85 protein-coding genes and 1 pseudogene are annotated in these 86,775 nt (G+C 61.4%); 45 read left to right on the forward strand and 41 right to left on the reverse strand.

Translation table 11 applies throughout. The annotated features are described in order from the left end of the window. Positions 1 to 100: 100 nt before the first annotated feature. Entirely contained in the window at positions 101 to 310 is a 210-nt protein-coding gene (locus tag HX875_RS16645) for a hypothetical protein (RefSeq protein WP_177043963.1), read from the forward strand. 570 nt (positions 311 to 880) lie between these two features. Here HX875_RS16645 and ptrR read toward each other — a convergent pair. Then, complete coding sequence (ptrR, locus tag HX875_RS16650; RefSeq protein WP_177043964.1) at positions 881 to 1,756, reverse strand: putrescine utilization regulator PtrR; 876 nt, start codon at positions 1,754 to 1,756, stop codon at positions 881 to 883. Between the two features lie 104 nt (positions 1,757 to 1,860). Here ptrR and HX875_RS16655 point away from each other — a divergent pair, with 104 nt between their 5' ends. Further along, positions 1,861 to 3,252, forward strand: a complete 1,392-nt coding sequence (locus HX875_RS16655) for an aldehyde dehydrogenase family protein (protein WP_177043965.1) — start codon at positions 1,861 to 1,863, stop codon at positions 3,250 to 3,252. A gap of 34 nt (positions 3,253 to 3,286) precedes the next feature. Here the strand turns inward: HX875_RS16655 and HX875_RS16660 are convergent, their stop codons facing one another. After that, entirely contained in the window at positions 3,287 to 3,925 is a 639-nt protein-coding gene (locus HX875_RS16660; RefSeq protein ID WP_177043966.1) for a TetR family transcriptional regulator, read from the reverse strand. A gap of 129 nt (positions 3,926 to 4,054) precedes the next feature. On the opposite strand from HX875_RS16660, the gene HX875_RS16665 reads away from it, so the two are divergent. From HX875_RS16665 to HX875_RS16675, 3 genes are all read left to right on the forward strand, one after another. Next, entirely contained in the window at positions 4,055 to 4,711 is a 657-nt protein-coding gene (locus HX875_RS16665; protein ID WP_177043967.1) for an O-methyltransferase, read from the forward strand. 97 nt (positions 4,712 to 4,808) lie between these two features. Beyond that, a complete protein-coding gene (locus tag HX875_RS16670) occupies positions 4,809 to 6,020 on the forward strand; it encodes a YeeE/YedE family protein (RefSeq protein WP_177043968.1) in 1,212 nt (403 codons plus the stop codon). Positions 6,021 to 6,046: 26 nt separating this feature from the next. Next, positions 6,047 to 6,487, forward strand: coding sequence for a bifunctional diaminohydroxyphosphoribosylaminopyrimidine deaminase/5-amino-6-(5-phosphoribosylamino)uracil reductase RibD (locus HX875_RS16675; RefSeq protein WP_177043969.1), 441 nt, complete (start codon positions 6,047 to 6,049; stop codon positions 6,485 to 6,487). A 165-nt stretch (positions 6,488 to 6,652) separates the two neighbouring features. Here the strand turns inward: HX875_RS16675 and HX875_RS16680 are convergent, their stop codons facing one another. Next, complete coding sequence (locus HX875_RS16680; protein ID WP_218171949.1) at positions 6,653 to 7,000, reverse strand: c-type cytochrome; 348 nt, start codon at positions 6,998 to 7,000, stop codon at positions 6,653 to 6,655. Between the two features lie 144 nt (positions 7,001 to 7,144). Here HX875_RS16680 and HX875_RS16685 point away from each other — a divergent pair, with 144 nt between their 5' ends. After that, entirely contained in the window at positions 7,145 to 7,681 is a 537-nt protein-coding gene (locus HX875_RS16685) for a hypothetical protein (RefSeq protein ID WP_177043970.1), read from the forward strand. Here HX875_RS16685 and HX875_RS16690 read toward each other — a convergent pair. Next, entirely contained in the window at positions 7,678 to 8,571 is an 894-nt protein-coding gene (locus HX875_RS16690) for an alpha/beta hydrolase (RefSeq protein ID WP_177044045.1), read from the reverse strand. The two genes, HX875_RS16685 and HX875_RS16690, sit on opposite strands and share 4 nt — an antisense overlap. A 189-nt stretch (positions 8,572 to 8,760) precedes the next feature. On the opposite strand from HX875_RS16690, the gene HX875_RS16695 reads away from it, so the two are divergent. Genes HX875_RS16695 through HX875_RS16705 form a run of 3 tightly spaced genes read left to right on the forward strand, consistent with a single transcriptional unit; the run spans position 8,761 to position 12,570 of the window. Next, positions 8,761 to 10,179, forward strand: a complete 1,419-nt coding sequence (locus HX875_RS16695) for an FAD-binding oxidoreductase (RefSeq protein ID WP_177043971.1) — start codon at positions 8,761 to 8,763, stop codon at positions 10,177 to 10,179. A gap of 44 nt (positions 10,180 to 10,223) precedes the next feature. Continuing rightward, the gene (locus HX875_RS16700; protein ID WP_177043972.1) at positions 10,224 to 11,162 is read left to right on the forward strand and encodes a LysR family transcriptional regulator; all 939 of its coding nucleotides are present in this window, start codon (positions 10,224 to 10,226) and stop codon (positions 11,160 to 11,162) included. A 55-nt stretch (positions 11,163 to 11,217) separates the two neighbouring features. After that, positions 11,218 to 12,570 (forward strand): MFS transporter, encoded by a 1,353-nt coding sequence (locus tag HX875_RS16705; protein ID WP_256348117.1) that lies wholly within the window; start codon positions 11,218 to 11,220, stop codon positions 12,568 to 12,570. Here HX875_RS16705 and tspO read toward each other — a convergent pair. Both tspO and HX875_RS16715 read right to left on the reverse strand, forming a co-directional pair. Next, entirely contained in the window at positions 12,520 to 12,960 is a 441-nt protein-coding gene (gene tspO, locus HX875_RS16710; protein WP_177044046.1) for a tryptophan-rich sensory protein TspO, read from the reverse strand. The genes HX875_RS16705 and tspO overlap by 51 nt on opposite strands. Before the next feature lie 142 nt (positions 12,961 to 13,102). Continuing rightward, complete coding sequence (locus tag HX875_RS16715; protein WP_177043973.1) at positions 13,103 to 13,702, reverse strand: hypothetical protein; 600 nt, start codon at positions 13,700 to 13,702, stop codon at positions 13,103 to 13,105. A gap of 437 nt (positions 13,703 to 14,139) precedes the next feature. Between HX875_RS16715 and HX875_RS16720 the strand changes: the two genes are divergently transcribed. Beyond that, positions 14,140 to 14,466 (forward strand): DUF6124 family protein, encoded by a 327-nt coding sequence (locus HX875_RS16720; protein ID WP_177043974.1) that lies wholly within the window; start codon positions 14,140 to 14,142, stop codon positions 14,464 to 14,466. 21 nt (positions 14,467 to 14,487) lie between these two features. Here the strand turns inward: HX875_RS16720 and HX875_RS16725 are convergent, their stop codons facing one another. Then, positions 14,488 to 14,721, reverse strand: coding sequence for a hypothetical protein (locus tag HX875_RS16725; RefSeq protein WP_003214497.1), 234 nt, complete (start codon positions 14,719 to 14,721; stop codon positions 14,488 to 14,490). 235 nt (positions 14,722 to 14,956) lie between these two features. Between HX875_RS16725 and HX875_RS16730 the strand changes: the two genes are divergently transcribed. From HX875_RS16730 to HX875_RS32775, 3 genes and pseudogenes are all read left to right on the forward strand, one after another. Further along, positions 14,957 to 15,235, forward strand: coding sequence for a hypothetical protein (locus tag HX875_RS16730; RefSeq protein ID WP_177043975.1), 279 nt, complete (start codon positions 14,957 to 14,959; stop codon positions 15,233 to 15,235). 168 nt (positions 15,236 to 15,403) lie between these two features. Beyond that, on the forward strand, positions 15,404 to 16,066 hold the full coding sequence (locus HX875_RS16735; protein ID WP_177043976.1) for a hypothetical protein: 663 nt from the start codon (positions 15,404 to 15,406) through the stop codon (positions 16,064 to 16,066). Positions 16,067 to 16,183: 117 nt separating this feature from the next. Continuing rightward, positions 16,184 to 16,312 (forward strand): annotated as a pseudogene (locus HX875_RS32775) (DUF6124 family protein); the annotation flags it as partial. 49 nt (positions 16,313 to 16,361) lie between these two features. On the opposite strand, the gene HX875_RS16740 reads toward HX875_RS32775, so the two are convergent. The 3 genes from HX875_RS16740 to HX875_RS16750 all read right to left on the reverse strand — a co-directional run bounded on the left by HX875_RS16740 (position 16,362) and on the right by HX875_RS16750 (position 20,040). After that, positions 16,362 to 16,595 (reverse strand): hypothetical protein, encoded by a 234-nt coding sequence (locus HX875_RS16740; RefSeq protein WP_177044047.1) that lies wholly within the window; start codon positions 16,593 to 16,595, stop codon positions 16,362 to 16,364. 175 nt (positions 16,596 to 16,770) lie between these two features. After that, positions 16,771 to 17,304 carry a hypothetical protein gene (locus tag HX875_RS16745; RefSeq protein WP_177043977.1) on the reverse strand — a complete coding sequence of 178 codons (534 nt, stop codon included), beginning with the start codon at positions 17,302 to 17,304 and terminating at the stop codon, positions 16,771 to 16,773. A 129-nt stretch (positions 17,305 to 17,433) separates the two neighbouring features. Then, complete coding sequence (locus HX875_RS16750; protein ID WP_177043978.1) at positions 17,434 to 20,040, reverse strand: AAA family ATPase; 2,607 nt, start codon at positions 20,038 to 20,040, stop codon at positions 17,434 to 17,436. Between the two features lie 439 nt (positions 20,041 to 20,479). On the opposite strand from HX875_RS16750, the gene HX875_RS16755 reads away from it, so the two are divergent. Next, entirely contained in the window at positions 20,480 to 21,424 is a 945-nt protein-coding gene (locus tag HX875_RS16755) for an EamA family transporter (RefSeq protein WP_177043979.1), read from the forward strand. A 99-nt stretch (positions 21,425 to 21,523) separates the two neighbouring features. Here HX875_RS16755 and HX875_RS16760 read toward each other — a convergent pair whose 3' ends face one another. The 6 genes from HX875_RS16760 to HX875_RS16785 form a co-directional block, all read right to left on the reverse strand. Further along, positions 21,524 to 21,766, reverse strand: coding sequence for a hypothetical protein (locus HX875_RS16760; protein ID WP_177043980.1), 243 nt, complete (start codon positions 21,764 to 21,766; stop codon positions 21,524 to 21,526). Positions 21,767 to 21,778: 12 nt separating this feature from the next. Further along, entirely contained in the window at positions 21,779 to 22,258 is a 480-nt protein-coding gene (locus HX875_RS16765; protein WP_177043981.1) for a hypothetical protein, read from the reverse strand. 55 nt (positions 22,259 to 22,313) lie between these two features. Continuing rightward, positions 22,314 to 22,814 (reverse strand): GNAT family N-acetyltransferase, encoded by a 501-nt coding sequence (locus tag HX875_RS16770; protein ID WP_177043982.1) that lies wholly within the window; start codon positions 22,812 to 22,814, stop codon positions 22,314 to 22,316. 142 nt (positions 22,815 to 22,956) lie between these two features. After that, positions 22,957 to 23,346 carry a hypothetical protein gene (locus HX875_RS16775; RefSeq protein WP_177043983.1) on the reverse strand — a complete coding sequence of 130 codons (390 nt, stop codon included), beginning with the start codon at positions 23,344 to 23,346 and terminating at the stop codon, positions 22,957 to 22,959. Further along, positions 23,343 to 24,755: a PAAR domain-containing protein gene (locus HX875_RS16780; RefSeq protein WP_177043984.1), complete on the reverse strand. Its 1,413-nt coding sequence runs from the start codon at positions 24,753 to 24,755 to the stop codon at positions 23,343 to 23,345. Before HX875_RS16780 ends, HX875_RS16775 begins: the two co-directional genes overlap by 4 nt. Continuing rightward, positions 24,752 to 25,252 (reverse strand): hypothetical protein, encoded by a 501-nt coding sequence (locus HX875_RS16785; RefSeq protein WP_177043985.1) that lies wholly within the window; start codon positions 25,250 to 25,252, stop codon positions 24,752 to 24,754. Before HX875_RS16785 ends, HX875_RS16780 begins: the two co-directional genes overlap by 4 nt. A gap of 590 nt (positions 25,253 to 25,842) precedes the next feature. Here HX875_RS16785 and HX875_RS16790 point away from each other — a divergent pair. The 3 genes from HX875_RS16790 to HX875_RS16800 all read left to right on the forward strand — a co-directional run bounded on the left by HX875_RS16790 (position 25,843) and on the right by HX875_RS16800 (position 28,224). Next, a complete protein-coding gene (locus tag HX875_RS16790) occupies positions 25,843 to 27,180 on the forward strand; it encodes an MFS transporter (RefSeq protein WP_177043986.1) in 1,338 nt (445 codons plus the stop codon). 220 nt (positions 27,181 to 27,400) lie between these two features. Beyond that, positions 27,401 to 27,853, forward strand: coding sequence for a thiol-disulfide oxidoreductase DCC family protein (locus HX875_RS16795; RefSeq protein WP_177043987.1), 453 nt, complete (start codon positions 27,401 to 27,403; stop codon positions 27,851 to 27,853). Continuing rightward, on the forward strand, positions 27,850 to 28,224 hold the full coding sequence (locus HX875_RS16800) for a DoxX-like family protein (RefSeq protein WP_177043988.1): 375 nt from the start codon (positions 27,850 to 27,852) through the stop codon (positions 28,222 to 28,224). Before HX875_RS16795 ends, HX875_RS16800 begins: the two co-directional genes overlap by 4 nt. A gap of 15 nt (positions 28,225 to 28,239) precedes the next feature. On the opposite strand, the gene HX875_RS16805 is transcribed toward HX875_RS16800, so the two are convergent. The 4 genes from HX875_RS16805 to HX875_RS16820 all read right to left on the reverse strand — a co-directional run bounded on the left by HX875_RS16805 (position 28,240) and on the right by HX875_RS16820 (position 31,847). Next, positions 28,240 to 28,731: a DUF2269 family protein gene (locus HX875_RS16805; RefSeq protein WP_177043989.1), complete on the reverse strand. Its 492-nt coding sequence runs from the start codon at positions 28,729 to 28,731 to the stop codon at positions 28,240 to 28,242. 3 nt (positions 28,732 to 28,734) lie between these two features. Continuing rightward, positions 28,735 to 29,862 carry a saccharopine dehydrogenase family protein gene (locus HX875_RS16810; RefSeq protein ID WP_177043990.1) on the reverse strand — a complete coding sequence of 376 codons (1,128 nt, stop codon included), beginning with the start codon at positions 29,860 to 29,862 and terminating at the stop codon, positions 28,735 to 28,737. Between the two features lie 72 nt (positions 29,863 to 29,934). Continuing rightward, positions 29,935 to 30,435, reverse strand: coding sequence for a DUF2867 domain-containing protein (locus HX875_RS16815; RefSeq protein WP_177043991.1), 501 nt, complete (start codon positions 30,433 to 30,435; stop codon positions 29,935 to 29,937). Positions 30,436 to 30,626: 191 nt separating this feature from the next. Further along, entirely contained in the window at positions 30,627 to 31,847 is a 1,221-nt protein-coding gene (locus tag HX875_RS16820) for an MFS transporter (RefSeq protein ID WP_177043992.1), read from the reverse strand. Positions 31,848 to 31,912: 65 nt separating this feature from the next. Here HX875_RS16820 and HX875_RS16825 point away from each other — a divergent pair, with 65 nt between their 5' ends. After that, the gene (locus HX875_RS16825; protein ID WP_177044048.1) at positions 31,913 to 32,920 is read left to right on the forward strand and encodes an AraC family transcriptional regulator; all 1,008 of its coding nucleotides are present in this window, start codon (positions 31,913 to 31,915) and stop codon (positions 32,918 to 32,920) included. Between the two features lie 2 nt (positions 32,921 to 32,922). Here the strand turns inward: HX875_RS16825 and HX875_RS16830 are convergent, their stop codons facing one another. Further along, entirely contained in the window at positions 32,923 to 34,032 is a 1,110-nt protein-coding gene (locus tag HX875_RS16830; RefSeq protein WP_177043993.1) for a threonine aldolase family protein, read from the reverse strand. A gap of 56 nt (positions 34,033 to 34,088) precedes the next feature. Next, positions 34,089 to 35,015 (reverse strand): DMT family transporter, encoded by a 927-nt coding sequence (locus HX875_RS16835; protein ID WP_177043994.1) that lies wholly within the window; start codon positions 35,013 to 35,015, stop codon positions 34,089 to 34,091. Positions 35,016 to 35,138: 123 nt separating this feature from the next. Here HX875_RS16835 and HX875_RS16840 point away from each other — a divergent pair, with 123 nt between their 5' ends. The 7 genes from HX875_RS16840 (at position 35,139) to HX875_RS16870 (ending at position 40,225) form a co-directional block, all read left to right on the forward strand. Continuing rightward, complete coding sequence (locus HX875_RS16840) at positions 35,139 to 35,945, forward strand: AraC family transcriptional regulator (RefSeq protein ID WP_177043995.1); 807 nt, start codon at positions 35,139 to 35,141, stop codon at positions 35,943 to 35,945. A gap of 73 nt (positions 35,946 to 36,018) precedes the next feature. Further along, positions 36,019 to 36,471, forward strand: coding sequence for a MarR family winged helix-turn-helix transcriptional regulator (locus tag HX875_RS16845; protein WP_177043996.1), 453 nt, complete (start codon positions 36,019 to 36,021; stop codon positions 36,469 to 36,471). A gap of 28 nt (positions 36,472 to 36,499) precedes the next feature. Beyond that, positions 36,500 to 37,063: an isochorismatase family protein gene (locus HX875_RS16850; protein ID WP_177043997.1), complete on the forward strand. Its 564-nt coding sequence runs from the start codon at positions 36,500 to 36,502 to the stop codon at positions 37,061 to 37,063. A gap of 2 nt (positions 37,064 to 37,065) precedes the next feature. Then, positions 37,066 to 37,395: a hypothetical protein gene (locus HX875_RS16855; RefSeq protein WP_177043998.1), complete on the forward strand. Its 330-nt coding sequence runs from the start codon at positions 37,066 to 37,068 to the stop codon at positions 37,393 to 37,395. 5 nt (positions 37,396 to 37,400) lie between these two features. Further along, positions 37,401 to 38,615: an MFS transporter gene (locus HX875_RS16860; RefSeq protein ID WP_177043999.1), complete on the forward strand. Its 1,215-nt coding sequence runs from the start codon at positions 37,401 to 37,403 to the stop codon at positions 38,613 to 38,615. A 1,054-nt stretch (positions 38,616 to 39,669) separates the two neighbouring features. Continuing rightward, the gene (locus HX875_RS16865) at positions 39,670 to 40,041 is read left to right on the forward strand and encodes a hypothetical protein (protein WP_177044000.1); all 372 of its coding nucleotides are present in this window, start codon (positions 39,670 to 39,672) and stop codon (positions 40,039 to 40,041) included. 4 nt (positions 40,042 to 40,045) lie between these two features. Then, entirely contained in the window at positions 40,046 to 40,225 is a 180-nt protein-coding gene (locus HX875_RS16870) for a DUF1289 domain-containing protein (RefSeq protein ID WP_177044001.1), read from the forward strand. A 19-nt stretch (positions 40,226 to 40,244) separates the two neighbouring features. Here the strand turns inward: HX875_RS16870 and HX875_RS16875 are convergent, their stop codons facing one another. The 4 genes from HX875_RS16875 to HX875_RS16890 all read right to left on the reverse strand — a co-directional run bounded on the left by HX875_RS16875 (position 40,245) and on the right by HX875_RS16890 (position 42,788). Beyond that, positions 40,245 to 41,108 (reverse strand): DNA/RNA non-specific endonuclease, encoded by an 864-nt coding sequence (locus tag HX875_RS16875; protein WP_177044002.1) that lies wholly within the window; start codon positions 41,106 to 41,108, stop codon positions 40,245 to 40,247. A gap of 124 nt (positions 41,109 to 41,232) precedes the next feature. Then, on the reverse strand, positions 41,233 to 41,622 hold the full coding sequence (locus tag HX875_RS16880) for a DUF2846 domain-containing protein (protein WP_218171048.1): 390 nt from the start codon (positions 41,620 to 41,622) through the stop codon (positions 41,233 to 41,235). 35 nt (positions 41,623 to 41,657) lie between these two features. Then, positions 41,658 to 42,086 carry an Sbal_3080 family lipoprotein gene (locus HX875_RS16885; RefSeq protein WP_177044003.1) on the reverse strand — a complete coding sequence of 143 codons (429 nt, stop codon included), beginning with the start codon at positions 42,084 to 42,086 and terminating at the stop codon, positions 41,658 to 41,660. Positions 42,087 to 42,131: 45 nt separating this feature from the next. Continuing rightward, entirely contained in the window at positions 42,132 to 42,788 is a 657-nt protein-coding gene (locus HX875_RS16890) for a TetR/AcrR family transcriptional regulator (RefSeq protein WP_256348118.1), read from the reverse strand. 71 nt (positions 42,789 to 42,859) lie between these two features. On the opposite strand from HX875_RS16890, the gene HX875_RS16895 reads away from it, so the two are divergent. Next, a complete protein-coding gene (locus HX875_RS16895) occupies positions 42,860 to 43,726 on the forward strand; it encodes an aldo/keto reductase family oxidoreductase (protein WP_177044004.1) in 867 nt (288 codons plus the stop codon). A 3-nt stretch (positions 43,727 to 43,729) separates the two neighbouring features. Here the strand turns inward: HX875_RS16895 and HX875_RS16900 are convergent, their stop codons facing one another. Next, positions 43,730 to 44,425: a tRNA (adenine(22)-N(1))-methyltransferase gene (locus HX875_RS16900; protein ID WP_177044005.1), complete on the reverse strand. Its 696-nt coding sequence runs from the start codon at positions 44,423 to 44,425 to the stop codon at positions 43,730 to 43,732. Between the two features lie 94 nt (positions 44,426 to 44,519). Here HX875_RS16900 and HX875_RS16905 point away from each other — a divergent pair, with 94 nt between their 5' ends. From HX875_RS16905 to HX875_RS16930, 6 genes are all read left to right on the forward strand, one after another. Next, a complete protein-coding gene (locus tag HX875_RS16905) occupies positions 44,520 to 45,026 on the forward strand; it encodes a GNAT family N-acetyltransferase (protein WP_177044006.1) in 507 nt (168 codons plus the stop codon). A 75-nt stretch (positions 45,027 to 45,101) separates the two neighbouring features. Continuing rightward, on the forward strand, positions 45,102 to 45,992 hold the full coding sequence (locus HX875_RS16910) for a bestrophin family protein (protein ID WP_177044007.1): 891 nt from the start codon (positions 45,102 to 45,104) through the stop codon (positions 45,990 to 45,992). Between the two features lie 128 nt (positions 45,993 to 46,120). Then, a complete protein-coding gene (gene proP / locus HX875_RS16915) occupies positions 46,121 to 47,623 on the forward strand; it encodes a glycine betaine/L-proline transporter ProP (protein WP_177044008.1) in 1,503 nt (500 codons plus the stop codon). A 123-nt stretch (positions 47,624 to 47,746) separates the two neighbouring features. Continuing rightward, positions 47,747 to 48,175, forward strand: a complete 429-nt coding sequence (locus tag HX875_RS16920; protein WP_177044009.1) for a DUF2231 domain-containing protein — start codon at positions 47,747 to 47,749, stop codon at positions 48,173 to 48,175. Beyond that, positions 48,172 to 49,464, forward strand: a complete 1,293-nt coding sequence (locus HX875_RS16925; protein ID WP_177044010.1) for a PQQ-dependent sugar dehydrogenase — start codon at positions 48,172 to 48,174, stop codon at positions 49,462 to 49,464. Before HX875_RS16920 ends, HX875_RS16925 begins: the two co-directional genes overlap by 4 nt. A gap of 82 nt (positions 49,465 to 49,546) precedes the next feature. Continuing rightward, the gene (locus tag HX875_RS16930) at positions 49,547 to 49,843 is read left to right on the forward strand and encodes a DUF3144 domain-containing protein (protein ID WP_177044011.1); all 297 of its coding nucleotides are present in this window, start codon (positions 49,547 to 49,549) and stop codon (positions 49,841 to 49,843) included. Between the two features lie 23 nt (positions 49,844 to 49,866). On the opposite strand, the gene HX875_RS16935 is transcribed toward HX875_RS16930, so the two are convergent. Beyond that, the gene (locus HX875_RS16935) at positions 49,867 to 51,090 is read right to left on the reverse strand and encodes an MFS transporter (protein ID WP_177044012.1); all 1,224 of its coding nucleotides are present in this window, start codon (positions 51,088 to 51,090) and stop codon (positions 49,867 to 49,869) included. A gap of 124 nt (positions 51,091 to 51,214) precedes the next feature. Between HX875_RS16935 and HX875_RS16940 the strand changes: the two genes are divergently transcribed. Then, positions 51,215 to 51,919: a TetR/AcrR family transcriptional regulator gene (locus HX875_RS16940; RefSeq protein ID WP_177044013.1), complete on the forward strand. Its 705-nt coding sequence runs from the start codon at positions 51,215 to 51,217 to the stop codon at positions 51,917 to 51,919. On the opposite strand, the gene HX875_RS16945 is transcribed toward HX875_RS16940, so the two are convergent. Next, a complete protein-coding gene (locus tag HX875_RS16945; protein ID WP_177044014.1) occupies positions 51,822 to 52,745 on the reverse strand; it encodes a LysR family transcriptional regulator in 924 nt (307 codons plus the stop codon). The genes HX875_RS16940 and HX875_RS16945 overlap by 98 nt on opposite strands. 153 nt (positions 52,746 to 52,898) lie before the next feature. On the opposite strand from HX875_RS16945, the gene HX875_RS16950 reads away from it, so the two are divergent. From HX875_RS16950 to HX875_RS16970, 5 genes are all read left to right on the forward strand, one after another. Next, positions 52,899 to 53,420 (forward strand): sigma-70 family RNA polymerase sigma factor, encoded by a 522-nt coding sequence (locus tag HX875_RS16950; RefSeq protein WP_177044015.1) that lies wholly within the window; start codon positions 52,899 to 52,901, stop codon positions 53,418 to 53,420. A 4-nt stretch (positions 53,421 to 53,424) separates the two neighbouring features. After that, the gene (locus HX875_RS16955; RefSeq protein WP_177044016.1) at positions 53,425 to 54,384 is read left to right on the forward strand and encodes a FecR family protein; all 960 of its coding nucleotides are present in this window, start codon (positions 53,425 to 53,427) and stop codon (positions 54,382 to 54,384) included. A gap of 74 nt (positions 54,385 to 54,458) precedes the next feature. Beyond that, positions 54,459 to 56,894, forward strand: a complete 2,436-nt coding sequence (locus HX875_RS16960; RefSeq protein ID WP_177044017.1) for a TonB-dependent siderophore receptor — start codon at positions 54,459 to 54,461, stop codon at positions 56,892 to 56,894. Positions 56,895 to 56,984: 90 nt separating this feature from the next. Next, the gene (locus HX875_RS16965) at positions 56,985 to 58,841 is read left to right on the forward strand and encodes an McrB family protein (RefSeq protein WP_256348124.1); all 1,857 of its coding nucleotides are present in this window, start codon (positions 56,985 to 56,987) and stop codon (positions 58,839 to 58,841) included. After that, on the forward strand, positions 58,838 to 60,139 hold the full coding sequence (locus HX875_RS16970) for an McrC family protein (protein WP_177044019.1): 1,302 nt from the start codon (positions 58,838 to 58,840) through the stop codon (positions 60,137 to 60,139). Before HX875_RS16965 ends, HX875_RS16970 begins: the two co-directional genes overlap by 4 nt. A gap of 25 nt (positions 60,140 to 60,164) precedes the next feature. Here HX875_RS16970 and HX875_RS16975 read toward each other — a convergent pair whose 3' ends face one another. Beyond that, positions 60,165 to 60,740 carry a flavodoxin family protein gene (locus HX875_RS16975; RefSeq protein WP_177044020.1) on the reverse strand — a complete coding sequence of 192 codons (576 nt, stop codon included), beginning with the start codon at positions 60,738 to 60,740 and terminating at the stop codon, positions 60,165 to 60,167. A 114-nt stretch (positions 60,741 to 60,854) separates the two neighbouring features. Here HX875_RS16975 and HX875_RS16980 point away from each other — a divergent pair, with 114 nt between their 5' ends. After that, on the forward strand, positions 60,855 to 61,439 hold the full coding sequence (locus tag HX875_RS16980) for a TetR/AcrR family transcriptional regulator (RefSeq protein WP_177044021.1): 585 nt from the start codon (positions 60,855 to 60,857) through the stop codon (positions 61,437 to 61,439). Here the strand turns inward: HX875_RS16980 and HX875_RS16985 are convergent. From HX875_RS16985 to HX875_RS17010, 6 genes are all read right to left on the reverse strand, one after another. Beyond that, positions 61,419 to 63,254, reverse strand: a complete 1,836-nt coding sequence (locus HX875_RS16985) for a peptide transporter (protein WP_177044022.1) — start codon at positions 63,252 to 63,254, stop codon at positions 61,419 to 61,421. The genes HX875_RS16980 and HX875_RS16985 overlap by 21 nt on opposite strands. Next, on the reverse strand, positions 63,251 to 66,163 hold the full coding sequence (locus HX875_RS16990) for a two-partner secretion domain-containing protein (RefSeq protein WP_177044023.1): 2,913 nt from the start codon (positions 66,161 to 66,163) through the stop codon (positions 63,251 to 63,253). Before HX875_RS16990 ends, HX875_RS16985 begins: the two co-directional genes overlap by 4 nt. A gap of 10 nt (positions 66,164 to 66,173) precedes the next feature. Further along, positions 66,174 to 69,203 carry a porin gene (locus HX875_RS16995; protein ID WP_177044024.1) on the reverse strand — a complete coding sequence of 1,010 codons (3,030 nt, stop codon included), beginning with the start codon at positions 69,201 to 69,203 and terminating at the stop codon, positions 66,174 to 66,176. Positions 69,204 to 69,248: 45 nt separating this feature from the next. Next, complete coding sequence (locus tag HX875_RS17000; RefSeq protein WP_177044025.1) at positions 69,249 to 70,298, reverse strand: hypothetical protein; 1,050 nt, start codon at positions 70,296 to 70,298, stop codon at positions 69,249 to 69,251. Between the two features lie 97 nt (positions 70,299 to 70,395). Next, positions 70,396 to 71,379 carry a hydroxyacid dehydrogenase gene (locus HX875_RS17005; protein ID WP_371321482.1) on the reverse strand — a complete coding sequence of 328 codons (984 nt, stop codon included), beginning with the start codon at positions 71,377 to 71,379 and terminating at the stop codon, positions 70,396 to 70,398. Positions 71,380 to 71,464: 85 nt separating this feature from the next. Further along, positions 71,465 to 72,829: an MFS transporter gene (locus HX875_RS17010; RefSeq protein ID WP_177044051.1), complete on the reverse strand. Its 1,365-nt coding sequence runs from the start codon at positions 72,827 to 72,829 to the stop codon at positions 71,465 to 71,467. A 154-nt stretch (positions 72,830 to 72,983) separates the two neighbouring features. Between HX875_RS17010 and HX875_RS17015 the strand changes: the two genes are divergently transcribed. Next, complete coding sequence (locus HX875_RS17015) at positions 72,984 to 73,916, forward strand: LysR family transcriptional regulator (RefSeq protein WP_177044027.1); 933 nt, start codon at positions 72,984 to 72,986, stop codon at positions 73,914 to 73,916. After that, positions 73,894 to 74,787 carry a LysR family transcriptional regulator gene (locus tag HX875_RS17020; RefSeq protein ID WP_177044028.1) on the forward strand — a complete coding sequence of 298 codons (894 nt, stop codon included), beginning with the start codon at positions 73,894 to 73,896 and terminating at the stop codon, positions 74,785 to 74,787. The genes HX875_RS17015 and HX875_RS17020 overlap by 23 nt, the downstream gene beginning before the upstream one ends. Here the strand turns inward: HX875_RS17020 and HX875_RS17025 are convergent. Next, the gene (locus HX875_RS17025; RefSeq protein ID WP_177044029.1) at positions 74,772 to 75,680 is read right to left on the reverse strand and encodes a LysR family transcriptional regulator; all 909 of its coding nucleotides are present in this window, start codon (positions 75,678 to 75,680) and stop codon (positions 74,772 to 74,774) included. The genes HX875_RS17020 and HX875_RS17025 overlap by 16 nt on opposite strands. A 117-nt stretch (positions 75,681 to 75,797) precedes the next feature. Between HX875_RS17025 and HX875_RS17030 the strand changes: the two genes are divergently transcribed. From HX875_RS17030 to HX875_RS17040, 3 genes are all read left to right on the forward strand, one after another. Further along, complete coding sequence (locus HX875_RS17030) at positions 75,798 to 76,463, forward strand: RraA family protein (RefSeq protein WP_177044030.1); 666 nt, start codon at positions 75,798 to 75,800, stop codon at positions 76,461 to 76,463. 10 nt (positions 76,464 to 76,473) lie between these two features. Next, positions 76,474 to 77,682 carry a pyridoxal phosphate-dependent aminotransferase gene (locus HX875_RS17035; RefSeq protein WP_177044031.1) on the forward strand — a complete coding sequence of 403 codons (1,209 nt, stop codon included), beginning with the start codon at positions 76,474 to 76,476 and terminating at the stop codon, positions 77,680 to 77,682. Between the two features lie 91 nt (positions 77,683 to 77,773). Then, positions 77,774 to 79,090 (forward strand): cation:dicarboxylate symporter family transporter, encoded by a 1,317-nt coding sequence (locus tag HX875_RS17040; RefSeq protein WP_177044032.1) that lies wholly within the window; start codon positions 77,774 to 77,776, stop codon positions 79,088 to 79,090. A 112-nt stretch (positions 79,091 to 79,202) separates the two neighbouring features. Here the strand turns inward: HX875_RS17040 and yghU are convergent, their stop codons facing one another. Genes yghU through HX875_RS17060 form a run of 4 tightly spaced genes read right to left on the reverse strand, consistent with a single transcriptional unit; the run spans position 79,203 to position 85,847 of the window. Further along, a complete protein-coding gene (gene yghU, locus HX875_RS17045; RefSeq protein WP_177044033.1) occupies positions 79,203 to 80,036 on the reverse strand; it encodes a glutathione-dependent disulfide-bond oxidoreductase in 834 nt (277 codons plus the stop codon). Then, positions 80,029 to 81,483: an efflux transporter outer membrane subunit gene (locus HX875_RS17050; protein ID WP_177044034.1), complete on the reverse strand. Its 1,455-nt coding sequence runs from the start codon at positions 81,481 to 81,483 to the stop codon at positions 80,029 to 80,031. Before HX875_RS17050 ends, yghU begins: the two co-directional genes overlap by 8 nt. Further along, the gene (locus HX875_RS17055) at positions 81,476 to 82,657 is read right to left on the reverse strand and encodes an efflux RND transporter periplasmic adaptor subunit (protein WP_177044035.1); all 1,182 of its coding nucleotides are present in this window, start codon (positions 82,655 to 82,657) and stop codon (positions 81,476 to 81,478) included. Before HX875_RS17055 ends, HX875_RS17050 begins: the two co-directional genes overlap by 8 nt. A 1-nt stretch (position 82,658) precedes the next feature. After that, positions 82,659 to 85,847, reverse strand: coding sequence for an efflux RND transporter permease subunit (locus HX875_RS17060; protein ID WP_177044036.1), 3,189 nt, complete (start codon positions 85,845 to 85,847; stop codon positions 82,659 to 82,661). Between the two features lie 233 nt (positions 85,848 to 86,080). Here HX875_RS17060 and HX875_RS17065 point away from each other — a divergent pair, with 233 nt between their 5' ends. Continuing rightward, entirely contained in the window at positions 86,081 to 86,551 is a 471-nt protein-coding gene (locus HX875_RS17065) for a MarR family winged helix-turn-helix transcriptional regulator (protein ID WP_256390387.1), read from the forward strand. Positions 86,552 to 86,775: the final 224 nt, after the last annotated feature.

Below are 86,775 nucleotides of genomic sequence, written 5' to 3' on the forward strand. Positions count from 1 at the left end.
GCTTGCCTTAAGAAGTGGGGCGTGGCCCTTAAAAATTCGCTGCTTTCAGTCCGCTACCCCTAGACTGACAGCAAGACTGTCCCTTCCCCTCGAGTACCCTATGAGAAACGACGACCTGGACCTGCGTGCCGACCGCGACGAACTGGACCACTTCACCCCACGCCCAACCCCCGCCAAGCGCCAGAAAAGCCTGGTACTGCAAGTCGCCCTCGGCGTATTCCTCGGTGGTTTGGCGTTGTGGCTGGTGCAACTGGGCGCCGGCGCCCTGATGGCCAAACTGGCCATGGGCACCCTGCAATTTGGCGGCTGACAAAGACCAAATGTGGGAGCCGTCGAGCTTTAGCGAGGCCGCGATAGCGGTGGGTCAGGCAGCATCAATGTCGACTGTGCCGACGCCATCGCAGCCTCGCTGAAGCTCGACAGCTCCCACAGGGAACCTATTCCGCCTTCAGTCCGCGCTCTTCCAGCAATCGTGGTTTGGCCTTGTGGCTGGTACAACTGGGCGCCAGAGCCCTGTGCAATTTGGCGGCTGACAAAGATCAAATGTGGGAGCCGTCGAGCTTTAGCGAGGCCGCGATAGCGGTGGGTCAGGCAGCATCAATGTCGACTGTGCCGACGCCATCGCAGCCTCGCTGAAGCTCGACAGCTCCCACAGAGGGACCTACTTCGCCTTCAGTCCGCTCTATTCCGGCAACTATGGTTTGTGCAACTCGGTGCAAGCAGACACCCTGTAATTTGGCGATTAACTCCCTGAGTTGAACTTCCCGTAGCAGCTGTCGAGCCCCAGCGAGGCTGCGTTGGCCGCGCTGCCGCTATCGAGTCATACTCTGAACCGAGTCGCGCCTGACGCAGCCTCGCTGGGGCTCGACAGCTGCTACGGCTACGATGTTAAGGCCAGGCCACGCTCTTCCAGCAACCGCACAAAACTGTTCAGACTCTGCGACACCGTGCCCCGGCGCCAGATCAGCCAGGTATTCAATATCCGGAATGTATCCGTCAGCGGCCACACACTCACCGTCGTAAACCCCGGCATGCTCTCCAGCATGCTCCGCGGCATCAGCGCCAACCCGGCACCGGCGCTCACGCAAGCCAGCATCCCGTGATAAGACTCCATCTCGAAAATCTTCCCCGGCACCGCGCCATCCTGTGAAAACCAGCGCTCAAAGTGATGCCGATACGAGCAGTTCGAGCGAAACGTGTAGATGCTCTCCCCGCTCACATCCTGCCCTCGGGTGATGGGCGCGTGATGCAACGGTGCAATCACCACCATCTCTTCCTCAAACACCGCCACGCCTTCGAGCGTCGCGTGCAACACCGGCCCATCGACAAACGCCGCCGCCAACCGCCCCGACAACACACCCTCGATCATCGTGCCGGACGGCCCGGTGGTCAGGTCCAGCTCGACCTTGGCGTGCTTCTGGTTATACGCCGCCAGCACCGCAGGAATCCGCACCGCCGCCGTACTCTCCAGCGAGCCCAGGGCAAACGCGCCCTGAGGCTCCTCCCCCGCCACCGTCGCCCGGGCTTCTTGCACCAGGTCGAGGATGCGCCGGGCATAGCCGAGAAAATTCCACCCGGCCGGGGACAACCGCAGCCGGCTTTTCTCGCGAATAAACAAATCCACGCCCAGGTCCTGCTCCAACTGCTTGATCCGCGTGGTCAGGTTCGACGGCACGCGATGGATCAATTGCGCGGCAGCGCTGATGCTGCCTTGCTCGGCAACGGCTTTGAAAATTTCCAGCTGGACCAGATCCAAGTCATTCTCCAAACGTGAATGTATTGCTTAATATTATTCAGTTTCCGAAAAAGATACAGCCCCGTACGCTGGCCTCCATCCCATTCACTGCGCAGGACGGTGCCATGAACCAGATTTCCTCCCAGACCCACGCCTTGTCGATCAACCCCGCCAACGGTGAAACGGTCGCCAGCTACCCGTACGAAACCGAGGCGCAGCTGGATGCCGCCCTCACCCGCTCCATCACCGCCTTCCGCAACGGCCGCAATACGCCCGTCGCTCAGCGCGCCGAATGGCTGCTGGCCCTGGCCAGCACCCTGCGCGACCAGGCCGAAGAAATGGCCCAAATGATCACCCTGGAAATGGGCAAACCCATCGCCCAGGCCCGTGGCGAAATCGAAAAATGCGCGCAACTGGCCGAGTGGTACGCCGCCCACGGCCCGGCCATGCTCGCCCCGGAAGCCACCCTGGTGGACAACGGCACCGCTCAGATCGAATACCGCCCGCTGGGCCCGATCCTCGCCGTGATGCCGTGGAACTTCCCGGTGTGGCAAGTGCTGCGCGGCGCCGTGCCGACCATGCTCAGCGGCAACACCTACGTGCTCAAACACGCGCCTAACGTGATGGGCAGCGCGTACCTGATGAAACAAGCCTTCCAGCGCGCCGGCTTCGCCGATGGCCTGTTCGAAGTGATCAACGTCACCCCCGACGGCGTGTCCAAAGCCATCGCCGACCCACGCATCGCCGCCGTCACCCTCACCGGTAGCGTGCGCGCCGGCATGGCCATCGGCTCCCAGGCCGGTGCCGCGCTGAAGAAATGCGTACTGGAGCTGGGCGGCTCCGACCCGTTCATCGTGCTCAACGACGCCAACCTCGACGAAGCCGTGCAAGCCGCCCTGATCGGCCGCTTCCAGAACTCCGGCCAGGTGTGCGCCGCCGCCAAGCGCCTGATCATCGAAGCAGGCGTGGTGGAAGCCTTCACCGCCAAATTCCTCGAAGCCAGCCGCAACCTGGTGATGGGCGACCCGACCGCCACCGAGACCTACATCGGCCCGATGGCCCGCTTCGACCTGCGGGACGAACTCGACGGCCAGGTCCAGGCTACCCTGGCCGAAGGCGCCACCCTGCTGCTGGGCGGCCATAAAGTCGAAGGCGCGGGCAACTACTACGCACCCACCGTACTGGCCAACGTCACCGACCAGATGACCTCGTTCAAACAGGAACTGTTCGGGCCGGTCGCCTCCATCATCACCGCCCGCGATGCCGACCACGCCGTGGCCCTGGCCAACGACAGCGAGTTCGGCCTCACCGCCAGCGTGTTCACCACCGATCCGGAAAAGGCACGCAGCATCGCCAACCAACTGGAAACCGGCGGGATCTTTATCAACGCCTACAGCGTGTCCGATCCTCGGGTCTCGTTTGGTGGTGTGAAAAAGAGTGGCTTCGGACGGGAGTTGTCGCACTTCGGCGTGCGGGAATTCTGCAATGCGCAGACGGTGTGGCTGAACCGCCGTTAAGGCAATCGCGTCAAACGATGGCCCGCCCTGCGGGTCATCGTGCCGTCTGGTTAAGCACCGTCACATACGCACCGAACATATCCGCCATCGCGTCCGCATAGGCGGCAATTTGCGCTTCGGTGCGCGGGCTTCCCGAGAACTCCTTCGCCACTGAACTGAAGGTGGTAGCGATCAAATCACAGGCCAGCGCACGGGTGGCTTCCGGCACCTGCGGCAGCAATTCAAACATGAACGTCTGGAAGATGTTTTGTCCCTCCGCCCGAACTTCATGGGCCTCCGGCGCGTCACGATAAAGCGGCGCCGCGTCGCTCAAGGCGACCCGCATCTGCGCCTCCTCACACTCCGAACGAATGAACGCATGCACCAGGGTGCGCAGCCGCTCCAGAGGCGGTTGACTCACGTCCTCCAGGATCCGGCTGAGCATTTGCGAGGTTTGCTGCCATTCATCGGTTTGCAACCGGAACAGGATCGCCGCCTTGTTGGGGAAATACTGGTACACCGATCCCACGCTGACACCGGCCTTTTCCGCGACACGGGCGGTGGTGAAACGGCTGGCACCTTCCTTGGCCAAAACCTGAATAGCCGCCTCCAGAATGGCCGACACCAACTCGGTGGACCGTGCCTGTTTTGGCTCTTTGCGTGAGGAAATCTGCGAGGTCTGGCGGTCGGTCATGGCGCGTTCCTGCGGCTGGGCGAATGCGAATAGCGAATGTGACGAATTGTTCGCATACTTTAAATGCGACGAATCATTCGCATACTAGCCTGGCGCCTCACGGCGCTCAACCTGCAACAGGACATACCCATGAATACGCTTACCTCCGCCCCGATGGCGGCCCTGATTGAACGGCTGTACACACAGGCCGAAGCTGTCTCGAGCCCTGTTTTCAGCACCATGCCTCACGAAGAACGCAATCGCCTGATGCACAGCAAGACCGACTACCTCGAACTCTACGGCCTGCTGAAAGACCTGTGGCTGCCCGTCTCCCGCGACACCGGCACCCTGCTGTACATGCTGGCACGCAGCGCAAAAGCGCGGGCCATCGTCGAGTTCGGCACTTCGTTCGGCCTGTCCACCCTGCACCTGGCGGCCGCCCTGCGGGACAACGGCGGCGGCGCGCTGATCACCAGCGAGTTCGAGCCCTCGAAGATCGCTCTGGCCCGGGAACACCTGATAGAAGGCGGCGTGAGCGACCTCGTCGACATTCGCGAAGGTGACGCCCTGATAACGCTGGCAACCGGCCTGCCCGACAGCGTCGACCTACTGCTGCTCGACGGCGCCAAGGCGCTGTACGGCGATGTTCTGAACCTGGTGGAAAACCGCCTCAAGCCCGGCGCGCTGATCATCGCCGACAACACCAACTACTGCCCCGACTACCTGGCCCGCGTGCGCTCCCCGGCAAACGGCTACCTGTCGGTGCCGATCGGTGACGACGTCGAGCTTTCCGTACGCCTGGGCTAATGCCCTCATCGGAGGATTCGAGGCACCCGTGCAAGAGTGCGAGGTTTATACTCGGCCCCCTCGCACTTAACTCACAGCCTTCGAAACGAGATTCCCGATGAGCCTTTCCCTCTCTACAACCCCTGCGCGCAAGCCGGTCGCGCCACTGCTGGCATTTGTCATCCTGCTGCTGGGCGCCACCTTCCTGCAAAACAGCGTCGGCGGGCGCCAAGTGCTGTTGCTGGTGGTCGGCGCCGCACTGGGCTTGACCCTGTACCACGCCGCGTTCGGCTTTACCTCGGCCTGGCGGGTGTTTATCACCGACCGACGTGGCGCGGGCTTGCGCGCGCAAATGGTGATGCTCGCGATTGCCGTGGTGCTGTTCTTCCCCGCGCTGGGCGCGGGTACGTTGTTCGGCCAACCCGTGGTCGGGCTGGTGGCGCCGGCCGGGGTGTCGGTGGTGTTCGGGGCCTTTATCTTCGGCATCGGCATGCAACTGGGCGGCGGCTGTGCGTCCGGCACGCTGTTCACCGTGGGCGGCGGTAACGCGCGCATGCTGGTGACCTTGTTCTTCTTTATCTGCGGTTCGTTGATCGCCACCCACCACGTCGACTGGTGGTTCTCGCTGCCGTCGTTCCCGGCGGTTTCCATCGTCAAAAGCTTCGGCGTGGTGCCGGCCTTGCTGCTGAGCCTGGCGGTGTTCGCGATCATCGCGGCGGTCACCGTGCGTCTGGAAAAAGGCCGTCACGGGCAACTCGAAGCCGGCGTGACCAGCGAACACCAGGGCCTGCGCCGTTTCCTGCGTGGGCCATGGCCGTTGGTGTGGGGCGCGATTGGCCTGGCCCTGCTCAACTACGCCACCCTGGCACTGGCCGGTCGGCCGTGGGGCATCACTTCGGCGTTCGCCCTGTGGGGCGCCAAAGTGGCCACCGGGTTGGGCGTGGACGTAAGCAGCTGGGCGTTCTGGCAAATGCCGGGCAATGCCAAAGCGCTGGCGGCGCCAGTGTGGGAAGACGTCACCAGCGTGATGGACATTGGCATCATCCTCGGTGCGCTGTTGGCTGCGGGCCTGGCCGGGCGTTTCGCTCCAAGCCTGAAAATCCCGGCGCGCTCGCTGTTCGCCGCGGTGATCGGTGGTTTGCTGCTGGGTTACGGCTCACGCCTGGCGTACGGCTGCAACATCGGCGCGTACTTCAGCGGGATTGCCTCGGGCAGCCTGCATGGCTGGGTGTGGTTGGTGGCGGCGTTTGTCGGCAATAGCGTGGGTGTGCGGTTGCGGCCGTTCTTCTTTGCGGGCGAGCGTCCGCAGGTGGCGTTAAGCGGGTGCTAAGGCACGACTAACAGGATCACAACGACATGCCCACCCCATCCTCCAACGCCGACTTCATGCGCCTCGCCCTCGCCCAGGGCCGCCTGGCACTGCCCAAGTGCCTGCCAAACCCACCTGTGGGTTGCGTGCTGGTGAGGGATAACGCGGTGATCAGCCAAGGCCATACACAACCGCCGGGGCTGCATCACGCGGAGGCAATGGCGCTGAGCAATGTGTCCGGTGATTGCTCCGGGGTCACTGCATTTGTGACGCTGGAGCCCTGCTCCTTTCACGGCCGCACGCCGTCCTGTGCGCTGGCCTTGATCAACAGCGGTGTCGAGAAAGTGTTTGTTGCGATGCTGGATCCCGACCCGCGAAACTCGGGAGTGGGCATAAAAATGCTGCAGGATGCGGGGATTACCGTGGAGGTCGGTTTGCTGGCAGAGGACGCGGCCAAAGACCTGGCCGAGTTTCTGGTGCGCAAGTAGGAGCCGGCTTGCCGGCGATGGTCGTCAACGATGACGCTCGTACGCTGGATGAACGCAGCGCTCTCGGATTTTTCGCCGGCAAGCCGGCTCCTACAGGGGAAGGCCCGCCCTCGTGAAAAGCCTTGGAGAGCACCCAACACCTGCCGCGAGACTTTCCTCTCAACATCATCGGCTTTTTGAAATCACTCCACTCATGTACTCGTTCAAATCACGAAAGTCCTGAACCTTCCAGGTGAACGGCGACAGCTTCACACCGTTCTCGCGTAACGTCCTGGGAATCAGGTCGCCATTTGGGCGAAGAATGATGGATGACACGATAACGCCCGGATAATCATTCAGGCGTTTCTTGAAAGCGGGTGTCGTAAGGTCAGGCGTAGGCGGCTTGCTTTTATTGGCCAAGGGTCCTGAGCCCTTGATATCGGCCCCATGGCACATGCCACAGCGCTGTACGTAGATGTTTTTCCCGTTCACATTTTCCGCAAAAGACAGTGATGTTTGAACGAGCGCCAACATCCCCAACGAAGCGATGAATACTATTTTTGCTTTCACTGTTCCCTGTGACCTTGTTATATAAACCGGATGATTTTCCTTCGGGCCGCACTTGCTTGCAAGGATCGCCAAGAGAAACCAATGAACACTCAGCATGGAGCGAGTCGATTGAAAGCCGTTAAATTCCTGGCCCTTTTAGCCCTGCCACTGTTTTACGGGTGCTCTACCATGGGCGCCCTCAAATCCTTTACCACCGCGTACCACGAGCCGCAAAACCCGACCACCAGCAGACTTAGGGTGATCACTGATCAGGTCGTGCGGCTGGTACCCGGCAGCACCTGCATCAACTGGGATTTGCCGGGGGCCGGCTCGGTCAACTCAAGGAGCCTAGCCCCATTGAATGATAAAACCTTCAATGACAAGCGCCTGGGCATCCCCGGTGGCGAGGGTGTAAAAAACAGCGCCGAAGTGTATGTGCAACCGAACACGCCGCTGACGGTGGTGTACTCAGGTGCTGACGGAAGACATCAGTGCCTCTACAGCACTTACTTTGAGCCTGAAGCCGGCGCCGACTATGAGGCGGCCTCAGAGTACTGCACGATCGCCATTTATAAGATCGTCAAGAATGGAGCCACAGGAGAAGTCAGCCGCGGGCTTGTTAAAAGCGCCCCGGCAAAGGTGTGCCCCTCGGTGTCCCCGATCTAAACCTCGACTCGAGCCGTTATCCACTCGCGGCTGTAAGCAAGCACGCGGCTGGACATCGCCGTCGGGAAATGAATAAACCCATGGGCGGCCTGCGGTAGCAGGAACACCTCACTCCCCGCCCACCGCTCGGCCATCTGCAACGTGTCATCGAGCAACGGGTCCAGCTCCCCCACAAACATCAGCGCCGGCGGCAGCCCCGCAAGGTCGCCATACAACGGTGACAACGCCGGCTGCCGACGCTGCTCGTCACTCAAGCCCGGCGTGAGCAGGCGCAACGCCTCAACCATCCCCGGCCCGTCCAGCAGCAGCGTTTCCCGCCCCGCCGTGCGCACACTTGGCGTGCCGGTCAAATCGTAGACGCCGTAATACAGCACCGCCCCGCTCACCCGCGCCAGCAACTCCGGCCATTGCTTCAGCGCCAGCAACGTCGCCGCCGCCAGGTGCCCACCGGCAGATTCGCCGACGACAATCACCGGCAGGCCGGCAAATTCCTCACACTCCCCGAGCAACCAGCGCGCCGTGGCCAGGCAGTCTTCCAGAATCCCTTCCACCGGCGTATTCACCGCCAGCCGGTAATCCACCGACACCACCGCCACGTCACACGCGTTCACCATGGCCACGTTGAGGTCGTCATTCATCTGCGCATTGCCGATCACCCAGCCGCCACCATGAATATCCAACACCACGCCCTTGACCTTGCCCTTCGGCCGAATGATGCGCACCGGCACCGAGCCCACCCGCCGGCTTTCGGCTTCAAGGCCATGCTTGAGCAACTTGTTGCCCACCACCATTTGGCCAGAGCGCAACAGCGCCTGGATCACCCGGGGCGTCACGCGGTTGCGGATGCGAAAACGCGGCAACCACGCCAGTTTCTGGTTGAAGCGCTGCATTTGCGCCACTTCATGTTCGTTGGCAGGCCACAGCGTATGAGTTCCCAATTCGATATTCCCTCTATCTCTAAAAGAGATGGCACCCTCTGAAATCAGCACTACACGTGTTGACCCCCGTCTGCCTAAGATAAGCAATAACTCCCCAAAATGCCGCCTCTAGCGCGGCGCACAAAAAAAGGAGACTGTTCGATGACCGTTCCTGCCGCCCCTGCCCACCCGCAGCTGCCACAATCGCTGCTGGATGAACTGAGCCAGCTGCTCGGCAACCGGTTTTCCACTTCGGCCAGTGTGCGCGAACACCATGGCAGTGATATTTCCGCCCTCGACCCCATGCCGCCGGATGGCGTGGCCTACGCCAACAGCCTGGACGATATCGTCGCCATCAGCACCGCCTGTTATCGCCACGACGTGCCGATGATTGCCTACGGCAGCGGCACATCCCTGGAAGGCTGGCTGCAAGCGTCCCACGGTGGCATCAGCATTGACGTGTCGGGCATGGACCAGATCGTGCAGATCCGCGTCGACGACATGGACGTCACCGTGCAACCCGGCGTAACCCGCAAACAACTGAACGCGGCCCTGCACGGCACCGGGCTGTTCTTCCCGATTGACCCGGGCGCCGATGCGTCCCTGGGAGGCATGGCGGCCACCCGCGCCTCCGGCACCAACGCCGTGCGCTACGGCACCATGCGCGAAAACGTGATGGGCATGACCGCCGTGCTCGCCGACGGCCGTGTGATACATACCGGCGGCCGGGCCCGCAAATCTTCCGCCGGCTACGACTTGACTCATCTGCTGGTGGGCTCCGGTGGCACCCTGGCGACCATCGCCGAACTGACCGTAAAGCTGCACCCGATTCCCGAGGCGATTTCGGCGGCGGTGTGCCGCTTCCCCACAGTGGACCACGCCGTACGCGCAGTGATTCAAACCATCCAGCTCGGCGTGCCCATCGCCCGCATCGAACTGCTCGACGCGCTGACCATGCAAGCCCTCAACGCCTACAGCAAAACCCAACTGCGCGAGGCGCCGTCGTTGTTCTTTGAACTGCATGGCTCCGAGGCCAGCGTGAAGGAACAGATCGAAACCGTGCGCCTGGTGGCCGACGAACACCAGGGCCTGGATTTTGAATGGGCCGTGCACCCGGAAGACCGCAGCCGTTTGTGGCAGGCGCGGCACGATGCGTACTTTGCCGCCCTCGCCCTGCGCCCCGGTTGCCGCTCGCTGACCACCGACGCCGTGGTGCCGATTTCGCGCCTGGCCGAATGCATCGAAACCACCGCCGCCGATCTCGCCGAAAATGGCTTTCTGGCACCGATTTTCGGCCATGTGGGCGACGGCAATTTTCACGCGCTGATCCTGGTAGACCCGCACAACCCGGACGAAGTCGAACGCGCCGAAGCCGTGGCCCATCGCCTGGCCGAGCGCGCCATCGCCATGGGCGGCAGTTGCACCGGCGAACACGGTATCGGCCTCACCAAGCAGCACTTCATGCCGGTGGAACACGGGGCAAACGCGGTGGACGTGATGCAAGCGATCAAGGCCGCCCTGGACCCGAAACAACTGATGAACCCCGGGAAGATCTTCCCGCGCGGGCACACGGCCGGTTAGCGCGGTACCCTCATCGGCCCCATCGGTTTGCAGGAAGCGCCCAAATGGAAATCCGCCAGATCAAATACTTTGTCGCCGTGATCGATTGCGGCAGCCTGTCCCAGGCCGCGCGCCAGGTGCATGTGGCGCAATCGGCCTTGAGCAAGCAGATGTCGGCGCTGGAGCAGGAACTGGAGGTGCAACTGTTCCACCGCAGCCACAACGGTGTGGTGGCCAGCGAGGCCGGCAAGGTCTTCTACGAATACGCCCAAGGCATGCTCAAACACCTGACCGACGCCCGCGCCGCCGTGCGCAGCAGCCCCAACGCTGTCAGCGGCTCGATCGTCGTCGCCTTGCCGCAAAGTGTCGCCACCATCCTCGCCATGCCGTTGATGCGCGCCGTGGCCGCGCGTTATCCGCAGGTGGCGTTCCACCTCAACGAAGAACTCACTGGCAACGTCATGGACCAACTGATCCATGGCCGCGTCGACCTCGCGCTGTTCACCTCCCGCGAGCTGCCGCCGCAAGTGGTGTTCGACGCGCTGATCGAAGAAGACTTCTACCTGATCCACCGCGCCAACGCCCCCGACGCGCCGCCAGCCGGTGAGGTAACGCTGCAACAGGCCCTCGCTCGCCCGCTGGTATTCCCCAGCCAGGCCCATGGCCACAGCACCCGCACCTTGGTGGAACACGTGGTGAAACAGCGCGGGCTGGCGGCGGGCGAGATCGCCATGGAAGTGAACTCGGTGCACATCCTCAAAAGCGCGGTGGAGGCCGGCATTGGCTACACCATCATGCCGCTGAACCTGGCCATGCGCGAAATCGAAGACGGCCGCCTGGTGGCCCACCGCATTAACGACGCCGAGCTGACCCGCACCCTGGGCATTTGCAGCTGCGCCTCGATGGCCGCCAGCCACCTTAAAACCCTGATTAGCGAGCTGATCCGCGAAGTCGTCCACGGCATGTGCCAGAGCGGCGACTGGCCGGGAGGTCGCGCCCGCTGACCACGCGCCACACCGCAAAACAATCGCCCCTACAACAACAAAAAAGAGGCCCATCATGAAGCCATTAACGGCGCCCCCCGGCGACCTGCCCGACCAGGCCCTGCACTCGGCCTACCGCAAGACCGCCTGGCGAATCATCCCGCTGCTGATGGTGTGCTACCTGGTGGCCTACCTCGACCGGGTCAACGTCGGCTTCGCCAAGTTGCAGATGCTCGATGACCTGAAGTTCAGCGACGCGGTATATGGCTTCGGCGCCGGGGTATTTTTTGTCGGCTACCTGATGTTCGAGATCCCCAGCAACATCGCCCTGCACCGCTTCGGCGCCCGGCGCTGGATCGCCCGCATCATGATGACCTGGGGCCTGCTGTCGGCCGCCATGATGTTCATCGAAACCCCCATGAGTTTCTACCTGCTGCGTTTCCTGATCGGCATCGCCGAAGCGGGCTTCTTCCCGGGGATCATTTTCTACCTCACCACCTGGTTCCCCAGCCATCGCCGGGGCGTGATGATCTCCCTATTCATCGCCGCCCTGCCGATCTCCAGCATGCTCGGCTCGCTGATCTCCGGCTTGATCATGCACACCCTCGACGGCGTGGCGGGCTACGCCGGCTGGCAGTGGCTGTTCGTGATCGAAGGCCTGCCCGCCGTGGCACTCGGTGCCGCCGTGTTCTTCCTGCTGCGCGACCGCATCGCCGATGCCCACTGGCTCAGCCCCGACGAAAAGCGCGGCATGCAAGCCGCCCTCGACCGCGAAACCCGGGAAAAGCCCCGCCATTCGGTACGCGACGGCTTGTTGAGCCCGACCATCTGGCTGCTGGGCGCGGTGTACTTCTGCCTGGTGCTGGGCCAATACGTGATCAGCTTCTGGATGCCCACCATCATCCGCAACAACGGCGTGGCCGAGCCCTGGGCCATCGGCGTGCTCAGCGCGATTCCCTACTCCGTGGCCGCCGTGAGCATGGTGCTGGTGGGCCGCAGCAGCGACCGCCACCGCGAATACCGCTGGCACCTGGCGATCTGCGCCGTGTTCGGCGCCGGGGGCGTGGTGTTTGGCACCTTGTTTGGCGACAGCCTGTGGCTGTCGATGCTCGGCCTCACCCTCGGCACCGCCGCGATGATCAGCGGCCTGCCGGTGTTCTGGGGCATGCCCACCGCCGTGGTCGGCGGTGCCGCAGCCGCGGCGGGCATAGCGCTGATCAACTCGCTGGGCAATGTGGCGGGCTTTTTCAGCACCATCGTGGTGGGCTGGTTGACCCAACTCACCGGCAACACCCAGGCGGCCATGTACTTCATGGCCGGGGCATTGGTGGTCGGCGGGTTGCTGGGCTTGAGCGTGGCACGCAAGCCCGGCGCGGGCTCAGCGGTTATTGCGCAGGATGGAGAAATTCAACGCAGCCGCAACGCTTAGCCACACCAGGTACGGGAACAGGATGAGCCCGGTGATCAGGTCCAGCCGCACGGCCAGCAGCACCATGGCGGCGACCACCAGCCACAGCAGCGTGAGGATCACCATGCCGGCGAGAATGCGGTGGGCGCCGAAGAAGACGGGCGTCCACAGCGTGTTGAGCGCGATCTGCGCGGCCCATAGGGCCAGCACGATTTCGCTGCCGGGGATCAGCGTCAGGCGGTAGCCAGCCCAGGCGAGCAGCAGGTAGATGATCGACCAGGCGACCGGGAACAGCCAGTTGGGTGGGGTGAAGCCGGGTTTGACGAGGGTGGCGTACCACTCGCCCGGCTTGAAGATAATGCCGGTGCTTGCGGCGGCGGCGCAGGCCAGAAGAAAAATGAAGAACGTCAGCATAAGCGGTCCTTAGCTGGGAGCAGCTACCTGGAGATGAAAGCCATGACGGCGGTTTCAGGGTTGGACGTTCAGCGAGGCAAAAAGTGTATTTTTCTTTCCGCCGCACTCCGGCGCAGATGCGCAGGGTTATTGGCGACGACTACTTTTCCGGGCAGGGATTGAACACTTCCGTCGCCGCCACCGCAGAGACATACGGAATTTTCGTACCCGGGACCATCCCGACGGAGTAGGCGTTTTTGCCGGTTTCGCGCACATAGGTCTTATCGGTGGTCAGGTCGCCCGGCTGGTTTTCACCCAGCAGGTAATCCAGAAACTGAATCTTCACCGGCGTGTTGAATTGCCCTTCAGCCGTGAGCGGAATGATCTGAGCAGCGCCCGCCCGAGTGAAGGCGAAAAACGCGGCGGCGGCTTCACGACTGCGGAAGGTTTTGACGCACAGCACATCGCGGGTGCGCAGCGTGATAAAGCGCTGATAGCTGCCACCGGAATAGGTACTCAGAATCAAGCCATCGTCCACCAGAACGCCCAGGCCCTGAGTGGCACGGCACTGGCCATCGCCGCCATTCTCCGAGCCGTAGGGCAGGTAGCACCAGTTGGTCTGGCTCAGGGCCCGCACCGAGCCGGGGGCAATCTTCAGGTCGTGCTCGATTTGCTGACGGGCTTCGGGGGTTTGATACGGAATGCTGCAGCCGCTAAGGATCAGGGCCAGTAACACGAACAACAGGCGATAAGAGCGCATAGGTTTTCCATAACGGGCACGGCAGGTCGTTGCGCGGGTTGCCAGGGCGAGAGCCTGGAGGGTTTGAGTGATTTGGGGTTGAAGGCGTATCGGATGGTGGTTCCTTTTGTGCGGTAAAGGAGCCGTGGTATTGACCGCAGCAGCTTGCTCCATTGCCTACGCTTGCGTCAGAATCCGCCGGCTTGTGCACCTGGGTGGTCATCTCTAAGGTTGCTCGGTCGCTGAAAACTCAGTGATCGGGTTTAGTAGCCCTGCTTTGAATACTTACGTGCATGAACTTCATCTTCCAGACATCTCGTCTGTGCTTGATGGTGGCTGTGCGTAGGGCGCCCTCGGGCGCGCCGGCTTTAAGTATTCACCGGTCTACTAACCTGCGCACAGCTGCCACCCTTTCGTTTAGTAGCGATGAGGTGGCGGCCCGACTCAGGAATACTTATATGTTCAAAATAACGCCGAATCCTCCGAAAGCGCCGGATTTAAAGCTCTACCAAGCGGCTGAACGTGCCCTTGATCACTATCTGAATCCCGCCACCGAAAGCGTCCCGGGATCAGACGCCCTCTTCAGCGTCAGCTCCGGCGCCAGCAACGAAACCCTGATCGCCAACAGCTACGAGACCGTTTCCTCCGTCAGCGCCCTGCTGCTCGACCTGTCCGACGAACTGACCGGCAAAGACCGCGACGTGGCATTGGCCATACACCAACTGAGCGAATTGAGCGTACTGCTGATCGGCAAACTGATGGACCGCGAAACACCTCGGGCGTAAAGCCAACGCGGTCCTGCGGGACTAGCCCTTCAACTCACCCAACCGATTACTCGCCGCGTCGTCGTATGCAACGTACAGCGACTCGGCGATTTGGCTTTTGATGGCTTTGGCGCTTTCCAGACCCAATACGAAACCTTCAGCTTTGCCGCCTGCGCGGTTCAGGTCTTCTTTTGTGTCAGCACCGGTGATGGCGTCGAGGAGTTTGATGGCTTGAGGGCCTACGCCTTTTGGGAGGCTGATTTGGTCGATGCTCATTGGGATGCCTCGGGTGAGGTCCGGGATGGGGTGGTGCGGGTGAACGAGGTCATGGGCGATACCTTGAGATTGATGTCGGTAGCGCGTGGAACCACTGCCGGGATTGGTATGGTAGGCCGGAATGCGCACAGAAGAGCTATTTTTGGAAAAATGCGGGAAGAGTGTCAGGTTTTCTCCGTACTCGCCGACACACTGGAGCACCTCTGAATTAATTGTATTCTCGAAAGGACTCAAAATGAATGATGGAAAACGTTACGCACTTGATTTTGCAACTTCGATTTGTATTTTATTACTGGTGGCTCTGATTTTCACCGCAGTATTTAGCTGGTTCTCATCGTACGATCGATCAACGGCTATCGCGAACACTGGAGCCTGCGTCGGGATGCTACTAGCGGTGTTCTCGGCAAGGGGTGCCGAAACCTGCTTTGATCGATCATTAGTGATCAGTAGCCTTTTAGCATCGTTCGGCTTTCAGGTGTGGTCATTGGTTGCAGCAGCTCCCGTACACACCTAGATGATGCTTTAACAGAAGGAAATGCATTTATTTTCGATGAGTAAACTCATCCCCTTTTTTAGTAACCCAGAACGAAATCGATTAAAAACATACACCTAGTTAACGATCCACTCAAGACGTCCTACCCAAATAGCTATCACCCTATTTAACAACTCACAGAGGAAACACATGAAAACAATATTCAATTTAACTGGCCTTACCAACATCTATAGAGAATCACTACAAAGATCCGAGCCAACATTAGCCTTCGAAATAAACCAAGGAAAAGGCCGCCTTGTATTTATGATGTTCTTTTCAAAGGAAGATAAAAGTTCAAAAGATAATATTTTTGTTTTCTTAAGGAACACGAAAACCTTTCTTAAATTGAAAGCATATGGAAGCCATAAAAATGGCGACTTTCAAATATATTTCGAAGACAGCGATCAATTAGCCATCATCAATGAGCTAATGCTTGAACAGGGAGGAAGTGCATTTGACTTTAGAAAGTTCCTCGAGACACTAAACCTAAAAATCCCTACACAGCTTCCTCTTCAAGCGAAGCTCGATAAAATAAGAGAGGTTTGGCCACAGGTAAACTGCCATTTAAAAGAGACCGTTGATGAAGTCAAAAAAACCAATCTTATAGGCATAAAAAAACTGCCTACGGAGAAGAACCCCAAAGACAAAACACTTCGAAAACTTTATATTCACACCAATGGAAATGCGGACACAATAACCAAATTAATCTCCGCTTTAAAGGAGAAAAATTTCACTTTAGCGTGGACCGACAAAAACATTGAGTCGATTAGCTTCGCCCAATTAATGAGTAAAATTAATGCATGTCAAATCTAGAACCACAAAGGCATAGTTAAAAAGGAGCGCGTTATTTTCCACTAAAAACTCGACAAACAAGAGCAGATTTATTTTTAATCAACAATAAATCTATACCCGCTTTGATATTCCAAAATTTATAAAACCATTTGCTCAGTCAGCGCCTTGTTGCTCGACCTACCCTACGAACTGAGCAGCAAAGACCGCGAGGTGGCATTGGCCATACACCAACTGAGCGAATTGAGTGTGCTGCTGATCGGCAACTGATGGCCCCCCGAAACACCTCGGGCGTAAAGGCCAACGCGGTCCCGCGGGACTAGCCCTTCAACTCACTGAGTCGATTACTCGCCGCGTCGTCGTATGCAACGTACAGCGAATCGGCGATTTGGCTTTTGATAGCTTTGGCGCTTTCCAAACCCAATACAAAACCTTCGGCCTTGCCGCCTGCGCGGTTCAGGTCTTCTTTGGTGTCAGCACCGGTGATGGTATCGAGGAGTTTGATGGCCCGAGGGCCTACGCCTTTGGGGAGGCTGATTTGGTCGATGCTCATTGGGATGCCCTGGATGAGGTGCGGGATGGGGTGGTGTGGGCTGAAGCTGTCATGGGCGATACCTTGAGATTGAGGTCGGTAGAGCGTGGAATTAGTCTCAGCCATGGTAGACCGGTACGAGCACAAAGGGCTGATTTCCGGCAGTAGCGGTCGTACGGATAAGGATGACGTCGATTTAGGACGGATAGTAGCGTTGGACTTCAGCGGCTGCCGAAGGCGATTTGCTGCAAGGGATCGTCAAGTCTGTCTGCGACGACTTTAGCGTGACGCTAATAAAGGCAGCCGATATCGATGCAACTGCTGCGAGAACTGCAATTACGATAGGTATGATAACGCTTCGCCAAGCTTCGCTTCTCTGAATTTGCCGCGCATGAAGATCGACTGCTAGTTGCATGAGTTTCGCTGTAGTTTCTGCGGAAAGCAGAGGTCTAACATCATCCCCATCGTCGTTCGGAACCGGCTCCTGCGTGTTCCTAGCGATTAAAGAAATATGGGACCGCTTCGCTCCTTGCGGTTTAATGCGAAAAAACTCTCTGTGTTGCAAACCAACTCCGATCCAACTTGCGGCACTTTTAGGTTGGCCTTGAAGCTCCTCTACAAGGCCATCCTCGCTCCGGCGTGTCTTTTGAGATAATGCCAGAACCTGGATCATTGCCAGCACATCAGCCAGGCGGTTCTCTACTAGGTAAGGTGAATTTTGCTCGGACATTGGACTCTCTTTAATACATTTCTATGTTTGATGGGTACCGCCCGCGAGCGGAAATTGGGAAATTGGGGTAGGACCACCATTAATTTAAATGTGGTCTGCCCCTACTTTCCGGGTGTCTAGCAATGTGTGTCAGGTCACTCGTTTTGAATAGACCTCTATCCAGTCCGCAAGCGACCGCATATCGGTTTCGAGTTGAACAAGTTCGGGGGGGACTGCTGGGAGATCGTCCGCCTGAGAATGCTCATACACAGAGTATCGTGTCATCAAGTCGTCAATAAGATCACAATCTTCCTGAGTGATGTTGCTTAGCTGTCTCAGTAGCCCTTTGGTCATCACTTCTCTGCGGAATCGCAGCACCACGCTGTTCAGCATCACCACCTCAACAGTGCGCTCCACGATGATTCGGAAGTCACTGCAAACACTCTTGGCCATGAGGTCGTAGCTTTCAGCATCGCCCTCTGTCTGGTGCCTCTTGAGTCGGACTAGGCTCTCATTCAAGAGCCTGTTAATGGCCGGCTTTGGTTTCGAGTCTCGAGCACTTTGCCCGGCCAGAATGCCGGATGTTTTATCGAGACGCCGAAGCGTCTGAACGTCAAAGGTGATGTCCGGGGTATTTGGATGTTCCTTCACTTTCTTTACCGCCGACTCCAGAAGTGTCACCAGCGACAGCCTGTGGGTGAAGATGATGACCTGGCGGGTCTTCGCTAAATCTACGAGTCGTGCGACAACCCGCTCTTCAAAATCTTGATCGAGTGAGGAAATCGGGTCGTCGAAAATAAACGGCGCTACTTGATTTGAGCCAGTAATATCAGCTAGGAATGCAGCCAAGGCCACAATTCTTGTCTCACCCTCACTGAGAATTTGTTCTGGCGGGCGGGTTCCTTTCGCGCCAACGAGCGTCAGTCCGAATGTTGTCCTGCCTTTACCGACTGTTTTGCTTTGAGGGGCTACAGGCAACCTCGAACCACCTAGCAGCTTGAGTTCTGCGGCGAAGCGAGTTTGATATCCGGCCTCCACCTCGGATTTTGCCAGTTCGTTGTTCTTAATCGTAAGCGTGTTGGTTGCAGCAAGCCGGATGGCTTTCCCGTACTGGTCAACAGTCAACAACCTGTCACGTTCGGCCAGGACTGCTGGTTTGTTTTGCGAAAGCCACTGCAGGGCCTTCAGCTTTCGGAGTTGGGCCTCCATTTGCTGTCGTTTGCCGTCTTGAGAGAGCTCGGTCAGCGATTTTTCTTCGCTGCCTAACTGCTCGGTTACTTCTGCCAGTGCCTGATCCACCAGAGACCAGTCGAATAGGGCAACATTTTCGATTTGTTCAGCGGTCTCGAGATTGGAACGTCTTTTCACCAAGGTTTTATGTAAATCGATGGCCTGCTGTTGATCCAGTTTGATCAGGGCCATATGAGCTAACCAGTCCTGTTCTCTCGGCAATTGGGGTAAGGCAAGGACAAAACCCTTATGTTTTTCTTCTGCTTGTTTTGCGCCTAGCTCCAAACCTTCGGTGACAAACTGCTCAAAGTGGCTCAACCGATGACTAGCATCCTCATTGAGCTCTTGCTGGCAAAGCACACACCTTGCTTGCTCACCCACGACAGGAAATGGTTGACCAGGGTAAGCATGATTTTGAGAGAACAATCGAGCATGGGCCCATAACTGTTGCCATACCGCCTCACCGACTCCTTCGAGTGGAGTTTCGGAGAAGAGTTGTTGAGCAAATTTCTGAGCGGCTTGCCGCTTTCCCTTTGCATCAGCGTTGGCACTTACGATGGTCTGTGCTGTTTCGTTGGAGAGCTTGTCCTTGAGTTGGCTCATAGCTAGCCGAACTGTCGCAACCCCCTGCTTTTCTTTCGTGATTGAGGCCAGTCGCCCCGCCACGTCCTTCTGGGCAAGTGCACCTTCTGTGATAATCCGCTCAGCGTCGTGCTCTGGAGTGTAAGTACAGAATTTGTCGATAGCGGCCGTATTCGTTGCAGGCTTAATACTCGCAAGCCAATTACGTTCCTCAGTGACTTCCAATTCCGCTGGGAATTGGGGCAATACACTCAGCAATGAATTCTTTGATGCAGTGAGGTGCTGACTAACTTTGTCTGACACGGCGATCAACGACGCCACGAATTTCATTTGGCTGGGCTCGTAGCTGGCCTCGTTTTTTCCCATGTATTGGGTAGCCGTTCTGGAGTCAAATATCTGGGCGTGACGAAGTAAAGGATCTGCCCCCTGGGTAAGCGTCCATTCAATTGTTCCTTTCTTTTGTCCTGCTGAGACTTGGAAATTAGCCCTGCAGGCCTCAGGCTCTTCAATGAAGACGTTAGGGTGAATTTCGTCCTTTGACCTTGAGCCACACGCCTGTTTCAGGAGGCGTGCATACCCGCTTTTTCCTGAACCATTTTGACCGTAGAACACTGTGATGTTGCCTGGGCCAAGGGGTAATGCTGCGCCTGATTTGATCGCATTCAACCCGTGGACTTCTGAGATACCTTCTATGCGGATGGCAGGACGGCTGGCAGCAAGTGCCAACGAGCCTGGCGATACGGTGCCGAAGCCTGGGTCTTCCTCCTTCTTCGATTCGACCATGCAAAGCCGGGAAAGCTCTTTGATCTGGTCATCTGTTGGGGGCTTCTTGGTATCGATTAAATTCTTGGCAGCTGTCTGTAACCACCGGCTTCTTTCGCCGAGCCAAGTTTCAAAATCGTCGACAATGGGAGCGTCTAGCCCATTCAAGTCTGGTACAACCATTGAGATCTCTCCTTGAAAACACCGCGGACGACCGAGTATAGGCCAATAGTGGCAAATTGCTTTCGGTGCGGTTTGACCAGAAATCCGACCATCACGAATTATTCGACTTATCTCCATATTGTTGGGACATAAGGGATCTATTCCAAATCAATAAATCCCTCCCTTTCCGACCTGGTTGCCGACGAAACGCTGGGACTCTTCCGCCAAACAACTCATATGACCTCCTCCTAATGACGAGCTGAATCATAGCTATCCGTCCCGGGCCCCCCCTGCGAATTTCAGCGGAAGCAGCTTCGGAACGCACTCTTAGCCAACCACACCAAAACCACCTCTTGCCCCCTCCCACCAAACACGCTACAAATCCCACCACCAAGTTGTACGACAACATAAAAACAATCCCCCATCCCCGACGATGGCGCCAACTCCCCGAGCCCCCACCATGACTCCCCCTGCCCCCACCCAATTCCCCCGCCATATCGCCGTCCTGATCCTCCTCTGCATGGGCTGCGCCTTCGCCGGCAACCACATCGCCGCCCGCGTGGCCTTCGACGACGGCGCCGGCGTCCTCCTCGCCATCCTGATGCGCTCCGGCGGCACCCTGTTAGTGCTGGCGATACTGGTCCTATACCAACGCCAAAACCTGCGCCTCCCCCCAGGCGCCTGGCGCTGGCAAGTCCTGCTGGGCCTGCTCATCGCCACCCAAAGCCTCTGCCTCTACTCCGCCGTCGCCCGGGTGCCGGTGGCGCTGGCCTTGCTGGTCGCCAACGTGTTCCCCATCCTGCTGGCCCTGCTCACCTGGGCACTCGGCGGCCCACGCCCCACCGCGCGCACGGCCTTGCTGATGGGCCTGATTCTGGTGGGCCTGGTGTTCGTGCTGGACGTACCCGGGCGCCTCTCCGCCAGCACCACCCTCGGCCCGGAATGGCTGGTCGGCGTCTCCCTGGCCTTTTGCGCCGCGTTCGTGTTCGCTTGCGCGCTGTGGATCACCGACCACAAGTTGTCCCAGGTGCGCGGTTCGGTGCGCAGCCTGCTGACGATTTTCATTGTGTTCAGCAGCGTCAATCTCGCGGGCTTGAGCGGTGCGCTGGTGGATGGCCTGAACCTACCGGCCACCAGCACCGGTTGGCTGGCATTGGCGACGTTGGTGGTGCTGTATGGCACGGGGTTTATCGTGCTGTTCATTTCGGTGCCGCGCCTGGACATGCCGCGTAATGCGCCGGTGATGAACATTGAGCCGCTGGCGACGTTGTTGATGGGCTGGATCGTGCTCGATCAGATGCTCAGCGCCGGGCAGGTGGTGGGCGGGGTGATTGTGGTGACGGGGATTGTGCTGCTGACGTATCGCAAGGCTGCCGCGCCTCCCGTCAAGGCGCAGGTCGCGTAAGTCGAGAGGCGGAACGAAAAAGGGGACGGATCCATTTTCAAATGAATCCATCCCCTCTTACTGCGGGTTCAGGCCAAGGCCTGGAATGCCTGCATTCCTTCAACCCATCTGCTCAAACCGCCGCCGCTTCAGGAACAATCCTACCCCCACCGCAACGGCAAAGATCGACAGCAACCCCAGGTCGATCCCAAACAACCGGACCTGGCTCGCCGCAACGCAGCCAACCGCACCCACCGCCACCAGCAGCACCCCCAGCCACTTGCGAAGCAGGTACGACTTCACAAACCGGTCAATCAGAAAGAACAGCACTAGGGCCACGACCAACTGGGTAATTTCGGACATGTGTTTCTCCAGTCAGGTCTTGACGATCAGTGTCGTGGCGGTGCGTTGCGGGCCGATGCCGCCATTCACCTGCGCCTCGATGCTGACCAGTACGTCGCCTGCATGATAGGTGGGCAGGGTTTCATTCACATAGGTGCGCACACCGGCGCCGACCGGAACACCCGCGTATGGGGAGGCCACGTAAGAGGTGGCGCCGGCGAAGGCCGAGGCCGCAAGGTTGGCGATTTTGGTGCGTTGGGCGTTGAGCACGTCGCCCTGTTGCCGGGTCAGCGGCTTGGAGATGCCGATCATCATCAGGCATGGCAGGTTCTTGGCCAACATCTTGTCGTACACCTCGACGACCTTGCGGTTGACCTCGTAGTGGGCGCTTTTCGCCTCGCCAAAATGCAGTTCGCTGAGGCGTCCGCGCTCGCTGTCGGTGAGGGTGATCTGCGAGACGTTGAACACGATCCCGTGATTGCCCATGTATTGGAAGGTCTCTTCGAACTTCATCGCACGCATCCTTTCGAGCCAAAGGCGGGGATTGTCTAGAAGGCGCGCGCGGGATTCAAATCATTTCACCTGGCTGGCAAGATGTGTTGCCCGCCGTAAGGTGCTGACGGACATAATAATTGTCGAACTCAGTGCTTTCGACGAACTGGAAGCCATGGCGGGTGTAGAAACGGTTCGAAGCGCTTTCTTTGAGGGCTCCCACTTTGACAGGGAGTGCGACCGCGTCAGCCGCTTTGAAAATCTGAGCGAGCACAGCAGAGCCGATCCCCGAACCTTGCGCGCTCGGTCTCACGTAGAAGTGGTCGAGCACGAGCTCGGTGAGGTGGTGCTTGACTACTACAAAGCCAACCTTCTCTCCAGACACCTCGATGTGATGGGTGTTGTGGGCTTCAAAACCGCTAACAAACCGCTCGCGCGCCCGTACTGGATCAAATCGCCCGACGCGCTCCAAACTTTCGCGCATGGCTTCGATTCGGATGGCGACAAGATCGTCCAGGTCGCTTTGTTGAGCACGGACTAACGTCACCGGGGAGTGTTGATGGGGTTTGATCGGCATAGGTTGCGCTCTGCGTACCGTCCTGGGATGGCCAGTGTAGGTGGATTGGGGTGCGGTCACGCTCCACTATTTTCTATCGTGGTCTGGCCCCGTTTTTTCCTCTGCGCTAACACACCGAACTTCAGGGAGGGTCCTGCCAGAACTACCTAAACTCCAGCAGCATTGCCACCAGTACTACCCAGATTAACGAAGTGACGATCATCGCCGTAACGATTTTGAGGCGACGTTTCAGATAGGGTGGAAAACTCTCATGATCCATTGGGTCCAAGTCGCCGAGACGGATGTATGATTTGGGCATCAAAATCATCCCGGCGATTTTTGACATCTCCAACAAGGACCAAATCAAACCTCGTTTACCCAGGCTATCTCCCCAAATGTAAATGTAACGGCTGTTCTTCAAAGCCTCTTTTATGGCGCCCAGGTGACGATGGGTAAGGTACAGACTGAATGCAAGACCGGCGGCTGCAAGCAGAGTTGGAGCACCTATAAAAATGATCGCTGCCCAGGGAGACCAAGAGTCGATACCGGTCATGGTTGAATAGCCTCATAAACTTTCTCCCCCATATGTTCGCCAACCTTCTCGCCGACAGTTGTGCCCGCCCATGCGCCGGCCCCTACTATGGCTGCGACACAGACAACACCACCGATACCAGTAGAGGCGCCAAGCACCACGCAAACCGGCCCCCCAGCGATGCTACTTACCCACCCACTCGCAGCGCCAAAAATAGTGGACAAGCCGAACTTCCCACCTTCAGTAAACTTGATCTTCTCGCAAGCCGCCCCAGAATCCCCGCTACACACTTCCTGAATCGCCAACAACGAAGACACCCCACTAATACCAATCGCGATATACCCTCCCGCCTTCATATACTTCGCCGCCCGACTCGTCGCCTCCACATGCGTGGCATACCCCGGAATCTGCCCCGGCCCACCGGCCTTATCCCAATGGTGCACCAGGCTTCGGCTGGATATCCCGAGCGCAGTTTTGAGCTTGGGATGATCGCCCAAGCTCGTTTGGCCCCGCAAACGTGTGGAGTTAAGCAAATGTGCATTCAACTGGCCCATCAGTCGCTTACGATCAGCGAAAAATTGCGGCGATTTAAGATGCCCATGCTGACGATAGCTCTCCTGATGCAGACGCTCCATGCCCTGGAGCGTGTCCCGTAAATTGCTCAGATGCGTTTCCATCACCACCGCGCTGACGCCCAGCCAGGTGGCGGCGGAGGTGGACCCGATATAGCTGGCAATTTCAGCACCGTAGCGAAATCGAAAATCCGCCTCTTCCGGCGTCAAGCCATCCAAAGACGCCTTGACCTGCTGAGCAGCCTCCATCAACTGCGCTTCCTGATAAGTACAGGACGTGTTTTTTGGATCGCTCAGCACGATCATCGAGCCGGCTTTAACATCGTTCAGGTCAGGGTTGAGCACCCAAAACTTGCTCAGCACCGTCAAATCGCGTTCGGGGAAAAGTAGGGCTTCCAGTGCTTGGCGGGTCATGCTTTGGGGCGCGACATAGAAGCCAGGCTCCTGAAGCTCCACACTATTGAATACTGGCGGGGCTGAATTACCCGAAAACGCCGATTGACGCGGCGCTACGGAAGGGCTGGCTAGCGTTGAATGGGCAGCTTCCGCCGTTCGCCTGCCCACTTGCGGTGCAGCGCTTTCGTTCCGGTATCTGGCTGTTAACTCCGTGGGAATCAGCCGGGCGTTACAGGGGCAGTCACTGCGGCTGTCCAGCGTGCCCGCCACCAGCCTGCCGTGGCTTTCAATATGCGAAATGCCACCGACAATCCGATACGTTTTCCCGTCCACTCCACACGTAACCCGGTCACCGGCACAGGCATGAAGCAGGCCCAATATGTTGACTCGGGGATCACCATCCAGAACCTCCCCGCCGCAGGTGGTTTTATTGCCTTTACCGATGAAAAAACCTTCGCTCATTGATGTGTCTCCACGCGCTCGATAGCGGGCAGAAAATCCTCGGCCAGCAGCACGCCTTCACGGGCGATGAACACACAGCCACCTTGGGGCGTATTGATAATTTCGTCGCCATTGCTCAGACGACTGCCGACCAGCGCAAAATGGCTATTGCCTTCCCCCGCCCCGGTCACGATTTGGGCCTTGCTGCCATCGGCATATACGGCGTAATCGCCCTTCTGCGCCGCGCGCACTTGCTGGCCGTTATCCAACTTGAATTCCATGGGGGTAGTCGCTTGTTGAATCACACCGCCGTTACGGGTTTGGCTGCCCTCGGCTGCTACGCGGTAAATAGCAACTGGAGGGTGAGCTTTGATGTAAGCCTGCCGCTGATTAACGACCGCCAAGGCGTCTTCATGGAAGTCTGCAAGCTGTTGCTCGGTAAAGTGCGATTTGTCGAGGGTCTGGAGAAATTCTAGGGACACTTCATTGGTATATAGGCGAGGCGCTGCGTGTTCCATTGTGCTGTCCTTTTCTGGCGCCCAAGCAGGCGATTGCGCCTGAATGGCGCGCCAGAGATGCTGCTGGACCGCCCAAACCCTGACAACTGTCCGTTCGGCCAGGTTCTACAAAAAACGAATCGTCAGACGCGCCATCCGGAAAAACCTGTGGGAAAGTCATCTGTCGCCCCGTTTTCTAACGCAATTCTGTCGAATGCTTGGGTGCGTATGAGTTACCCGACGATGCGTCGGCTGGGGGCGCAGGGGTGCTCGCGGAGGCGGTGGATCAGTGACGAATTTGCTGACTGATACACCGCCTTCGCGGGCAAGCCCGCTCCCACATTTTTGACCGCGTTTCGGCAGCTTTCAGTTCGGCCGGATGAAGTGACCAGTGCAGCCGGCGGGGTCTGGAAGGCGCGCGCCGGGTTTAAATCATTTCACCCCTGGCCAGGTACGCCGAGGCTGTTCGTCCCCAGGACTTGGCCCAATTCCTGCCTCCCCTACCCCATCAAGTCGTTACTGACTACGCGGACGACTCTTTTGAGCCCCGCCGCCCAACCTCCTTCCCCCGATAATCAAGCATCCCCCTACCACCGCCGAGGCCTTCCCCCATGACGAGCCCATCCACCGAACAGGTCAGCCCCCAAACCCTGCGAAGAGTGATCATCGCCGCCGGCATCGGTAACTTCGTGGAGTGGTTCGACTTTGCCGTCTACGGCTTTCTGGCCACCACCATCGCCCAGCAATTCTTCCCCAGCGGCGACGCCAGCGCGGCGCTGCTGAAGACCTTCGCGGTGTTTGCCGTGGCCTTTGCCTTCCGGCCCCTGGGCGGGATTTTCTTCGGCATGCTCGGCGACCGCATCGGGCGCAAACGCACGCTGGCCATGACAATTTTGCTGATGGCCGGCGCCACCACGCTGATCGGCCTGCTGCCCACCTACGCCGCCATCGGCGTAGCGGCGCCGATTCTGTTGTCGCTGATCCGCTGCGCCCAGGGCTTCTCCGCCGGCGGCGAATATGCCGGGGCCTGTGCCTATCTGATGGAGCATGCGCCGAGTGACAAGCGCGCGTGGTACGGCAGCTTTGTGCCGGTGTCTACGTTTTCTGCATTCGCGGCGGCGGCCGTGGTGGCGTATGCGCTGGAAGCTTCGTTGTCCACCGAGGCGATGGGCAGTTGGGGCTGGCGCTTGCCGTTCCTGATCGCTGCGCCGCTGGGGCTGGTGGGGCTTTACCTGCGCTGGAAGCTGGATGAGACGCCGGCGTTCCAGGCGGTGAAGCAAGAGCATGCGGTCGCTCACTCGCCGCTCAAGGAAACCCTGCGCAACCATGGTGCGGCGATCTGCTGCCTGGGCGCTTTTGTGTCGCTCACGGCGCTGTCGTTTTATATGTTCACCACCTACTTCGCGACGTATCTGCAGGTGGCGGGTGGGCTGAGCCGGGCGATGGCGTTGCTGGTGTCGCTGATCGCGCTGATTTTTGCGGCGGCGATCTGCCCGCTGGCGGGGTTGTATTCGGATCGGGTGGGGCGTCGGGTTACGGTGATGACGGCGTGTGTGTTGTTGATGGTGGTGGTGTATCCGTCGTTCCTGATGGCCAGTTCCGGCTCGTTCGCGGCGTCGGTGGTCGGGGTGATATTGTTGGCGGTGGGCGCGGTGTTGTGCGGGGTGGTGACGGCGGCGTTGCTGTCGGAGACCTTTCCGACTCGCACGCGCTATACCGCTTCGGCGATTACTTACAACATGGCTTATACGATCTTCGGGGGTACGGCACCGTTGATGGCGACGTGGTTGATCAGTACCACGGGCAGCAACCTGTCACCGGCGTTTTACCTGATTGCCGTGGCGGTGCTGGCGTTGGCGGGTGGGTTGGCGTTGCCGGAGACGTCGCGGATTTCGCTGCATGACGTGGGCTCGGAGGAAAAAGGCGCGGCGGCGGTGTTGTCGCGTTAAGCGAACACAATCCCCACTACAACAAAGATCCAATGTGGGAGCTGGCTTGCCTGCGATGCACACACCTCGGTGTATCAGTTACACCGAGTTGATGCTATCGCAGGCAAGCCAGCTCCCACATTGAACTCTCGTGGTTTATGAGATCTCCATTCCTCGGCTGAGCAGTGTGAGTAAACGCGGGTATGATCCAGGCTGACCCGGCCCGATTGGACCCACCCTCATGCCCGCCTCTCAAACCCGCCCTACTCCCGCGCCACTCCTCAAGCCCGATGAAACCGTGGTGTTGTTCGACGGTGTGTGCAAGCTGTGCAACGGCTGGGCAAGGTTCCTGATTCGCCATGACCGCGACCACCGCGTGCGGTTGGCGGCGGTGCAGTCGCCCGAAGGTCAGGCGCTATTGGCCTGGGCCGGGCTGCCGCTGGATCAGTTCGACACCCTCTTGGTGATCCGCGACCGGCACTATTGGGAGCGTTCGGAGGCGGTGTTCGAAATCATCGCGCAACTGCCGGCGCGCTGGCGCCCATTGCTGGTGCTGCGCGCCATCCCGCGTGTCCTTCGGGACTGGGCGTACGACCGCATCGCGCGCAATCGCTATCGGCTCTTCGGAAAGTACGACACCTGCCTGTTGCCGGATCCCGATCATGAACAGCGCTTTTTGAAGGCCCAGCCATGAACGCCCTGGTGCGCATCAACTGGATCGCCCGGGGCGGCCTGGCGTTCATGTTTGCCTACCATGGGCTGGTGCCGAAGCTGCTATGGCTGAGCCAGGGCGAGCGGGCGATGATCCAGGCGCACGGGATCGAGCAGGTGCAGCTGTTCGCCACGCTGGCAGGTGCTGGGGAGATGGTGTTGGCGTTATGGATACTGCTTTCACCGCGCAGCGCCTGGCCGATTGCGGTGGCTGCGATTGCGCTGGCGGGGCTGCTGGTGGATGTGGCGGTGTTCAGCCCGGGGATGCTCAGGGAGGCGTTTAATCCGGTGTCGCTGAATGTGGCGGGGTTGGCGTTGTGTGGGGTGGCGTGGAATACCAGGGCTGGAACGTAATCTTATCCAGCCCTTCTATACCAGCAGCCCAACCAACTGCCACGGCGTCATCTTCGTCACCATGATCATCACGATCACAAACATCCCCAAGAACCCGAAAACACCCATCCAGAACCATTTGCGGTAAACACCGGCGTATCCATCATCAAGCGCCCTGCCCGTCTCAACCGCACTCAACGCCATCTGCTGCAAACGCTTCTGCAACACCAGCACCGGCAGCCACAGCGCCCCCACGCACAGGAAGATGATCAGCGAGGTCAGCACCCATTCCGTGGTCAATGGCAGCCCGGCAAGCCTGATCAACAGGAAGCCCGTGATGATCTGGATAAAACCCGCCGGCGTGGTAATCCAGGTATCGAACCGCACCACCATCCGCGCCACATGGGCGATCACCTGCGGGTTGGCCGTACGGCTCGCGGCGATCAGGTACAGGTACGAGCCCATGCCGAAACCGAACAGAAAAATCGCCGCGAGGATGTGAATGTACTTCAGGCCCAGATAGAGCATGGGTCAGCCCTGCCCGTCGGAGAACTGCACGCTCAGGCTAAGGTTCGCCGGGTCGTTGATGGCGCCCATGTATTCGTCGACGGTGATTTCACCCACGCATGGCCGCGCGCCGGGTTCTGGCACGTAGCCTTGGGCAATTTTGATGGCGAGGGCCACGGCGGCGCAGCTGGGGATTTCCGGGCCTTTGTCATTCAGGGCCGTGAGTTGCACCGCCAGGGACAGCGGTTGCCCGTCTGTGCCGAGGCCGTGTACGTCGATGTACATCGCGCTTTTGCCATCGCCGAAGCGCTCGAACCAGGTGCCCAGCCGGTGCAACCGTGCGGCCCAGGCGACGTGGTCGCGTACGATTCCCATGCGCAGCGCCTGGGCCAGCAGGCCGTTGGCGACACCGCCCAGCTTGAGCCCCGCGCCGGCCTTGAAGCTCAGGGTGTGGGCACCGTAGCGGCTGGCGAAAATGCCCATGTCGGGCACGTCCACGTTAGCCAGGACTCGTGTGCCAAGCTGGGGCATCTTGCGCAGCGTCAGGTCCTGCCAGCCCAGCACTTCATGCACCTGGCCATTGCGCAGTTGCTTGATCGGTTTGCCCGCGTAGGCCAGCACGCCTTCGACGGTCGAGAGGCCCGGCATCTTGGCGGAAGAGGAAATTCCATGCGCGATCGAGTCGATGCGCGTGAAGCGATAGCGGTACTGGTCGATGATCGCAGACGACAGCGTCGGTACCGAGCTGCAGCCACTGAGAATAGCCACGCCCGCCAGTTTGGCCTGTGCATCCAGCACGCCCACACCGTTGACGAAGGTGCGGCAGTCGGACAGGTCGCAGTAGTTCACGCCTGCGTCGATGCAGCTCTGGGCGACGGCATAGGATTGCCCCTGGAACGGGCCGCCGGTGTGGATCACCAGCTGGATGTTCATCGACGGCAAAACAGCGGCGAACCCGGCGCCCATGGCATCGCCGCACCAGCCTTCGCAGCCTGCGGGCGAGTGGTTTTTCAACTCATCGACTTTGCGCTGCAACTTGTGTGGGTCGCGGCCCGAGACCACCAGTTCGATGCCCGGCGCCAGCGCCAAGTGCCGGCACACGATGCTGCCGAAGTTGCCGTAGCCACCGACCACCATCACCCTGAGTGTCATTCCATTCTTCCCTAAACAATCGATCATGCGCCGAGTCTGAAGCAGACTGGCGCCATAGGCGGCTGAATGCCCCTACCCGCCAGGCGTTGCGGCCCGGTCTTCCAGCTTTCGCCTCAGCCGCTTCAGGTGATGATTGACGATCAGCTTGTGCGCCGGCCCGACCGGCAGCATGTAGAGGCGCCCGTAGGTGTTATGGGTGACAACCGATGCGGTGATCGTCAGCACGCGCTCGGCGATCGCAAGACAGATCATCACGTCCAGGTGTCGGTCACGCTCGGTCAGCACCAACATGTCGCGGGCACAGTGCTCCACCAGGAAGAAGTCCAGCCGGTCACCCACCTGCACCGTCTCGCGCCGGGTGCCGGAGAACCCGCCGATGCGCTTCACGCCAAACATCGAGGAAATCCCGTCCCTGATTCGGAACGCCTGGCGCAAGAACGGCCCCGGTTCGCCGGTCATGATGTTCCAGGCCTCCAGCGCGGTGATGTCAGCTGGCAGCGGTACCGACCGGGTGTCGTAGTAATCAAGTTCGGACGGTGCGCGCAGCGTGTGAACAACATGGGTAATCGCCAATAGTCTCTTCCCTGTTCGCTCGGCTAGAGCGGTTGGCCTGCATCAATACGATTCCCGTCCAGGTCTTCGAACACAGGTGAAATCGGCGGCAGGACGGCGCCGGCGAGGCAGAGGTTATTTTGCGTGAAGGCTGAAGTAAAGAGAGGAAAGGCTTGCCGTGTTTCGGGAGTGGCTTTCCTCTCTAACGTTTTTCAAAGGTGGAACGCCGCCCCCGTCTCCGCGCCCTGTGGAGATGCCTCAACCTTCACCTTCAACGCAATCAACAACGCCGCCAGCAACATCAACACTCCCGCCGCTACAAACACACCGTCGATCCCCCTGAAACTGAACATCGCGCCCCCCGCCGCCGCCCCGGCGGCAATCGCCGACTGCACTGACGCCACCACCATGCCGCCGGCGCTTTCGGCCTGATCGGGCACCGCCCGCGCCACCCAGTTCGACCAGGCCACCGGCACCCCGCCAAACGCCAGGCCCCAGAGCATCAACAGCCACACCTGGCCCGTCACGCTAGCGGGCAACAGCGCCAGGGCGAGCGCCGCAACGCCCACCAGCGCGGGCATCAGCACCAGGGTGCCGCGCGGCAATCGGACCAACAGCCATCCCGCCAGCAGCGTGCCGGCGAAGTTCGCCACGCCGAAGCCCAGCAGCATCAGCGCCAGCCCTTCGGCGCCGACACCGGTGGTGCTTTCCAGGAACGGCCGGATATAGGTGAACAGCGCAAAGTGCCCGGTGTGCACCAGCACGCATCCCAACATGCCCACGGCGATGCCCGGGCGCAGCAGTACGTCGAGCACCGTTCTCAAGCGCGCAGTCCTGCGGGGTGCGAGCGACGGCAATGTGAACAGCTGGAAAACCAGGGTCACGCCGCCCACGGCAGCAGCGGCCAGGAACGCGCTGCGCCATCCATAAAGACCGCCCAAAAAGCTGCCCAGCGGCACTGCCACGACAGTGCCCACCGCGATCCCGCTGAAGATGATCGACAGCGCACGCGGCAGCAGCGCCGCCGGGACCAGCCGCATCGCCACCGCCGCCGCCATGCTCCAGAAGCCGCCCAGAGCGATGCCCAGCAGGACGCGCATCAGCAGCAACACCGCCAGGCTCGACGAGACCGCCACCAGCAGGTTGGAACAGATCATCAGCGCGCTGAAACCCAGCAGCACCACACGCCGGTCGATCCCGCGGGTCAGGCCCGGCACCAGCAGCCCGGCGAACAACGCCACCACCGCCGTGACCGTCACCGCCTGCCCGGCCAAGGCTTCCGACACGCCGAGTTCGGCCGCCATCGGCGTCAGCAGGCTGGCCGGCAGGTACTCCGCCGTCAGCAAGCCGAACACGCCCATCGCCAACGAAAACACCGCCATCCAGGCGGGTGTCGCCGGTACGGCATCCGCATCACACACTCTGTTGCTCATCACCAGACATCCTCCAAACGTTATCGAGGCCGGAAGTCTAGGTGCGACGATCAGGATGATCTATGATGCGGAATCTTGAATCCTTTACCGAAACCCCGGAAATGATGCCTACCGATCCGTTCGACGCGTCCTCTGACCTTATCAACGAGTTGCTGCGCGGCATGCGCCTGAGTGGCGTCGAGTACCGCCGCATCCAGGCCGGGCCGGCATTTGGCTTGGGCTTTGCGGCCAGGCCCGGGCACGCCTACTTCCACCTTGTCGCCGCTGGCTGCGTCACCCTGCGTACCGAGGACGGCACCCTGTACGAGCTGACGCCGGGCAACGCGGTGTTCATCTCCCATGGGGGCGCCCACCAGTTGCTCTCCAGCCCGGAGGTGCCGGTGCAGGACATCGCCAGCTTCGACGCCGCGTCTCTCGGTGATGCGGTGTGCGCCGTGGATGCCCGGGCCGATGTGGGCGTGGCGCAAAGCGCCCTGCTCTTCAGCGGTTGCATGGAGTTTGAGCTGGGCAGTTTGCACGGCCTTGGCCGCCTGATGCCGGACCTGATGCTGATCGACGCCAAGGGCCAACGCTATCCGGGGCTGATGCCGATCCTGGCCGCCATGGAGCGTGAAGTCAGCAGCGCCCGCATCGGCTTCGCCGGCATTCTTGCGCGGCTGGCGGACGTGGTGGCGGCGATGGTGGTTCGGGGCTGGGTTGAATGCGCCTGCGGAAATGCCTCGGGCCTGGTGGCCGCGCTGCGCGACCCGCGCCTGGCCAAGGCCTTGCTGGCGTTGCACCAACAGCCTGGGCGCGATTGGACGGTGGAGGAACTGGCAGCGCAGTGTCATACCTCGCGCTCGGTGTTCGCCCAGCACTTTCAAACCACGCTCGGCATACCGCCGCTGCGCTATGCCACCGAACTGCGGATGCGCCTGGCCAGCCAGTGGCTGACGCTGGAGCGGTTGCCGATCGAAACCGTGGCGCAGCGCCTTGGCTATAACTCCCAGGCGGCGTTCAGCCGGGCGTTCAAGCGAGTTACCGGGCAGCCGCCAGGGGCCAGCCGGCGACCGGCCAGCCCCGCGCCGGCTTGATGTCAGACGGCTTGAGCCGCTAGCCGCATCAAGTCCGTGAACAGTTGCACAACCCGCTCATCCTCCACGCCCAACAACCGGTCACCGACATAACACTCGGTCTTGCACCACCCCGGCACGTCTGTGGGTTCCAGGTTTGTGAACAGCCAACACCCGTGCTCTCTGGCAATCTCGTCGCGGGCGTTGAGCAGTGCCGCCCGGTCTGCGTCGAAAAACAGGTGGAGCATGTTCACCTGAGGCGTGCGCGGCAGAAGGCGAATACCGGGAATCGCCTGCAGGCAGGTCGCCAGGCTCAGGGTGCGTTGATAGCAGGCCTCCAGCATCCCCAGGCGCTGATCAAAGCGCATGGCCGCCGAGACCACCATTGGGCTCTGCTTGATCAAGGTGCCGCCCATCCGTTGGCGCCACAGGCGTGCCTGTTGGATAAAGTCGGTATCGCCCGCCAGCAGCGAGCCGGCGATGCCACCGAGGCCTTTGTAGGCCGAGACGTACACGGAGGAGAAACCTTCAACGATTTCGGCGTAGGAGCGCTGGTAGAAGGCCCGGGTTTCCCACAGGCGAGCCCCGTCCATATGCAGCGGTGTACCCGAGGCCGCAGCGGTAGCTTTCAAGGCCTCCAATTCGTCCCATTCGGGCAACTGCCCGCCGATCTCGCGGGCCGGTAGCTCCACCACCAGGCAGCTCAGTGGCTCGGCCACCGCTGCCAGGTCGTCGGCAACGATCGGTCGCAAGCGGTGGCCCACGATCACCCCATGCAAGTGCAGCAAGGCCTGAAACGCCTGCTCTTCGTGCAGCTGCAAATGAGACGAGGCATGGATCCCGAAACGCGGCAGCCGGCGTCGTTCGCTCCAGAGGTTGACCGCAATCAGTTGCGCCATCACCCCGCTGGGCATGAATACCGCAGCGGGCTTGCCCAGCAGTTCGGCGACCTTGGCTTCAAAGCCTTCGATCAGCGCCCCGCCGCCATAATGGTCATGGGACACATGGTTGGCCTGGGCCCAATCCGCCATTTCCTGGAACCACTGGGCAGGCGTGGGCTCTGCAAACCCGCTGATCTCGGCCGTGCAGGCCGACTTGAGTTGGCGGCGTTCTTCATCAGTGTTTGGTATCACGGTAGAGCGCCTGTGCAGGAGAAAGTAGGTTCAGGAATATCCGGCCCGTGAACGTATCAGTCCTTGACGAGCCTGGCCATGCGCAACCTGAAAAGATCATGCCCACTCACCACCACAATCCCCACCAGCACCAACACCGAGCCCACAATGAACGACGACTGCAAGGTCTCGTCCAGCAACCAGACCCCAAACACCACGCCAAACAACGGCGTCATGAACGACAGCACACCGAGGCGCGAGCCCAGGTAACGCCCCAGCATCCAGAACCACACCAGCAGGCTCAGGAACGAGAACACCACCGTCTGGAACGCCAGGCTCGCTACGGTGATGGCCGAAAAATGCACCCCGGTTTGCCCGGTGGCCCACGCCAATGCAGCCAGGATCACAAACGCCCCGGCGAGCTGATAGAACAAGGTCAGTGGCGCCGGTGCCTCGGCCAGCCGCGAGCAGCGAATGGTGACCGTGGTCGCGCCCCACGCCGCAGCGCCCAGCAAGCCCAGCGCATCGCCCAGGCGTTGATCGGCCATCGAGGCACTGCTTTCACCGGGTGCAAAAAACGCGACGATCACGCCCGCAAACGCCAGTAATATTCCGCCCCACTGCACTGCCGTCAGGCGTTCACTGGGGAATCGGACGTGCAAACCGATGGCCGCAAAGATCGGCGCCGTGTACAGAAAAATCACCATGTGCGCGGCCGACGTATAACGCAGCCCCTCGCCGACGGCCACGTACTCCAGGGCAAACAGCGCGCCCACCAGCAGCCCGCCGCGCCAGGTGTCGAGGTTCAAGGTCATCCTGTTTCGGCGCAGGATCAGGATCAGGCCCACCAGCACCGCCGCAATGCCGGAGCGCAGGGCGATCTGGAAGATTGGCGCAATATCCGGCGCGGCGACCTTGATCGCCACTTGCTGAAGCCCCCAGATGGCGCACATCACCGTCATGGTGACCGCTGCGGGCCCATCAATCGGCTGACGCTTATCCACGACACTCTCCCACACACGTTTGTATGAGCGGAGTCTGCGATCTGCGGAACCGCTGGATATAGCGCCAAAACGACAAGCGATAGCGCACAATAGCCATTCGACCAGCCTCGTTGCGTGATCCTCATGAACAAGCCATTTGCCCACCGGGTCGTTGCGCCTTTCACTGATGAGCTGCCGGCACCGCTGTACTTTCGCGCCGCGCAGATGCAGGCCTTGACCACCTACCCGTGGCACCGGCACCCGTGGGGCGAATTTGTGTATTCGTTCAGCGGCGTGATGGAGATCAAGCTGGCCGACGAGCACTTCATCGTGCCGCCGCAATTTGGCCTGTGGCTGCCGCCCGAGGCCGAGCACCTGGCGCTCAATCGCCAGGAGGCTTATCACTCTTCGCTGTATATCGCGCAGCCCTTGTGCGAGCACTTGCCGGACACCGCGTGTGCGTTGACGATCACCCCGTTGATCCGCGCCCTGCTCGACGACCTGCGGGCCTCACCGCCCGCGCCGCTACAAACCGAGGAAGACAGCCGCCTGCTCTACGTGCTGCTGGACAAGCTGAATCAAACGTCGCGGGTCGGCTCCTACCTGCCCGGCTCCAATGACCCTGTGTTGTCGCCCATTCTGGAAGCCCTGGAACAGAACCCGGCAGACGCCCGTTCCCTGGCCGACTGGGCGCGCCTGGTCAACGCCACCGAACGCACGCTGCTGCGACGCTGCCAGCGTGACCTGGGGATGTCGCTGAACCACTGGAAACAACGGCTCAAGGTGATGCACTCGCTGAGCCTGTTGCGAAGTGGCGCCACCGTCGAGACCATCGCGCTTGACCTGGGCTACAGCAGTTCTTCGGCCTTTATCAGCATGTTCCGCAAGCTCACGGGCGAGACACCCGATGAGTATCGCAAGGCAAAATTAGGCTCAGTCAGGGACGGTTGATGCGGGGTTTTCTGACAAAAATTTCATACAGCTAAACTGTACAGTTTTCCTGCACGCATGCTAATGTCCGGGCATGAACGCATCTACCAACACTTCAGAAACCCAATCCGCCGCGGCCCTGGCCGCCGAGCTGCGCATCTCCCTGGGCAAGCTGATACGCCGGCTGCGGGAACAAACCCATCCGAATGATTTCACCTCGGCCCAGAAGTCGGTGCTGCTGCGCCTGGACCGTGACGGGCCCAGCACCGTCTCGGCCCTGGCCCGGGCCGAGAGCGTGCGCCCGCAGTCCATGCGCATCACCGTGGCCGGGCTTGAAACGATGAAAGCGATCAGGGGCAAACCCGACCCCAGCGACGGCCGACAAACCCTGATCGACCTGACACCCGCCTTTCGCAAACACCTCATCGCCAGCCGGGCAGCCAAGGACGATTGGCTGCTGCGGGCGCTGCAAGAGCAACTGTCTGCCGAAGAACAGGCCGAACTTGCGGCGGCAGTAAAGCTGCTGGAGCGCCTCGCCGACTTTTGAACCACCCCTTCCCGTTTGAGGACATCCCATGGCCGTCACCTCGCTGGATCCCAACACCGCGCTGATCATCGTGGACCTGCAAAAAGGCATCGCCGAATACCCGCTCATCCACCCGATCGGCGATGTGGTGGAGCGCTCCCGCGCACTGCTCGACGCCTTCCGTGAACGCAGCTTGCCGGTGGTGCTGGTCAACGTCACAGGCTTTGCCCCCGGGCGCACCGAGCGGCCACGGCGCAGCGATGTATTTCCGGCGGGATGGGCCGACCTGCTGCCCGCACTTGATCAGCAACCCGGCGACATCCTGGTGACCAAACGCACCTGGGGCGCCTTCGCCAGCACCGACCTCGAGTCGCAGTTGAAGGCCCTCGGCGTCACCCAGGTGGTGATCACCGGAGTGGCCACCGGCACCGGCGTGGAGTCCACCGCGCGCCAGGCCTATGAAGCGGGTTTCAACGTGACCCTGGCCATCGACGCCATGACTGACGCAAACCCCGAGGCGCACCACTACAGCCTGCATCAGGTGTTCCCGAAGCTGGGGGAAACCGGCACGGCGCAAGACATCATCGGTTTGCTTGAAACGAGAGGTGCGTGACCATGCAGTGGCATGAGCTGGTGTCTTACTTCTTCGGCGGTGTGTTCCTCGCCAACGCGCTGCCGCATTGCGTCGCCGGCGTGATGGGCCAGGCCTTCCAGACGCCGTTTGCCAAGCCTCGCGGGCAAGGTCGGTCGTCCTCGACGCTGAATGTGTTCTGGGGATTTTTCAACCTGGCGATCGGCTACGTGCTGGTCTGCCGGGTCGGGGATTTCGCGCTCGAAAGCACCGCTGATGTGCTCGCCCTCGGGCTTGGGGCATTGGCCCTGAGTGTGTTCCTGGCGCAGCATTTCGGGCGCTTCAACGGTGGTAATCCTTCAAGGCCGGTGTGAGTTCGATGGGCATTTTCCGCTCGCTGCGCAGCGTCAACTACCGCATCTGGGCCGTCGGTGCACTGGTGTCGAATATCGGCACCTGGATGCAACGCACGGCCCAGGACTGGCTGGTGCTGACCCAACTCACGCCGCATAACGCCTCGGCCGTCGGCATCGTCATGGCGTTGCAGTTCGGGCCGCAATTGCTGTTGCTGCCCTGGACCGGCTTTGCGGCCGACCACTACGACAAGCGCAAGCTGTTGATGGTCACCCAGGGTGTGATGGGCGTGCTGGCGCTGATGCTGGGGGTGTTTACCCTCACCGGTTTTGTCCAGTTGTGGCATGTGTATCTGTTCGCGTTCTTGTCCGGCTGCGCCTCGGCGTTCGACGCGCCGGTGCGGCAGATTTTCGTGGCGGAACTGGTGGGCGAAGCGGACCTGTCCAATGCCATCGCGCTCAATTCCACCTCATTCAACATGGCCCGCATGATTGGCCCGGCGGTGGCCGGCGTGACCATCGCGTCGGTGGGCACCGGCTGGGCCTTCCTGCTCAATGGCGCGAGCTTTTTCGCGGTGCTGGCCTCGCTGTTCCTGCTGCGGGTTTCGGGCCTGCACACCAGCCTGCGGGCATTGCGCACCAAGGGCAGCCTCACCGAGGGCTTGCGTTATGTGTGGGCACGGCCGGACCTGATGGCGATCCTGATCATGCTGTTCTTGATCGGCACCTTCGGCATGAACTTTCCGATATTCATCTCGACCATGGCCGTCACGGTGTTCCACGCCGATGCCCGTGGTTATGGGCTGCTGACGTCGACCCTGGCCATCGGCACCGTGGCCGGAGCGCTACTCGCCGCCGGTCGCGAGCGGCCGCACTTCAAGGCGCTGCTGATCGGCGCACTGGTGTTCGGGGTGGGTTGCACACTGGCGGCGATTGCCCCGAACTATTGGCTGTTCGCCGGGGCACTGGTGATCATCGGCGTGGGCGCCCTGACCTTCAGCAACACCACCAACAGCCTGATGCAACTCACCACCGAGCCGTCCATGCGCGGCCGGGTGATCGCCCTGCGGGTGGGCGTGGCGCTGGGCGGCACACCGATTGGAGCACCGATTGTGGGTTGGGTGGCCGACCATCTGGGCCCACGCTGGGCACTGGCGGTCGGCGCAGCCTCAGGCCTCCTGGCGGCCGGGGTGGCGATCTACACCATGACGCGCAAGCTGGATCGGCCCAAAGAGATCTGACCATCCAGCGTAGGAGCTGTCGAGCTTTAGCGAGGCTGCGAAGAGGCCCTGTCAGACGATAAAGATGTCGCCTGCCAGTCCGCCATCGCAGCCTCGCTAAAGCTCGACAGCTCCCACAGTTGATCTTCGCAGCCTTGAACAGTGTGCCCGCCTGGCTGACGAGGCTGCGGCCAAACGTACCTTTCCCGCTGATGTCTGTGACTCAAGAGATCGCGCACGCCAACAATCCTCCGTAGGAGCTGTCGAGCTTCAGCGAGGCTGCGAAGAGGCCCTTTCAGGCGATAAAGATGTCGCCTGCCAATCCGCCATCGCAGCCTCGCTAAAGCTCGACAGCTCCTACAGTTGATCTTCGCAGCCTTGAACAGCGTGCCCGCCTGGCTGACGAGGCCGCGGCCAAACGTACCTTTCCCGCTGATGTCTGTGACTCAAGAGATCGCGCACGCCAACAATCCTCCGTAGGAGCTGTCGAGCTTCAGCGAGGCTGCGAAGAGGCCCTGTCAGACGATAAAGATGTCGCCTGCCAATCCGCCATCGCAGCCTCGCTGAAGCTCGACAGCTCCTACAGTTGTTCTTCGCAGCCTTGAACAGTGTGCCCGCCTGGCTGACGAGGCCGCGGCCAAACGTACCTTTCCCGCTGATGTCTGTGACTCATGAGATCGCGCGCCAACAATCCAGCGTAGGAGCTGTCGAGCTTCAGCGAGGCTGCGAAGAGGCCCTTTCAGGCGATAAAGATGTCGCCTGCCAATCCGCCATCGCAGCCTCGCTGAAGCTCGACAGCTCCTACAGTTGATCTTCGCAGCCTTGAACAGTGTGCCCGCCTGGCTGACGAGGCTGCGGCCAAACGTACCTTTCCCGCTGATGTCTGTGGCTCATGAGATCGCGCGCCAACAATCCTCCGTAGGAGCTGTCGAGCTTCAGCGAGGCTGCGAAGAGGCCCTGCCAGGCGATAGAGATGTCGCCTGCAAATCCGCCATCGCAGCCTCGCTAAAGCTCGACAGCTCCCACACTGGTTCTCTCGCGTATCATCCCTATCCTCCCCGCCCAAGGAATCGTCATGCCTTCAACCAAACGCGACAGCGCCCGGATCGAACGTCGCCTGGTCACGACCCTGACCGAAGCCTGTGAAATCGCCAAGGCCGAAATCACCGGCTTCGACTGGCTGACCCACGAAGTCGATTACGCAGCCTTTGCACAAAGCCTTCGGGTGGTCTGGGTATTTGATACCCGGGCGAACAAGGAGCTGGCCCTTTCAACGGGACTGGACGGGCGTATGCGCGAGCTGACCGCCACGGCACTGGAAGACGCCGGCGTGGATCGCCCCGCTTCGGAGCGTTATGTTCGCTTCGACTCCGAAGAAGAATGCCACCTCCAGCATGGCGGCGATTGGCGCCTGCGCGTGGCCAGACTGTATGCCGTAAAGGGGTGAAGCCTTGGCTAAAGATATCGAGAATCCATGTGTCTCAACCTGCCAGCTCAGTGGTGAGCTGTGTGTGAGTTGTGGACGCACCAAGGACGACATCCGCAAATGGAAAAAGATGAAGCGGCCAGAGAAGATGGCCGCTGTGCAGCGTGCAACATTGCGCTTGAAGACGTTGAAAAAGGCCAAGTGAGCCCCTCAGATTCAAGCCATCACGTACGCCCCACCGATCCCGTCACCGGCAGGTTCCCCAACAGCTTGAGCCCGGTGGTCTTCACGAACGTCGCGTAGTCCATCGGCTTCTCGATGCGGGTTTCAGCGTTGGGCAATACGTAGGCCCAGGCGCGCTGGGACGATACGTCGTACACCAGCTTGAACAGGCGGGTCGGCACCCACACCTTGTTGTCGCCGATGGTGCTGTAGCCCGGGTCAAACAGCGGGCCGGTGAACACGAAGACATTGCCGTCGGCACGCTTGGCAAACTTGCGCACGTCCGCCTCGACCTTGCTCCAGATCTTGCGGTTGTTGGTGGGGTCCTGGGGCACCATGTTCGACAACGCGAAGGATTGGGCCATGGCGTTGGTGCTCGGCGCATCGGCGGCCGGGGATTGATGGCCGCGGTCCACGGCCGGGTGTTGGCCACGGTAGTCACTCAACTCGGCCCGTGCGCCCTTGGGAATGCGCGGGTCCGGGTAGAACTGGTTGGTGCGCTCCTCGCCTTTGGCGTCCTGCAACTGGCCGGCGTTCAGGCGCTCGACCACCACCAGCGGGGTCTTGCTGGTTTGCGAATACAGCACCGCAAAATTATCGGAGCACAGCGCCAGGGGTTTCATGGTGGCCGGCACGGTGGCGGTGTTGATGGGTTGCCTGGCCGGGAACAGGTCGGCGCAACTGTCGAACGACGGCTTTTTCTGTTGGCTTGAATAGAGATCCAGGGCCGCGCCCTGGCCAATGGAGCCCGAGCGGGAAGTGTGTTGCGGGTGCGGTGTGATGAGGTCCAGCAGGCCACGGGCTTGTGCCCCGGTGGAGAGCAAAACAAGGGCCGACAGCCCAACTGCAATTTTGCGAAGGTGCATGGGTTAAATCTTCAAATGGGAGGGAGAAAAAACGTACCGCGAGGCTCTATTCCGAGCCACACGACCGCTGACAGTCGTGCGGGGGTTATTGACCGTCACCCATCACATTAGTTGCCGGGTACCGTTACTTCACCGGTATATATGAATACCCGCGCACCATGGTTTTCCCTTCGTTCGCCTCCCGCTTGCGAATCTTCTCGAACATGTTCTCCTGGGTGTACTCAACGAAGTATTCCTTACCCGGCTCAACCGAGAGCATCAGGAATACGTTCCGGGCATTCGGACGTTGCCCGGCAGACACCTTGTGCACGCCCGGGCTGACCAGCACCCAGGAATAAGTCTCGCTGCTCAGCCCCACGATTGCGCTGTCATCGATACTGAACACGCTGTCATAGAAGCTGCCCTGGATAACCTGGGTCCGCATCATGTAAACCAGCGCCTTGCCCGCAGGCGGCGCCGGAGGTTCGAAGTAAGGTTGGCTGGTGCTGGTATGACCACACCCGGTCAGCAGCATGAGCAACAGGACCGCGATACTTTTGATGAATCTGCTCACTTGGCCTGCCCCAATAGCTGGTTGATCACCGGTGCCATTTTTTCCTCGACCGTCTTGTATTTCGACAAGTCGAAGCCCCCCTCGCCCGTCAGGTTGTAGTGCGCAACGCCAATGGACTGCTCGCCTTTGTAGAGCTGGACGCTGGCATCGGACAGGTAGGCAGAAAAGTCCCAGGAACGAATGGCGGTGTAGGTCAGGCGGTATTCACAGTTGCCCGGAACCGGCGCGGCATACAGCCGGCTCTCAATGTGGTGTTTGCGCAACAGCGTTTGCAGGCCATCGACAAAATCCCCTACCACTACCTTGGGGTTCTCTTCGATGCACAGCTGGGAGATTTTGTATTGAGGCGCGACAGGGTCAACCTTGACGTTTGTACACCCGGCCAAGGCCAGTAGAAGGCCTGCCGTAAGGGCTCTGGACAGCATGTTCAATCCCTGAATCAGAAGTGATATCAAAATAATGGCAACATGCTAGCTTGACGCCCCTTGGCGGTCAATTGACAGTGACTGATAGGTTTGAAGATAAGCCCGCAGCAGCCGAATCACCTGCTGTTCCAGGCCGGCTTCATAGGCCGGCGTCGCATTGCCCTCCAGCAGGGCTCGCACCGGGCCCACCACCGCGCTGATCGAGATGGCGGCGGTCAAGGATGGGTCTTCAAAACGGGCATCCGATGCCGTCGCCAGCATCGCCGCAACGGCGGTCACCATCCGCTGGCCGATACGCGCGACAAGCTCTGCACCGCCCCGCTCCCCCGCGATGGCATAGAGGGCTTTGGACGCCGTCGGGTCCATGAGCTTCACCGCCAGAAAAGCCGTGACAAACCCCGACGCCATTTCTGCCACCGTGGTGCCCTGATGTTGATCGCACGCCTGCTCGACGGTCTCGGCCACGTGCACCAGATGCTTTTCCAGCACCGCCGCGAGGAGTGCATCGCGGTTCGGATAGTACTGATACAGGCTGCCCACCGACATGCCCGCCCGCTCGGCCACGCGGGTCGTCGTGCACCGCACCAGGCCCTGGGCGGTCAAAACCTGAAGGGTTGCCGTGTGCAGCGCGTCGACCGTCGCCGCCGACCGCGCCTGAACCGCTGATTTTCTTGGCTTTAGTGAGGCTTTGGGAGGACTCATGGAATGCGAATTCTAAACCTGAAGGATCCTTCATATTATAGGCTTCCTCCCGTCAAGCAAGAGCCACAGCCATGACCCGCTCAGGAAACCGCAGCACCTTCACTCTCGGCGATCGCAGCGTCAACCGCATCGGTTATGGCGCCATGCAACTGGCCGGCCCCGGGGTATTTGGCCCGCCAAAAGACCGTGATGCGGCGCTGGCCGTACTGCGCGAGGCCGTCGCATCCGGCGTGAACCATATCGACACCAGCGATTTCTACGGGCCGCATATCACCAATCAGATTATTCGCGAGGCACTGCATCCGTACAAAGACGACCTCACCCTCGTCACCAAGGTGGGCGCCCGTCGAAGCGACGATGGCGGCTGGCTCAACGCCTCGTCAAAGGCCGAGCTGACCCAGGCGGTACATGACAACCTGCGCAACCTGGGCCTGGACGTGCTGGACGTGGTCAACGTGCGGGCCATGCACGGCGTGATGGGCACTGCCGAAGGCTCGATCGAAGAGCCCCTGAGTGTCATCGCCGAGCTGCAACAACAGGGGCTGATACGCCATATCGGCATCAGCAACGTCACGCCGACGCAGGTGGCCGAGGCGCGAAAACTCGTGCGTTTCGTGTGTGTGCAGAACCTGTACAACATCGCCCATCAACACGATAACGCGCTGATCAACGAGCTGGCCCGGGACGGCATTGCCTATGTGCCGTTCTTCCCGCTGGGCGGGTTCTCACCGGTGCAGTCGGCGGTGTTGTCGAACGTCGCGCAGCGGCTTGGCGTGACGCCGATGCAATTGGCGCTGGCATGGTTGCTGCGTCGTTCTCCCAATATCCTGCTGATTCCTGGAACGTCTTCGGTCACCCATTTGCGTGAAAATATCGCGGTGGGCGAACTGCAGCTTTCGGACGAGGTTGTGGCAGAGCTGAATACCATCGCAGGCTGACCCTCAGGCCAGCAGCTCGGTAATCCACCGGGCTTGTTGTGCGACCTCGTGCACCTTGTCCTCGGGCACTGCCTGCCGCGCCTGGGCAAAGTCCTTCAGGGTTTGCTGCTTGTGGCGCAGGATACGCTGCCACTTGAGCAGGAACTCCGGGCTGCGGGCCTGCATTTGCAACGGGCCGAAGTACAGTTCCTCGGCGCTGTAGATCACAGGCGCCGCGCGCTCGGCCACGATGATTTCGTAAAAGAAGCGATTCTCCCGCAGCAGTTCCTCGCAGACGATGGAGTAACCGTTTTCCATCAGCCATTGGCGCAAGGGCTGCTCGCCGCCGTTGGGTTGCAGCACCAGGCGCTCCTGGCCGTTGAGACGCGCCTTGCCGCTGTCGAGGATGTCGCGGATGGTCTCGCCGCCCATGCCGCAGATGCTGATCGTGGTGATCCCGTCTCCCGGCTCGATGGCCGCCAGGCCACTGGCCAGGCGCACGGTGATGTGTTGCTCCAGTTCATTTTCGCGCACCGTACGCTCGGCCGCGCGGAACGGCGTCAACGCCACCTCCCCCGCCACCGCTGCGACGATCGCCCCGCGACGCATCAACGCCACCGGCAAGTAACCGTGATCGGAACCAATATCCGCCAGATGCGCACCAGCGGGCACATGCGCTGCCACGCGCTCCAGGCGCATGGACAATGTGTGTTCGTTCAACTGCCGTTCCTTTTTGCCGCGATGGGGCTGATCGGTTCAGGATAACTGATGGGGTATGCTTGCTCACCGCACAATTGCATGGAAGAGGTGATCGATGACGTCATTCAGGGTTCGCGAGCTGAGCAGTACGGACACCGAAGCATTGCTGGCATTTGAAACACAGAACCGTGAGTGGTTCGAGTCGCATATCGATGCCCGCGCTCCGTCGTTCTACTCCGTGCAGGGTGTGGCCGAGCATATCCAGGCCTACCTGGCCGACTTCGCCCTCGGCGCCTGGCACCCGTTTGTGATCGAAGACGCCAGCGGCGAAATCGTCGGTCGCGCCAACCTGAAAAGCATCGACTCACCGAAGGGTTCTGCCGAAGTCGGTTATCGCATAGGTGAGCGTGCGTGCGGCCAGGGCCTGGCCACCCAGGCACTCAAGCATCTGATCCAGCAGGCACAGGCACGCTGGGCGCTGACGCAATTGGTGGCCTATGTATTCCCGGAAAACGTGGGCTCACAAAAAGTGCTGCAGCGCTGCGGATTCGTGGCTGAACAGCCTGCACCCGACGACCAGGCGCCTGGCGAAAAGCGCTTCGTCCTGACGATCCAGGCCTGAAGGCGCGAACCTTTACCCGGTAAACACCGTCCGAGCTAAGGCATTGATGCTTACCGCTCGCCACGAGGTTTCCGTTTGAAAGCTGCCATCATCAAAAAATACCGCCTGATCATCAAGACCATGGGCTATGTGGGCTGGGCGCTGTTCTGGCTGCTGCTCTGGGATATCGCCGTCACCGTGGACTTCATGCTGTTCCTCAACAGCAAGATCAACCTGCCGCTGATGCCGCTGACCTTGCTCGGCTCGGCCCTGGTGGTGCTGATCAGTTTCCGCAACAGCAGCGCCTACAACCGCTGGTGGGAAGCGCGCACGTTGTGGGGTGCGATGGTCAACAATTCCCGCAGCTTCGCCCGCCAGGTCCTGACGTTGCTGGATGACCCGGGCCACGAGATCAACCCGATAAAAGCGACCTTGCTGCGCCGCCATGTGGCCTATGTGAACTGCCTCGCGGCGCACCTGCGGGGCCAGCCGTGCCCGGAAGAAATACGTGCCTTCCTGCCGGCCGCCGAGTTCACCCGCAGCGCCACCACCAATAACTTTGCCAACGACATCCTCAACGGCTCCGCGGCGCTTTTGGCCCAGGAATACAAGGCCGGGCGCCTGGACAGCATTCGCCTGGCACGGCTGGAGTCGACCCTGGTGGACTTGTCCAACAGCCAGGGCGGCATGGAGCGCATCGCGAATACGCCGCTGCCCTACCCTTACGTGTATTTCCCACGGCTGTTCATATCGTTGTTCTGCCTGATCGTGCCGGTGGGCCTGGTGGAATCCCTGGGCTGGTTCACCCCGCTGGCCTCCACGGTGGTGGGTTTCATGCTGCTGGCCATCGAACGTATCGGCACCGATTTGCAAAGCCCGTTTCGTGACAGCGAGCACCAGATCCAAATGGAAGCGCTCTGCGAAACCATCGAGAAAAACCTGCAGTCGATGCAGCGGGATTCCCTGGGTGGCGAGCGGATCAGTTGATCCTTGCCGGGCCGATAACAAAAAAAACCGGCCAGTGGTGAATTATTCAGTGTCCGCATGTATCTGACCCATTAAGCGCATGCCACCAAAACAGTGGCATCGAAATGGACCTGCGGTTGAGTATTCCCATGAAATCACGCAAGAAAACCGTCAATCCGATTGGATTGGATGACATCACCATTGTTGACGACGCCAAGATGCGCAAGGCGATCACCGCCGCGGCGCTGGGCAACGCCATGGAATGGTTCGACTTCGGGGTGTACGGCTTTGTCGCCTATGTACTCGGCAAGGTGTTCTTCCCCGAGGCATCCCCCAGCGTACAGATGATCGCTGCCCTGGCGACCTTCTCGGTGCCCTTCCTGATTCGCCCGTTGGGCGGCCTGTTCTTCGGCCGGCTGGGGGACAAATACGGCCGGCAAAAGGTCCTGGCGGCGACCATCGTGATCATGTCCCTGAGCACCTTCGCCATCGGGCTGATCCCCTCATATGACTCTATCGGCATCTGGGCGCCGATCCTGTTGCTGCTGGCCAAGATGGCCCAAGGCTTCTCGGTAGGCGGCGAATACACCGGCGCCTCGATCTTCGTCGCCGAATACGCCCCGGACCGCAAGCGCGGCTTCCTCGGTAGTTGGCTGGACTTCGGCTCCATCGCCGGCTTCGTTCTCGGCGCGGGCGTGGTGGTGCTGATTTCTGCGGTGATCGGCGAAGAGGCGTTCCAGTCCTGGGGCTGGCGCCTGCCGTTCTTCCTCGCGCTGCCGTTGGGCATGATCGGGCTCTACTTGCGTCATGCGCTGGAAGAGACTCCGGCCTTCCAGCAGCATGTGGAACAACTTGAGCAGGGCGATCGCGAAGGCCTGGCGGGCGGCCCGAAAGTGTCGTTCAAGGAAGTCGCCACCAAGCACTGGCGCAGCCTGATGACCTGCGTCGGCGTGGTGGTGGTGACCAACGTCACGTACTACATGCTGCTCACCTATATGCCGAGTTACCTGTCCCACAACCTGCACTACAGCGAAAACCACGGCGTGTTGATCATCATCGCGATCATGGTCGGCATGTTGTTCGTACAGCCGATGATTGGCTTTGTCAGCGACAAGATCGGGCGCAAACCCTTCATTGTCGTTGGCAGCATCGCGCTGTTCCTGCTGGCTATTCCGGCGTTCATGCTGATCAACAGCGGCAAGCTCGGGCTGATTTTCTCGGGGCTGCTGATCATTGCGGTGGTGCTCAACTTCTTTATCGGCGTGATGGCCTCCACTTTGCCGGCGATGTTCCCCACGCACATTCGCTACAGCGCGTTGGCCAGTGCCTTCAATATCTCGATCCTGGTGGCCGGCCTCACGCCGACGGCCATGGCCTGGCTGGTGGAGACCACCAACAACCTGTACATGCCGGCCTATTACCTGATGGTGTTCGCCGTACTGGGCCTGTTCACCGGCCTCACCATGAAAGAAACCGCCAACAAGCCCCTGCGCGGCGCGGCACCGGCGGCTTCAGACCTTGAGGAAGCCAAGGAGCTGCTGCAGGAGCATGAGGACAATATCGAGCAGAAGATCGAAGACATCGACGCGCAAATCGCCGAATTGGAAGCCAAGCGCGAGAACCTGGTGCAGCAGCATCCGCGCATCAACTGACGCAACATATTTGGAAACGAATCGACGGTGAACTAACGCGCAAGCGCCAGGCTCCTTCCTTAAGCGCAGTCAGCGCGGCCCTGATGAACCTCATCAGGGCCGCTCAACGATAAGGAGCCGCCCGTGACCGTCACCCCCGCCCTCACCCACCGCTGCACGCCTGGCCCGCTTCACGCGACCTTGCTTGCCGGTACCGTCCCGCTGTTTCTCGGCGCCTTGCTGAGTGACATTGCCTACTACCAGACCTTCCAGATCCAGTGGAGCAACTTCGCCGCCTGGCTGATCGCCGGCGGTCTGGTGTTCTGCGGGCTGGCGTGGCTGTTTGCGCTGGTCAACCTGTTGCGGGCCGCCCGCAAGGCCGGGCGCCCTACCCTGTACTTCCTGCTGTTGCTGGTCACTTGGGCGCTGGGATTGGTCAACGCCTTTGAACACGCGAAAGATGCCTGGGCGGTGATGCCTTCGGGCCTGGTGCTGTCCGCGATCGTGACCCTGCTGGCCTGCGTGACCACCTGGGTCGGGCTGACCAACCTGCGCTCGGGAGGTGACCAATGAAGCATTCCAGCACACTGACAATGTTGAGCATGGCGATGCTGTTGAGCGCCTGCGGTGGCGAAGCCGACAGCACTCAAGCCCGCGGTCCCGATCCCAAGCTGCCGGAGCCCCAGCGCGGCCTGTTGCCCAGCATGAAGATTGCCGAACCGGTGGCCTGGGGCGAACAGAAACCCACAGTGCCCGAGGGTTACAGCATCACCGCCATCGCCACTGACCTGCGGATTCCGCGCCAGACCCTGGTGCTGCCCAATGGCGATATCCTCGTCGCCGAAGGCCGCGGCGGCAGTGCGGCGAAACTCAAGCCCAAGGACGTGATCGCCAGCGTGATCAAGGCCGAGGGCAACACCAAGGTCAAGGGCGGCAATCGCCTCACGCTGCTGCGCGACGCCGAGGGTGACGGCACCTACGAGCTGAAAACCGTGTTCGCCGACAACCTCAACGCGCCATACGGCCTGGCCTTTGCCGACGGCAAGCTGTACGTGGCCAACCAGGATGCGCTGGTGCGCTTCGACTACCAAGACGGCCAGACCAAAGCCGGCGGCCCGCCCACCACCGTCACCGACCTGCCCGCCGCGATCAACCATCACTGGACCAAATCCCTGGCGATCAGCCCCGATGGCCGCTCGCTGTATGTCGGCATCGGCTCCAACAGCAACATCACCGAGCGCGGCATGGAGGTGGAGATCGACCGGGCAATGGTCTGGCAGATCGACGCCGCCACCGGCGCCCACAAGCCTTACGCCACCGGCCTGCGCAACCCCACCGCCTTGACCATTCAACCGGGCTCCGGCCAGGTGTGGGCGGTGGTCAACGAACGGGATGAATTGGGGCCCGACCTGGTACCGGATTACCTGACCTCGGTGCGCGAAGGCGCTTTCTATGGCTGGCCGTACAGCTACTGGGGCCAGAACGTCGACACCCGCGCCCAACCGCAAAACCCGGCCAAGGTTGCCGCCGCGATCAAACCGGATTACAGCCTGGGTTCTCACGTCGCGGCACTGGGCGTGGACTTCTCCATCCCGGCCATGGGCGAGAAATTCGCCGACGGCGTGTTCGTGGGCGAGCACGGCAGTTGGAACCGGGACAATCCGGTGGGTTACAAGGTGATCTTCGTGCCGTTCAGCAACGGGCGGCCGTCCGGTGAACCGCTTGACTTTGCCACGGGCTTTCGGGGTGACGACGGCAAGACGCGCGGGCGGCCAGTGGGAGTGACCGTCGATCCAAAGGGTGCGCTGATCATTGCAGATGACCTGGCCAACACCGTGTGGCGGGTGACGCGCAATAAATGAGGCACGAATCTGCCAACGTGGTTGCCTTCCCGTGGAGCGTGGCGGTACCTTCGCCGCACTCACGAACAGGAAGGTAACCGCAATGCCAGACACCACCGACAACGGCTTCTACGATCGCGCGGATGCGCACATCGAGCTGTCAAACGAACAGTTCAGGGCGTTCGCCGACCTGGGCAAAGTCAGCGCCTCGATGATGTTTGGCACCACACGCTTCAATGCCTGGGTCAGTGCTCGCAGCTTTAAATCCGGCGAAGAAATGGCCCAGGCGCGTGAGGCCATGCTGAAGTATTTCTGTGATCAGTACCGGATGATGCTTGAGGATAATCTTGATGATCACATCAATAATTTCAGCCAGTACATGCTCGTAAAAAGCAGTTGAGCAGGCAGGTTGCCGCTCCCCATTCAGTGGGCGGCAACCGCAGGCTTGCCGTGGGCCCGATGCCCCGGTTTGAAGCCATGATTGCGAGCGGCCCACACAATCGCAAACCCCACCGCCAACAACACCAACATCGCCCACGGGAACGAAGCCACACCCCAGGTATCGAGCAACACCCCACCCACCACGCCGCTCCCGGCAATCGCGCTGTTCCACGCCACCACATTCAGCGACAGCGCCACATCGGCCCCGTCCCCGGCCGCATCCGCCAGCGCCGTTTGCAGCAACGTCGCCGCGCCACCAAAACTCAAGCCCCACACCGCCACACCGAGGTAGATCACCCCCGGCACCTGCGCCAGAAAACCGAACGCCAGGCACGTCGCCGCAAAGCCCGCGAGGCTGACCAATACGGTGTTGCGCAACGCCGCATCCACCAACCGGGCGGTCACCCAAATGCCCATCAGTGCCGCCACGCCAAACACCAGCAGTACCAGGTCCACCCGATCCACCAACCCCGCCGGGGCCACGAACGGTGCGATGTAGGTATAGAGAATGTTGTGGGCGAGCATCCAGGCGATCACCACCGCGAGCACCGGCCGTACGCCCGGCGTGGTCAGCACCTTGCGCAAGGGCATGCGCTGATGGGCCGACTGGCCGGGGTAGTCCGGCACCTTCACCAGCACCCACACGATCAGCACCAGGGTCAGCGCCGACATGATGCCGAAGGTGGTGCGCCAGCCCACCAGGCCGCCCATCCAGGTGCCCAGCGGCACCCCGAGTGACAGCGCAATCGGCGTTCCAACCATGGCCAGCGCCAAGGCCTTGCCCTGTTGCTGCGGCGCCACCATGCGCCGCGCATACCCGGCCAACAAACTCCACGCCAGCCCCGCCGCCATGCCGGCAAGGAACCGCGCCAGCAGCGTCAGCCCGTAGTGGGAGGACAGCGCCGTGATCGAGTTGAACAGCAGGAAACCGACGATGGTCAGCAGCAGCACATTGCGCCGCCGCCAGCCGCGGGTGGCGATGGTCAGCGGGATCACCGCCAACACCGAGCCCAGCGCATAGGCGGTCACCATCTGCCCGGCCATGGACGCTGAAATCCCCAGGCCGTCGCTGATCAACGGCAACAGGCCCGCCGGCAGGGTTTCGGTGACGATGCAGATAAAACCGGTCATGGCCAGGGCGAGCAAGGCGCCGATGGGCAAGCGGTCGGGAACGGCGTCTGCCGATAAGGTGGTTGAGGGGGTCACAGGGAAACTCCTTGAACGAGAGGACTTAAATACCGATCGATATAAATGTTGGGCGCCCTGCGCAGCGTTGTCAACGACTTATGTATCGACTAGTATTTATCTCATCACCCGAGAGGATTTCCCCATGGCACAGATGGGCCGCCCCCGCACCTTCGACCGCGACCAGGCCGTGGAACAGGCCATGCACCTGTTCTGGCAGCACGGTTACGACGCCACGTCCCTGAGCCAGTTGAAAGCCGGACTGGGTGGCGGCATCTCCGCGCCGAGTTTCTATGCGGCGTTCGGCTCCAAGGACGCGTTGTTCCAGGAGTGCGTGCAGCGTTACCTGGCGACCTTCGCCCAGGTCACCGAATGCCTGTGGGATGACAGCCTGCCGCCACGCCAGGCCATCGAGACCGCGCTGCGCCAATCGGCGCGCATGCAGTGTGAAGACGGCCACCCCAAGGGCTGCATGGTGGCCCTGGGTGTGATGAGCGCGCCCTCCCCCGAGAACACACAAGTGACCCACGGGCTGACCCATTCCCGGGAGCGCACCCGGGCGGGCATCGTGCATTGCGTGGAGCGTGGCATCAGCCTGGGCCAGCTACCCGCCGAGACCAACGCCCGCGCCATGGCCACGGTCTACGACAGTTTCCTGCAAGGCGTGTCGATCCTCGCCCGGGATGGTGTGCACGCCGACACTATCGACGCGGCCATCGGCCAACTGATGCTGACCTGGGATTTATCCGCCGCTACAGCGCCGCCCACTCGGCGCGATGCTCCAGCAGAAAGTCGACAAACGCCCGCACCCGATGGGGCACGTAGCGGCCGTGGGGATACAGCAGGGTAAACGGCCGCGAACGCCCGCCGTAAGGCTGCAACACCTCCACCAGGCTGCCGCTGGCCAACTCTTCCTCGACGATGAATTTGTAGGTCTGGAACAGCCCGGCGCCATGCTTGGCCAGGGTCACGCCGCCGAGCACATCGTCGGAGCAGCTGTAACCGGCCTCGCCGGCAAACTCCCGCTCCTTGCCATCGACCTGGAACAACCAGGAAATACGCCGCCCGTTGCTCGGCAATTCGTACTGGATGCATTCATGGGCCGGCAAATCCTCCAGGGTCTGAGGCGTGCCCGCGCGCTGCAGGTACGCCGGCGTCGCGACCACCACCAGCCTGGCGTCTTCCAGCAAGCGCGCAATCAGCGTCGAGTCCGGCTGGGCACGCACGCGGATCGCCAGGTCGTAGCCTTCGGCGACGAAATCGATGTTGCGGTTGCTGATGTGGATATCCACGGTGACTTGCGGGTACAGCGCGCGGAATTTCGGCAGCAGCGGCAGGATGCGGTGATGGCCATAGGTGGTCGGGATGCTGATGCGCAACAGCCCGGACGGCACCGATTGCGCACCCATCATTTCCTGCTGGGCTTCCACCAGTTGCGTCAGGGCCTGGCGGCATTGCTCGAAAAACGTCCGGCCGCCGTCGGTCAGGCGGATGCTGCGGGTGGTGCGCACAAACAGCCGCGAGCCCAGGCGTTCTTCCAGCCGCGAGATGCTGCGGCTCACCGCGGCCGGGGTCACGCCCGCCACCTGGGCGGCGGCGGTAAAGCTGCTGGCCTCGGCGGCGAGGCAGAACAGCTCGATGCTGCCCAGCTGCAAATCTTCGAAATGGCGCTTCATGATTGATTACACCGGGTATCGACTTAAGGATGCTCCCGCGCTATTTATCAGCACAGGCCGCATAAATATACAGCGCCACCCGCCCCACGCTTGCTTTCATTCCATGCACACCGCTAATCTTGCGAATAATTCTTATCCGCAGACACTCCCGCCATGTCCGCCAGCGACCTTCCCTTGAACCAGGCCGTCCATATGCTCTACGCCGAGCACCATGGCTGGTTGTTCGGCTGGCTGCGCAAAAAGCTCGGTTGCCCGCAAAATGCGGCGGATCTTTCCCATGACACCTTCGTGCGCATCCTCGCGTCCCGCGATGCATTGGGCGGCATGCGCGAGCCTCGGGCGTTTCTCACCACCACGGCGCGCCACCTGATCATCGACCGCGCCCGCCGCCGCCAGATCGAGGACGCGTACCTGCGGGAACTGGCGCTCACCGTCGACCTGCTGGAAAGCTGCCAGCAATCGCCGGAACAGATCCTGCTGACCCTCGAAGCCCTGGAGCAGATCGCGTTCGTGCTCGACGGCCTGGCGCTGAATGCCCGGCAGGCGTTCCTGATGCATTTCCTGGAAGGGCTGCGCCAGGCTGAAATCGCCAGCCGCCTGGGGATTTCCGAGCGCATGGTGCGCAAACACCTGATGAACGCCCTGGTGCACTGTCACCACGCGCTGGATGTTTGAGCCGATGCTTGATTCCTCACAGAGCCTCGACGAGCAGGCCGCCAGCTGGATGATGCGCCTGCACGACGGCAACCTCAGCGAGCGCGAGCGCCTGCAGTTCGAACAATGGAAAGCCCAGGACCCGCACCATGCTGCCGCGATCGAGCGCCTGCAAGGCTTCGTCGGCCGCTTGCAGGCCCTGCGCCCGCAACACGCGCCGGTGCATGCCGCGCTGGATGCGGCGCTGGTGAAACGTCGGCGCAACCCGGCCGGCAGAGTGGTGCTTGGGTTGATGCTCGCCCTGCCCCTGGCATTGCTGCTGCGCAGCTATCCGCCAAGTTATTTGCTGGCCGACCAGCGCACCGCACCGGCCGAGTGGCAGCGTATCGACCTGGACGACGGCTCGCAGTTGATCCTCAGCGGCAACAGCGCCGTGGACCTGACCTTCAACCCGCAGCAACGCCAGGTGAAACTGCTGCGCGGGGAGATCCTCGTGCAGGTGGCCCATGACGCCACTCGGCCATTTATCGTAGTGACTGAAGACGGGCAAATGCGCGCCCTCGGTACCCGCTTCACGGTCAAGCGCGAGGCGCCCGGCACGCTGCTGACCATGCTTGAATCGAAGGTCGCCGCCCAGGATGCCAACCACCATCCTGCCGTCGAAGTCAGTGCCGGCGAGCAGGCGCGCATTACTGCACAGGCGGTCACGCGGTTGGGCCATGTCGACACACGGGCGACCAACGACGCCTGGCAGTACCACCAACTGGTGGTCCAGGACCGCCCGCTCCCGGAAGTGCTCGACGAGCTCGCCCGCCAGTACGGCGGCCACCTGCAATTCGACCGCGAGCAACTGGCCGACCTGCGGGTGTCGGCGGTACTGCCGCTGGATGAGCCACGGCGGGCGCTGCAATTGATCAGCGATGCGTTCCCGGTGCGGGTGCGCTCGTTCAGCCCGCTGTGGTTGAAGATCGAGCGCGAAAAATAAATCGGCGCGCCGGGTTCCGCTTTTTGCAATCGCCCCGTCAAGGAAGAAAGCACCTCATCACAGGAACCTCTTCCATGCCGTCGGACTTCAGCGTTTCGCGCCACCCCAAGCGTTCTTTTGTGCCCCTTGCCCTGGCGATCAACCTGGCGACGTTTTCCCTGCTGGGCCTGGGCATCAGCACGCCGGCGGCGGCCCAGAGCGAGGTACAGCGCTACGCCATTGCACCCGGTGCGCTGGGCCCGGCGTTGAACCTGTTCGCCCAGCAGGCGCATGTGGCATTGCTGTTCGACGCGCGCAGCGTGGCCGGCTTGAGCACCGCCGGGTTGCAGGGTGAGTTCGCGGTCAACCAGGGTTTTGCCCGGCTGCTGCAAGGCAGTGGTTTCCAGGCCGTGCAAGGCGCCAACGGTTTTGTGCTGGCGCCGGTAAGCAACAGCACCGGCTCCCTCGAACTGGCGCCCACCGCCGTCACCGGGCTGACCGAAGAGGCTTCCACCGAACACGTCAAAGGCTACGTGGCCACCCGCAACCTGAGCGCCACCAAGACCGACACGCCAATCATCGAAACCCCGCAATCACTGTCGGTGGTCACCAGTGACGAGATCCGTGATCGCCAATCCGAAACCTTGTCCCAGACCCTCGACCTGACGCCCGGTTTCACCAGCCAGCCCACCAGTTTCAACCGCACCTCGGACCGCTTCCGCATCCGTGGTTTCGACGTCGAGTCGGCCACCGGCGGCTCCCTGCGTGACGGCCTGCGCCTGCAGAACAACTCCTACGACGGCGTGCAGGAACCCTACGGCCTGGAGCGCGCCGAAGTGATTCGCGGCGCGGCCTCGGTGCTCTACGGCCAACTGTCGCCGGGCGGGCTGATCAACACCGTCAGCAAGCGCCCGAGCCAGACGCCGTACCACGAAGTGAACGTGCAGGCCGGGCAAAACAACCGCAAGCAATTGTCCGCCGACTTCACCGGCCCGCTGGGCGACAGCGAGACCTTGAGCTACCGCCTGACCCTGCTGGACCGCAAGAGCGACACCAGCGCCGACCACATCGACAACGACAAGGTCTACGTCGCCCCGGCCCTGACCTGGCGCCCGGATGACGACACCTCGCTGACCCTGTTGTCGTTCTACCAGAAGACCGAGACCCGCTTCTCTGCGCCACTGCCCTACCAGTTGGTAAAAGGCGTCGGCGACGGCAAGTTCCAGATCGGCCGCCACGACTTTATCGGCGACCCGAACTACGACGAAATGAACGGCGAGATGTCGGCGCTGGGCTACGAGTTCGAGCACCGGTTCGACGAGCACACCCGTATCAGCAACAAGCTGCGTTATTACCAGTCGGAGGTGACCTGGCGGTACCTGCAAGTGAACGCCACGCCGGCCTTCATCGCGACCGCGCAAAACACTGGCATCCTGCGCCGCCAGTACAGCGACCGCGTCGAACGCTCCCGTGGCCTGGCCAGCGATACCAACATCGAAAGCAAATGGCAGTTCGGCGATTGGCAGCACACTTTCCTGCTGGGCTTCGACGGCTATGACACCAGCTACGACTCTCACAACTTCCGTGGCAATGCGCCGTCGCTGAACCTGGCGAACTACGTCAACAACCAGCCGGTGGTGGTCAACCGCGCACCGAATACCGACCGGGGATCGCAGATCGACACCCTGCAAAAAGGCGTGTATTTCCAGGACCAGATCACCTTCGACGAACACTGGATTGCCGTGCTGGGTGGCCGCCATGACTGGGCTGACCAGGACACCGAACTATTTCGCAACTCCGCCAAGACCAGCCAGAGCGACGAGGCCACCACCTGGCGCGCTGGCCTGGTGTACAAGGCCGACAACGGCCTGGCGCCCTACCTGAGCTACAGCGAATCGTTCTTCCCGGTGGCAGGCGTGAACAAGGCCGGGCAAGCGTTTGTGCCCACCGAAGGCAAGCAATACGAAATCGGCATTCGCTACCAACCCGAAGGCAGCGCCACCTTGCTGAGCGCCGCCGTGTATCAGTTGGTGCAGAAAAACGTGCTGACCCAGGACCCCACCGATATCACCTATTCGGTGCAAACCGGCGAAGTGCGTTCCCGTGGGCTGGAGCTGGAGGCCAAGACCGAAGTCACGCCGAACCTCAGCCTGATCGGCTCTTACGCCTACATCGACGCTCGCATCACCAAAAGCAATATCGCCAGTGAAGTCGGCCAGCGCAGCGAAGACACGCCCTACCACCAGGCCGCCCTGTGGGCCGATTACCGCTTGGCCGAACTCGGCTTGCCGCAACTGCGCATCGGCGGTGGAGCGCGCTACAAAGGCACCACCCAAGCCTCCGGCGTACCGTCAGGGATGCCCGCCTACACGCTGTATGACGCCCGCGCCAGTTACGAGATCGACCCGCATTGGGAAGTCGCGCTCAACGCCAACAACGTCACCAACAAACGCTACACCTACTGCGAGTTCGCGATTTGCCGGTATGGCGATGAGCGCCAGTTGGTGAGTTCGGTGACGTATCACTGGTGAGTCCGAATGCGTATGGGGAGTGAAAGCTAAAGGCTATTTGCTACTATGGCCTAACGCTTCACTCACCTATCAGGAAGGCACTACGTGGAAATGGACGAGCCGCAAAAGGACGATTCCGCTTTTAACGCCAAAAACATCAAGATCTGGAAGCTATCTCACGGCGGAAAAACCTTTACCGCCGACCAACATGCCAGTTTCGTGAGCAACCGGCTTGCTGTAGTGCACAGAGATACCAAGGTCAATCAAGGCAAGCATTTCAAAGGTGAACCGGAGGGTACATTGTTCTACCTCTGCCACGGCAATGCCGTACAGGCTCTGGCCCGTTTTTGCGGCCCGGCCAAGGTCGATGACGAGGGCTGGCAAAAACGTCCGTATCAATTACTAAGACGCTCCAGCCAACAAACGCCCTATCGGGACAGCAAAAAAAAGTGGACGCCTCAAGGCAATTCGACTTTCTTCTCGGTCCCGACAGCAGAGCTACCGGAGTTTGAACAAACCCTGCTCCAACCTTACTTCGGACTCAAACTGGCGGAACTCATGAATCTGGAACCCATAGACGACACTATTGAATTTCTGCGTGTCCCCCAACTGCAGGCGGCGGAGCCAGGGCCACTCAACCGAATTCTCTTTGGCCCTCCAGGGACCGGTAAAACCTACCGCTCGGTGGCCGAATCGGTAGCGATCGTCGAGTCGGTGGCGCTTGCTGACGTGCTCAATACGGCGGCTTATACGGACACGAAGGCACGCTTCGACCATTACCGAAAAGAAGGCCAGATTGATTTTGTAACCTTCCATCCCTCGTATTCTTATCAGGACTTCGTGGAAGGTATTCGACCAGACACGGTGGACGGTCAACTGTCGTATCAGGTCGAACCTGGGATACTCAAGCGAATCGCCGACGCCGCAACGGCCAACTGGCATGCAAGCCTGCAAACCGCCGGAACGACCCTGAGTGATACGGAACGATTTGACAGGGCATTCGAACAGGTCCTGGAAGATGTCGAGGAAGCGACCTCCGGTTTCGTCCAGGCCACGCTTTACAACAAGACCAAGGTGAACGTCCGAGTTAGTGTGCGTGAGAAGAGTCTGTTACTGACCAAGCCGGGATCCAACACACAGTTCAGTGTTGCCAAATCCCAACTGCGCAAGCTTTGGGCAAATCGCGCAAATATCAATAAGCCAGCCGACACGGGGATTCACACGCGATCGTCCTATTACGCCGCATTGAAACTGCTCGAGGAAACCGATCTGGAACTCGGGCAACCCGTCGTGCATACCCCAATCACCTTAAAGCGTTATGTACTGATCATCGATGAAATCAACCGCGGCAACATCGCAAAGATTTTCGGTGAGCTCATCACACTGATTGAAGACGACAAGCGCCTAGGCGAAAGAAACGAACTGACCGTGCGTCTGCCCTACAGCCCGGACGAACTGCCCTTCGGCCTGCCACCGAACTTGTACCTGTTGGGCACCATGAATACAGCCGACAGGTCTATCGCGTTGCTCGATACCGCATTGCGTCGCCGTTTCGATTTCCGGGAGTTGATGCCAGATGCCTCAATACTGGAGGGAAAAGTAGTAGAAGGCATCAACCTGCAAACCTTGCTGGATACGCTCAATCGCCGAATCGTTTTTCTGGTCGGGCGCAATCACACCCTGGGCCATGCCTACCTGACAGACGTCAAAGACTTTGGTGCATTGGAGTCGAGGTTTTTCAACCGAATAATTCCATTGTTGCAGGAGTACTTTTTCGATGACTGGGCCAAGATTCGTCTGGTCTTCAAAGATAGCGGCAAGAAGCAATATGCCCTGCAGATCGTACGAGAGTACGAAGAGGATGCACTCGAGGTACTGGGGGATGATATTGACGTTATCCAAAATCGCACTCGCTATGAAATCGCCAGCAAGCTGACACCTGACATGATCCGAGCCATTTACGAATGACGGTCGTCAGCTTTCGGGAATACCTACCCATCACCGTGTGCAAGGCACTTTCCAGCCCAACGGAATCGGTGCTGACACACGATGAACTCGACGCGTTGGAGGCGCTCGGAAAGCAGCTGAATATCACGATCATCGAACACATCTCAAGAACCAAAGTACGTCCTCGCCAGTTCGTGGGAAGTGTCCAGGTAGGTGATCGACTGCTTGAGTTTCTTCCGAAAATCGAGCCTGAGGGGCTAAGCGACCTTCCCGTCGTTCGGCAAAATCTTCTGCAAATGCTACTGGTCGCTCACGATCTTGAACTAAGTCACACCAACTTGGCTGACCTGACACACACCTCAGGAAGCTGGCTCGACTTGCTGATGCGTTTTTTCTGTAATGCCTTTACCGCACAACTGCGCCATGGCCTGGTGAAACGCTACCGTGTCGAGGAGGACGATCTACCTGTAGTACGTGGGCGCTTGCTCTTGGATGAACAAGTATCCCGCAACTTCATTCACAAGGAACGCATGGCCTGTGAGTTTGATGAGCTCGATGAAAATCATCCGCTTAACCAAGCGTTCAAATGGGTCATCGGGCGAATGCTGCGTTTGGCGCAATCGGAGCGGACTCAGCAGGCAGCCAGAGAACTGCTGCTGCATTTGTCGGCGGTATCTGACGTCCCCATCAATCGGCTGAACATTGCTCAAATAACCTTGGATCGCAGTGCTGAACGCTTCCGCATGTGCTGGGAGCTGGCGAAGTTGTTTATTACAGGTAATACGTCTGATATCTACGCAGGAGCACAACAGTCATTCGCACTGCTGTTCGACATGAATGACCTATTTGAAGGCTATATAGGTAAAACTTTCCAACGAGCCCTGCGCCAACACCCAACGCAAAGGGTGCGGCTACAACACTCGGAACGCTATCTGGTTAAAGAGGTAGCCTCCGGCCAGCGCCTGTTCAAGCTTCGACCCGATATCGTGATCGTAGAGGGCGACACTATAAGCTGCATTGTTGACACTAAATGGAAGCGCCTGCTCGCGAAACAACGCAAAGCCGGTGTATTACAGTCGGATCTTTATCAGATGTATGCCTACGCCGGACAGCATCAGTGCGACTCTATTGTCTTGCTTTATCCCTGGAATCCCGACGCTGGCGAACTTCAAAATATACGTAAGCGCTTTCAAGTCGAGGGATCGGATGTCTGTATCAAAATCGCTGAAGTTTCCCTCTACGACCTGTCAGGGGTACCCGCGCAACTGCTTGGGTTACTGAGTGGAGAGGTTTCAACCGCTCCACTCACAGCAGGATAGGTGAATGGTGATGAATGACTGCCGGTCAACTCGCAGACGTATCGCTGGTGAGTTTGAGGCGCCCGGCGATCTTCGCCACCCGCTCGCCGTAGAGCAGCGCGGTCTTCATGTCACCTTCGGGAATACCTGAGGCATCCGCATCCGCCGGGGCCTGTACGATCAGGCCCACCGAGCCGCCCAGGTTGTTGACGTCGTTACGGGTGGCGGCCACGGTGTTGGCCGGCAGCAGGCCCAGGCTGACCCAAATGCCGCCGTGCTGGGAGGCCAGGGTTTGCAGGCCGATCAGCGTGACCTGCTTGTCCCCGCTGAAGCTGGCACTCACGGTAAAGCCGCCAAACACCTTGTCTTGCCAGCCCCGGGTAAACCAATACTTGGCCGTGGCGTCCGAGAACTTCTTGAACTGCCAGGCGCTGGAGCCCATGTAGGTTGGCGTGCCGAAGATAATCCCGTCGGCGGCGCTCAATAGTTCCCAGCCGTCTTCGGGAATATTTCCGTGTTCGTCCACTTCCAGCAGCCGCGCGCCTGCACCTTCAGCCACGGTCTCGGCGACGCGGCGGGTATGGCCATAGCCAGAGAAAAACACCACTACTGTGTTGGTCATGTGCAGCTGTCCTGTCAAGATTTGAGAGTAAGCATACTGACCAGTCGGTTTGACTCTCGTCAAGAGGCGGCCCTAGACTCTTTTCAACGGTTTTTTGAAAAGGCGGGCATAACCATGGGACGACCCTCACGCAAGGACGAGCTGCTGGCAGCAGGCATCGCGGTGCTGCATCGCCAGGGCTATGCAGGCTCCTCGGTGGACGCCATCGTGGAAGAGGCCGGGATGCAGAAAGGCTCGTTCTTCGGGCATTTCGGTTCCAAGGAAGCCTTTGCGAGTGAAGCCCTCAAGGGCTATTTCAAAGGCTGGACCGGCAACGCGGAAGCCATTTTGGCTAACCCCGACCTGAATAACCGGGCAAAGCTTGAGGCTCTGGTGCGGATTTCCACGCCCGGGGACTGCGAGACCTACGGTTATGGCTGCCTGATCGGCAACCTGGCCGCCGAGATGAGCATGCGCCACGACGACGTGCGCAACACCCTGGTGGATATCCTTGCGGAGTGGACCAGGCCCTTTGCACAACTGGTGCGCGAGGGCGTGGCCAGCGGGGAGTTTCGCGCCGGGCTGGAGCCCGAGGCGACGGCGCGCTTTTTGATCAATGCGCTACAGGGAAGCGTACTGCGCGGCAAGGTGGACCGCACCACCGAGCCGTACGAGGATTTCCTCGCATTGGCCTCCACGTTACTGCTGGCGGATGCGTGAAAGCAACGCCTCGCCCAACGCCTCGGGCCGCCCGCTGAACAACGTTTGCAACGGCTGCGGCGACGCCAGGTGGCGGTACAACGCACTGCGCTCGGCGTAATTGCCGGCCAGGCGCACCGCCGCCTGCACGTACGCTTCAAGGGTCGGGGCGATGGTCCAGTCGGGCAAGCCGACCCGGCGAAACAACCCCTCGTCGATATGCTCGAACACCTGCGGCCCGGTCTTGCACACGCCCGGCAGGCCGACCGTCAGCGCATCGATGATGCCGTTGGTGTTGCCGAACGGGAACGGGCTGAGGAACAGGTCGCAGCGATTCAGGGTGGCCATGTAATCCGCGTAGGGCTGGTGCGGGTACACCGTGGCATCGCCCACGTAGCGCTCGATCAGGCGCACCAGTTGCGGGAACAACAGGCCCTGGGCCTGGCCCACCAGAAAGTGAAAACGCACGCGCTTGCCGGTCTCGCGCAAGGTGCTCAGGGCGATCGCCTGGCACGCGCGCAAAAACGTCGGGTTGAGTTTCATGGTGGTCGCTGCAATGGCGATGTTCACCACCGGCGCGTCGAGCCGCTCCAGCCGTGGCAGGTCGACGCTGATGGCCGACGGACGATACGGCTGGCCATCGGCAGGCAAGCGCAGCAGGTGCTCGCTGAAGCAGGCCGGATCACCGACAAAATCCTCTTCCACGCTGATGCAGTCGATATGCCGCGAACCGGTAGTTGCCGGATGCCCCAGCGCCGCCACCTGCAACGGTGCAAAGCGCAGGTTGCTGGCAAACATCGTGATCTGGAACATGCCGACGCTGGGCATGTAGAACACCTCGGGCCGGCGTGATTCGGCCAGTGCCGTCAGTTCCCGCAGGCAGGCGAACAAGTCATCCGGCCGGGCCAGCTCGATAAACTCATCGAACACTTCACGCCCCAGCGCATCCACGTTGGCGCCGTAGCCGACTGCGACCACGTGAAAATCCCGTCGAGCGGCCTGCAGGGTCAGCGAGTGGGTGCGGTAGATCGAATGCCCGCCGGAAAACCATTCCAGCAGCACCAGCATCAGCGGCTTTTCCCGGGCGACCGGTGCTTGTGGCACCACGCTGCGGATGCCCAGGCTTTCCAGCTTGCGTTCGATCAGCGTATTGATCGAGGCCTTGATGCGGTGCCGCTCCGGCAGGTCGGCGTAGCTGCAATGCATGTACACATCGTGCAGCACGTTCAGCGGCAGCGCGTCGAGGCTGTCGAGTTGCTCAAGGCGCCCCGGCAACCAGGCCAACAACGCCTCGCGCTTGGAATGGGCCGCCGGGGTGCCGAGAAAGCGCGGCGACATCAACGCCATGAACAGCGCCGCCGCCAGCGTCGGGTTTTGCGCCCACAGCAGTTCCACGTCCAGCGGCAATTGCGACTCGGGGGAATACAGCAGGCAGAACTTCACCAGGTCCTGTTCGGCAATCCGGTAATCGCCGCCCGGGCCCAGCAGGTTCAGCGAGCGCAGGATGTGGTCGCAGTTGACGAAGGCGCTGGCGGCAAACAGTGATGACAGCCAGCGTTGCAGGTTGATGAGCTGGCCAAAACCGTTGGGGCTGATGCTGAAACCCGGGTCGGAAAACAACGCGGTGATGGCGCTGGTGAGCCGGGTCAACACGTGGCTTTCCAGCTCTCCCGGGCTGATCGCCGGGGACACCGACAATGAGAACTGCTCCGACAGTTTGCCGTAGTTGCGATCGATCAACTGCAGCAGGCGCACCAACTCCCGGGCGCCGCCTTCGTGGTCGCGGGTGTAGCACAGGTATTCGAACGTCTCGAGGGAAAACACCGGATCATTCATCGGGTTTGCACCACGTCGATGTTCACCTCGTCGGCGGCGCTGCCCATTGCGGTGAGGTGATAGTCCGGCGCCAGCGGCTGGCTCCAGGCACCGCCCACGGCTTGCGCCTGCTGGTACTGGCGAGTGGGTTCGCTGGCGGTTTCCAGCAGCCCGTTGTGGATCAGCCCGCCACGGCTGATCAGCACCGCGCCGTTGCCGCTGGCGGTCAGGGTGGTGACGTCGTCGGTGTGGGTGATGTAGTTGGCGGAGGGTGTATCGAGGTCCAGGCGCAGCAACCCGTCCGCCACCTGCAGCAGGTTGTTGCCGTGATCGAAACTCAAGGCTGCACCGCCGCCGCTGCCATTGAGGGTGATATTGCCGCCGGCGCCGGTCATCACGTTGTTGTAGCCCTTGGCATTGGTGGCGCTGAAGGCAATCCCGGCGCCCGAACCTTGCGCCGTACCCTGCAGGCTGATATCGCCGCTGCCGGAGAGAATATTCACCCCGTTGCCAGGGCCCGACGCACCGCTGCGAATACTCAAGCCCGCCGCACTGGAAGCCGGCCCGGCGCGCCCGTTCAACGTGATGTCGCCGCTGGCCGTCGACACGTTGATCACCGAACCGGTGCCGGTGGAGTTGAGGGTCGTGCCCGCATCCCCGTCACTGCTGCCATCGATGAAAATATCACCGCCCCGGGCCGCGTTCAGCGTGACTGTACCGGTGCCGGAAGACGCGATAAACACACCGCGACCGGAGCCGCTGTTGCCCTCTATGGTCAAGGTGCCGTCGCCCACACTGAGGGTTTGCGCAGAGGTCGCCGCCGTCGAACACACCAGCACGCCGGACCCCGACACGGCACTGCCGCGCAACGTGACATTACCGCTGCCGCTGGCCGCGATGGTGTTGCTGGTGCTGAAAATCCGTGTGCCGTTGCCGCTGCCCAGGTTGGTGCTGTCCACCGTGATCGAGCCCGCGCCCGCCGTCAGCAGCTTGCTGCCGCCGGTAAGCACGAACGCATCGCCGGTGCCAGTGCTGCTGGCTTGCAACGCGGTAAGGCTGATATTGCCGCCGCCGGCATCAATGGTGCTGTTGCTGATGGTGATCGCCGTCGCGGTGGAGCCCGCCGCCAGTGTTGAAGAAGTGGCGCCCCGCAGGTTCACGTCGCCGCCCTTGGTGGTGAGCCGCGTGCCGTTGCTCAGGGAAATCCCCGTGCCGTTGCTGACGTTGGTGCTGGCCCAGGACTGGTCCGGCTGCACCGCACCGCTGATGGTGAGGTTGCCGCCGTTGGTGCTGATGGTGGCGTTGCTCAGCGCCACCGAACCGTTGCCGCTGTTGTTGAAGTTGGAATACAGCGACACGTTCAAGGTCTTGCCGTCGGCGGCGCTGATGCTGGTATTGGTCATCACGATATTGCGGTGGGCCTGCAAGGTCAGGGTGGCGTTGCCCACGCCCTTGACGTTGTCCAGCACGTTGATGTCTCCCGACGTGCCGGCGCCCGAGGAGGTGCACACAAGAATCTTCGCACCTTCGGACAGCGATGCGTTGAGGGTCGCCGAACTCAGGTTGGAGCTGCCACCGGCATTCGGCGTGAACGGCGAACCGGTGGATGTGCCGGAACTGGCGCCCTTGGTGATGTTGATATTGAACGGATCGATCAGCCAGGTACCGCCCTGGCCGGACACTGCGCTGAGGTCGACGATGCCGGTGATTTCCAGGGCATGCCCGGAGGTCTCCACCAACCCGCCACGTCCCTGGCTGCCAGCGCCGCTGACGCTGATGCCGCCGTGGAATTGGGTGCTGTCCTTGGACCAGAGGATCACCTTGCCGCCGTCGCCGCTGCTCAAGGCGTTGGCGCTGATGTGCGCGTCCTGGCCCATGAAGGTGCTGTCGGCCTCATGCACATTGCCGCCGCCCTGATAGTCGCCGCCCATCAACACGGTGCCGCCGCCGATATCACCGTCGGCATTGATGCGGCCGCTGTCAAACAGGCCGACGTACTGCCCGGTCATGGTCACGCTGCCGCCCCGCTCGCCCGCATTGCGCCCCGACACATCGAGCACGCCGCTGTTGACCACCACCCCGTTGCTGCCGCCGTCGAGAATGATCCGGCCGTTGCGCTGTTCCAGGCTGCGGGCCTCGATCACGCCTTCGTTGTTCACCACATTGCTGAGCATCGCCTGGGAGTCCCGGGCGCTCATGGCCACGGCGCCGCCGTTGGCACTCAACAGCCCGCGGTTGACCACACTGGCGCCGATTGCCGGGTCGTTGACTTCCAGATTGATCAGCCCGTCGCCGTTAAAGTCGAGGGTGATTTTCTCACCGCCGCCCAGCACCACCGAGCCCAGCCGCGCGACCACCGTGCCTTCGTTCAGCACCTGGCTGCCGAGCAACGCGACACTGCCGCCGTCTTTGGCATTGATGGTGCCCTGGTTGATCACCGCACCCTTGCCTTGCCCGGCGAATACGTTTTTACCGGCCATGAAATCGCTGTTGGAGATGTCCAGAGAACTGGCCACCAGGCCACCCACATCCACCATCGAGCCGGCGCCAAACAGTACGCCCGAGGGGTTGATCAGGAACACCTGGCCGTTGGCATTCAGGTGCCCGAGGATCTGCGAACCGTCGCTGCCGGTGACGCGGTTGAGGGCAATCGAGGAAGCGCCCGGTTGCAGGAAATTAACCTGGGCGCCGCTGCCGATATTGAAGGTGTCCCAGGTGGCGATCAGCTTGTCGCTGCCTTGGTGCACCGTCATTACATTGCCGTTGCTGACGATGGTCCCGCTGCCGGCGATCACCTGGCCGTTGGTGGGCAGTGCGTTGCTGTCCAGGGCCAGCGCCGGGATGGGCACCAGGCTGTACAGGGCGCACAACACGGCAAAACTCAGGGGCTTGAGCACCGGCAATTCGGCTTTGGATGGATGCGTCTTCATGGCCTTCTCCTCAGAACGAATAGTTGATGCCAGTGCCGATGGCGCTGATGGTGGTGCCCGCGCCCGGCGAGTAGCCGCTGGCCGCGGTGACGCCGGTCAGGGCGAAGTTGTAGTTGGCCAGGGAATTGTTTTTCAACAGCACGTACTGGCCGAACAGGTCGATGCGCTTGGTCAGTTTGTAGTTGGCGCCGACGGCGTACTGGGTGGCCCCCATGCCGTGGGTATCGCAGTCGGGCGCAGCCGCGCCGATCATCTCGCACTTGCCAGGCAGGGCCTTGCCGTAGGTGGCCTTCAAGGTCCAGGCGCCGATCTTGTGGGAGGCGCCCACCAGGTAGGCGCGGCGGCGGTAGCGCGACAGGTCGCTGGAAGTGGTGCTGGTGTTGACCACCCCGTCTTCGGAGTACGACAGGTCATCGGCGATCACCGACACTTCGGTGTCACCAAAGTCATAGCCCAGGCCGTAGCGAAAGCTGAAGTCGTCCGAGGAGGTGCCGTCGGTGACATGGGTGCTGCTGCCCAGGCCCCGGGCGTTGCGGCCCAGGTCGGCAATCCCGAAATAGTTGATGTGCCGCTCGGCCGCGAACACGGCGGTGAAACCACCATTGTTGTAGGTCAGGCTGGTGCCGTAGATGTAGCCCTTGTCCACATCATTGGCCACGCTCATGCCGTTGTTCGAGTACGCCAGCTTGAGCTGCAGGCCGTTCCACACCGGCGTCCAGTATTCCACCACGCCGGACTGCCGCCGGTTGAACGCCGCATCGCCATTCACCGCCGTGTCGTCATAGCTTTGCGGACCGACAACATTCGTCGACAACCCCGCGCTGAAGCCCGGCGAGCCGATGATGTTGAAGTACGCGGCGCTGGTCTTGCCGTTGAACGGATCGAGTGTGGTGGTGGCTTCTTTCATCGGCATGTCCCACACGCCATACAACAACGTGCCGTAATCGGTGTTGTTGAACGCCGCACCGGTGTTGCGCAACTTGGTGCTCGGGGACGCCGAGGGGTTCACCGATTTGTCGTCGCTCGCGGTGTAGTTCATCGAGATGCCGTATTCCAGTTGCCAGAGCAGTTTCCAGTCGTCGCTCAGGCCGTAGCCGCCGTGCACGCCGATGGCCGAGACGTTATCGCGGGCACGCCAGAAGCTCGACATATTGCGCCCATTCGGCGTAGCCAGGCGGTTCTGGTTGGCGGGCGCGGCCGGCGTGGCGCCGTGACGGTCAACGTATTCGGGGACGATGCCGAAGTCGCCGTAGATCACCGTGTCGGTCTCGGCCACGGCGAAATCCTCGCCCTTGGAACCCAGGTCACTGGCCAGCCCGGCAAACGCCTGGGGCGAGCCGGTGACCGAGAACCAAAGGCGCTTGGCGGCGCGGTCGTCGCTGGTGGGATCGTCGCCCGGGGAAAACGCCAGGCTGGCATTCATCACCAGGTCGCGGTGATAGAGGTTCACGCCCAGGCCGTAGCCGTAGCGGCTCAGGTGGTTTTCGCTGCGGTCCCATGGGTCCTTGTTGACCCGCACTTTGCCGGCGTCGGCGAACAAGGTGCCTTCGGCGATGGCCCCGGAAAAGTTGCCGAGGTATTTGCGCAGTTCAAGGCGGCCCAGCACACCTTCGTCGCCGGCCACTTCGCCCACCGGGTAGGCGCGAACGCCGTTGGGGCCGCCGAGGCTGAGTTTTTCCGAAGAGTCGAGGTTCTTGTTGGCCCACTGGGCGGTTACCGAACCAAACAGCGAGTAGCCGTTGCCGATGGTTTGCAGGCGGCTGAAGTTGAAGTTGGTCTTCTGGTAACGGCCTTCCGCCCGGGCGGTCAGGGCATCCAGCGACGCGTCGATGGGGGTGTTTTTATCCAGGTAACCAATGCCGTAGGACAGGCTCCAGGCGTTGCTGCCCTGCCAGTCATCGCGCCAGTTGCCGTAGAGGGTGGCGCTGCGAAACACCGCCGCTTTCTCCACGGTAAGGCCGCCGGCGCTGTCTTCGAAACGTCGGTGGTCCTCACTCAGGTTGAAACTGATGTTGCTGTCCCGCGAGCGCAGCAGCGAGCTGTTGATGAACACCGACGACACTTCGGCGGTGCCGCCCGCGTTGACGCCCTTGAGGTTTTTACCAATGGCGTATTCCAGCTCGGCATAGTTGGCGCCCACCGAGATCCCGGTGGCCCCCAGCGGCTGCTGATAACCGACACCCTTGATGTCCAGGCCCTCGAAGGTGTTCTGCGAGTTGACGGTAAAACTGTCGCCCACACCGAAGGCGTCGTTGAGGCTGACGCTGGAGGTGAGCCGATTGGAACCGGTGTAGTAGTTGCCGTAGTTATCGATGGCGGCCCGGGCGGTGATGGCGGTCATCTCGCTGAGCTTGAGCACGATGTCGGCCGCGCCCGGCTGCTGCGATGGCCGCAGGATCGCGCGCACCGCCACCCCGGTGATGTCCGAGAGGCGCAGCAGCACGCGCTCCAGGTCCTGTTCACGAATGATGGTGCCCGCGGGCAAGGCGTCGACAAACTGCTGCTGCACGCCGGGGCGCAGGCGCACGTTGGCATCCGGCAGCGCACTGACCTGGCCGATCACCCCTTCGGAAATCCCGATGATCACCTGGCCATTTTGAATGTCCTGGGCCGGCAGATACGCCCGGGCCACCAGGTAACCGCGGGCACGGTACAACGCGGTGACCCTTGAAGCGGCTTCCCGCAGGCCATCAAGGCCGAGGGTCTGTTGGGTGTACGCCAGCAACTGCGCCTGCACGTCGGCATCGCTGACTTGCCGGTTGCCCTGCACGGTAAAGCGCTGCACCACCAGCTTCACGGTGGAGGGGCTCGGCGCACTCTGGGGCTCATCGTTCTGGCTTTCGATACGCACGCTGCCGGGCCGGGCGGCCTGGCCGCTTTCGGTGGGGCGCAGCACCGAGCGGCTCGAATCGAACAAGGTGCCGGAGGACGGCAAGGTGTCTGCCTGGGCGTGCAGGGCAATCAACGTGGCAGCCAGCAAGGTCAAGCGGCCAGGCCCCAGGGCGCGATGCGCCCGGGTAAACGGGAGGTGTGGGCTCATACGGTTCTCTTATTGTTTTTATCGAGACGCAGCGGGCGGTGAGTCTTAAGGGAAGAGGATCCGGGCGACGTCCTTATCGCCGAACAACCGTGCGGCGTTGTGGCCAATACCGGGGATCGTGTACTGCGGATGGCGCAGCGGCACCTGCCATTTGTTCGACAGGAAGCCTTCATAACCGACGTACGTCAGTTGGCGCTGCAGCCGGGTTTCGCCCTGGTAATTGGCCCCGCAGGAATTGTCCAGCACGCGGCTGGTGGGGTTGTTGTCCTGGGCGCCCACGAGGTAGGTCACGTCCCGTGCGGCGTAGCGGGTGAACAGCTGGCGCCCGGTCAGGTGCTGCATTTGCAGGTATGCCGGGGCGGCTTCAATGCCGTAGCGGTAGCGGTTATAGCTGGGGCACAGGATGCTCACGACGGGGGCGAACGCGCCGTCCTGCAAACGGTTTTCGTCGACGTACAGGTAGTTCGACGGGCTGGCGATCACGTAGCGGATGGTCAGGCCATGGGCCTTGAGACCGGCATCGAGGTCGTTGACCACGGCGTAGCGCTGCATCAGCTGTGCGCCTGCCGAGTGGCTGACCATCACGATTTCCTTGAGGGCCGGAAAGCGCTGGCGGTCGGAGAGGTAGCGCACCACATCATCGAGCACCTGGAAGGCCGGGATGCCCTTGTGGCCGTACTGCGATTCGATGCCGTGCATCCACCTGTCCCGGGGCCACAGCGGCATGTCATCGCTGACGCCTGAATCCTGCGGGGTGAGGAAGTTGGGGGCCAGCAACAGGGTGCGTTCGCCAGGGAGTTTGGCGTTGCCCATCAGCTTGCGGCCGGTCTTGAAGTACTGGTCGGCGTCGCGTTGTACGCCGTGAACGATCACCACCGCGCGTTCGATGGATTTGGGCGGGTTGTACAGATCGGCATTGGCGTAGATCAGGAACGGGTAAGCCTGATCGTCATGGCCCAGGCGCAGGACCTGGCGGGCGTCGACGTCGCGCTTGTCGCTGGCGTCGGCCTGGATATCGACTTTGGCGCAGCTGGTCACGCCCACCATCAAGGCGAAGGAGACCAGCACGGTGGCGAAGGTTTTGCTGCGCTTCATGTAGGCAGTTCTCTTGTTTTTTGCGAAGCCTATCAGCGCCGTCCTCCTATGAAAAATATCTAAATAATGCGGTTTGAATACTTTAAAAATATGGTGTTCACCCCCTGGCCTGGCGCAGCCGCTCACAAAACCGCTCCCACACTTGCGGGTTCAGCAGATGCGCCGGACGCTCGCCCCGCAGCATCAAGGCGATCTGTTGCGCCGACGACCTCGCCACATTGCGCCGCCCACCGTGAGTGACGCCCGCCGTGTGGAAGGTGGCGACTACATTGGGCAGCGTCATCAATGGTGCGTCCTGCGCCGGCGGCTCGTAGGCCCACACGTCGAGGCCGGCACCGCCAAGGTGGCCGCTGCTCAGCGCCTGGAACAGCGCTGCTTCGTCGTGAATACCGCCACGGGCAGTGGAGACAAACACTGCGGCCGGCTTCATCGCCGCGAACTGTTCGGCACCCATCAAGTGCTGAGTCGTGGCGTTCAACGGGCAGTGCAACGACACGTAGTCACTGCGCCCCAGCAACGCCTCCAGCGTCACCGGCTGTGCGCCCCGGGCGTGGATTTGCTCGGCGCTGAGGTACGGATCGTACGCCAGCACTTCCAGGCCAAAACCCTGGGCGATGCGCGCCGTGCGCTGGCCGATTTCGCCGAGGCCGATCAGCCCCAGGGTGTTGCCGTGGATCTCTTCGCCCATCAGGTCTTCACGGCTGAAACCCCGTTCGCGGCGCAGCTTGGTGTCGGACTCGACGATGCGCTTAACCACTGCCAGCAGCAAACCGAAGGTGTGTTCCGCCACCGAGAACGCATTGGCGCCGGCCTGGTTCACCACCGCAATACCGGCACGGGTGCAGGCCTCGACGTCCACCGTGTCAAAGCCCGCGCCGCCGGAAGACACGCAGAGCAGATCAGGGCACTGGGCGATCAACGCCTCGTTGACGAACCATGCCCGTGGCAGCTCGTCCTTGGCCGCCGACACATGGTAGGCATGGGCCCGGCTCAAGGCCGCCAGGGTGCGCGGGTCCTCGCCTTGATGAGCCAGCACCTGCAACGCCAGGTTGGCCTCGCTGCGAACCAGATCGTCAAACACGGGGCTGATCCATAAATCGAGCCGACAAACCTGCATGACGCGCGACGAATCGTTCATCCGGGATCCTTCAATGAAAGTGAGTGGTTCAGGGTTTGGCGTGAGCCAGGGGCGATGCCAAGGGCTCGCCGTGATCCTGCACACGTGCAGCGGGCCGAGGTTCGATCATGGTCAGCACGATGGCGAAGGTGATCAGTGAACACACACCCAGAAAGCCGAACACGTAGTCCCAACTGAAGCTGTCCAGCAACAGGCCGACCACGAACGGCGCGAAGGCCCCGCCCAGCGAGCCGCCGGTATTGACGATGGAGGCGGCAAACGGCACCCGGTCCTTGGTCGCCAGGCCCATGGGGTACACGAGGAAGGTCGAAAAACCGATATTGAGCAACACACCCGCCAACAGGAATACCGCCGCCAGCAGCGCCGGGTCGCTCGGTGAATGCAGCAGCACAAACATCATCACCACCGTGGCCAGCGAGCTGATCAACATGGCCGGCTTGCGGCGCTTGTCGAAGACCCGGTCCGACAGCCAGCCGCCCAGCAGGTTGCCGATCACCGCGCCCACCCAGGGGGCCGATGCCACGGCGCCCATGGTGATCACCGAGAACTGCTTGACGGTGATCAGGTAGGTCGGGATCCAGGTCATGATCGAATAGGTGATGCCCACCATCATGAAATAGCCGAACGCGCAGGCCCACACATTCCACGACGCCAGGATGCTTTTGTTGTCGGCCAGGGGTTTGACGTCGCGGCTGCGAATCAGCCTGTCGACCCATGCCGGCATGCGCACCATGGGCCTGGCTACCACTTGCCCGTGCACTTCGGTGTCCTGGATATGCCGCACTTCGCTGGGCGAGACATACGGGCTTTCCGCCGGATCATCCTTGACCAGCCACCACCACAGCAGCGCGACAAAGAACCCCGGCACGGCAAAGAAATAGAACACCTCGCGCCAGCCATACAGGTGCACGATCCAGGCGCACAACGGCGGTACGAAGGCCGGGGCGAACTTGATGGAAGACATGAAAATACCGGTGGCCAGGCCCTTCTCGCTCGGCGGGAACCAGCGGTTGATGATCGACACGATCCCGATATTGATCGGCCCTTCCGCCGCCCCCAACAAGGCCCGCGCCAGCTTCAGTTGCAGCACGCTGCTGGTGAAGCCGATCAAGAGCGTGGCCAGGGAGGTCAGCACCAGGGAGCCGGTCAGCAGCTTGCGGATGCCGTACTTGCCGAACAGGTAGCCGGCGGGAATCTGCACGATGGCGTAGGTCAGGTAAAACAGGCTGGCCAGGGCACCGATGTCGGTGTTGCTGAGGTGGTATTCCTGCTTGATGAAAGGCACCACCACGCCGATGTTTGCGCGGTCGGCACCGGCGACCATGTATGCCAGGAAAAACAGGGCCGCCACAACCCAGCGAAAGCCGCTGGCAGGCTTGGAGTCCGCTTTCATTTCTTCACCGATTTTATTGGATTTATGGTCGGTAACTTCGTGAAGGGTCATTCACGCCAGTAGGCCGTGAGCCAAATAGTGCCGAGGAAATTTAAGTAGACATAGGGATATTCCGTGAACTAAAAATATTCCAAAACCAGATGAGATCGTACCCGTGGCCACCTTCAAACAGCTGGAAGCGCTGATCGCCGTGGTCGATCACGGCACCTTCGACGGCGCTGCCACGCGCCTGGGGCTGGTGCAATCGGCGATCACCCGGCAGATCCAGGAACTGGAGCACTGGCTGGGTTTCCCGCTGTTCGACCGCAGCGGGCGCAGCGCCAAACCGACCCTGATGGCCGCCGAAGTCGTGACCCACGCCCGGCAGGTGCTGCTGCAACGCGACATCGTCAGCAGTTGCCTGATCAGCCCCGAGGTGTTGAGCCGCAAACTGCGCATCGGCATCACCGAGCTGAGCGCCCTGACCTGGCTGCCGCGCCTGATCAAGGCGATTGCCACCCACTACCCCAAGGTGCGCATCGAGCCGGAAGTGGAGCTCAGCGTGCGCCTGCACGGGTTGCTGATGGCAGGCCAGGTGGACGTGATCGTGGTGCCGGATGCCTTCAGCTCCAACGGCCTGGTCAAGGTCGCGCTGGATGAAGTGCGCAACAGCTGGTTCTGCGCCCCCGGCCTGCTGGACCACCAGCGCCCGCAGGCCCTGGAAGACCTGACCCGCTACACCCTGCTCACCCAGGGCAAGCTCTCGGGTTCGGGGTTGCTGGTCGACCGCTGGCTGGCTGCCCGGCACGCCAGCCCTCGGGCGCATATTCCCTGCAGCAGCCTGGCCGCGCTGGTGGGCCTGACGGTGTCGGGGCTCGGCGTCACCTACCTGCCCGACTCCACCGCCGCGCCCTACCAGGCGAGCGGGCAACTGGTGCGGCTGCGGGTGGAGCCGCCGCTGCCATCGACGCCGTATGTGGCGCTGGCCCGGGCCGACAGCTACAGCCCGTTCCAGCGGCATGTCATTGAGTTGATCCATACCCATTGCGACCTGCACCACCCCTATCAGCGGGAGGGCCTTGAGCATGATCAACCTCAAGCAGATTGAAGCGTTCTACTGGACCCTGAAACTCGGCACGCTGCAGCGGGCGGCCACGCAGTTATTCCTCACTCAATCGGCGGTCACCAAGCGTTTGCAGGAGCTGGAAAAACAGGCGTGCCTGCCGCTGTTCGAAGGCTCGGGGCCCAAGGCGCACTTGAGTGCCAAAGGCGCTGAACTGCTGGAGGCCTGTGAAGGTTTGATCGACAGCCTGGCCAGGCTTGACGGGCTGCGGGGCGCGTCGCGGCACACCCTGCGCACGGTACGCATGGGGCTCACGGAGCTGGTGACGGTGACCTGGTTTTCGGACTTTGCGGCGCGGGTGAAAGCAGTGCATCCGGAGGTGGCGTTGCATCCGGATGTTGATCTGTCGGCGTCGCTGCAAAGGAAGCTGCTGGATGGCGACCTGGACCTGGTGGTGATCCCGCAGGACTACGTGACGCCGGCGATGGCGGCGATCGATCTGCAATCCGTCGAATTTACCTGGCTGGCGCCGGCGAGCCTCGCGCTGCATGCGCGCTCGCTGTCCCTCAAGGAACTCGCGCAGTGGCCCATCATTGTCCAGGGCACGCACTCGGGGATTACCCAGCGTTGCGAGCAGTTGTTTGCCCGGGCGGGGATCGAGTTCAACCGGGTGTATGGCAGCAACAGCCTGTTCGCACTGGTGGCGTTGATCCGGGCCGGGGTTGGGGTCAGTTGTTTACCCCGGGGGCTGTTCGGCGATGAGATCCGGCGCGGCGAGCTCCAGGAAATGCTCCTGGAGACCCCGCCCGAGCCAGTCAACTATCAACTGGCCTTCCTCAAGCATGGCCACCTCGGCCTGACCGCCTCCCTGGCGGAACTGGCCAGCCAGTGCGCGGCGGCTCACACAAACCGCTGAAGCAACAGCCGGGAAAAATCACAGCATTGGCGGGCCAGTTGCGCGACATTGCGGTTCAAACCCAGCTGGCGGTCCGAGCGATGCAGGGCCACATAGCGGATGCTCGGCAAGGCCGGCTCGGTGACCAATACCCGCAACGCCCCCGCCTCCACCAGGTGTGAAAGGCACGCGGTGGGCAGGTAGCTCACGCCCACGCCCGACAGGGTCAAACCCACCTGAACCAGCAGGTTGTGACTGGTCAAGGTGCGTGGCAGCTGCACCTCGTGGGCCGCCAGCCAGCGCTCGTACGTCAGGCCGGTGCCCGACTGCGAGCCCTGGGTCAGCACGGTGTAGTCCGCCAACACCCCGAGGCTGACCGGGTCGTTGTCAGGGATCAGTCCGGGCACGCACATCCAGGCGTTTTCCACACTGCCCAGCGGCGTACTCAGGAATCGCGAATCACTGTAGGCATCGGGCACGATCACCAGGTCCAGTTGATCACTCTCGAGCTTGCGAAACAGCTCGCTGCTCAACTCCACCGACGGTTCGATCTGCACCTTGGGGTAGGCCTCGCGCAATGCCTCGACCAGCGCGGGCAGCCAGGTCAATGCCGTCAGCTCGGTGACCCCCAGGCGAAACCGGCGCACCAGCACTTCCCGAGCGCTGACCCGTTCCAGCAGGTAGTCGCGGCGTTCCAGCAGGTCCTTGCCGTAGTCCAGCAGCTCGGCGCCTTTTTCGGTCAGCCGCGCGTTGCGCTTGCTGCGGTCGAAGATCTGCACATCGAAGGTTTCTTCCAGCTCCTGGATGCGCTTGGAAATCGCCGACTGCGACATGTTCAGCTTGTTCGCCGCCGCCTCGAAACTGCCCAGCTCGGCAATCCAGTACAACGCGTCGATTTGCTTGAACGTGATCATCGGCCACCTCCCATGAGAAAAAGCGATCCTATCAGATAATAAAATATCGCTAAAACTGTATGTTCATCGCTCCTAAGATCTAGCCACAGACCCATAAGATCAATCGGAGTTACAGCCATGTCCTTGCCCGGTTCCCGCATCCTCCCCAACCCGCCACTGGCCAGCGCCGAGGTGCTTGAAGCGTTTGCCCAGGTGGTCACCCCGCACATCAGCGACAACCTCGGCCGGCACATCGGCGCCCGTGGGCTGAACCGCTACAACCGTACCGGCAAGCTGGTGGGCACCGCGCTCACGGTGAAAACCCGCCCCGGCGACAACCTGCTGATCTACAAGGCCATGAGCATGCTGCAGCCGGGCCACGTGCTGGTGGTGGACGCCCAGGGCGATACCAACAACGCGGTGATCGGCGAGCTGGTCAAGCTCTACGCCCAGCAGCGCGGCTGCGTGGGGTTTGTGATTGATGGGGCGATCCGGGATGTCGCCAGCTTCGAGGACACCCCGTGCTACGCCCGCGCCGTGGTGCATTGCGGGCCGTACAAGACCGGCCCGGGCGAGGTGAATGTGCCGGTGTCCATCGGCGGCATGCTGATCAACCCGGGCGACCTGCTGGTGGGCGATGAAGACGGCCTGGTCGCCTTCTCCCAGGCCGACGCCGCCGAGGTGCTGCGCAAGGCCGCGCAACACGCGGCCCATGAGGAAGAAGTCAAAGCCGAAATCGCCACCGGTGCGGTGCGCCAGAGCTGGATGGACAAGGTCCTGAAACAGGCCGGCCTGGCAGACTGAAGGAGCCATCATGAGCACTGCATTTCTCTCCGCTCGGGTACTGGGCATTGCGCCCTCCCCGAGCATCGCGGCCAATGCGCTGGTGACCGAACTGCGCGCCCAGGGCCGGGACATCGTCAACTTCACGGTGGGCGAGCCGGATTTCGATACCCCGGCGCATATCCTCGAAGCCGCCAGCGCCGCGATGCACAGCGGCGACACCCACTACACCGCTACCAGCGGTACTCTCGCCCTGCGCAAGGCGATCTGCCTCAAGCTCAAGCGTGATAACCAGCTGGATTACGGGCTGGACGAAGTGATTGCCGGCTGCGGCGGCAAGCACATCATCTATCACGCCCTGGCAGCGACCCTGAATCGCGGCGATGAAGTCATCGTGCACACGCCGTATTGGGTGTCGTACCCGGACATCGCGCGGCTGAATGATGCGACGCCGGTGATCATTCCCGGCGACGAGTCACTGGGGTTCAAGCTCTCGCCGCAAGCCCTCGAACAAGCGATCACCCCACGCAGCAAATGGGTGATCCTCAACAGCCCGAACAACCCCAGTGGCGCGGTGTACAACGAGGCCGAAATGCTGGCCCTGGCCGAAGTGCTGCGCCGTCACCCCCATGTGCTGGTCATGGCCGACGAGATCTACGAGCACTTCGTCTACGACGATACCCGGCATGTGTCGCTGACCCGGCTCGCACCGGACCTGAAGCCGCGCACGCTGATCGTCAACGGCGCCTCCAAGGGCTACGCCATGACCGGCTGGCGCCTGGGTTTCGGGGCCGGCCCGGCCTGGCTGGTTGCGGCCATCGCCAAGTTGCTCTCGCAAACCACCACCTGCCCCAGCTCCCTCAGCCAGGCCGCGGCGGTGGCCGCATTCGCCGGCGACCAGGCGCCCATCGCCGGGATGCGCGAGGTGTACCAGCAACGCCGCGAACGCATGCTGAGCCTGCTTAAGGACATTCCCGGGGTGAGCTTCACCCCACCGGACGGCGCGTTCTACGTGTTCGCCAACGTTGCCGGGCTGATGGGCAAGACCACGCCCCACGGCGAGCAGATCGACAGCGACACCCAGCTGGCCGAGTACCTGCTGCGCGAACACGGCCTGGCGACGGTGAGCGGCGCGGCGTACGGCATGTCGCCGTATATCCGCCTGTCTTTTGCCAGTTCCCTTGAAGTGATTGAAGAAGGTTGCCGTCGCCTGAATGAAGCGTGCCATCGATTGCGCTGACGGATTCCCGCCCCACTCGGCGGCCAAGGATGGCCGCTCATTGACTGCCTAGAACAACACTCATAATCATTGATATAAATGAGGCATTCCCATGCACAAGCCCCGCATCGCGCTGGTCTGGCAAATCCTGATCGGCTTGCTCGCCGGCATCGCCATCGGCGCCCTGCTGCACCGGTTCCCCGAATCCCGGCCGTGGCTGGTTGAAAACCTGCTGCAACCGGCGGGCGATATCTTTATCAAGCTGATGAAGATGATCGTCGTGCCCATCGTGTTTTCCTGCATGGTGGTGGGCATTGCCGGGCACGGTGACGGCAAATCCCTGGGGCGCATCGGGGTCAAGTCCCTGAGCTATTTTTTCTGCATCACCACCCTGGCGATCATCGTCGGGCTGGTGATGGGCAACCTGCTTAAACCCGGCGCCGGCACCGAGTTGTCCAGCCTGCAAGCCAGTGCGGTGACCTTGCCCACCAGCAGCGCCGGCGGTGGTCACAGCCTGGGGCAGATCATCGTCGGGATCATCCCGGACAACGTGATCAATGCGATGGCCCAGGGCAGTTTGCTGTCGGTGCTGTTCTTTGCGGTGATGTTTGGCCTGGGGGTTTCGCGCCTGCCGGCCGAGCGTAAAGACCCGGTGATTGCCCTGCTGCGCGGGGTGTCTGAGGCGATGTTCAAGGTGACGTCGATGATCATGGCCTACTCGCCCATCGGCGTGTTCGGCATGATCGCGGTCACCGTGGCCAACTTCGGTTTCAGCTCGCTGCTGCCGTTGGCCAAGTTGATCATGGTCAGCTACGTGTCGATCGCGTTCTTCGTGCTGGTGGTGCTCAACCTGGTGGCGCGCCTGTGCGGGATCAACCTGTTTGCGCTGATGCGGCATATCAAGGATGAGCTGATCCTGGCGTTCTCCACGGCCAGCTCCGCGGCGGTAATGCCGCAACTGATGAAGAAGCTCGAAACCTACGGCGTGCCGCCTTCGCTGGTGAGCTTTGTGGTGCCGGTGGGGTATTCGTTCAACCTGGACGGTGCTTCGCTGTTCCTGGGGATCGGCACGTTGTTTGTGGCGCAGTTGTATGGCATCGACCTGAGCCTTGGCGACCAGGCGCTGCTGGTGGTGACCATGGTGCTGACGTCCAAGGGCGCGGCCGGGGTGCCGGGGTTCATGTTCGTGATTTTGTCGGCGACCCTCGCGAGTGCGGGCTTGCCGTTGGAGGGCATCGCCTTTATCGCCGGGGTGTATCGCCTGATGGAAATGCCGACCACCGCGTTGAATGTGCTGGGCAATGCCCTGGCACCGCTGGTGATCGCCAAGTGGGAACGACGCGAAGGCGCCGCTGACACCTGTGGCGAGGGAGCTTGCTCCCGCTGGGCTGCGAAGCGGCCCCAAAACCTGCCCCCACGTTCTACCTGAAAGAATGCGGGGTGCTTATTGGGGCCGCTTCGCAGCCCAGCGGGAGCAAGCTCCCTCGCCACAGCAAGCTCCCTCACCACAGCAAGCTCCCTCTCCACAGGGAGCGCTGTTGTCAGTCGAGGTCCGACGCGTCATGACGCTCGCGCAATTGCTCTGACGGCTCGCCCGAAACACGATTCACCCGGCGCCCTCGCTGCACCGCCGGCCGCGCTTCGATGGCATCGGCCCAACGCACCACGTGCTGGTAATCCTGCACCGAGAGAAACTCACCCGCCCCATACAAGCGGCCTTTCACCAGGCCGCCGTACCACGGCCAGATCGCCATGTCGGCGATGGTGTATTCATCCCCCGCGATGTATTCGTGCTCGGCCAACTGCTTGTCCAGCACGTCCAGCTGGCGCTTGGTTTCCATGGCGAAACGGTCGATGGCGTATTCGATCTTGGTCGGCGCGTAGGCGTAGAAATGTCCGAAGCCACCGCCCAGGTACGGCGCGCTGCCCATCTGCCAGAACAACCACGACAGGCACTCGGCACGGGCCGCAGGCTCGGTGGGCAGGAACGCACCGAACTTCTCGGCCAGGTACTGCAGGATCGCCCCGGACTCGAACACCCGGATCGGCTTGGGCCCGCTGCGGTCCAGCAATGCCGGAATCTTCGAGTTCGGATTGACGCCCACGAAGCCGCTGCCGAACTGGTCGCCGTCGCCGATCTTGATCAACCACGCATCGTATTCCGCGCCGGTGTGACCCAGTGCCAACAGCTCTTCCAGCAGGATCGTGACTTTCTGACCATTGGGCGTTGCCAGCGAATACAGCTGCAACGGATGACGGCCTACCGGCAATTCCTTGTCGTGGGTCGCGCCGGCGACGGGCCGGTTGATGCTGGCGAAGGTGCCGCCGTTTTGGGTCTTCCAGGTCCAGACTTTTGGCGGTACGTAATCAGTCATGCTTGTTACTCCTTGGGTTCAATTCCGGGGTGTCGGCCAATTCCGCCAGGTTCCAGCCGCCACCCAATGCCTTGATCAGCCCCACATTGGCGCTTAACTGTTGAGTCTGCAGATCCAGCACAGTTCGTTGTGCCTGCAACGACGCGACCTGCGCCGTCACCACGTCCAGGTACGCCGCGCCGCCCTGGCGGTACCGCGCCAGGGACAAGTCCTCGGCGTACTGCGCGGCAGCCGCCGCGTCTCGCTGGTCTGCCAGGGCAGTGTCGAGCCCCGAGATGATCGACAGGTTGTTCTCCACCTGTTCGAACGCGGTCAACACTACACCACGATACTTGGCCGCGGCTTCATCGGTGGCCGCCTTGGCACTGTCGACACCGGCCTGACGCGCGCCACCGTCAAAGATTGTCCCCACCAGCGACGGGCCAATCGCCCAGAAAATATTCGGCGCGCTCAACAGGTGCGCGAACTCGTCACTCTGGAAACCACCTTGGGCACTCAGGGTGAGGGCCGGGAACCAGGCGGCTTTGGCCACGCCTATGCGTGCGTTGGCCGAGGCGATCCGGCGTTCAGCGGCGGCGATGTCCGGGCGGCGCTGCAACAGCGTCGACGGCACGCCGGTGGGTACGCCGGGCAAGGCGATATCCGCAACACTGGGGGCAATCGCGTAGGTCGATGCCGACTCACCCAACATCGCCGCTATCGAGTGTTGCAGCACCGCGCGCTGCACCAGGTTCTGGCTCAGCTGCGACTTGACCGTCGACAGTTGGGTACGCGCCCGTGCCACGTCCAGGCCAGAGACGATGCCGCCGCCATGCAAGCCTTCGGTGAGGCTCAGGGCCTTGGCATAGGCGTCGGTGGTTTGTTGCAGCAACTGGTCCTGGCGGTCGATGCCGCGCAGGCGGATGTAGCTGTCGGCCAGTTGCGCCTGCAGGCTCAAGCGTACCGAGGCCAGGTCGGCCCTGGCCGCCTGGGCATCGCTGGTGCCGGCGGCCACGGTGTCGCGCACGCGGCCCCACAGGTCGACTTCATAGTCCACTTCCACGCCAACGGTCCCCGAATCGTAGACATTCGGCGGGCTGGCCGAGCGCAACGGGCGCGTGTCGGACTGGCGAATACGCTGGGCATTACCGGACCCGATGACTTTCGGAAACAGCCCGGATTGCGCCTGGGCCAAAAACGCCTGGGCCTGGGAATAGTGAGCCAGTGCGGCACTCAGGTCCGGGTTGTTTTGCAGCAGCTGTTGCTCCATCGCATCCAGTTGCGGGTCCTTGTAGATCTGCCACCAACCGTCGCGACTCGCTTGGTCGTTCGGCGTGCCGACGGTCCACGGGCCTTGGGTATGGAATTGCGCAGCCACGGGCACATCGGGCACGTCCAGCGGCGGCGCAAGGTGGCAGGCGCCCAGGCCCAGGGTGGCGGCCAATACCAGGCAAGTGCGCTTAGCCATGGGGTTTGGCCTCTGGAGTATTGGCGGCCAGTTGCACCGAATCGTCGTCGGCCAGGCCGTCGGGCGGAGTGTCGATCACGCGGTCGGTGGCGGCCAGGCCGCTGCCGATTTCCACGCTGTCGCCGAAGTCACGGGCGATGGTCACGGTCTTGAAGTGCACGTGATTGTTCGTATCCAGGGTCGCCACGCGCATGCCCTTGTCATCGAACACCAGGGCACTGGCGGGCAAGCGCAGCACGTCGGTCTGCACCGGCAAGTTGAACTGCACGCTGGTGTAGGCGCCCGGCAACAGGCGGCTGCCGGGGTTGTCCACCAGCAGCTGTACCAGGGTGCTGCCGGACGCTGCGTTCACGGCATCGGCGGTGGCGATCACCTTGGCGTTGAAGGTTTCACCGCGATATTCCGGAACGCTCAAGCGAGCCACGGTGCCTACCTGAATCTGCGGCGCCGACGATTGCGGCACCTGCACATACACCCGCAGGCGGCTGACATCGGAAACTGCGAACAGCTCTTTGCCGGTGGCGCCACCGGCATTGATCAGCGCGCCCACATCAGTGGAACGCGCGGTCACCACACCGGCGAACGGCGCGGTCAACCGCTGGAAGCCCTTGGTGGCGATCAACTGGTCGACGTTGGCCTTGGCCGCGACCACCTTGGCCTGCTTGGCGGTCAGGTCGCCGGTGCGTTCATCCACGTCCTGGCGCGATACCGAGTCCGAGGAAAGCATCGCCTGCCAGCGCTTGGCGGTGGTTTGCGCCAGCGACTCGTCGGCCTGGGCCGAGGCCAGCACGGCCTTGGCTTGCAGCAGTTGTTGATCGAGCTCCGGCGTATCAATTTCAGCCAGCAGTTGCCCGGCTTTCACGTGGTCGCCGATGTCGACATTCCAGGTCTTCAGGTAGCCGTTGACCCGGGCAAAGATCGACGCCCGGGAGTACGCCTCAAGGCGCCCCGGCAGGTTCAGGATCGGGCCCTGGGGCTGCACGCTCGGGGTGATCAGGTTCACGCTGGGCAAGGCCTGGGTGTCGGTCCAGGTTTTCAGGTCACGGGATTCGCTGGCGCGCACCCCGATGCCGAACACCACCACGGCGACGAGCACTACCAGCCCCAGCACCAGCCAGAGCAGACCACGGGATTTACGGCGGGGTGAACCCGGATTGGAAACGGAAGTGGACATGTCAAACCCCTTGAGTGGCGGTGGTCGCAAGCGTGGCGTGCTGACGCCGCCCGTGCACAAGACTGAAAATCAGCGGAACCAGAAACAACGTGGCAATGGTGGCGAAGGCCAGCCCGCCGATGACCGCACGGCCCAGCGGAGCGTTCTGTTCACCGCCCTCCCCCAGGCTCAGGGCCATCGGCGCCATGCCGATGATCATCGAGATGGCAGTCATCAATACCGGGCGCAAACGGGTAAAGCCGGCTTCCAGCGCCGCCTGCACCGCGTCACCGTGCACCGCGAGACGTTCGCGGCAGAAGCTGACCACGAGGATCGCGTTGGCGGTGGCCACGCCCATGCACATGATCGCCCCCGTCAGCGCCGGCACCGACAGCGGCGTGTGGGTGATGAACAGCATCCACACGATCCCCGCCAGCGCTGCCGGCAAGGCGGTGATGATCACGAACGGGTCGGCCCAGGACTGGAAGTTGACCACGATCAGCAGGTAGATCAGCACCACTGCGCCGAGCAGGCCAAACAGCAAGCCACTGAAGGCCGCGTTCATGGTTTGCACCTGGCCCTGCAACAGCACCTTGGAACCGGTGGGCACTTCGCTGGCGTGGGCGGCGATGATCGTCTGGATGTCGGCCGCCACGGCGCCGAGGTCACGGCCCTGGATCGCGGTGAGGACCTCGACCACCGGCTGGATATCCGACTGGGTCACCACCGAGTTGGCGTGGCTGCGTTCGATGGACGCCAGGCCGCCGAGGGTCTGGTCTTGCGCCGCACCCGGGCTGCCGCTCAACGGCAGGTTGTGCAGCGCGGCCAGGGTGTCGAGGCCGTATTGCGGGGTCTGCATCACAATCGGGTAGGACACGCCATTGGCCGGGTTGAGCCAGAACGTCGGCGCCACCTGGCTGGAACCCGCCAGGTTGACCACCAGGCTGTTGGTCACGTCGCGCTCGTTCAGGCCCACCAGTTGGGCCTGGGTGCGGTCCACATCGATCTTGAAGGTGGGCAATTGCCGCGACTGCTGGATCCGCGCATCCACCACCCCCGGCACCCGGCGAATTTCCCGCAGCAAGGTGCTGGCATAAGTGAAGTTGGCCGGCAGGTTATTCCCGGCGATTTGCACATCCACCGGCGCTGAAGAACCGAAGTTGAGGATCTGCCCGACGATGTCGGAGGCCGGGAACGAGAACACCGCATTCGGGAATTCACGGGGCAGCCGTTCGCGCAGTTCGCGCATGTACTCGGCGGTGGGACGATGGCCCTCTTTCAGGCTGATCTGGATGTCGCTGTCCTGGGAACCGACGGTGCCGGTGTTGTTGTAGGCCACGTTGATCCCGCTGATGGCCAGGCCGATGTTGTCGACGATGGCCGCCAGCTCCTTGGGCTCGATCACTTTATGAATGGTGTTTTCGATCTGCGACACCAGCCGCGCATTGCTCTCCACCCGCGTGCCGACCGGCGCCCGCACATGCAGCAGGATCTGCCCGGAGTCGACGTCGGGGAAGAAGTTGCGGCCCAGGAATGGCACCAGCGCAAACGACACCGCGACAAACGCCAGCATCGCGATCACCGCGATACGCCGATGGTGCAAGGCACTTTCCAGCGCCCCATGGTAAACCCCGCGAAACGCCTCGAACTGGCGCTCGAACCCGCGCTGGAACTTCACCAGCGGGTTGCTCGACGGCGCCACCACCGGCGTACCGTCCGCATGATGTTCATGAGGCTTGAGCAGGTAGTTGGCGAGGGTCGGCACCAGGGTTCGCGAGAGGATGAACGAGGCGATCATTGCGAAAATCACCGCTTCGGCCATCGGCACAAACAGGAAGCGCGCCACGCCTTCCAGGAAAAACATCGGCACGAACACGATGCAGATACACAGCAGCGAGACAAACGCCGGGGTGACGATCTGCGCCGCGCCGTCGAGGATCGCCGTCTCCACCGGCTTGCCCTGTTCCAGGTGCCAGTTGATGTTTTCGATGGTCACCGTCGCGTCATCCACCAGGATCCCCACGGCCAACGCCAGGCCGCCGAGGGTCATGATATTGAGGGTTTCACCGAGGGCCGACAGCGTGGCAATCGACGCCAGGATCGCCAGCGGGATCGACGTGGCGATGATCACCGTGGAGCGCCAACTGCCGAGGAACAGCAGGATCATCAGGCTGGTCAACGCCGCGGCAATGATCCCTTCACGGGCCACCCCGCTGATGGCCGAACGCACGAACAGCGACTGGTCGCCGATCAGGTCGATATTCAGGTTGGGCGGCAAGGCAGCCTTGTTGTCCGCCAGTTTGTCCTTGATGCCGGCGATCACCCCGAGGGTCGAGGCCGAGCCGGTCTTGAGCACCGGCAGCAGCACGGAGCGGTTGCCGTTGACGTGCACGATATTGGTTTGCGGCGGGTTGCCGTCACGCACGGTGGCCACGTCACGAATCAACACGGTGGTGCCGTCGGCGGTCTTGATCGGCAGGTTTTCCAGGTCGTGGAAATCCGTCGGCGAGTTGTTCAGTTGCAGGTTGAACTCGTAGCTGCCGATCTTTTGCGTGCCCACCGGGGTGATCAGGTTCTGGGTGGCCAGGGCGTTGGCCACGTCCTGGGCCGAGAGACCCCGGGCCTGCATGCGCGCCGAGTCGAGGTCGATCTGCACCTGGCGGGTCTTGCCGCCGAACGGGTATGGCAGCGCGGCACCGGGCACGGTGGTGAGCATCAGGCGCACGGTGTTGAGGCCAATGTCGCCCAACTTCTGTTCGGTGAGGCCTTTGCCGGACAATGCCAGTTGCACGATCGGCACCGTAGAAGCGCTGTAATTGAGCACCAGCGGCGGCGTGGTACCGGGCGGCAGTTGGCGCAGGATGGCCTGGGACACCGAGGTGACTTGTGCGTTGGCCGTACTGATATTGACGCCCGGCTGGAAGTACACCTTGACGATGCCGAAGCCGTTCAACGACTGCGCCTCGATATGGCGGATGTCGTTGACCGTGGTGGTCAGCACCCGTTCGAAGGGCGAGGTGATACGGCCGGCCATCTGGTCGGGTGGCAAGCCGGTGTACTGCCAGATCACGGCAATCACGGGGATACGAATTTCGGGGAAGATGTCGGTCGGGGTACGCCAGGCCGCGAGCGGGCCCACAATCAGGATGAAAATGGCCAATACCAGGAAGGTATAGGGGCGCCGCAATGCGATGCGCACAAGGTTGAGCATAGGTGTGATCCAGACAGGAAGTTGATGACTGAAGGAGGTACCAAACAGCGCTTCCCTCCTGCCCCGCCCGTCTGTGATCCGGGCCAACTGCACTGACATCCGGTCAAAATAGAGGCATATGCCACGATATAGCGTTTAGAGGCATACGCAACTAATTTGTTGCAATGTGTGTCAATATTCATCTTGCCGGATTAACGTTTGGTTAACCCTTTAGCTGTAGCGAGTGACCGCCCGTGAAATGTGCACCGCCCACCCTGAATAGCCCCAGCACCTGCTCCAACGGAGCCGTGCGTCGCGCGTCCCGGCGCATGGCGCAGATCTATGACGAAGCGTTTGTGCCGTTTGGTCTGAAGGCTACCCAGTATTCGCTGATGAACCACATTGCCAATGGGGACGCGCCGAAGATGCGTGACCTGGCGCATTCGCTGGTGATGGATTTGTCGGCCCTGGGGCATACGCTCAAGCCGCTGGTGCGCGATGGGTTGGTGGTGTTGCAGGTGGACGAGTTGGATCGCCGTAGTCGGCGGGTGTTGTTGACCGATGCGGGGCAGCGTAAGTACGAGGAGGCGCGGGTGGTGTCTCGGGAGATGGCGGTGCGGTTTGATGAGGCGTTTGGGGCTGAGGCGGCTTGCGAGCTGCGTAAGGCCATGGATTTTATTGCGTCTGATGAGTTTGCTCGGGCGTTGTTGGGTAAGGGTGGGTGATTGGGGGCATATCCGTTTCTTCGGTTATGGCCGCTATGGGTTCCGCTCTTACAGCGGCTCACTTTTGAAAAGCGCAAAAGTAAGCAAAACGCTCTTGCCCCACCACTCGGCACCTCGCCTAGGCTCGGTGTGCCCGCACTCCGGCATTACTCCGCGGGCCGCCGCGACGGGGCGTCCCTGCCCCGTCGCGGCTAAACCGGCGTCCTGCCGGTTTACCCGCTCCG

Source organism: Pseudomonas yamanorum (genome assembly GCF_013386765.1).
Lineage (GTDB): Bacteria > Pseudomonadota > Gammaproteobacteria > Pseudomonadales > Pseudomonadaceae > Aquipseudomonas > Aquipseudomonas yamanorum_A.

What these genes read in the sequence shown, in the direction of transcription:
- HX875_RS16700 (WP_177043972.1), top strand. Translation starts at nt 10,224, where the DNA reads ATGGAAATCCGCCAGATCAAATACTTTGTCGCCGTGATCGATTGCGGC.
- HX875_RS17030 (WP_177044030.1), top strand. Translation starts at nt 75,798, where the DNA reads ATGTCCTTGCCCGGTTCCCGCATCCTCCCCAACCCGCCACTGGCCAGC.
- HX875_RS16780 (WP_177043984.1), bottom strand. Translation starts at nt 24,755, where the DNA reads ATGAGCGAAGGTTTTTTCATCGGTAAAGGCAATAAAACCACCTGCGGC.
- HX875_RS16945 (WP_177044014.1), bottom strand. Translation starts at nt 52,745, where the DNA reads ATGAAGCGCCATTTCGAAGATTTGCAGCTGGGCAGCATCGAGCTGTTC.
- HX875_RS17020 (WP_177044028.1), top strand. Translation starts at nt 73,894, where the DNA reads ATGATCAACCTCAAGCAGATTGAAGCGTTCTACTGGACCCTGAAACTC.
- HX875_RS17050 (WP_177044034.1), bottom strand. Translation starts at nt 81,483, where the DNA reads ATGGCTAAGCGCACTTGCCTGGTATTGGCCGCCACCCTGGGCCTGGGC.
- HX875_RS16810 (WP_177043990.1), bottom strand. Translation starts at nt 29,862, where the DNA reads ATGACACTCAGGGTGATGGTGGTCGGTGGCTACGGCAACTTCGGCAGC.
- HX875_RS16730 (WP_177043975.1), top strand. Translation starts at nt 14,957, where the DNA reads ATGAATGATGGAAAACGTTACGCACTTGATTTTGCAACTTCGATTTGT.
- HX875_RS16655 (WP_177043965.1), top strand. Translation starts at nt 1,861, where the DNA reads ATGAACCAGATTTCCTCCCAGACCCACGCCTTGTCGATCAACCCCGCC.
- HX875_RS17025 (WP_177044029.1), bottom strand. Translation starts at nt 75,680, where the DNA reads ATGATCACGTTCAAGCAAATCGACGCGTTGTACTGGATTGCCGAGCTG.
- HX875_RS17035 (WP_177044031.1), top strand. Translation starts at nt 76,474, where the DNA reads ATGAGCACTGCATTTCTCTCCGCTCGGGTACTGGGCATTGCGCCCTCC.
- HX875_RS17040 (WP_177044032.1), top strand. Translation starts at nt 77,774, where the DNA reads ATGCACAAGCCCCGCATCGCGCTGGTCTGGCAAATCCTGATCGGCTTG.
- HX875_RS16820 (WP_177043992.1), bottom strand. Translation starts at nt 31,847, where the DNA reads ATGAGCAACAGAGTGTGTGATGCGGATGCCGTACCGGCGACACCCGCC.
- HX875_RS16805 (WP_177043989.1), bottom strand. Translation starts at nt 28,731, where the DNA reads ATGCTCTATCTGGGCCTGAAGTACATTCACATCCTCGCGGCGATTTTT.
- HX875_RS16905 (WP_177044006.1), top strand. Translation starts at nt 44,520, where the DNA reads ATGACGTCATTCAGGGTTCGCGAGCTGAGCAGTACGGACACCGAAGCA.
- HX875_RS17060 (WP_177044036.1), bottom strand. Translation starts at nt 85,847, where the DNA reads ATGCTCAACCTTGTGCGCATCGCATTGCGGCGCCCCTATACCTTCCTG.
- HX875_RS17055 (WP_177044035.1), bottom strand. Translation starts at nt 82,657, where the DNA reads ATGTCCACTTCCGTTTCCAATCCGGGTTCACCCCGCCGTAAATCCCGT.
- HX875_RS16745 (WP_177043977.1), bottom strand. Translation starts at nt 17,304, where the DNA reads ATGTCCGAGCAAAATTCACCTTACCTAGTAGAGAACCGCCTGGCTGAT.
- HX875_RS16695 (WP_177043971.1), top strand. Translation starts at nt 8,761, where the DNA reads ATGACCGTTCCTGCCGCCCCTGCCCACCCGCAGCTGCCACAATCGCTG.
- HX875_RS16950 (WP_177044015.1), top strand. Translation starts at nt 52,899, where the DNA reads ATGTCCGCCAGCGACCTTCCCTTGAACCAGGCCGTCCATATGCTCTAC.
- HX875_RS16725 (WP_003214497.1), bottom strand. Translation starts at nt 14,721, where the DNA reads ATGAGCATCGACCAAATCAGCCTCCCAAAAGGCGTAGGCCCTCAAGCC.
- HX875_RS16795 (WP_177043987.1), top strand. Translation starts at nt 27,401, where the DNA reads ATGCCCGCCTCTCAAACCCGCCCTACTCCCGCGCCACTCCTCAAGCCC.
- HX875_RS16825 (WP_177044048.1), top strand. Translation starts at nt 31,913, where the DNA reads ATGCGGAATCTTGAATCCTTTACCGAAACCCCGGAAATGATGCCTACC.
- HX875_RS16845 (WP_177043996.1), top strand. Translation starts at nt 36,019, where the DNA reads ATGAACGCATCTACCAACACTTCAGAAACCCAATCCGCCGCGGCCCTG.
- HX875_RS16930 (WP_177044011.1), top strand. Translation starts at nt 49,547, where the DNA reads ATGCCAGACACCACCGACAACGGCTTCTACGATCGCGCGGATGCGCAC.
- HX875_RS16705 (WP_256348117.1), top strand. Translation starts at nt 11,218, where the DNA reads ATGAAGCCATTAACGGCGCCCCCCGGCGACCTGCCCGACCAGGCCCTG.
- HX875_RS16755 (WP_177043979.1), top strand. Translation starts at nt 20,480, where the DNA reads ATGACTCCCCCTGCCCCCACCCAATTCCCCCGCCATATCGCCGTCCTG.
- HX875_RS16960 (WP_177044017.1), top strand. Translation starts at nt 54,459, where the DNA reads ATGCCGTCGGACTTCAGCGTTTCGCGCCACCCCAAGCGTTCTTTTGTG.
- HX875_RS16800 (WP_177043988.1), top strand. Translation starts at nt 27,850, where the DNA reads ATGAACGCCCTGGTGCGCATCAACTGGATCGCCCGGGGCGGCCTGGCG.
- HX875_RS16720 (WP_177043974.1), top strand. Translation starts at nt 14,140, where the DNA reads ATGTTCAAAATAACGCCGAATCCTCCGAAAGCGCCGGATTTAAAGCTC.
- HX875_RS16890 (WP_256348118.1), bottom strand. Translation starts at nt 42,788, where the DNA reads ATGAGTCCTCCCAAAGCCTCACTAAAGCCAAGAAAATCAGCGGTTCAG.
- proP (WP_177044008.1), top strand. Translation starts at nt 46,121, where the DNA reads ATGAAATCACGCAAGAAAACCGTCAATCCGATTGGATTGGATGACATC.
- HX875_RS17000 (WP_177044025.1), bottom strand. Translation starts at nt 70,298, where the DNA reads ATGAAGCGCAGCAAAACCTTCGCCACCGTGCTGGTCTCCTTCGCCTTG.
- HX875_RS16785 (WP_177043985.1), bottom strand. Translation starts at nt 25,252, where the DNA reads ATGGAACACGCAGCGCCTCGCCTATATACCAATGAAGTGTCCCTAGAA.
- HX875_RS16790 (WP_177043986.1), top strand. Translation starts at nt 25,843, where the DNA reads ATGACGAGCCCATCCACCGAACAGGTCAGCCCCCAAACCCTGCGAAGA.
- HX875_RS17010 (WP_177044051.1), bottom strand. Translation starts at nt 72,829, where the DNA reads ATGAAAGCGGACTCCAAGCCTGCCAGCGGCTTTCGCTGGGTTGTGGCG.
- HX875_RS16995 (WP_177044024.1), bottom strand. Translation starts at nt 69,203, where the DNA reads ATGAGCCCACACCTCCCGTTTACCCGGGCGCATCGCGCCCTGGGGCCT.
- HX875_RS16760 (WP_177043980.1), bottom strand. Translation starts at nt 21,766, where the DNA reads ATGTCCGAAATTACCCAGTTGGTCGTGGCCCTAGTGCTGTTCTTTCTG.
- HX875_RS16865 (WP_177044000.1), top strand. Translation starts at nt 39,670, where the DNA reads ATGCCTTCAACCAAACGCGACAGCGCCCGGATCGAACGTCGCCTGGTC.
- HX875_RS16955 (WP_177044016.1), top strand. Translation starts at nt 53,425, where the DNA reads ATGCTTGATTCCTCACAGAGCCTCGACGAGCAGGCCGCCAGCTGGATG.
- HX875_RS16940 (WP_177044013.1), top strand. Translation starts at nt 51,215, where the DNA reads ATGGCACAGATGGGCCGCCCCCGCACCTTCGACCGCGACCAGGCCGTG.
- HX875_RS16980 (WP_177044021.1), top strand. Translation starts at nt 60,855, where the DNA reads ATGGGACGACCCTCACGCAAGGACGAGCTGCTGGCAGCAGGCATCGCG.
- HX875_RS16975 (WP_177044020.1), bottom strand. Translation starts at nt 60,740, where the DNA reads ATGACCAACACAGTAGTGGTGTTTTTCTCTGGCTATGGCCATACCCGC.
- HX875_RS16860 (WP_177043999.1), top strand. Translation starts at nt 37,401, where the DNA reads ATGGGCATTTTCCGCTCGCTGCGCAGCGTCAACTACCGCATCTGGGCC.
- HX875_RS16985 (WP_177044022.1), bottom strand. Translation starts at nt 63,254, where the DNA reads ATGAATGATCCGGTGTTTTCCCTCGAGACGTTCGAATACCTGTGCTAC.
- HX875_RS16670 (WP_177043968.1), top strand. Translation starts at nt 4,809, where the DNA reads ATGAGCCTTTCCCTCTCTACAACCCCTGCGCGCAAGCCGGTCGCGCCA.
- HX875_RS16970 (WP_177044019.1), top strand. Translation starts at nt 58,838, where the DNA reads ATGACGGTCGTCAGCTTTCGGGAATACCTACCCATCACCGTGTGCAAG.
- HX875_RS16885 (WP_177044003.1), bottom strand. Translation starts at nt 42,086, where the DNA reads ATGCTGTCCAGAGCCCTTACGGCAGGCCTTCTACTGGCCTTGGCCGGG.
- HX875_RS16765 (WP_177043981.1), bottom strand. Translation starts at nt 22,258, where the DNA reads ATGAAGTTCGAAGAGACCTTCCAATACATGGGCAATCACGGGATCGTG.
- HX875_RS16675 (WP_177043969.1), top strand. Translation starts at nt 6,047, where the DNA reads ATGCCCACCCCATCCTCCAACGCCGACTTCATGCGCCTCGCCCTCGCC.
- HX875_RS16965 (WP_256348124.1), top strand. Translation starts at nt 56,985, where the DNA reads ATGGACGAGCCGCAAAAGGACGATTCCGCTTTTAACGCCAAAAACATC.
- HX875_RS16775 (WP_177043983.1), bottom strand. Translation starts at nt 23,346, where the DNA reads ATGACCGGTATCGACTCTTGGTCTCCCTGGGCAGCGATCATTTTTATA.
- HX875_RS16690 (WP_177044045.1), bottom strand. Translation starts at nt 8,571, where the DNA reads ATGCAGCGCTTCAACCAGAAACTGGCGTGGTTGCCGCGTTTTCGCATC.
- HX875_RS16680 (WP_218171949.1), bottom strand. Translation starts at nt 7,000, where the DNA reads ATGTTGGCGCTCGTTCAAACATCACTGTCTTTTGCGGAAAATGTGAAC.
- HX875_RS16855 (WP_177043998.1), top strand. Translation starts at nt 37,066, where the DNA reads ATGCAGTGGCATGAGCTGGTGTCTTACTTCTTCGGCGGTGTGTTCCTC.
- HX875_RS16840 (WP_177043995.1), top strand. Translation starts at nt 35,139, where the DNA reads ATGAACAAGCCATTTGCCCACCGGGTCGTTGCGCCTTTCACTGATGAG.
- HX875_RS16715 (WP_177043973.1), bottom strand. Translation starts at nt 13,702, where the DNA reads ATGCGCTCTTATCGCCTGTTGTTCGTGTTACTGGCCCTGATCCTTAGC.
- HX875_RS16880 (WP_218171048.1), bottom strand. Translation starts at nt 41,622, where the DNA reads ATGCTGCTGACCGGGTGTGGTCATACCAGCACCAGCCAACCTTACTTC.
- HX875_RS16875 (WP_177044002.1), bottom strand. Translation starts at nt 41,108, where the DNA reads ATGCACCTTCGCAAAATTGCAGTTGGGCTGTCGGCCCTTGTTTTGCTC.
- HX875_RS16645 (WP_177043963.1), top strand. Translation starts at nt 101, where the DNA reads ATGAGAAACGACGACCTGGACCTGCGTGCCGACCGCGACGAACTGGAC.
- HX875_RS16770 (WP_177043982.1), bottom strand. Translation starts at nt 22,814, where the DNA reads ATGCCGATCAAACCCCATCAACACTCCCCGGTGACGTTAGTCCGTGCT.
- HX875_RS16740 (WP_177044047.1), bottom strand. Translation starts at nt 16,595, where the DNA reads ATGAGCATCGACCAAATCAGCCTCCCCAAAGGCGTAGGCCCTCGGGCC.
- HX875_RS16850 (WP_177043997.1), top strand. Translation starts at nt 36,500, where the DNA reads ATGGCCGTCACCTCGCTGGATCCCAACACCGCGCTGATCATCGTGGAC.
- HX875_RS16895 (WP_177044004.1), top strand. Translation starts at nt 42,860, where the DNA reads ATGACCCGCTCAGGAAACCGCAGCACCTTCACTCTCGGCGATCGCAGC.
- HX875_RS16990 (WP_177044023.1), bottom strand. Translation starts at nt 66,163, where the DNA reads ATGAAGACGCATCCATCCAAAGCCGAATTGCCGGTGCTCAAGCCCCTG.
- HX875_RS16750 (WP_177043978.1), bottom strand. Translation starts at nt 20,040, where the DNA reads ATGGTTGTACCAGACTTGAATGGGCTAGACGCTCCCATTGTCGACGAT.
- HX875_RS16925 (WP_177044010.1), top strand. Translation starts at nt 48,172, where the DNA reads ATGAAGCATTCCAGCACACTGACAATGTTGAGCATGGCGATGCTGTTG.
- HX875_RS16735 (WP_177043976.1), top strand. Translation starts at nt 15,404, where the DNA reads ATGAAAACAATATTCAATTTAACTGGCCTTACCAACATCTATAGAGAA.
- HX875_RS16660 (WP_177043966.1), bottom strand. Translation starts at nt 3,925, where the DNA reads ATGACCGACCGCCAGACCTCGCAGATTTCCTCACGCAAAGAGCCAAAA.
- HX875_RS16665 (WP_177043967.1), top strand. Translation starts at nt 4,055, where the DNA reads ATGAATACGCTTACCTCCGCCCCGATGGCGGCCCTGATTGAACGGCTG.
- yghU (WP_177044033.1), bottom strand. Translation starts at nt 80,036, where the DNA reads ATGACTGATTACGTACCGCCAAAAGTCTGGACCTGGAAGACCCAAAAC.